Here is an 86,276-nt window from a genome sequence, read left to right as displayed (position 1 = left end):
GGACTTTCCTCGCATCTCATGCGAGGAAAGTCCCCTTCAGCACGCTTGGGGTCAGTCGCCAGGCAGGGCCTTGGCGGCCTTCTTGCGAAGCTTCTTCGCGCGCTTCTCGGCCTTCTTGCCGAGGTCTTCCGAAAAGTCGCCGGCCTTCTTCGCGGCGCGACGCGCACGCCAGCCCACCGACGGCTTACCCGCGGTGTCGCCGATCGCGAGCAGCAGCCCACCGGCCAGACTCGCGTTCTTGATGAACTGAATCTGTTGCTGCTGCTTCTCCGCCGGGTCCTTGCTCTCCCAGAACCGGTGCCCGGCCAGCGTCGTCGGCACGAGACTGCCGAGCAGGGCCAGCGACGCCAGGCGCGGCGCCTTGCCCGCGGCGAGCGCGAGCCCGGCGGTCACCTTCACCGCGGCGTCGATCCGGACGAGGGTCGCGGGATCACGCGGCACGGCGTCCGGGACGATGCCCTCGACCTTGTCGAACGTGTCGGTGAGGAACGGTTCGACGGCCTTCGCGTGCCCCTGGGCGTCCCTCAGCGCACCGATCCCGCCGAAGATGAAGATCGAGGCGAGCAGTGGTCTTGCCACACGGCGGAGTATCACGGTCCTTGCCTTCCTTGTTCCGAAGCCTGCAACGCGAACCTACGCCCTGAATGCCCCCACAGCCCGGCACCAAACCGGTACTAGCGGCCTATGTCCGAATATTGCTCCAGCCCTAGATAGCGGTAGACGGCGTTAGCGAGCGAGATAGAGCACTAGCGGCACGAGGGTTGACTTTGACGTTACGTCAACTTTTAACCTGGTTTCACCGACGAGATCAGGAGGGAGGCGGGCAGATGACGCGGTCGGAGTGGTCCATCCAGGACCTCGCCAAGTCCGCCGGGACGACGAGCCGGACGTTGCGCCACTACGGCGCGATCGGCCTGCTCGAGCCCAGCCGGATCGGCGGCAACGGCTACCGCTACTACGACGAGCACTCGCTCGTCCGGCTGCAGCGGATCCTGCTGTTGCGCGAACTCGGCCTCGGCCTGCCCGCGATCGCCGAGGTGCTCGACGGGCAACAGGACCGCGTCGCTGCCCTCGAAACGCATCTGGAGCTGCTGGAACAGGAACAGCAGCGGCTGGCGCGACAGATCGAGTCGGTCCGCACCACGGTGAAGAAACTGAAGGGAGGTGAACGACTCATGGCCAACGAAGTGTTCGAGGGATTCGACCACACGAAGTACGAGAAGGAGGTCACCGAGCGCTGGGGCGCCGACGCCTACCGCAAGAGTGCCGACTGGTGGCGCTCGCTGAGCGACGAGCAGAAGAAGGCGTTCCAGCAGGAGCAGCTCGACATCGCGGCAGCGTTCGGCGAGGCGCACTCGACCGGACTGCCGGTCGACGGCGCCGAGACACAGGCGATCACGCAGCGGCTGTACGAGTGGCTGCGGCCCGCGGCGTCCTCGGTGTCGAAGTGCTACTTCGCCGGTCTCGGCCAGCTGTACGTCGACGACCCGCGTTATGGCAAGTACGACGAGAAGTACGGCGCGGGCACGGCGGAGTACATCCGTGACGCGATGCGTGTCTACGCCGAGCGGAACCTGACCGACTAGACAGGTCAGGGGGCGGGGCTGCAGACCCGCCCGTCTCCCGCGAACGGCGGGTACTCGTCCATCCGGGCCAACCTGGCCAACACGCGCTAGGTCCGTATCCGCAAATATCGGGCTCACGCTAGATACCCCGATAACGTGGCAGAGTGGACCCGATCCGCAATCCCTTCGCCCCGGGCGCCGGTCAACGGCCGCCCGAGCTGGCAGGCCGCGAACGCGAGCTGAAAGCGTTCGAGGTGGTGCTGGAGCGGGTCGCGCGCGGACGCCCCGAACGCAGTCTGGTCCTGACCGGACTGCGCGGGGTCGGCAAAACGGTGCTGCTCGGCGAGCTGCGCTCGATGGCGATCAAGCACGGCTGGGGCGCGGGCAAGATCGAGGCACGACCGGACGCGGAGCTGCGGCGGCCGCTGTCGGCGGCACTGCACCGGGCGATCCGGGACCTCGCGGTACGGCACCGCGCGCCGGACCGCGTCGAAGATGTGCTCGCCGTGCTCAAGGCGTTCGCACTGCGCGCCAACAAGGCCGACGCGAAGCTCCGCGACCGCTGGCAGCCCGGCATCGACGTTCCGGCCGCGCAGGGCCGCGCCGACTCCGGCGACATCGAGATCGACCTGGTCGAGCTGTTCACCGACGTCGCCGAACTCGCCGCCGACGTCGGCACCGGCGTCACCCTGCTCATCGACGAGATGCAGGACCTCCAGCCGGACGACGTCTCGGCGCTGTGCGCGGCCTGTCATGAGCTGTCGCAGTCCGGGGCACCGCTGGTCGTGGTCGGGGCCGGGCTGCCCCACGTACCCGCGGTGCTCTCGGCGTCGAAGTCGTACTCCGAGCGGCTCTTCCGCTACGCGCGGATCGACCGGCTCGACCGCGAGTACGCCGACATCGCGGTGATGGCGCCGATCGAGCGCGAGGACGCCGGGATCGAGCCCGAGGCGCTGGACGCGTTGTTCGACGCCTCGGGCGGCTATCCGTACTTCATCCAGGCCTACGGCAAGGCGGCCTGGGACGCGGCCCCGGCCGATCCGATCACCGTCAAGGACGTCCAGGTCGCCGCCCCCGAGGCCGAAGCCGAGCTCGCCGTCGGGTTCTTCGGCTCGCGCTACGAACGCGCGACCCCGGCAGAGCGCGAGTACCTGCTCGCGATGGCCGAGCTGACCCAGGGCCGCGACGAGGCGGCAGGCACCGCCGATGTGGCCGTCTACCTGGGCCGTAAGCCTTCGTCGTTGTCACCGGCGCGGGACAGCCTGATGAAGAAGGGCCTGGTGTATTCGGCCGAGCGCGGGCAGATCGCGTTCACGGTGCCGCACTTCGGCCACTACCTGCTCGGCCGCGACTGAGCTTCCCGTACCTCTCTCACGGAGTATGCGCCTGCCTAAGGCTCTATAGCTTGAAAGCTAGAGATACTTAGACAGCTCTAGGCCGTTAGCGAAACGTGACCGGCGACACGAAGTCTCTCCGGCGATAAGCCAAGTTTGCCTACGATTCATCGGCAAGTGCGCCATGTCACCGTCGATTCGTTCGCTTCCTTGTGAAAAAAGGTGCATACTAGAGACACAGCAACCGAGACCCTCGAAGGGGATGCAGAAACCGATGAACAACATCGCCGCCAAGCTCCGTGCCCGCCGCGCCGAGGCTCGCACTCGCCGGGCGCTGAACCGGGCGATTGACACCGCGGCCACCGCGACCGTTCGTCAGGAACTGATCGCCATCGCTCAGGCGCGCCAGGGCTACATGCGCTGACGCGTCACCCACGTAGTCGTCGCCCATTCGAGTGACCTACACCACATAGTGCTCAGGGTGTAACGCCACAGAAAGTTGTGTCGATACCCCCTACGACCCCGTGATGCTGGCGGACCCCCGACCTGGCAGCATCACGGGGTTTCCATATGTCCGGCCACTGTGCAAGAGGCCAGCAAATGAGTTGCCCGCGGCCTCCTTTCGGAGTAATGGTTGACCGCGTCAACGAATTTGTTGAGGTGGTCAGTGAACGACACGCAGCTTGCCGACCGGGTCGCCACGGTCCGCGCCTTCAACCGCCTGTACACCGGGGTCATCGGCGTTCTCGACGAGGGACCAGCCGACGCCGAGTACTCGCTGAGCGAAGCGCGGGTGCTGTTCGAACTCGCCCAGCACGACCAGGTCTACGTCGCCGACCTGCGCAAAAAGCTCGATCTGGACGCCGGGTACGCGAGCAGGCTGCTCGCCAGGCTGGAGACCCGCGCGCTGGTCGTCCGGGAACGCTGCGACGAGGACGGCCGACGCCAGCTCGTCCGGCTGACCCCGGCGGGCACCGACGCGTTCGCGATGCTCAACGAGCGCAGCTCCCAGCGCATCGGCGGACTGCTCGAACAGTTCCCCGACGAGGACCAGCGACGGCTGCTCGGCGCGATGGACACGATCGCCGGAGTGGTGCGCGGGCGGCCCGCGGCGCCTTCGCTGGTTTTGCGGTCCCCACGCCCGGGTGACCTCGGATGGGTGGTGCATCGTCACGGAGCGTTGTATGCCCGGGAGTACGGATTCAACGACCGGTTCGAGGCACTGACCGCGCGGGTCGTCGCGGATTTCGCCGACCGCCGCGACGATCCCGGCCAGGCCGGATGGATCGCCGAGGTCGACGGCGAGCGTGTGGGCAGTGTCTTCTGCATGCGCGCCGAGGACCCGCAGGTCGCGAAGCTCCGGTTGCTGCTCGTGGAGCCGAGCGCGCGTGGCCTCGGCGCCGGCAAGCGGCTCGTCGGCGAATGTGTGGGCTTCGCACGGGCGACCGGATACGCGGCGATGGAGCTGTGGACCGTCTCGGTGCTCACGGCAGCCCGCGACATCTACCGCAAGAACGGCTTCCGGCTGGTCGGCGAGGAGCCGACCGAGAACTTCGGGCCGAAGCTGATCGGTGAGACCTGGCGGTTGGAGCTGTGAGATGTTCGTCGTCTACTGCGCCGAATGCGATCGCCGGACCCTGCTCGGCGTGGACGAGGTCGACTGGGTCGAGAACCTGACCCCCGGCATGATCTCGGTGTCCGGGCACTGCCCGCGCGGGCACGAGGTGGTCGTGCTGACCGGCGACGCCTTCACCCCGCACGAGGACCCGCGCTACTACGGCCCCGCACCACGGATCTGGACGAAACCGTTCAACCGCGTCCGCGCGCTCTTCGGCCTGCTCCTGGCCAGGTTCGAGGTCCGGCGCGATCTGCCGGGCCCGTTCTACCGGTACTGACCGGGCTCACGACTCGCGCGGCAGCCTGCCCAGCAGGTAGAACTCGGCGTTGGGCCGCAACGCCGTGAGGTGCGCGAGCCGGTTCGACATCGCGAAGAGCGCCGTGATCGCGCCGACGTCCCAAATCTCGTCGTCCGTCAGGCCCGCCTCGCGCGCGGCGTCGATGTCGGCCTCGCCGAAGAGCGCGGAATCCTGGGCCAGTGCGAGCGCGAGGTCCACGATCGCCCGGCCGCGTTCGTCGAGTTCGACCTGCCAGGGGTTGCTCGACACCCGGTCCGCGAGCTGCGGGTCCTTGGCGCGGACACGCAGGATCGCGCCGTGCGCGACGACGCAGTAGGTGCAGTGGTTGGCGCCCGAGGTGGCGACCACGACGAGTTCGCGTTCGGCCTTGCTCAGCCCGTCGGAGCGGTCCATGAGCGCGTCGTGATAATCGAGGAAGGCCCGCAGTTCGGCGGGCCGGTGCCCGAGGGCGCGGAAGATGTTGGGCACGAACCCGGACTTCCGCGCGATCTCGCCGACCCGCTCGCGTAGGTCCTCGGGCAGGTCTTCGAGGTCTACCACCGGAAACCGGCTCACCGACTCGCTCATGCCCGCCACGCTAGTCGCCCGGACGCCGTGAAGGCCTCTTTACCGGCACTGGTTGCCGGTAAAGAGGCCTTCACGGACTGTCCTCTGTGGACTAGTGGACGCCGATGGGGCGGAGGTCCTTGTCGTGCTCGTCGGCATGGTAGTCCTCCGGCTCGGTCTGGTCCGTGCCGTTGACGACCTTCAGCTGCCGCGCGATGACGGTGACGATCACGGCCACCACGATGTTCGCGATCAGCGCCACGAACCCGGGGTAGATCTGCACGGCCGAGCCCGCGAACGGGTGCCAGCCGAAGATCGACAGGTCGCCCAGCGGCAGCGCCGAACCGCCGAAGTGCTTCTTGCCGTTGGCCGGGTTCGGGATGCCGTAGAGCATGATCAGGCCCCAGCCCATGCCGACGACCCAGCCCGCGATCAGGCCCCACCGGTGGAACCACCGGGTGTACAGCGAGAGCGCCACCGCCGGCAGGGTCTGCAGGATCATCACCCCGCCCATGAGCTGCAGGTCGATGGAGAACTGCGGGTCGATGAACAGGATGAACGCGACCGCGCCGAACTTCACGATCAGCGAAGCGAGCTTCGCCTGCTTCGCCTCCTGGCCCGGCGTCGCGTTCTTCTTGATGTACTCCTTGTAGATGTTGCGCGTCCACAGGTTCGCCGCGGCGATCGACATGATCGCGGCGGGCACCAGCGCGCCGATCCCGATCGCGGCGAAAGCGATGCCCGCGAACCAGGACGGGAACTGGGTGTCGAACAGCACCGGCACGATGGTGTTGCTGTCCGGTTTGCCGGTCGCGTTGTTGTTGATCGGCTTCACACCGGCAGTGATCGCGACGTAGCCGAGCAGCGCCAGCAGGCCGAGCAGCAGCGAGTACGCCGGGAGCGCGACCATGTTCCGCTTGATCACGCTGCGCCCGCGCGAGGCGAGGACGCTGGTGAGCGAGTGCGGGTAGAGGAACAACGCCAGCGCCGAGCCGAGTGCGAGCGTCGCGTACTGGAGCTGGTTGTTCGAGGTCAGCAGGACCGACCCGGACGGCTTCCCGGTGGCCGGGTTCGGCTTGGCCAGCTTCGCCGCCGCGGAGTCGAAGATGTGCGACCAGCCGCCGAGCTTGATCGGCAGGTAGATGATCGCCACCAGGATCACGATGTAGATCAGGATGTCCTTGACGAACGCGATCAGCGCGGGCGCGCGCAGGCCCGACTGGTAGGTGTAGAGCGCCAGGATCACGAACGCGATCAGCAGCGGCAGGTGCCCGACGATGCCGGAACCGTTGAGGCCCATCGTGCGCAGCACCGACTCGAGGCCGACGAGCTGCAGCGCGATGTAGGGCATCGTCGCGACGATGCCGGTGATCGCGACGAGCAGCGCCAGCGTCGGCGAGCCGAACCGGCCGCGGACGAAGTCGGCGGGGGTGACGTACCCGCGCGACCGCGAGACCGACCACATGCGCAGCGCCGGGAGCAACACGATCGGGTAGACAATGATCGTGTAAGGCAGCGCGTACATGCCGAGCGCGCCGGCGCCGAACATCAGCGCGGGCACCGCGACGAAGGTGTAGGCCGTGTACAGGTCACCACCGAGCAGGAACCAGGTGATCCACGAGCCGAACTTGCGCCCGCCGAGACCCCATTCGTCGAGATGGTCGAGCGTGTTGCCCGCCTTCCACCGCGAAGCGACGAAGCCGAGCACCGTCACCAACAGAAAAAGAAGGGTGAAAATGACCAGCTCCGGCCATTGCAGGTTGCTCATTCGCCGCTCCCCGCGTCGAGGTCGTCCACACTCAGCCGATCCGGCTCGTCACTGACCGGTTTTCCTTTGGTGGCCCAGTAGACGATCGCGGTGCTGAGCACACCGACGAGCACCATCGCGAACTGGAACCAGTAGAAGAACGGCATCCCGAACAGCCGGGGTCCGTCCAGATTGAACAGTGGTGTGACCAGCACCAACAGCGGGACGATCAGGAGCAGGTTCCACGGGCTGAACTGGAACCCGCGCACCTTCCCGCCTTGTTTGGCAGACGACATCAGACCTCACCTAACACTCGCGCGACACCGCGTCCGCACGACACTAGAACCTGGGTACGACATCGTCACCCCAGTCCGGTATCGATTCGATCAGTGATGGTGACGATGCCGACGAAGGGCGGTTGCCGCCTCTGCCCCCGACGGATATCAATAGCCAGAGATTCCGACACAAAGGGGCATCCGGATGACGAAACTCCGCTATGCGGTGGTGATCCCGGCCGTGGCCGGCACCCTGCTGGCCGGGTTCACGCCTGCCTTCGCGGGCGAGGAGGCGAAGCAGCCTCTGAACTCCACGAACATTCCAGCGCAGTACGCGAACCAGAAGCTGGCCTGGCACAAGTGCACGTCGAGCGAGCTGCCGACACCGCCGCCGCCGGGCGCCGAGGACATCGAATGCGCGACCTACCAGACGCCGCGCAACTGGTACCGCGCCGACGACAAGATCGACCTGACCATCGCCGTCAGCCGCCTCAAGGCGACCAGCGGCAAGGCGACCGACAGCGTGGTCACCAACCCGGGCGGTCCCGGCGCACCCGGCCGCAACTTCCCCGCCCGGTTCCGTAACCAGGCCAAGCTGCGGGCCAACCAGGAAATCGTCGGGATGGACCCGCGGGGCACCGGCAAGAGCACGAACATCACCTGCGGTGGCGCCATCGGCACGGGCAGCGACCTCGACCCGCGGGACCGCCGCAAGGAGAACCTCAACCTGATCCTGGACGCCACGCGGTACGCGGCGCACTCGTGCCAGGTCAAGTCCGGTGAACTGGGCCCGCTCATCAACACCGACCAGACCGTGCGCGACATCGATCTGCTGCGCGTCCTGCTCGGCCGCGACAAGATCAACTGGGCCGGTTACTCGGCGGGTACCTGGCTGGGCGCGCACTACGCGCAGCAGTTCCCGACCCGCACCGGCCGCTTCCTGCTGGACTCCTCGACGGAGTTCACCACGACCTGGCAGAAGTCGTTCGACTGGCAGCCGCTCGGCTTCGAGCGCCGCTGGCGGCAGGACTTCCTCCCGTGGATCGCGAAGTACGACAAGCTCTACCACTTCGGCACCACCGGCGAGGAAGCTCGGCAGACCTACGAGCAGGTCCGCTACGCGCTGACGCAGCACCCGGTGACGGTGGACGGCACCACGGTCTCGGCCAACGCGCTCGACTCGTTCATCGCGAACCAGCTCTACAACAAGCGGAACTTCGTCCCGCTGGCCCAGTACCTGGTCAACGTCCGGACGCTGACCCAGGGCGGCGCCTCGCAGCAGCAGAAGGCCGAGGCCGCGAAGCAGGTCAAGGCCAAGGTCAACGACAAGGTGGTCGGCCCGCAGCCGCTGATGGTGCCGAGTGACGGCGACGCCTACGACGCGAGCTTCTGGACCATCCCGTGCAACGAGGGACCGTGGACCGGCAGCCCGAACAGCGCCATCCGGCAGTCGCAGAAGCTGATCGACCAGCAGAAGCCGCTGCTCGGCGCCGGCTGGTTCATCCAGCCGTGCCTGTTCTGGAACAACCCGCCGGCCCCGCTGCCGCCGATGACCGGCAAGGGCGTGCCGCCGGTACTGATCGTCGAGTCGGAGCACGACCCGGCGACGCCGATCGAGGGCGCGCAGCGAGCGCACAAGGCGTTCGAGAACTCGCGCATGATCACCGTGACCGGCGAGGGTGACCACGGCATCTACGCCGGCGGCAACGCGGGTGTGGACAAGGTGGTGGAGGACTACCTGGTGGACGGGAAGGTCCCGAACGACCAGAAACTGCCCGGTGTCCCACTTCCGGTGCCTGCCGGCGCCTGAACCCCCTAGGGATTGTGGCCCCGTCGAGCTTCGGCTCGGCGGGGTCTTTCCACATGGGCTTTTCACACCTGTGCACAGAGTTGTCCACAGGGGGTGGATAACTCTGGTGATCGTTGGGGTGGTAGCGGGGTGGTATTAGTATTGGCCCCATGGTGCGTGTACCGCTGACGGACGAAGAGCGCGAACGTGGCGAGCGGCTGGGGCTGGCCCTGCGCGCCGCGCGGGCAGGGCGCAGCATGGCCGACGTCGCGGCGGAGGCCGGGATCTCGGTCGAGACGCTGCGCAAGATCGAGACCGGGCGGATCCCCACACCGGCGTTCTTCACGGTCGCCGCGATCGCGGACGCCGTCGGCCTCTCGCTCGAAGAGCTGCGAGTGGCTACCGAGCCGCCGAGGCCGTCACTGTCCCAGGCGAGTTAGGCCGCAGCCGCTCCAGGATCTTGTTCCGGTCGTTCAGGAAGGCGAAGCCGGGCAGCGGGATCTCGTAGGAGTAGAGCAGCCGCTCGAGGTCGGCGAACTCGTCGGTGCTCAGGTTCAGGTCGACGCTGACGGCATGCGCGGCGAGGACATCGACGAGTTCCTCCCACTCGCCCGCCCACAGCAGCGCGCGGTAGTGCGTGAAGTCCGCCGCCGGGATCCGGTCGGCCAGCTGGTCGAGCACGCGGTCGGCGTAGTAGGTGATCCGGCTGTCGGTGAGGTCCTCCAGCGTCGGATTCGCCGGGTCCTTCGGGGTGTCCGGATTGCGCACGACGCCGGGGCCGCCGACCGGATAGGCGGTCCGCACCTGGCCGTCCTCGTCGGCCAGCACCACGACGTGGACGCCGTAACGTTCCCCGGCGCAGCGCCAGCGGCCGTTGTGCTGGCGGCGACGTGGCTCGCCGGGAAGGTTCGCGACGTCCTCGATCACCGCGATGATCTGCCGGTCGCTCCAGCCGTACGGGAACTCGCTGGTTCCCCGGCGTCCGACGCCCGGTGCGTGCCCGCCACCCACGCGCTACTCCTCTCGTCGCAGAGAGGGTAGCCCGCGAACGGCCGTGAAGAATGCCCCGAAAGCGGGAACGGGACGGGCCTAGCCCTTCACGGAGAGCACCAAAATGCCGATGACCAGCACATCGACGCCGCGGACGAACTGCCGCGCCATGCTGAAACCTCGGCCGTCCGTGTAGTCCATTTCCTTCCGGGTCACCGCGCGCAACACGGCCAGTACCGCCAGTGGCACCGCGAGCCAGACGATGACCGGGACTGTGGCGCCCACCAGCAGGGATACCGCCACGAGCAGTGCCGACCAGCCGAGCGCGAGGATCGCGAGCAGCAGGCCGTGTGTCACGCGCAGTTCCCAGTCGGACGTCGCGAGCCAGCGGCGGCGGCCGGGGTTGCGCCACAGCACCCCGAGCCCGCCGCCGAACGGCACCAGTGCGATGAACGCGCCGAGCCCGACCAGGATGGCCGCGGGCAGCGTGGGTACCGCGACCCTGGCGACGGCGACCCCGAGCGCGAGCAGGACCGCGGCGCCGAGATACCGCGTCCGGCCGGCGAAACCGGCCCACGCCAGGCGCAGCGCGGTCGGCCGGCGCAGCGACAGCCGTCCGACCGGGGCCGACTCGGGCAGGACGAGCATCGGGTCCATGAACGTCACCGCGACGGCACGCAGCACGCGGACGTTCCAGCCCTCGACCAGCGTCAGCCGTCCGGCTCCGGTGACCGGCTCGCCGCCCAGCGCGAGGCCGCACGCGACGATCAGGACACCACCCGCGACGTACTGCACGGTCAGCGGGCCGAGCGCGGCCGCGGCGATCACCAGCCCGGTCACCGCGAGCACGAGCGGGCCCGCGACGTCGGCACGGAGCGCGGTACGGCGCGCCGTCGCGAAGATGAGCACCGCGCATGCGGCCACCAGCGCGACACCGGCGGTCCACACGTCGCGGCCGCCGCCTCCCGCGGCGACGACCAGCGCGACGGCGTAGCCCGCGGCGAGCACGACCGCCGACCACACGACCAGGAGCCGGGCGCCGACCACCCGGCGCCGATCGGCGCGGGCGAAGTCCAGCCAGGTCAGTTCGGCCGGTTCGGCCCAGACGAACCCCCGCCGCAGCAGCACCCGCCAGGCGAAGGCCAGGCAGATCGCGAGCAGCCCCAGCACCGCCGGAAAGTCCGCTGTGGACTGTCCGAAGAGGATTCGATGCCATCGGTCGAGGTTGAAGAAAGCGGTGAAGAGGAAGCCGAAACCGAACAACGCGTAGAAGGTCCCGTAGTCCCCGCTGAAGATCCCGCCGAACCGCCGCCTTCCCGGCACACGCGTGCGGACGCCCACTGTTGCTAATCCGACTAAAAGTAGGCGGACCCCGGGCAATAGGTAACCGTTGCTACGCAAGCCGGATAGCCGTGACTGTAGTCGGATTAGCAATGAACGGCACAGCGTCACCATCAGAACAGCTCTAGGACGCTGTCCGCAGCTTCGAGCAGCGGCGGATGGTGGGTGGCCAGCACGACGGCCGCGCCCGCCGCGGTCGACCGGCCGATCAGCTCGACCAGCCACTCCTTGCCCGCGACGTCCAGCGCACGCTCGGGCTCGTCGAGGATGAGCACCTGATGCGGCCGCGCCGTCGCGCCGAGCAGCAGGAGACGGCGGCGCTGGCCCGCGGAGAAGCTCCCGGCGGTGACCTCCGCCCGCTCTTCGAGCCCAGCGTCGGCGATGAGCGCGCGGAAGTCGCCGAGGTCTGCGCCGAACGTCCCGGCAAGCAGCTCCAGGTGCTGCACCGGGGTCAGCTCCGCGAAGAAGTCCGAGTCGTCGAGCAGCACGGACACCTTGCGGCGGAAGGCGACCTTGCGCTCGTCCGGCGGAGCGCCGTCGACGAGCACCCGGCCGCGCTGGGGTTTCTGCATCCCGTACAGACAGCGCAGCAGTGTCGACTTCCCCGCCCCGTTCGGCCCGACGATCACCGCGCATTCGCCGGGGTCGACGGAGAAATCCAGCTCGTCGAACAGCCAGACGTCGCCGGCGCGGACGCCGATCGCCCTCGCGTCGATCATCGGCCGCGCACCAGTTCGAGCACCGGCGCCAGCCGTGCGGCATGACGTTCCAGCACGCTGACATAGCTGAATCCGAAGCGTGCGCGCATGGCGACGAGCTGCTCGGCGATCTGCTCCGGCGTGCCGACCAGCACGGTCGGCACGTCCGCCAGCTGTTCGATGGTCAGCTCTCCCTTGATCCGCTCGCGTACTTTTTCCAGCCCTGCCTGGCGATCGCCGGTCACGTCGACGTAGCGGGGAGGCAGGTTCAGCTCGACCTCGCGACCGCCGAGCTTGTCGCGGACGAACTCGACGCGCTCGCCGATCGTGGCCGAGTCGACCGGAATCAGGGTCCGGGTGTCGGTCCTTCGCGTGCCGGTGAAGCCGATGATGTCGGCGTGCTCGGCGGCGAGGGTGAGCACCCGGTCGCCGAGCCCGGCGATCAGCAGTGGCGGGCCGGCCGCTTGGACGGGCGCGGGTTCGTGCTCCGGGTCGGCGAAAAGCCGCTTGAGTTTCTTGATCGTGTGTCCGAGGGTGTCGACGCGGTCGCCCGCGGCGGTCCACGGAATCCCGGCGTCGTCGAATTCGGCCTTGACGTACCCCACGCCAAGGCCGAGTTCGAGGCGTCCCCCGGTGAACTGGTCGGTGCCCGCGGCATCCCGGGCGAGCAGGGCCGGGTTCCAGAAACCGGCGTTGAGCACGAACGTGGCCAGGCGCACCCGCTCGGTCACCTCGGCCGCGAGGACCAGCGCCGGAAAGGGCGGGGCCATGCCGAGGTGATCGGCCACGCCGATGACGTCGTAGCCGAGCTCTTCGGCCTTGCGGCACTTCTCGGCCCACGCGGTCCGCGACCCGGGCACGGTCATGGTCACGCCGAATCTGAACGGTCTCTCCCCGGCGTCGGACATGGTCCTCACGGTACTCACCCGAAAGCAGGCGATGTCTACGACGGTAAACACCGGCTCCGCGACTTCAACCGGTCGGCTACGCGCGTTACGACGTGCGGCGCAATAGCGTGGTCACATGGCCGAAAATCCTATCGAACGCGCCGAACGGCGGCGGCTCGAAGCCGCGCAGGCACTCGTCGACGCCTCGGCGGCGCGTGGCTTCCTGTTGCACAGCGAGGACGAGGTCTTCAGCTGGGGAATCGAATTCCGTGACCGGAAAGGAAAATCGCACGCACTGACCAGTTTCGCCGACAGCAGCGGTTACAGCCTGCACGATTCGGCACTCAGCGCGGTGGCGAGGGAGAACATGTTCAGGCCGCTGAACCTGACCTATCTCGACGAAATCCATCGCTGAACTTACCCATTAAAAGGACGAAGGGGACGTCCCCCGCGAAACGAGGCACGTCCCCTTCGAACAGAACCGGGTCAGCCGAGACGCTGGCGCAGGGCGTCGAGCTCGTCACGCAGCGAGCTGGGCACCTTGTCGCCGATCTTCTCGAACCACTCCTCGATCAGCGGCAGCTCCTGACGCCACTCCTCGGCGTGGACGTCGAGCGCGGCCTGGATGTCGGCGAGCGGCTCGGTCAGGCCCTCGGTGTCGAGATCCTCGGCCTTCGGCACGAAACCGACCGGGGTCTCGGTCGCGTTGCCCTTGCCCTCGACGCGCTCCAGAACCCACTTCAGCACGCGCGAGTTCTCGCCGAAGCCCGGCCACAGGAACCGGCCGTCGTCGCCGCGGCGGAACCAGTTGACGTAGAAGATCTTCGGCAGCTTGTTCGCGTCGGCGTTCTTGCCGAGGTCCAGCCAGTGCTTGAAGTAGTCACCGGCGTGGTAGCCGAGGAACGGCAGCATCGCCATCGGGTCGCGACGGACGTTACCGACCGCACCGGCCGCGGCGGCCGTGGTCTCCGACGACATGGTGGCGCCCATGAACACGCCGTGCTGCCAGTCGCGGGCCTCGTTCACCAGCGGCACCGTGGTCTTGCGGCGGCCACCGAACAGGATCGCCGAGATCGGCACGCCCTTCGGGTCGTCCCACTCCGGCGCCAGGATCGGGCACTGCGACATCGGCGTGCAGTAGCGCGAGTTCGGGTGCGCCGCCTTCTCCTCGGACTCCGGCGTCCAGTCCTGCTTCTTCCAGGACGTGGCGTGGGCGGGCTTGTTCTCCATGCCCTCCCACCAGATGTCGCCGTCGTCGGTGAGCGCGACGTTGGTGAAGACGGTGTTGCCCTTTTCGATGGTGCGCATCGCGTTCGGGTTGGTGTGCCAGTCGGTGCCGGGCGCGACGCCGAAGAAGCCGAACTCCGGGTTCACCGCGTACAGGCGGCCGTCCTCGCCGAAGCGCATCCACGCGATGTCGTCGCCGAGGGTCTCCGCGCGCCAGCCGGGAATGGTCGGCTGGAGCATCGCGAGGTTGGTCTTGCCGCAGGCGCTCGGGAAAGCGGCCGCGACGTAGTGGACCTTGTCCTCCGGCGAGATCAGCTTGAGGATCAGCATGTGCTCGGCCAGCCAGCCCTCGTCACGGGCGATGACCGAGCCGATGCGCAGCGAGTAGCACTTCTTGCCCAGCAAGGAGTTCCCGCCGTAGCCGGAACCGTAGCTCCAGATCAGCCGCTCCTCGGGGAAGTGCGAGATGTACTTGATCGGGTTGCACGGCCACGACACGTCCTTCTGGCCGGGCTCCAGCGGCGCGCCGACGGAGTGCAGCGCGGGGACGAACTCGCGCTCGGTGCCGTCGGGCGCGACGAACTTGTCCAGCGCGGCCTTGCCCGCGCGCGTCATCACGCGCATCGAGGCGACGACGTAGGCGAAGTCGGTGATTTCGATGCCCAGTTTGGGGTTTTCGTCGCCGAGCGGGCCCATGCAGAACGGGATGACGTACATCGTGCGTCCCCGCATCGAGCCGCGGAACAGCTCGGTCATGGTGGCCTTCATCTCGGCCGGGTCCATCCAGTTGTTGGTCGGCCCGGCGTCCTCCGCGCGCTCGGAACAGATGAACGTCCGTTCCTCGACACGGGCGACGTCATTCGGGTCGGACGCGGCCCAGTAGGAGTTCGGCTTCGCGTCCAGTTGCACGAAAGTGCCCGCTTCGACCAGTTCCGCGTTGATCCTGGCGGCTTCTTCGTCGGAACCGTCCACCCACACCACGCGGTCGGGGGTGGTCAGCTCGGCGACCTCCCTGACCCAGGACAGCACGCCACTGTGCGTCGTCGGCGCGTTGTCCAGTCCGGGGATGGCGACTGCGGTCATCTCTACTCCTGACTTCCGACGACAAAAGAGCCCACACCGGAACGACGCTGTTCAGGTGCGGGCCTCATTGCCGGCGACCGAATGGCTTCGCACACCGGCTGGGGACCGGTGTGCGGGTTTTGGGATTCCCCGAGAGTAGCCGGATGACCGGCAGGTAACCGAGAGCTGACCTGTCGGTTCTCTCACAAGAACGATAAGGGAATCGATTCAGTCGTCACCGGAACGGGCCATCCGCCGAAAATTCTTCGGTGAGCGGGGCCACATCACACGGGCCGGGTCACACATTCGATGCCGAATTGCACCCCGCCGGGTATGGCAAAGGCCCGGCACGCGTGCGTGCCAGGCCTCGAGTGAATCGCAGGAATGTGACCTGGATTACATTAGTTTGCCATTAGTTGGGGCTGATCCACTGCCCGGTACCGGAGTCGATCTTGGCCACGCCCTCCAGCGTTTCGGTGCCGGGGCGGCCCCACGCGGCGTCGCCCGCCGGATCGCCACCGGACATCGCCGCCGACGGCGCGGAGTCGGAATCCATGACACCGCTGCCGGTCTGCGTCCACTGGCCGTGCCCGGTGTGCTCGAACGTGGTGGTGTGCCCGCTCGCGTCGGTTTGCACCGCGATGTCGGCTTCGCCGTCGCCGTTCTTGTCGGTGAAGGCGATCGTGCCGCCGTCCTTCGTCTGCACCACCGCGGTGTCGTTGTGGCCGTCGTGGTCGGTGTCGATGGTGGCGACCCCGGCGTCGACCTCGCCGCTGGGCAGGTCCGCGTGGATGTGCCCGCCGGAACCCGAGTCCCGGCCGGAGTCGTCCCCGCCGGTGTGGTGCCCGCTCGAGTGGACCCACTGGCCGCTGCGCTCGTCGTACACAGCCTGGTCGACGGCGTGCCCGGTGGAGTCGATCACGACGTACTGGTCGGCGACGCCGTCGTGGTTCGTGTCGATGAAGGCCTGCGCGGTGCCGTCATCGTGCTGGACCAGCGCCGTGTCGTTGGTGCCGTCCTCGTTGGCGTCGTAGTTCACCTCGGCCTGGTAGTCCTGGCCGTCGACGTGGACGGTCATCGCGTTCGGGCCGCTGGCGTCCGCGTCGGTGCCACCGCTCTCGTCGACCCACATGGGTAATCCCCCTTACCGACCGGGTACTGCCGGATGTCGCTGACCTGTTTGTCGAGGATATGACTCACCGTATGCCGGTTCGGTTCCGGTCCACAACAGGTTGTCCACAGACCCACCCGTGTGGTCACGCTCCGGCGCCGCCAGGTGTCGGAACGCGTCTCAGCGGGTGACGGTTAGTGGTTGTCGCGCAGCGAGCGGATGTGGGCGAGCAGGGTTTCGGCGCGGTCGCGGCCTTCGCTGACGTCCTTGAGCCGCTTCGAGACGATGGCGATCTTCTTGGCCCGCTCCTGCGCGCCCATCTTGATCGTCTTGTCGACTTCCTTCAGTTCGGCCTCGATGGCGTCGATGCGGCGGCCGAGCGCGTCGTCGAGTGCCATCGACAGCTGCTGTTCTGCCTCGATGAGCTGCTCGGCGACCAGCTGGTCGAGCGTGGAGCGCGCGTCGGCGATGGCTTCGACGAGCCACTGCTTCATGTGCTGTTTGTCCGACGCGTGTTTGCGGGTGCGCGCCATCCACCAGCCGGCGCCGAGGCCGATGATGATCGTCGCGGGCAGCACCACCGGGTTGAGGATGGCGACCCCGGCCAGCGGCAGCGCGGCGATCTTGCCCGCCCCGACGCCGCCCGAGATGCCCATGAAGACGAGCAATTTGTCTTCGGCGGTCGGCGGTTTCTTGTCCGGCGGGCGCAGGACGACCGGCGGGCCGCCCGCTCGCAGGAACTGCGCGCGGATGACGTCGAGTTCCTCCGGCGAGAACAGCTCGGCCAGCGAGACGTTCGTGACCTGGTTCAGCCGCTGGGAAAGCTGCATCGAGATCCGCTGCGACGTCGTCTGCAGCGCGATGTCGACCTGCTGGGGGAGCGCGGCCAGGTCGTCGCGCTTGGCGGCGTCGATCACCTGGCGGAAGTGCGACTGCGCGTCGCGCATCTCGCGGCTGCTCTCGTGCCCGATCTCGACGCGGGTGCGCTGGACCTCGGCCCGCAGTTTCAGCTGCCAGCCCCGCGTCGACGTGCGGCGGTCGGCGGTCAGCTGATCCCGGCGTTCGCGCAGCTGTTCGGCTTCGGCCTCACCGGAGGACAACGCGCGGCTCTCGGCCTGCAGTTTCGCCTTCAGCTCGCCGAGCGCGCTGGACAACGCGCGCAGCGTGTTGGCCTCGCCGAGCATCGCGGAGCGGCCCACCAGGAGTTCCTGCAGCGCGACCTGCAGCGGCGCGATCCCGGACTTCTCCCGCAGCATCGCCGCCATCTGCTCGTTCGGCGCCTTCGCCGCGGTCTCGAACATCCTCGCCGAAACGGGGTGGAACACCGCGTCGGCGAAGCGGGGCGCGTGCTCGGCGAGCAGCTGACGGTCGGCCTCCATGACTTCACGCCAGCCACGGAAGGCGTCCACTTTGGACAGTGCGAACACGACCGTCTCGACCCGGTCGCCGACGTCGCGCAGGAACTGCAGCTCGGTCGAGGTGAACGGCGCCGAGGCGTCCACGACGAACAGCAGCGCCGTCGCGCCGGCGGCGGCTTCCTTGGCGAGTTCGCCGTGCATCGAGTCGAGCCCGCCGACGCCGGGGGTGTCGACGATGGTGATGCGCTCCAGCAACGGGACGGGCCCGCTCACCTCGACATACCGAGGCGGGATCTGTCCGGGCGGCAGCTCGTGCGCCGCGGAGACCCAGTTGATCAGCTGGCCGAGATCGATCGGCACCGGCGCGAGCTGGCCGGGGTAGCACGCCTGCGCACCCCACTGCTGCGCGTGTTCGAAGACCAGATACGTCGCGGTCGCGACATCGGCGTCCACAGGGGACAGTCCCGGCGCCGAGATCAGGGCGTTGACCAGGGAGCTCTTCCCGCGGTTGGTCTCCCCGACGACCACCACGGACGGCCGCCCCTGCCGCGCCTTGCGGATGTCCTCGACCCACTTCGCGGCCTGCGGATCGGCTTCGCGGACGACGCCGAGCAACTGCTCCTGCGCGGCTTTGACCTGCGCGGGAAGAGTCGGCGCACTGACGGGAGCGTTCACAGTGTCTTATCCGGCTTCTTCGCGTACACCGTGACGATGGGCGCGCGCAGCAGCTTGCCGTGATCGGCGAACCCGGCGATCTCGGTCTCGGCGACGACGCCGTCGAGCGCGGGATCCTCGGTCGCGACGGCACCGCCCGCCTCGTGCTGTGCCGGGTCGAACCGTTCGCCGTCCGGGCGCAGCGCCTGGACGCCGATGCCGGCGAGGCCGTGTTCGAGCCGCTCGACCACGCCGCCGCTGCGGGCGCGGTCCAGTGCGTAGAGGCAGAGCTGGATCAGCGTCTGGCGGTCGGCGAGTGCGCGCTCCAGGTCGGCGGAATCGACGTGCGCGGCTACGGATACGGCGTCCACATCGGGCTTCGACGCGTCGTCGGCGTCTTCGGTTCCCGCACGATCGGCTGCCTCGATCACAGCCGCGGCGATCTGCCCCGTCGGCTCGTCGGTGTCCTCACCGCCGCCCTTGCGAAACCACGCCATCGCGACCCCCGTCCGGAACCCCGTCACTCCGGGGAGATTCCACCAGTCTGGGGCATCTGTGCGCCACCGGGGGCCGAAACCGCGGAATCCGGGCGCAGGAACCGCGTCAAGATCACCTTGAGCATGGCCCGCTCGGCGGCGACGTCGAGTTCGGGATCCATGTTCGCCCGGCTGATCAGCGCGTCGATGAGCGCGGTGATCCAGTTCGCGGCGGACAGCGGCGGGATCGACGCGTCGATCAGCCCCGCGTCGGCGGCACGCTGGACGAGCACCTGGAGCCCGTCGCGCGTCGCGGCTTCGTTGCGCCGGATCAGCGCGGCGAACTCCTCGTCCCGCGCGGCCTGCGCGGCGACTTCGAGCACGAGCCGGACCAGGATCGGCTCGGCGACGTCGGCGGAGAGACGGTCGACGACGGCGAACAACGCCGCGAGCGGGTCCTGCGCCTTCGCGGCCTCGGCGAGGAATCCGGCGGTCCGCTCCCCGTCCTCGGCGAAGATCGCGACGAAGACCGCGCGTTTGGTGGGGAAGTAGTGGAAGAGGCTGCCCGAGGAGATCCCGGTGGCGCGGCAGATGTCCGCGGTCGTCGTCTTCTCGAAGCCCTTTTCGGCGAAGCACCCGACGGCCGCGTCGAGAATCGCCTGGCGCTTGGCCGCGTGTTTGGCCGGGTCGACCTTTCTCATCGCTCCGCCGGTGGCTCGTCCAGCCAGGGGAAACCCTGTCCGGTAAAGCCCTTCGCCAGGTCGGTTTCGGAGAGGTCGGTCTTCTCGCGCACCAGTTCCTTGCCTTCGACACCGAGCAGCACGAGTTCCTTGTCGTCCTTGAACACCGCGGTCACCTCGGCCTCGATGCGCCGCTTCTTCTTGCCCCGCTGGAGCCGGACGCTGCCCGGTGCGACGGTCACGATCAGCCGCTGGTCCGCCCAGACCGCGGCGAACAGCCAGCCCGCGACCAGGCCGAGGACGAGCAGGCCGACCAGCGCCCACGGTTTCGGGATCTGCGCGATCAGCTGGAACGGCTTCTGCCACGGGAACCAGGCGAGCGAAACCACCCAGCTCGCGATGGCGTAGAGCCCCGCCCCGATGGCAGCGCCTGCCAGCGGGCACGCGAACCACGAACCGCGCCGGACCCAGCCCGGCTCGTCGATGACCGTCTCCATACCGGACATTATTAGACCGGCTGCTCGGTTTATCAAACTCGGGGGTCAGACCAGCTCGTCGATCACCTCGCGCAGCGCGGCCTCCAGCCGCGGCCCGTCCTCGGCGAATCGCGACGACACCAGGACCTGGTCCTCGGCCGCCCGCAGCCACACCGGCCCGGCCACGGAGATCTCGATGACCGCGAGCCGGAACGGGTACGCGCGCCTGCCGAGGCGGACCTCGGCCTCCCGGACCAGCTGGCCGAGGCGTTCACCGGCGACGATCTGGCGGCGGTAGAACCCGGGTGCCCACGGGTCGCCCTGCCGCTCGCCGGCGCCGCGGAACGCCGGCCCGCGCGAGGAGGCGAAATGCCGCGACGCCGGCGCGGCGAAGTACTCCATCGCGTGCCGCATCGCCGCCCCTTCGCCCAGCCCGCCGCGCCGGTAGCGGCCGCGCGGGTTGCGGGGATCGGGATCGTCGCGGACGCGGAGGAACCCGAGCAGTTCGTTCCACCAACCGCACCAATCGCGCTGGATCGCGGCCCGGTCGAGCCCCGGTGGGATGTGCACCGGGACGTCCGGCTCGACCGGTGGCAGCACCGGCCCGTCTTCCACGGACAGCGCGAGGGCGTCACGCACGTATAGCGCGACGTCGACCTCGGATTCGCTGCCCCAGCCGACCCGCCAGGACGTCGTGTTTTCTAGGCGCACAGAATCCAATGTACGCCGGGAAACCACCGGTTCCGGCCGCGTTCGCGCTGGTACGCAACCAGGAATAACCCCTCAGCCCTGCGGTTCGCGAATCTGTTGCCAGATCAGGAAGTACGCCCGGTGCACGACGTGGGCGACGCGGCTTTGCGCCGGTGTCGCGCCGAAGGACGCGAACGAACGCCACCAGCCCGCGCGTTCAAGCGCGTGCGCGGTGAGTTCGGCGCGGCCCGCGCCCGGCATGCCGAGCTGCGCGCCGATGTCGGCGTTGCTGCCGACCCGCAGGACCTCCTCGGTCAGGTCCTCCGGCATGTCGACCGCGCCGGACGCGACCAGCGTCAACGCCTCCAGCAACCGCAGCTGGTGCGCCTCGGGCTTGGCGAGCAGGACCTCGATCGCGTCGTGGACGCGCTGGCGTTCCGCGGGATCGCCGGAAGCGTGCGCGAGCGCGGTGACCGAGGCGAGCGCGGCCGCCGCCTTGATCCCGTCGGCACGGGCGGCGAACACGATCGACAGCCGCTGCCGGACGGCTTCGAGCCCGGAGGCGTCGAGCAGCACGCGCCGCAGCGCGCCCGCGGTGATGCCCGGCTCCGCGCGGATCGCCTCGACCGCGCGCCGGACGCCGAACAGGTCGAGCTTTTCCAGCAACCGCAAGCGGGTCCCGGCCGGGACGTCGCATTCCCAGCTGGTGAAGATGTCCGCCGAGATCAGCATCGTCTCGAGGATGTCTTCGTCGAGTTCGGCGAGCTGCCGCAGCGCCTCGGCGTCGGCCGAGGTGAAACCGCCGGACTCGGCCGATTCCGCGATCAGGCCGATGACCGGGAGGACATCGGCGACGCGCGGTTTCAGCGTGCTCGCCTGCTTTTCGGCGAGCATCGTGGCGGCCTTCCACACGTCGCCGCCCGCGCCCTCGACCGACTCGGGCGCGATCGTGTCGGCCTTGTTGAGCACCGCGATCGCGTTCACCGGGCCCGCCTCGCGGCTCGCGGTGGCCGCGGTGAACGCGGCGAGGGCCTGCTGGTCGTCGGCACGGACGCCCTGGGTGACGACGTACAGCACCGCCTCGGCGCCCGCGACGGCGCTGCGCGAGGTGTCGTCGAGCTCGTTCGAGCCGTCTTCCGCTTCGTCGTCGTCCTTGCGGTGTTTGGCCGCGCCCAGCAGCTGTTCGGTGCGGGACACCGACGCGGCGTCGAGCGAACCGAGGCCGGGGGTGTCGATCACCGTCATGCCCTGCAGGACGGCGTTGGTCAGGTAGGCCTCGATGTGCGAGACCTGGTCGATGTCGACGCCGAGTTCGGCGGGGATCATGCCGTCCGCGGCGAAGGGCAGCACCTGCTTGCGGCCGTCGGTGAAGACGATCTCGACGCGGTCGACCGTGCCGTACTGGAACCGGGTCACCAGCCGGGTGCACTCGCCGATGTCCGTCGGTGCGACGCGGCGGCCGATCAGCGCGTTGACCAACGTCGACTTGCCGGACTTGATCCGGCCGGCGACCGCGACCTGCAACGGGCCGCCGAGCCTGCGCAGCACTTCGGCGAACCCGGCCGCGGTGCGTGGCGAGACCTGCGACTGGAGCCGGTGGCAGAGGTTCGCCACGGACATCGACAGCGGGCCCGCGAGACGCCCCTGCTCCGCCGCTGACGTCACGAAGTCCTCCCCTCCCGAAAAGTCGCGCGCACCGAATCGTGCCATGTCCGTCATCCTCGGGTCGCACCGAAGGTGCTACCGCCGACCGACGCGCCGGGACCCGGCGGGGACCTACTGTGTCCAGGTGCGACGGTTCAGCCTCTGGTTGCGTGCTCACCCCATGGTGGGCGATTCCGTGCTGGCCGGAATCGTCGGCTTCATCGACCTCCTGATCCTCGTGGTCGGCGAGCTCGACGGCGAGTCCCTCGGCATGCCGCCGTGGTACGTCGCGCTCCCGATCGACCTCGCGATCATCCTGGCGCTGGTCTACCGCCGGAAATCGCCGCTGTGGTCGGCGTACGTGCTGCTGGTGATGGGCACCATCCACAGCACACTGATGCTCGGGGTCTCCGGGGTGGCCGGGCTGGCGATCAGCATCTACTCGGTGGTCGTCTACGTCGGCCGCCGCCAGGGCCTGCTCTACGTCCTCGTCCTGACCGTGGCGAGCGCGATCCAGCTGGTGGCCGAACGGTCGCCGGATATGGTGGCCCAGGCCGTGATCGCCGTGTTCGGTGTCGCGCTGTGCTGGGTGCTCGGCGAGTTCGTCGGCGCCCGCCGCGCCTACGACGACGAGGTGCAGGCGCGCCTGCACCTGCTGGAGACCGAACGCGATCAGGCCACCCGGATCGCGGTCGCCGAGGAACGCGGCCGGATCGCCCGCGAACTGCACGACGTCGTCGCGCACGCGGTGAGCGTGATGGTGGTGCAGGCCGATGGGGCGTCGTACGCGCTGAAGTCGGATCCGGAGCTGGCGGAACGCGCGTTGCGGACGATCTCGGAGACCGGCCGGGGCGCGCTGGGCGAACTGCGGCGGCTGCTCGACGTGCTGCGCAACGACGAGGGTGACGGTGAGCCGCGGGTCCCGCAGCCGGACGCGCACGCGCTGGCCGACCTCGCCGAGCGGATGCGGGAGGCCGGGGTGGCGGTGACCCTCGACGTCGAAGAGGATCTGGGCGATCTGCCCGCCGGGGTGTCGCTCGGCGTGTACCGGATCGTGCAGGAGTCGCTGACCAACACGCTCAAGCACGCGGGTGCCGGGGCGAGCGCCGACGTGCGGGTGCACCGCGTCGGCGAGTCGGTCGAGGTGCTGGTCCGCGACGACGGCGCGGGACGAGCGGAAGAACTGGTCTCGGCGACGGCGGCGACCACGTCGTCACAGCGGACCGTGAAGGCCCCGATCCGGCTCAAGGTGCCGGGCGGGAACGGACTGATCGGGATGAGGGAGCGCACGAACGTGTACGGCGGAACGCTGGAGGTCGGCCCCGCCGACGGTGGCTGGCAGGTGCGGGCGGCGCTGCCGGTGAGGTTGACGTCGTGATCCGGGTGATGCTGGTCGACGACCAGGAGCTGATGCGTGTCGGCTTCCGGATGGTGCTGGGCGCGCAGGAGGACATCGACGTCGTCGGCGAGGCCGGGGACGGCGCGCAGGCCGTGCGGCTCGCCGAACAGCTGCGCCCGGACGTCGTGCTGATGGACGTGCGCATGCCGATTCTGGACGGCGTCGAGGCGACCAAGCGGATCGTCGCGGCCGGCACGGCGCGGGTCCTCGTGATGACGACGTTCGATCTGGACGAGTACGTCTACGCGGCGCTGCAGGGCGGGGCGAGCGGGTTCCTTCTCAAGGACACCCAGCCCGATCACCTGATCTCGGCACTGCGGTCGGTGGCGAGCGGCGACGCGGTGGTGTCCCCGTCGGTGACGCGGCGGCTGCTGGACCGGTTCGTCGGCGCGGGCGGGAGCCCGATGCGCGACGCGACCGAGCTGGATGTGCTGACCGAGCGGGAACGCGAGGTGCTCGTGCTGATCGCGAAGGGCATGTCGAACCTGGAGATCGCCGAGTCGCTGTTCCTGTCCGAGGCGACGGTGAAGACCCACGTGGGCCGGATCCTGGCGAAGCTGGAACTGCGAGACCGCGTACAGGCGGTGGTCCTGGCCTACGAGACAGGACTGGCGAGACCCGGCGTCAGCTGACCTGCCGGGGACGTGCCCCTTGGTCAGGCACGTACCCGGGTCCGGTCCGTGGGTCCCGAGAGAATCAGAGTCCCTCGGGGCCCACGGACTCTCAGCGTCTCAGCGGAACGCGGCCGGATCGGCCGTCGCGGGGTCGAGGCCCGCCTTGTGGACCTCGGTCATCCAGCGGCCGAAATCGGGCCGCGAGCCGTCGGCGTCGGTGATCCCGTACTCGTGCATCAGGGTCCACGAGGCCAGTGTCCGGCCGGCGAAGCGTGCGACGTCGGGATCGGTGGCCAGCGCCGCGACGCCCCGCGCCACGTAGGCCGGCGTCTCCGAGATCGCGAAGTCGACCGGCGCGGTCTTGCCCACCGCGTCCCGCCAAGTCTCCTCGCTGACGCCGAACAGGTCGAGCATCGCCTCCGAACGCAGAAAGCCGGGGCTGACCGCCAGCCCGGTGCAGCCGTGCTCGGCCAGCTCCGCGCCCAACGCACGGCCGAGCGCGCGGATACCGCATTTCGCGAGGTAGTACGGGATTCCGGCGCCGACGTAGTCGTCGTTGTCGCCGTCGGTGACCTCCAGGACGAGCCCACCGGGGCGCCGCACCACGAGCGGCAGCAGGCGATGCAGGGCGATGAGGTGGGTCTCGACCGCGTTGCGCACCAGCGTCAGCGCATCGTCCAAAGAGGACTCCCAGTACGGCGACTCGAAGTCCGCGAACGGGTCGCCGCCCCAGACGTCGTCGACCAGGATGTCGATCCCGTCCGTGATCCGCTCGCGCAGCGTGTCCACATCGGACACCGAAGTGAAGTCACAGCGCACCGCGACGCCCTTGCCACCCGCCGCGTCCACCAGCTCAGCGGTGTCCTCGATGGTTTCGGCGCGTTTCATCGGCGACGCCGTCGTCCGCGTCGTGCGTCCGGTGACGTACACCGTCGCGCCGAGGCGGCCCAGCTCCACCGCGATGGCCCGGCCGCAGCCGCGCGTCGCGCCCGTGACCACGGCGACCTTGCCCGCCAGTGTTTTCACTGCCCCTCCTTTCCCCGCCACGCGGACAGCACCGCGTCGACGTCTTCCTCCAGCCGCCGGGCGAGTTCGCCTTCCGGACGGATCGACCAGTCGAGAGCCGTCCCGTTGACCACCGCGAGCACCGTGCGGGCCGCGCGCCGCGACGCGGGCGCGTGCGGCAGGTGCGGGGCCGCGGCCTCAACCAAAAGGCGTAGTTCGTCCTCCACCGCGGCGTAGTGCTCGCCGAGCAACGCACGCAGCGCGGGATCGCCGATGTCGACGCCGAGCTGGCCGAGGTGGTTTGCCGCCGTCTCGGCGTCCCCGAGCCCTGCGTACGTCTGCACCAGCGCGGCACGCAATCCCGCGACGCCGCCGTCCGCCGCCTCGGCGTACTCGCGCATCCGGGTGACCGTCTCCCGGGTCGAATGTCGGCTCAACGCCTGCAAGAGGCCGGTTTTCGAGCCGTAACGCTGGCTGAAGATGCCGACCGCGACCCCGGCCTCGGCGGCCACCTGGGCGAGCGTGAAGCCGGGACCGACGCGTCCGATGACGGTCGCCGTCGCGGCCAGAAGCCGTTCGTCGGTGATGCTCCGCGGTCTCGCCATGCCATTATTGAATCACAGTTCATTAACCGGTGCGCAAGAACCCCGGGGATCGAGTTCAGGGTTGACTCAGGGTCATCACCGATCGCGCCAGTGCCCGAGAGCGAGCAAGGTACTACTCAGGTCGGGTGACAGGTTCGATCCTCAGGATGACGCGCCGAGAGCCCACGATCAGTCACGATGGGTCCCGTCAAACAGCTGAGGGTGAAGCGGCGAGACCTCGTCACGCTGCACCACGCACGTCACGACGCACCAGCCGCTTCAGAGGGAGCAGACATGATCGAGGCAACGAGCCTCACCAAACGCTACGGCGCAACGCTGGCGGTGAACAACCTTTCGTTCAGCGTGGCGGCGGGCAAGGTGACCGGGTTCCTCGGCCCGAACGGGGCGGGCAAGTCGACCACCATGCGGATGATCCTCGGCCTGGACAACCCGACCTCGGGCCAGGTCCTGATCGGCGGCAAGCGGTACCACGAGCTCAAGGAGCCGCTGCGCACCGTCGGCGCACTGCTCGACGCGAAGTGGGTGCACCCCAACCGGTCGGCGCGGGCGCACCTGAGCTGGATGGCGAAGTCGAACCGCATCCCGGCCTCGCGCGTGGACGAGGTACTCGACATCGTCGGGCTGACCAGCGTCGCGGGCAAGCGGGCAGGCGGGTTCTCGCTCGGCATGTCGCAGCGGCTGGGGATCGCCGCGGCACTGCTCGGCGACCCGGAGGTGCTGCTGTTCGACGAGCCGGTGAACGGCCTCGACCCCGAGGGCATCCTGTGGATCCGGCAGTTCATGCACCGGCTGGCCGACGAGGGCCGCACCGTGTTCGTGTCCTCGCACCTGCTGTCGGAGATGGCGCTGACCGCGAGCCAGCTGGTGGTGATCGGCAAGGGCCAGCTGATCTCCCAGTCGTCCACAGAGGACTTCGTGGCGCGGGCCGCGGAGAACACCGTCAAGGTCCGCTCGCCGCAGCTGGACCGCCTGCGTGACGTGCTGCTCAAGGCCAGCGCGCAGGTGACCGCCGAGAACGGCGCGATCCTGGTGTCCGGAATGGACAGTGACAAGATCGGCGAGATCGCCGCGGCCAACCAGCTCGTCCTGCACGAGCTGAGCCCGCAGACCGGCTCGCTGGAGCAGGCGTTCATGCAGATCACCGGCGACGCCGTGGAGTACCACACCGGTCTCGACGCCGAGGCACAGCACGTACTCGACCCGGCCGCCCACTGACTTTCCCGAGGAAACGAAGATCATGACTCTGCTCGCGGTAGAACGCATCAAGCTCTTCACCACTCGCTCGCCGTGGTGGTGCGCCCTCATCACGCTCGGACTCGTCGTCGGCCTCGCCGGGATGTTCGCCGCCGCGGCGCCCGACGGCATCTCGATGGACGTGCAGACCACCCAGATCGGCTACCAGTTCGGAGCCGCCGTGATCATGGTGCTCGCGGCGCTCTCGGTGACCACCGAGTACCGCTTCGGCACCATCCGGACGACCTTCCAGGCGGTGCCGCACCGCGGCTCGGCGCTGGTGGCCAAGACGGCCGTCGTCGCACTGCTCTCGCTCGTCATCGGCGAGATCGCCGGGTTCGGCGCCTGGGGAATCGCGAAGCTGATCCGCCCGCAGGACAACCTCGCGCTGAGCACCACCGCCGACTGGATCAACGTCGCGGGCGTCGGCGTGCTGTTCGCCTTCGCCTCGGTGATCGCGGTCGCGGTCGGCATCCTGATCCGGCACAGTGCCGGCGCCATCGCCCTGCTGCTGATCTACAGCCTGGCCGCGGAGAACCTGATCCAGCTCATCCCGAAGGCCGGACCGAAGATCCACCAGTGGATGCCGTTCAACGTCGCGGACAAGTTCCTCCGCGGCGGCGGGAACCTCGAACAGGGCAGGCCGCTTTCGGACGCCCCGCTGAGCCCGGGCTGGGCGCTGGCCTACTTCGCCGGATTCTCGATCGTGCTGCTGGCCATCGCGATCGGCGTCGCCAAGAAGCGCGACGCGTAACTAAAAGACCCACCACAGGGAAAGATCCGGACGGAATACGGCGGGGGCCGCACCGGCTGGACAAGGGGAAAATAGGGGAAGAGTAGATCCGGGTCACCAATCGGGGGGTGACCCGGATCTCTCCATTTCGGCGTAAAGTCACCTCCGTCCAAAACAGGAGGGGGGAGGGCTTCGGTGATCGAAGCGAGAGGGCTGACCAAGGCCTACGGCGCCACGGTGGCGGTGAACGAGCTGACGTTCACCGCGCGGGCGGGGCGCGTCACCGGCTTTCTCGGGCCGAACGGCGCCGGGAAGTCGACGACAATGCGGATGGTGCTCGGCCTCGACGCCCCGGACGCGGGGGACGTCCTCATCGACGGCGAGCCGTACCGACAGCTGAGCGATCCACTGAGGACGGTTGGCGCGATGCTGGACGCGACGTGGCGGCACCCCGGCCGCTCGGCGCGGGCGCACCTCCGCTGGCTCGCGGCGACGAACGGGATCCCGGACCGGCGGGTCGACGAGGTGCTCGCGCTGGTCGGGCTCGACAGCGTGGCGAAGAAGCGGGCCGGGCAGTTCTCCCTCGGCATGCTCCAGCGGCTCGGCATCGCCACGGCACTGCTCGGCGATCCCCGGGTGCTGCTCTTCGACGAGCCGGTGAACGGGCTGGACCCCGAAGGCATCGTCTGGATCCGCCAGTTGATGCACGCGCTGGCCGCCGAAGGGCGGACGGTGTTCGTCTCCAGTCATTTATTGCCGGAAATGGCGCAGACCGCGCAAGATCTTGTCGTGATCGGCCGGGGCAGGCTGATCTACCAGGGCACGATGGAGGACTTCGTCGCGCGCACGAGCGAGCACGGCGTCCGCGTCCGGACACCGCACGCCGAGGCCCTGCGCATCGCGCTGAGCGAACGCGGCACCGCGTTCACCGAGCACGACGGTGCGCTCGTGGTGTCCGGAATGGACAGTGACGCGCTCGGCGAGCTGGCGTTCACCGCTGGCGCGACGCTGCACGAGCTGAGCCCGATCACCGGCTCGCTCGAACGCGCGTACATGGAACTGACCCGGGAAGCGACCGAATTCACGATGCACGGGCAGGAGGCCGCGCGATGAACGTGTTGCGTGCCGAGCGGATCAAGCTCTTCAGCACTCGCGCGCCGTGGTGGTGCACCGCGCTCGCGATCGTCGCGCCCCTGGTGTTCACCGCGATCTTCATGGGACTCGCCGGGCCGGAGTTCCAGATCAACGTGGGCAACACGCAGGCCGCGTCGGCGCAGGGCCGGACGGTGGTGCTGGTGCTCGCGGTACTGGCGGCGACAACGGAGATCAACTGGGGCACGCTGCGGCTGACGTTCCAGGCGGTGCCCTCGCGCGTGCCCGCGCTCCTGGCGAAGGTGACCGTGGTCGGCGCGCTGTGCACGTGCATCGGCCTGGTCGTCGGCTTCGGCTCGTGGGCGATTTCCCTGGTGCTGCAACCGAGTGCGGATCTCGCGCTGCACACCGGCGCGGACTGGCGTTCGGTGCTCGGGCAGTGCGTGACCTTCCTGCTGACCGGAGTTCTCGGCGTCGGCGTCGGATTGTTGTTGCGCAGCACCGCTCTCGCGCTGACCTTGGTGCTCGTCTGGACGCAGGTGCTCGAGGGCCTGGTGATGCTGATTCCCCGGGTGGGCAAGGACATCTACCAGTGGATGCCGTTCTACGCGGCCGACCAGTTCGCCGGCGGAAACCTGCTGCGGACGACGTTGCGGCTCTCGCCACCGATGGGGCCGTGGGGATATCTGGGCTATTTCGCGGCGATCAGCGTCGTCGTGTTCGCCGCGGGTGTCGCGGTGACCCAGCGCCGGGACGCCTGAACCCGACCACCGGGAGTGACGGGCGATGGTATACCGCAGGCAAAGGAGTTAAGACCATATTAAGAGCCTGTGGCTTCCCTCACAGGAAGCGGACATAATGCCGTGACCAGGAAATATTCGTAGAGAACGAACCGGAACCCGTCTCAGCTCCCGTGGAGGTGATCCTTGGCGGTGGACACCGGTCAGGATGTAGGCAGCACGATTCCCCGCGCCCGCACGGAAATGGCGGCGCCACGGCTGGAACCGATGCTCGATCTCGAGTGGTCGCAAGCCATCGAGCTCCCGCGGACGGCGGCGTCCGCGACGGGCCCCGGTGAGCTTCGGCGCGCGTGGGTGCATCGTGCCCCCGAAGATCGAGTGGTGACGTTGTTCCGCAAGGCGGGTGGCATGCACGGCCCGGTGCCCGCGCCATGGTGGTTACGCGCGGTCGCGGACGGGAAACTGGAATCGCGGGAACTCGGTTTCCGCATCGAAGATCGAATAGCGCAGTTGCTCGGCAGGCGACCGGGCTGGGAATTCGTACCCTGGGCGGCCGACGGCGAATCCGGGTATTGGGAATTCATGCCGTCCGAGCGCGGCAAGTCCGGGCACGCCATACCCACCACGGTGCTCAACACCGATCGCCACCCCGGCTGGATCGACGTCCTGCCCGCACACAGCGGCACCACGCCCGAGCCCATCGCGGTCGCCGGGCTGGCCGGTCTGCGCGCCCGGCTCGGGGAGTTCGAAGCCGTCCGCTAGCGCGCCGTAGGGTTGGGCCCGTGGAGAGCGAGGACCAGCCACGACTGCGCAGCGTGGTCAGCTATGTCAAACGCGGCGGCCGGATGACCGTCGGCCAGCAACGAGCCTGGGAAGAACAGTGGCCGTCGCTCGGCCGCACGGTCACCGAGCTGCCGCCGGGGCCGGTCGACTTCGACGCCTGGTTCGGCCGCTCCGCTCCGGTGATGCTGGAGATCGGGTCCGGCATGGGCGAGACGACCTCGCAGCTGGCGGCTGCCGCGCCGGAGCTGAACTACGTCGCCGTCGAGGTGTACGACCCCGGCCTCGGGCAGCTGATGCTGCGTGCGGAGAAGCTCGGCGTGACGAACCTGCGGCTCATGCACGGCGACGCGGTGATCCTGCTGAAGGAGCACGTCGCGCCGGACTCGCTGGCCGGGGTGCGGCTGTTCTTCCCGGACCCGTGGCCGAAGAAGCGCCACCACAAGCGGCGGATCGTGCAGCCGGACTTCGTCGAGCTGGTGGCCTCGCGGCTCGCGCCAGGCGGCACCTTCCACCTGGCGACCGACTGGGAGCACTACGCCGAGCAGATGCTGGAGGTGTGCTCGGCCGCGCCCGCGCTGCGCAACCGCCACGCCGACGAGCCGGGTGGCTGGGCGCCGCGCCCGGACTGGCGCCCGGTGACCAAGTTCGAGCAACGGGCCGACGTCGAGGGCCGGATCTCCCACGACCTGATCTTCGAACGCCGCTGACACCGCCGCGACGGTGACACCGGATCGTGGTTTTCGAGGCGGAGTTGTCCACAACCGGCTGAACCCTGTGGACAACCCCGTCCTGACGTGCCGAGCACCTGGTCAGGATGTCCGTGAGTGCTTCATTGAGGTTTTCTCGGTAGGTGTGGGGCGCGGCTTTGTTGGTGGGCGCTTCCCCAGGGCCACTGCGGGCCCGCGATGTGTCGCGAACGCCCCGTTCGGGACGTTCATCGTCGGCAACGGAGCGTTCGCGACATCGGACGAACGGCGCCGACGAGCGTGGCAAGTCCGAGGGACGCCCTCGGCACACCCAGACCAGCGCACCGAAGACGCCCGGCAGCACCCAGGGGCCCAGAGCCCCTGGCGAGAAAACCCCGATGCGGCCTTCACCGACCAGTGGCGACACCCCGCAAACGCGCTGAAGGGGACCTTCCCCGCACCCCGAGCGAGGAAAGTCCCCTTGCAGCTACCCCCGTAACTCGCCCCTCCCCCGAATCGAGGGGCGAGCACGTATCTATTCGTCGGCCAGCGGCTCCGCCTGCACCCGTTTCAGCGCGGGCGTGCAGACCGACGCCCCGAGCAGCGCCACCAGCACCCCGAGTACCACCGGCGCCGCGATCCACGGGCTGAGCACTATCGAGCCCTTGTTGACCAGGCTGAACAACCCGATCCCGACCAGCGTCCCGACCGCTCCGGCACCGATCGTCGCCACCAGCGCGGGCAGCGCGGCCTCCATCCGCAGCGCCTTCGCCAGCACGCGCACCGGCGTCCCCGCCGCGATCAGCGCGCCGAAGGTGCGCCGCCGGTCCATCACCGAGCCCGCGGTCGCGACCGCGGCACTGCACCCGGCGAGGATCCCGGCGGCGAGCAGGCCGATGACGGTGACCCGGCGCAGGTCGCCGAGCTCGACCTCCTGACGGTGCAGCCGCTGCTCGCGGCTCCAGATCAGCTCGCCGCCCGCGGCACTGACGAGTGCGGTCCGCACGACCTCGCGGTTCGCGTCGGTGGTCGGCGCCACCACGCTGATGTATTTCGGCTTGACCTCGGCAGGCAGCACGGCCGGGTCGATGATGAACGAACCCGTGAGGTCCTTGTCCGCGTTGGTGATCTTGTGGACCGGCGTGTTCGGCGCGAACGCGGCGGCGGACAGCTTCTGTGCGCCGGGATCGCCGGTGACCTTCCACTGGGCGAGATCGACCGGCGCGTCGCCGTAGATACCCGGAGCACCCTGGCACGAGCCCGCGACGCCGAACCGAGTCAGCTTCGCGGCCTCCGCGCAGGGCATGACCAGCGCGGACCGGGCCTGCCTGCTGCGGCCTTCACCGGACACCAGTGACACGGTCGCCACCGGGAGCGCCCGAGCCGACTGGCCGTACTTCGCCAGCGCCGCGTTGGCCTGGTCGACCGCCTGTGCCGAGTGGGCGCTGTCGGTGTCGAAGTAGAGCACGGAGTCCTGGAACGACCGGCCGCCACCGGCCAGCGACTCGAACGTCGGCAGCAGCGTCAGCGCCATCGAACCGGCGAACACCGCCAGCACGATCCCGGCCGACGACCGATACGCGCCCTTCGGGTCCTCCCGCAGCCGCCGGCCCGCCAGCAGCGCCGCCGGGCGGCGCCAGATCCGCACGAACGTGCCGCCCACCGCGGACGTCACCCACGGCCCGACCACCATCGCGGACCCGACCAGCAGGAACAGCCCGCCCATCACCAGGGCCATGCCGTTGGAGTTCTCCTTCGACGTGGAAATCGCGTAGAGGAAGAACAATCCGGCCGCGGGCAGCGCCAGCAGGCGCCACCACTTCAGCGGCTTCGGCGTGTGGTTGCCCGCCGCGAACAACGGCGTCTTCAGCACCCGGCGCAGGCCGAGCACCCCTGCCAGCACCACCAGCACCGGCAGCGCGACGACCAGCGCGGCGGCCAGCCCGACCGGCAGTGCGAAGTCCGAGGTCTGCCAGGTGCCGCCGTCCCACGGCACAAAGGTCGCCAGCGCGGCCAGGCCCGGGCTGACGGCGAGCCCGGCCAGCGCGCCGATCGCGGCCGACAACGTGGTCTCGGCGGCGACCATGCCGGTCACCTGGCCGGGGGTGGCCCCCGCCAGCCGGATCGCGGCCAGCCGCCGTTCCCGCCGGGCCGCGGTGAGCCGGGCCGAGGACGCGACGAGCACCAGGCTCGGCACGAGCAGCACGATGATGCCGACCCAGGCCAGCAACGTGAGCATGCCGTCGACGCTTGCCTTGCCCTGCGGGAACGAGGTCACCGGACGGGCGCTCTCCGGTATGGAGTCCGGCGACTGGCCGGCGAACGCGACCAGCTGCTCCGGGTACTTCAGCGCCTCCGGCCCCAGCTCACCGACCACCTTGCCGTACCGGTCGGCGAGGTGGGCCGAGGTGTCGGACTGGATGAGCTTGGCGAGCGCGGGCGACACGTAGGCCTGACCCGGCCCGGGCAGCCCCGGCAGGCCGGGGGACGGCTTCAGCGCGGTGGCGTCGCCCTTCCCGGTCAGTGCGACGTCGACGCGGGCGATCTCCTGGCCGTGCGCGTAGTCCTTGGAGTCGAGCATGAGCATCGGCACCGAGTTGCGTGCCTGTGCAGCGGACGCGTCGTAGTCCTGGGATTCCTGCTGCGAGCTCGTGGTGTAGTGCCCGTAGTAGTAGCCCTCCTGCCAGATCGCGCGCTGGGCGCGAACCTGCGTGGCGAAGGGCAGCGCGGCGAGCAGGAGCACCAGCGAGGTCGCGACGGCGACACCGACCGCTGTGAGGATCGCCGAGGTGCGGGTGCGCCGGTCGATGCGCAGGACCCGCAGTGCGAGGCGGAGCGAGTTCATGCGATCGCCTCGCTCCGCGAGACAGTGTTGAATCCTTTTTGGCGCATGATATCCATGATTCGCTTGCAAGCGGCGCTCATGCCGCGACCTTCGAAGCGATCAAGCCGTCACGAATGGCGACAGTGGTAGGCAATGATTCGGCGAGGTCGCGGTCGTGGGTCACCACGATCACCGCGGCACCCGTTTCGCGGGCCGCGTCGAGCAGCGCGTCCATGGTCTCGCGGCCGGTGCGGGTGTCGAGCGCGCCAGTCGGTTCGTCGGCGAAGATCACCTTCGGCCGGTGGGTCAGCGCCCGCGCGATCGCGACACGCTGGGCCTGCCCGCCGGACATCTCGCCGGGACGCCGGTTCTCCATGCCCTTCAGCCCGAGGCGTTCGAGCCAGATCCGGCCCGCGTCGATGGCTTCCTTGCGGCCCTTCCCAGCCAGCAGCGACGGGAGCGCGACGTTCTCCTCCGCGCTCAGCTCGGAGACGAGCATGCCGGACTGGAAGACGAACCCGAATTCGGTGCGGCGCAGTTCGCTGCGCTTCTTCTCGCCGAGCTGGTCGACCCGTTGACCCGCCAGGTAGATCTCGCCCGAGTCGGCGCGGAGGATTCCGGCGAGCACGTGCAGCAGCGACGTCTTCCCGGAGCCCGACGGGCCGACGATCGCGACCGCGTCGCCCGCCCGGATGTCGATGTCGACCCCGGCCAGTGCGTACTGGGCGCCGTAGCGCTTCACCAGCCCACGGCCGGAAAGAACGGGAGCGCCGGTCCACTGTGGATTGTTCGGCTGTCGCGGGTGCACTGTGGTTCTCCTCGTCGTTCACCGTGTTTGACCAACGGCGACGAGCTTCGCCGAAACGGGAATGTGTCCACTTCGGGCAGACGGCCAGTGCTGCGCCGCCCGGCATCGGCCGATCGGCCGACCCGGTCCGGGCCACACGGCCAAGGTGCGGGGCGCGGGCGATCCTCTACCGTTTCGTTGTGGCCGCCGAAAACACCGAGACCTCGTTCTACGCACGCGCCAGAGAGTTCGCGCGGCGGCTCGGCGTGCCCGCGATCGTGTTGTTCGGCGCGCTGCTGTTCGACATCCTGTTCCTCGGCAGCGCCGCGATCGACGACGCCGGCCCCAAGTGGGTCGACCTGTGGCTGTTCCCCGGCATCTTCGCGATGGCGGGCTGTGTGTGGTGGTCGCGCTCCCGCGCCGCCGTCGCCGCTGCTGCCGGGGCAGGCGTGCTGGTCCTGTCCAGCGTGCTGATCCGGTACACGCACGCGCCGACGTACTCGAGCCTGCTGGCGAACCTTTCCATCACCGAGGTGGTGGCCGGGGTCGAGTTGGTCTACTTCGCGGCGCGAAAGACCCGTCTCGGTGTCGCGTTCGCGGTGATCGGCTCGCTCGTGGTCGGCGCGCTGTGTGCGGTCTTCGGCCGTGTCCACACCTACTACCTCAGCGGCAATCAGGTCGTGACCAGCATGTTCGTCGGCTTGGGCCTGCTGGCCGGCGCCACCGTGCTCGGCCTGATCGCCCGGCCGCGCAACCTGCCGAAGCCGAAGACACGCTGGCTGGCCGACCACCAGTCACCGACGGTCCGGCTGATCGCCGAGACCCTGCGCAACCAGTGGCCACTGGTGGGCATCCTCGCGCCGCTGTTGCTGATCGACTTCATCACCACCTACAACAACAACTTGCGCCCGCTGCCGATGCTGGTCTGCTCGATCGCCGCCGCGGGCATTGTCCTGATCGCCCCGCGTTTTCCGGGACCCGCCACGGTGGCGTTGGCGGCCGTGTTCTTCCTGACCACGCTCGTTTCGCCCTTCGCCGGGCGCGGCATCCTCTGGGGCGGTGGGTTGACGCTGCCCGAGGTGGCAGCCGGGATGGGCATGGTCGTGCACCTCATCCGTCTGGTCCCGGCGAAGCGCGCCTGGCCGAGAATCGGGTTGCTCGCCGTAACGGTCGCGATCAGCGCCACGTTCGGCGGCGACGCGAAGGGTGGCCGGGTCAGCTCGGAGCTGCTGGGCATGTTGTTCGTCGTCGCGGCGCTTCTGCTCGGGCTCGCGGTGGCCACCGGGCTGTTCCTGCGCTCGCGGGACCGCGAACGCAAGCAGGTCATCAAGTCCGCGGTCACCGACGCGCAGACGTCCGAGCGGATGGCGCTGGCCCGCGAGCTGCACGACGTCGTCGCGCACCACGTCACGGGGATCGTGGTGCAGGCGCAGGCGGCGAAGATGATGGCGGCGAAGGACCCGCAGATCGCGGTCGAGGCGATGGGCCGGATCGAGCACGCCGGGACCGAGGCACTCGTCGCGATGCGCCGGCTGGTGAGCAGCATGCGCGGGGACACGCCCACCGGGTCGAGCGAGTTCAGCGAGCAGGCGACCACCGATCTCGGGGCGGACCTGCGCAGGCTCGTCGAGGGCTCCCAGCACGGTGTCGAGACTTCGACCCACATCGACCTGCCACCGGATCTGCCGCACGAGGTCGGCCGGTCGGCGCTGCGGCTGGTCCAGGAGGCGCTGACGAACATCGGGAAGCACGCGTCGGGTGCGACGGAAGCCCTGGTCGTCGCCGAGGTCGCCGGGCAGGAACTGCACCTCCAGGTGACCGACAACGGCCGTGAGCCGGACCGCCGTCCGGCCGGGGGATCGGGAGGATACGGTCTGGTCGGTATGCGCGAACGGGTCGCGTTGCTGCACGGCAGGATCTCCGCGGGCCGGGCCCCGGACGGGGGCTGGCGGGTCGAGGCCTGGCTGCCGCTCGCGGAGCAGAGGAACGAGGACGAGTGATCCGGGTACTGATCGCCGACGACCAGGAAATGGTGCGGATGGGGTTCCGCATGATCCTGGACGCGCAGGACGACATCGAGGTGGTCGCCGACGTCGCGGACGGCGTCTCGGCGGTGGCGAAGGCTCGCGAACTGCGTCCCGACGTGTGCCTGCTCGACATCCGCATGCCCGGCCTCGACGGGCTCGAGGTCACCCGGCAGCTGGCAGGCCCGGACGTCACCGACCCGCTGAAGGTCGTCGTGGTCACCACGTTCGACCTCGACGAATACGTGCACACCGCGTTGCGCAACGGCGCCAGCGGCTTCCTGCTGAAGGACGCCGGGCCCGCGCTGCTGATCGAGGCGGTGCGCGCGGCGGATCGCGGCGACGCGCTGGTGTCGCCGCAGATCACCGTCCGGCTGCTGAAGCACTTCGACGGCAGCAACGGCAAGGCGAAGCGCAACGCCCCGCCGCCGTCCGAACCGCTGACCGCGCGCGAGATGGACGTCGTGAAGGCGGCGGCGCGCGGTTTGACGAACACCGAGATCGGCGCCGAGTTGTTCCTTTCGCTGTCCACGGTGAAGACGCATCTGGCCTCGGTGCAGAGCAAGGTCGGCGCGCGCAACCGCGTCGAGATCGCGGCGTGGGCCTGGCGGAGCGGTGTCGTCGACTGACAGGGTGAGCCCGTAAGATCTCGTCATGTCGCGCCGTTTTCACGCCCCCGTCGTCCTGCCCGCCGATCCCTCCTGTTCCCTGCTGCGTGACGCGGTCGTAGATGTCGGCGAAGACGGCCGCATCACCTTCTGCGGTCTTCGCGCCGAGGCACCGGAATGGTCCGGCGCGGTCACCGAGCTGACCGGGATCCTGCTGCCGGGCCTGGTCAACACGCACGCGCACAGCCCGATGACGCTGCTGCGCGGGATGGGCGGGGACCTGCCACTGCTGCGCTGGCTGCGCGAGATCATCTGGCCCGCCGAGGCGAAGCTGCGGCCGGAGGACATCCGGGCCGGGATGCTGCTCGGCTCGCTGGAAATGCTGCGGCACGGTGTGACGACGAGCGCCGAGATGTACTTCGAGGGCGAACAGCTCGCCGACGCCGTACTCACCACCGGTGGGCGCGTGCTCATCGCGCCGCCGGTGATGGACCTGCCGACGTTGGGACTGACCTGGCGTTCGACGCTCGGCGCGATCGACAAATGGATCGACACCGACGGGCTACGCTTCGGCGCCGGTGACCGGATCGAGCTGAGCTACGGACCGCATTCGGCGTACATGCTTTCCCCGGAAGGCCTCGCGGCGACGGCGGAATCGGCCGCGGCCCGCGGCGCGCTGGTGCACATCCACGTCGCCGAGGCGGCGCTGGAGGACACCGCGCAGCGCGAGGAGTTCGGCTCGGTGCCGAAGCTGCTGGAGCAGGTCGGCATGCTCCAGGGCCGGATGCTCGCGGCACACGCGATCCATCTGTCCGATGAGGACATCGAGTTGTTCGCCAAATACCGGGTCGGGGTGGGGCACTGCCCGGGTTCCAACGCGAAGCTCGCCTCCGGGATCGCGCGGATCGCGGAGCTGCGTGCCGCGGGCGTCGACGTCGGGATCGGCACCGACGGCCCGGCCAGCAACGACGACATCGACCTCTGGGAGGAAATCCGGCTGACCGCGATGTTCGCCCGGCTGGCGACCGGCGATTCGACCGTGCTCACCGCGGCCGACGTCTTCATGCTCGCCACCCGCGGCGGGGCCGCGGCGCTGAGCCGCCCGGACATCGGCGCGCTGGAGCCGGGCCGCTGGGCCGACATGGTGCACGTCGACGTCGACGGCCCGGCGTTCGCCGCCGGCCTCGACGTCCCGGACGAACATCTGCTGTCGAACCTGGTGTGGGCCGCGGGATCGCGGTATGTGCGGGACGTCTGGGTCGCGGGCGAGCAGGTCGTGGCGGACGGCGAATCGACGCGGGTGGAGCGGGCCAAGGTGCAGGCCGCGGCGGGCGAGGCCGCGGCCCGGCTGCGCTAGCGGTTCGTGCGGGGCCGGAGCACGACCTCGGTGAGGTGTGCCTCGGGGCTCGCGGTCACGGCCGTGCGGACGGCGGCGGCCACGGACTCGGGACGCAGGTAGCGGCCGGGGTCGTAGTCGTTGCCCTCGCTCGCGACGAGCGCCTGCTGCATCTCGGTGTCGGTACGCCCCGGGTACACGGACGTCACCCGCAGGGCCTGCTCCTCCTCGCGAAGCGAGTCGGCGAAGGCACGGACGGCGAACTTGCTGGCGGCATACGGCCCCCAGCCGGGCCGCGCGTTCTGCCCGGCACCGGAGTTGATCACCACGACGTGCCCCTTCGCCGCGCGGAGCGCGGGCAGCAGCCGCCGGGTGAGCTCGACGACCGCGAGGACGTTGACGTCGAAGTTGTCGCGCCAGTCCTGCGCGGTGGAGTCGGCGAGCGTGGCGACCTTCGCGACGCCGGCGGAGTGGACGAGGACGTCGAGTTTGCCGATCGCGGCGGCGGCCTTGTCCAGTGCTTCGGGATCGGTGAGGTCGACCGGCCATACGCTGCTGTTCGGGACCTCGGCGGCGATCTTGGCGAGCGCGTCGGCGTCACGGCCGCCGAGGAGGAGACGGTGGGTCGGGGCGAGTGCGCGGGCGATCGCCGCGCCGATGCCGCGGGAGGCACCGGTCACCAGGGCAAGGGGAAGCTCGGTCATGCTCCCCACGGTAAGGGCGGTGGTGGGTTGGGTCCGGGTGGGGTGCTGAAGGACCCCTTCGGTGCACTCAATGCACTGAACGCGTCCTTCAGCACGGCGAACGCACCGAAGGCGTCCTTCACGGACTGCCCGAGGCGTTGTCCACAGGTAGTCGGCCGTTGTGGACAACTCCGGCCTCAGCGGCTCGTTTTCGGGGTTTCGTCGTACCCCGGCGATAGAATGGTCTTGGGGTCGCCCCCCGGAGCGGGTGGGGGACACCCCCACGTAGCGAAGGAGTGGGTCAGGGGGTCGAGGCCAGGCGGATGCCGGGGATGAGGCCGAGGTCCAGAGCCAGGTTTTCGCGGTGCGCGGCGTCGATCGTGGTCGGCGGGGTGCAGCCGGTCACGGGGTCGGCGTCGGAGTCGCGGGCCGGGTCGCCGAGGTGCGGGCGGGTCGGCAGGTAGCCGGAGTGGGTGGGCGGCAGGGCCTTCACGTCGAAGCAGACCTGGTATACGCCCGGCTTCAGCTTGTCGAAGAGGTACTTTCCGTCGGCGCCGGTCGTGGTGGTGGCGACGGTGTCCCCGCCAGCGGATTTCAGCAGCACGCGCACGCCACGGATTCCCGTCTCACCACGGTCCTGCACACCGTTGCGGTTCCCGTCCGCCCAGACGTAGTCGCCGATCCGGCCGATCGCGGGCGGCGGAGTGACCACAATGGACGATGAGGCCGACTTCTCCGGCAGGGTGCCACCCGGGTAGGCCGCGGTCACCGTGGCGGTGCCGACGTGGCCGTTGTCCTGCTCGGTGACGTTCGCGTGCTCGCACAGGACGTCCCGGCTTTCCCCTGCCGCGAGCGGAAAACCGCTGTCGGGCAGTGCGCACCACGGATCCCGCACGGCGACGTTCTCCAGTGCCTGCGTGCCCTCGTTGGTGACCGTGACCTTGAACCGCGCGGTGCCGCCCGCGGGAATGGTCGCGATCGAGGCCCACTCACCCGTTGCCGGGTTCTGCACCTGCGACCGCACCGAGTACGCGGCCAGCTGCAGGTAGACGCAGTCCCACATCACCCACGTGTAGTTGGTGGCGGCGAAGAACTTCACCGACGTCGCGGAGTCCGGCGCCACCACCGGCGCGAAGTCCTGGCGTTCGAGCCCGCCCTGGTCGACGTCGCGGCCGACGTCGAGTTTGTGCTCGAGCACCTGCTTGCCGCCGCCGTCGTAGAACCGCAGACCGGTGGCCAGTGCCCGATCGGGATAGGAAAGATTCGCTTTCAGCGTCCCGGTCCAGGCGGTCAGCGTGTAGGCGCCGCCGGGGACGAACTTCTGGTCCTGTTCGGCGCTGCTGACCATGCGGTCCGGGGTCTGGACCAGCGCGTACTTCGCGCCATCGGCGGGATAGGTGCCGTCGGTGAACAGCCGTGGCGTCTTCACCCCGGGTGTCCGCGGCGGCACGGGCGCGGCCGGAGTGAAGAGGTAGCCCTCGGGGGCACCACGCTGAGTGACCTTTTCCACGCTCGGGTTCGCGGCGATCCCGCCGGTGCATCCCGGCGCGACCGGCCCCGGTTCGGTCACCCCCGAAGCGGTGGGGGTGACCGAACCGAGGACGAGGGACACGGCGGCGACCACCACAAAGCCCGCACGTGCCCTGTTCACCGGACGCTCCTGCCTGCCGACAGCTACCAACCGTGGAACACCACGAGCGAAGTTAGCTGCCGGAGCGCGGCCGCGGCATCGCTGAACAGGGTCGAATGCTCGCCACGCTCGGTTACCGGACGCCGATCTGGCCGACCAGCCCGAACCGGCCCTTCTTCCACACCGACACGATCGCGGGCCGCGGCTGCGCCGATCCGCCGTCCGGCCAGTGCGAGGTCGGGTTCGCCGAGCTCGCCGCGTTCTCGCCGGGGTGCTGCACCGCGACGAGCACCAGGTGGTCGGTCACCACCGGGCCGCAGGTCTCCGCGCCGACCGGCACCGAGAGGAACTGCTTGACGTGCCCGCGTTCCGGCCCGTCGACCGGGACCGAGAACAGGCCGTCGTTGGCGCCGAGCACGTTGCCGTCGGTGGCGATCCACAGGTTCCCGTGCCGGTCGAACGCGACGTTGTCCGGGCACGAGATCGGGCTGACCTGGTCCTTCGGGAACCCGCCGAAATAGGTGTCCGCGGTCGCCGGGTCACCGCAGACGAGCAGCAACCGCCAGGTGAACTTGGTCGACGCGGCGTCGCCGCGATCCTCCGCCCATTCGAGGATGTGGCCGTTCTTGTTGCCCTTGCGCGGATTCGCCTCGTCCGCAGCGGCTTTGCCCGCCGCGCCGCGGTCGCTGTTGTTGGTGAGCGCCGCGTAGATCCGGCCGTTGACCGGGTTCGGCTCGATGTCCTCCGGACGGTCCATTTTGGTCGCCCCGGCTTTGTCCGCGGCGAGCCGGGTGAAGACGTAGACCTCTTCCGCGGTCATACCGTCCACAAAGGACTTGTCGCCGCTGGCCAGCGGAATCCATTCGCCGACGCCGTCGAATTCGCCGTCCGAGGGGAGCTTGCCGGTGCCGTCGATCTCGCCTGCCGGGCTGTCGCCGGTGAACTTGCCGACGTAGAGCGTGCCTTCGTCGAGCAGCGCGGAATTGTGCCGCCGCGCGTGCGCGCTGTCGCCCTTCTTGTACTTGCCCTTCGAGACGTACTTGTAGATGTACTCGAAACGCTCGTCGTCACCGGAATACACCGCGACGCGGCCGTCCGCGGTGATCTTGACGTTCGCGGCCTCGTGCTTGAACCGGCCCAGCGCGGTGTGCTTGATCGGCGTCGAATTCGGGTCGTGCGGGTCGATTTCGACCACCCAGCCGAACCGGTTGGGTTCGTTGGGCTCCCGCGCGACATCCCAGCGCTTGTCGAACCGTTCCCATTTCCGGGTGCTCGCCCCGGTGCCGACCGCGTACCGCTTGAGCCGCGACGCGGTGGCGGGGTCGGCGACCTTGTCGGCGTTGGCGAAGTACTGGTGGAAGTTCTCCTCGCCGGAAAGCACCGTGCCCCAGGGCGTTACGCCGCCGGAGCAGTTGTTCTGCGTGCCGCGTACCTTGCGCCCGGTCGGATCCGCCGAGGTCTTCAGGAACTTCGACCCCGCGGCAGGGCCCCGCACCTCGAACTCGGTGTCGAGCGTGATCCGGCGGTTGTAGCGGCTCGGAACCGCCCGCAGGGCACCGAAAACCGGGTCACGGTAGGTCTGCACGACGGACAGGCCGTGGGCGGCCCAGGCGATCTTGACCTGTTCTTCGGTCGGGTTCGCCGGGTCGTACTGGTCGGCGGGGAACAGGTGCACCTCGGTGGTGTACTCGTGGTTGACCACCAGCAGATTGCGGACACCCAGCGGATCCTGCGGGATCAGCCCGACGAAGTCGTTGTTGTAGCCGAACTGCTTCGCCTGTGCCGCCGCGGTCTGGTTGCGGAAGTCGAACTTCGGCGCGCCGGGCACCACCGCGTCGCCCCACCTGATCACGACGCTCTGGTCATAGCCCTCGGGAATGCTGACCTGGTCGAGCTTGTTCGGCGGCACCGGGTCGAAGTCGGTCCCGGGCGCCGGGCGGTCCGGGTGCCCGGGCCTGCCCGCCGCGGCGGGGACGGCACCGGCGGCGGGGCTGGCGGCCGCCGCCGTGCCGGAGAGAGCGGCGAAGCCGCCCGCCGCCGCGGCGAGCACCGCGCCCGCCTTCAACGCTCCGCGCCGGGACACCACGTCCTTGACGACGTCACCGAAGTACTCGTTGCCGGACGGGTTCGGTGCCGGGTGCGCACAGGCGTTGCCACAGCGGTACTCGCAGGTGAGGGGAGAACGTCCGCCGGGGTGTACGGGGTACAACGGCAGCGGACGTCCACGCTCGAAGGACACGGGGCCTCCAGGGTCACTCAGTCGGGAACGAGCCGACCGTAAGTGCCCGAAGCCAGCCGATTCGGACAAACAGGTGAACAACGGGTGTATTCCGCCTGTGTGCCCGAATGGTTACGGCTGGTCAGAACTCTTCGTCGCCCACCAGCGCGGCTTCCTTGGGCACCGTGTGCGGGTCCGCCTGCCGCGTCCGGACCATGAGCAGCCCACCCGCGCCGACGCACAGCACCGCGGCGACCACGAACGGCGCGTGCGGCGAACCGAACCAGTCCGCGACGTGCCCGACCAGGGTTGCCGCGACGGCGCCGCCGAGCCAGCGGCAGAAGTTGTAGCCCGCGCTCGCGACCGGGCGCGGCGCGTCACTGATCGACATCGCGGTCCCGGTGAACAACGTGTTCAGCAGCCCGGAAACCAGGCCCGACAGGATGATCCCGACGACGATGACCGGCTTGCTCGGCACCGCGAGCACGACCATCAGCACCGCGTAACCGAAGACCGCGAGCGCCGCCGCGTGCCGCTCACCGAGCCGGGCCGCCAGCTTCGGCGCGAACGCGACACCCGCGACCGCGACGCAGACACCCCAGCCGCAGAAGATCAGGCCGACCGCGATGGCGCTCCAGCCGAGGACGAACGGCGACCAGGCCAGCACCGCGAAGAACGCCGCGGTGTAGAGCGCGGACGCGATGGAAGTCCGCAGCAGGCCGGGGTGTCGCAGGGCGCGGATCGGGTCGAGGAGCTTGATCGGATCCCGCTTCTCGTGCGCGTCGCTGCGCAGATAGACGGCGCACAGCACGAGTCCGCAGGCCATCAGGATCGCGGTGCCGACGAACGGGCCGCGCCACGAGATGCTGCCGAGCAGCGCGCCCAGCAGCGGGCCGACGGCGAGGCCGAGACCGAGCGCGGCCTCGTACAGCAGGATCGCGCCCGCCTGCCCGCCGGTCGCCGCGCCGACGATCACGGACAACGCGGTGGCGATGAAGAAGGCGTTGCCGAGACCCCACACCGCACGCAGTCCGACGAGCTGTTCGATCGAACCCGCCGCCGCACACAACGCCGTGGCCAGCACGATCAGCGTCAGCCCGACGAGCACCGTGCGCTTGGCGCCGAACCGCGCGCTCGCCGCGCCGGTCACCAGCATCGCGATGACCTGGACGCCGAGGTACGACGAGAACAGCAGCGTCACCTGCGACGGCGTGGCGTTCAGTCCTTTGGCGATGGACAGCAGGATCGGGTCGACGAGCCCGATCCCCATGAACGCGATGACCGCGGCACCCGCGGTGATCCATACCTGCTTGGGCTGTCCTTTGACGGCGTCCAGCAGGCTCGCGTGTCCTTCAGCGCTCATCGGGGATCAGTTCCTCCTTCTTGAATCCGATCGGCTTGGTTTCGACCAATTTGGTGAGGGCGGGCAGCGCGGCCTCGATGGCGGCGCGGTCGGCGTCGTCGAGTTCCATGAGCCGCTCGCGGAGGAATTCCTCCCTGGCGGCGGCCAGTTCGGCGTAGAAGCGGTTGCCCTCGTCGGTGACCTCGACGAGCACGGCCCTGCCATCGGCCGGGTCGGGTGTGCGGCTGACGATGCCCATCCGTTCGAGGCGGCGGACGACATCGGTCATCGACGGCATCCGGACGCCTTCCAACTCGGCCAGCGCGCTCATCCGGCGCGGCCCGCCCTCGATCAGCTCACGCATGACGGACCCCTGGGTCAGGGTGAGCGTGAGCTGCGGGGTCTGCCGGCGGATGACGTAGTACAGCCGGAAGAACAGGGGGCGGAGCTCATGCGCCAGGTCGGCCACTCGGGAAGTCACTTAGCTATGCTAACAAATTTAGTTAGGGTGTCGAAGTAATTCCACTCACAGCTACCCTGCGAGGTATGGACGCGGTGATCTTCGACCTCGACGGCGTACTGGTCGACTCCGAGCGGATCTGGGACGAGGTGCGGCGCGCGGTCGTCGCCGAACACGGCGGAACCTGGCGACCCGAGGCGACCAGGGCGTTGCAGGGGATGAGCACCCCGGAGTGGGCGCGCTACCTCGTGGAAGAACTGGGCACACAGCTCACGCCGGGCGAGGCGGCAACGCTGGTCGTCAAGCGGATGGCCACGCGCTACGCCGAGGACCCGCCGTTGATCGACGGCGGAGTGGACGTCGTGCGCGCTGTCGCGGACCGGTGGCCGGTGGCGATCGCCAGCTCGTCACCGCCGCTGCTCATCAAGGGCTACCTGGACGTCACCGGCCTGCCGGTGGCGGTCGCGGTGTCCTCGGAACAGGTCGGCGCCGGGAAGCCTGCCCCCGACGTCTACCTGCGGGCGGCCGAGCTGCTGGACGTCCCGGCGGCGGACTGCGCGGCGGTCGAGGACTCGACGAACGGGCTGAAGTCGGCGATGACCGCGGGGATGGCGGTGTACGCGGTCCCGAACCCGCACTTCCCGCCGGACCCCGAAGTGCTCAAGGAGGCCACCGCTGTGGTCGACGGCATCACCGCGCTCCCGGCCGCGCTGGGCGTGGGCTGAAGGGGACTTTCGTCTCGTAGGACGCGCTGAAGGGGACTTTCCTCGCATGCGATGCGAGGAAAGTCCCCTTCAGCTCACAGCGTCAGCGTTCGATGTCGCCGCGGATGAAGCGTTCGACGGCGTCGCGCGCGGTGGCGTCGTCGTACTGCTCGGGCGGCGACTTCATGAAGTACGACGACGCGGAGAGGATCGGGCCGCCGATGCCGCGGTCCAGCGCGATCTTCGCGGCGCGCACGGCGTCGATGATGATCCCGGCCGAGTTCGGCGAGTCCCACACCTCGAGCTTGTACTCCAGGTTCAGCGGCACGTCACCGAAGGCGCGGCCCTCCAGCCGGACGTAGGCCCACTTGCGGTCGTCGAGCCACTGCACGTAGTCCGACGGTCCGATGTGGACGTTGCCCTTGCCCAGCTCGCGGTCGACCTGCGAGGTGACCGACTGCGTCTTCGAGATCTTCTTCGACTCGAGACGCTCCAGCTCCTTCATGTTCAGGAAGTCCATGTTCCCGCCCACGTTGAGCTGCATCGTCCGGTCGAGCTGGACGCCGCGGTCCTCGAACAGCTTCGCCAGCACGCGGTGCGTGATGGTCGCACCCACCTGGGACTTGATGTCGTCACCGACGATCGGCACACCCGCCTCGGTGAACTTCGCGGCCCACTCCGGGTCGGACGCGATGAACACCGGCAACGCGTTCACGAACGCCACACCCGCGTCGATCGCGGCCTGCGCGTAGAACTTGTCGGCCTCCTCGGAGCCCACCGGCAGGTACGACACCAGCACGTCGGCACGCGCCTCGCGCAGCGCGGCGACGATGTCCACCGGCGCCTCGTCGGACTCCGCGATCGTCTCGCGGTAGAACCGGCCGAGCCCGTCGTAGGTGTGGCCCCGCTGCACGGTGACGCCGAGCGGCGGCACGTCGGCGATCTTGATCGTGTTGTTCTCGCTGGCGAAGATCGCCTCCGAGAGGTCACGGCTGACCTTCTTGGCGTCGACGTCGAACGCGGCGACGAACTCGATGTCACCGACGTGGTAACCGCCGAAGTCGACGTGCATCAGACCGGGGACGCGCGTGGCGGGATCCGCGTCACGGTAGTACTGGACGCCCTGGACCAGCGACGCCGCGCAGTTGCCGACGCCCACGATGGCCACCCGAACGCGGCGGTTCTCGCCCATGCCGGTTACTCCTTCATCCGTTTTCTTCTCGTGTGGAACTTCGGCCGCGACGCTGCGGCGCGCGAACGACTCAGGTCCCCTCCGGACCCCGCCGCTCAGCTTGTTCGTGCGCGATCAGCTCGTTGAGCCAGCGCACCTCCCGCTCGCTCGTCTCCAGCCCCAGCCGGTGCAGCTCGCGGGTGTAGCGATCGATCTTCTCCTCGGCCCTGGCCAACGCCGTCCGCAAACCCTCGCGACGCTCCTCGACGCGACGGCGACGGCCTTCCAGAATCCGCATCCTGACGTCGGCCGGTGTCCGCGAGAAGAACGCCAGGTGGACTCCGAAGCCCTCGTCGTCCCAAGTCTGCGGACCCGCGTCGCCGAGCAGCTCGGCGAACCGCTCCTTCCCCTCCGCGGTCAGCTTGTACACGCGCCTGCCGCGCCGGGACCACGCCCGTTCGTCCGCCGTGTCGAGCTCCTCGACCAGATATCCGGCCCTGAGCAGACGACGCAGCGTCGGGTACAGCGAGCCGTACGAGAACGTCCGGAACATCCCGAGCGTCTCGTGCAGGCGTTTGCGCAGCACGTACCCGTGCATGGGCGCCTCGTGCAGCAGCCCCAGGATCGCGAGCTCCAGCACACCGCACCCCCTTCCGGGAACAAACCACGGCCGGCGGCGTTGCTCCTGAGCGGGCCACCGGGCCGCGTCAACCTACCGGGCCACTATATCGCGCCGATACATCCGAGTGGCGTACCTAACCCAGCCCACCCTGGGGCGAACCCGGCGAAAGTCACCAGAGAGTTATGGAAGGTTCGGCGTGTCGGGGTAGCGCCGGGGCCCTGAAGTCGCATGGGCCGCCGGGCACACAGCAAGAACCCGTAGTCTGTGCTCGTGCGAAACCAGCGGCAGGTAGTGGACTACGCCTTGCAGCGCCGTGCGCTGCTGGCGGGTGTCCGCTCGGGACGCGTCGGTGACCTGGAGGTCTGCGACGCGAGTCCCTATCTGCTCCGTGCGGCCAAGTTCCACGGCAGGGCAGGCGATCAGCGCTGCCCGATGTGCCGCACGAAGGAGCCGCTGACCCTGGTGTCCTGGGTCTACGGCGACGAGTTGAAGCACGTCTCGGGGTCGGCGCGTACTCCCGACGAACTGGCCAGGATGGCCGGGGTGTTCGGCGAGTTCACCGTCTACGACGTGGAGGTGTGCCGGTCGTGCCATTGGAACCACCTGGTCCAGTCGTACGTCCTGGGCACGGGGGAACAGCCACGGACCCGCCCGCGGAGGACTGCGGGTCAGTGATCAGAACCACAACAGCCGCAGAGGACAGAACGGTGTTGCCCGAGACGCCGGTCTGGGAGGCCCCTTCGTGAACGACGACCGCAGCGCCTGGCCGAGCCAGGAGCCCGACGCACCTCGCCGTGCCGCTTGGCCGGGGGAAGAGCCGGGACCCGCGTGGCCCGGCGAGGAACCCCCGCGCCGTCCGCAGCGCCGGAACACCCCGCCGCGCGGGACGGCGCGGCCGAACGGTGCTCCCCAGAACGGTGGCCCCGCGTGGCCGACCGGCGACGAGCCGGGCGGCGCGGGACCGCAGTGGCCCGGCGACGAGCCGCCCGCGCGGCCGCAGCGGCCGCAACGTCCTCAGCAGGGCATGCCGCCACGACGGCAGGGTCCGCCGCCGGGTGGCCGCCCGCCCGGCCCGCCGCCGCAGAACGGCGGTTTCCGCCAGCCGCCGCCGGGTCGCCGTCCGGCACCGCCGCCCCCGCCCCAGGAGCGGGAACCCGACCTGATCACGCATCAGGTGCACAACGGCACCGACTTCGGCTACGACCCGTACGACGATCGCTACGACGACCGGTACGACGACCGCCGTCGTGACGACTACGACGACGAGGACGCGCGCTTCAACGAGTTCGCGGCCGGCGAAGACGAGGCCGAGCCCGGCGAAGACGGCAAGAAGCAGCTCACGCCGAAGCAGCGCAAGAAGCGCCGCTGGAAGATCATCCGGCGGTGCGCGTACGCGTTCGTCGGCATCTTCTTCGTGATCCCCGCGATCGCCTTCGTGATCACGTACTTCCTGGTCGACGTGCCGACGCCGGAGAGCATCGCGGCGCTGCAGAACCAGCCGGTGACGTACTACTACGCCAACGGCGAGGTACTGGGGAAGGACATCCCCGAGGGCGGCAACCGGGTGCTGCTGCAGCCCGGCCAGATCCCCGACGTGGTCAAGCACGCGGTGTACGCCGCCGAGGACGCGACCTTCGAGACCAACAGCGGCTTCGACATCCTGGGCATCCTGCGCGCGGCCGTCAACCAGGTCACCGGTGGCCAGGGCGGTGGCTCGACGATCTCCCAGCAGTACATCAAGAAGGCGACCGAGAACGAGGCGCCGACGCTCAGTCGCAAGTGGACGGAGCTGGCGAAGTCGTTCAAGATGAACAACCAGATGTCCAAAGAGCAGATCATCACCGCCTACCTGAACACGATCTTCTTCGGTCGCAGCTCGAACGGGATCCAGGCGGCGTCGAAGGCCTACTTCAACAAGGACGTCAAGGACCTCAACGCCTCCGAGGCCGCGCTGCTCGCGGGACTCATCCAGGGCCCGAGCAACTCGGGCAAGACCGAGTACGCCACCAAGCGATGGAACTACGTACTCGACATGATGGTGAAGTACAAGTGGCTCGACCAGGCCACGCGCGCGAGCTACCAGTTCCCGACGCCGATCCCGCTCAGCCAGGCCAAGAAGGAGGAGGGCGGCAGCGTCCCCTACTTCGTCAAGCTGCGGATGAAGGACGAGCTGGAGGCCAAGGGGTACGACGAGAAGAAGCTCTACTCCATCGGCGCGAAGGTCTACACCACCATCGATCCGGCCGCCCAGAAGGCCGCCGAACAGGCGGTCCAGGAAGGGATGAAGGGCCAGACCGACGAGAACCTCAAGAACGCGCTGGTCGCGGTCGATCCGAGATCCGGCGGTGTGCTCGCCTACTACGGCGGGCCCGAGGTCGTGAAGGACGAGAACGGCACGGACCAGCTCGGCCAGGACAGAGCCAACCAGGCCAGAAACCCTGGTTCGTCGATGAAGCCCTTCGACCTCACGGCGTTCCTCAAGATGGGCGGTGGCCTCGGCGACACCTTCGACGGGACCAACAACCGGAACCTCGGCGGCCGCGTCGTCCGCAACGCGGACCCGAGTTCCAGTTGCAGCACCCAGTGCACGGTCGCGGAGGCGATGGAAATCTCCGCCAACACCGTGTTCTTCGACATGGTGCTCAACAAGACCCATCCGGGGCCGGTGGCCGACGCGGCCAAGGAAGCCGGGATGAAGATGGCGCCCGACGGCCGGGCCAAGATGGGCGACGACGCCAACATCTCCCTCGGCGGTGGGTCCACCGTCGCCACCCCGGAGGACATGGCCGCGTCGTACGCGACCTTCGCCGCCGGTGGGTTGCGCCGGGACCAGCACTTCGTGGCGAAGATGCAGAACTCCGCCGGCGAGACGGAATTCGAGGTCAACGATCCCGGCAAGCCCGCGTTCGACCCCGACGCGGGAAGGAGCTCGCAGCTCGCCGGTACCGTGACCAAGTCGCTCGTGCCGGTCATCCAGCACTCGAAGCTGAAGTGCCCCACCGGTCACGAATGCGCGGGCAAGACGGGTACGCAACAGTACGACCCGCAGCCGAACGACCCGCCGTCCTACAACGACCGGAACGCGCAGACCTGGATGGTCGGCTACACGCCGTCGGTGTCGGCCGCGGTCTGGGTCGGCGGTGACGGCAACAAGCCACTGCACGACAAGAACGGCAAGCCGATCTTCGGGTCGACCATCGCCGGTCCGACGTGGGCGAACTTCATGCAGCTGTATCTGAAGGGCAAGCCCGCGGAGAAGTTCCCCCAGGTCAAGTTGGTCGGCAAGGACCCGACGACGGCGACGCCGACCCCGACGTACACGCCGACGAACACCCCGACCCCGACGAACACCCCGACTCCGACGACCACGCCGACCACGCCGTCGGAAACGGAGACCCCGACTTCGCGGAGCAGCAGGAGCAGCACGCCGCGCCCGGGGCCGACCAGCGGGATCTTCCCGCCCGTCGGTGACAACGGCACCGGAGGCGGTGGCTCCGGCGGGCACAACGGCGGCGGGCCGGCGCCGCCGAACTAGCCCGAACAGCCCAGTGAGGCGGGGCGTGCGCGACGCACGTCCCGCCTCATTTTTTGCCGTAGGCCAGTGAACCCGCTCCCTGCCTCATACGTCCTCCTTGACAAGGAGGGCTGCGCCCGCAGCCCGCCCGCGCCTCCGGAGGACCACACGTGAACGACGACCGCACCCACTCCTGGCCAGGTCAAGAGCCTGAACCATGGCGTCGTCCGAACCCTGGCCCCCCGCAGCCGGGCACTCCGCCGGGAGGAATGCCGCCCCGGCGGCCCGGACCACCGCCGCCCGGCTACCGGCCGCCCCAGCAGCAGCGCCCGCAGGGCCGTCCGATGAACGGACCGCCTGCCCGCGAGCCCGAGCTGATGACCCATCACGTCCACAACGGGACCGAACCGGGTGAGTTCGAACCGCGGCGGAGACGGATGGACGCGCCGCCACCGGAACTCGCTCGCGGTGATGGCGGGCAGGGCGGCGTGCTCACCCCCGCACAGCGCAAGAAACGCCGCTGGCGCCGGATCCGCCGCACGTCGTATGTCCTTTTAGGACTGTTCGTGGTGGTGCCCGCGATCGCGTTCGTGATCACGTACTTCGCCGTCGACGTCCCTTCGCCGACCGACGTGGCCCGCTCGCAGAGCCAGGCCGTCACCTTTCTCTACGCCGACGGCACCGAGATGGGCAAGGACAGCCCGTCCGGGGCGAACCGGCAGATCCTCTCCCCGCAACAGATCCCGGACGTGATGAAGCACGCCGCGATCGCCACCGAGGACTCGACGTTCGAGACCAACAGTGGCTTCGACGTCACCGGCATCTTCCGCGCGGTGTACAACCAGGTCACCGGCGGCGACGGCGGTGGCTCGACGATTTCCCAGCAGTACATCAAAAAGGCCACCGACAACGACGCGCCGACCCTGACGCGCAAGTGGACCGAGCTGGCCAAGTCCTTCAAGATGAACCAGACGTACGAGAAGAAGGACATCATCACCGCGTATCTGAACATCATCTACTTCGGGCGCGGGGCGTACGGCGTCGGCGCGGCATCGCAGGCCTTCTTCCACAAGGACGCCGCCCAGCTGAACTTCTCCGAGGCGGCGCTACTCGCCGGCCTCATCCAGCAGCCGGGCCGGTCGGAGAACGACAAGGTCGCGCGCGACCGGTGGACCACCGCGATGGACCGGATGCTGCAGAACCACTACATCACGCAGGCCGAACGTACGTCGGCGCAGTTCCCGACGCCGATCCCGCTCGCGCAGAGCAAGCAGCAGTCCGGTGCGCCGAACCGGTTCATCGCCCAGCAGGTCCGGGACGAACTGGCGGCACAGGGCATCACCGAGGACAAGTACTACTCGGGCGGCTACAAGGTCCAGACCACCATCGATCCCAAGGCGCAGCAGGCCGCGGAGCAGGCGGTCAAGGAAGGCATGCAGGGCCAGACCGACAACCGCCTGCTGAGCGCGCTCGTCGCCGTCGACCCCAAGACGGGCGGTGTGCTCGCCTACTACGGCGGCGCGGAAACCGTGAAGGGCCCGAACGGCGAGGAGCAGGCCGGACCCGACCGGGCGAACCAGGCCCGCAACCCCGGCTCGTCGATGAAGCCGTTCGACCTCGTCGCGTTCCTCAAGATGGGCAAGGGACTCAACGAAACCTTCGACGGTTCCAACAACCGGGTCTTCGACAACCGGACGATCCGCAACGCCGGGCCGGGTTCCACCTGCGGTCCACAATGTACGGTCGCGAAGGCCATGGAGATCTCGGCCAACACGGTGTTCTACGACATGGTCATGAACAAGACCCATCCGGGCCCGGTGGGGACCGCGGCGCAGGAAGCCGGGATCAAGACCAAGAACGAGGGCGGCCAGTCGACGATCTTCACCGGCGACAACAACATCGCGCTCGGCGGCGGCAAGACCGAGGTGTCGCCGGCGGACATGGCCTCTGCCTACGCGACGTTCGCGGCGGGCGGTATCCAGCGTGACCGCCACTTCGTCGTGAAGGTGGTCAACTCACAGAACGAAACCGCGTACGAAGCGAAGACCACGGGCAAGACCGCGTTCGCGAACGATTCCGACAAGTCCAAGCAGATCGCCGGGAACGTGACGACGTCACTGAAGCCGGTCATCTCGTTCTCGAAGCTGAACTGCCCGTCGGGGCATGAATGCGCGGGCAAGACCGGCACGCAGCAGTACGCGCCGCAGTCGGGCGACCCGGCGTCGGCGGCCGATTCCAACGCGCAGACCTGGATGGTCGGCTACACGCCGTCGGTCTCGGCCGCTGTCTGGGTCGGCGGTGACGGGAACATCGCGCTGCACGACAAGAAGAACCAGCCGATCTTCGGATCGACGATCGCCGCTCCGACGTGGGCGAAGTTCATGTCGCTGTACCTGAACGGCAAACCGGCGGAACGGTTCGACACGGTCAAGCCGATCGGCGACGCACCGAGCCAGTCACCTTCGCAGTCGCCGTCGCGGAACCCCGACGACGACAACGACACGACGCCGACCACCACGCCGACAAGGCCGTCCGAGGAGACGACCACGCCGACGAGGCCGACCAGGCCGAGCCACTCGAAGCCGCACAGGCCGTCGACGTCGACCATCGAGCTGCCGGGAGACGGCGACGACACCTGATCGACAACCACTGCTGAAGGGCGTTTCCGAGGACTCGGAAACGCCCTTCACTGTTTTGACCGATCGTGCTACCTTCTGGCCATGCGGTCAGATTCCAAGTCGAGCGGTCCAACTTTCACCGAGCTGGCCAGACGGCGTCAGTTCGTGGACTGCGCGATCGAGGTGATCGCCGAACAGGGGTTCGCCGCGGCGTCGCTGGCGAAGATCGCCGCACGCGCGGGGACGAGCAAGGGCGTCATCTCCTACCACTTCAGTGGCAAGGACGAGCTGCTGGAGCAGATCCTGCGCGACGTGATCACCGATGTCGCCGGGTTCGTCGGGGCCGCGATGGCGGCGGCCACCACGGCGACCGGGAAACTGACCGCGTACCTCGAGTCCGGCATCGAGTACATGCGGCTGCACCGCGCCCAGTTCCTCGCGCTGCGGCAGATCTTCCCGAACATGCGGGACACCGACGGCAACGAGCGCTTCGTCAACGCGCCCGGCGGAGCCCGGGACCGGTCGATCGAGGAGATGCTCATCGAGGGGCAGCGCACCGGGGAATTCCGGCGGTTCGATCCCACCGTCATGGCCGTGACCATCCGGTCCGCGGTCGACGGTGTCCTCGACCACTGGGCGATGGACCCCGATCTCGACCTGCCCGCCTACACCCGCGAACTCGTTTCGCTGTTCATCCACGCGACCAGGGGGAAAACATGAGTCATTTCGCATTCTGCGTGCCGACCGGTGCCGGACACGTCAATCCGACGCTCGCCGTCGCCTCGGAACTCGTCGCGCGCGGCCATCGCGTCACATATGCCGCACCGGCGTTCTTCGCCGACCGCATCGCCGAAACCGGCGCAGAGCTGATCGGCTACGAGTCGACGTTCGCGAAGATGTTCACCGAGCCGCCGAAGTTCGACCGCGGGGAACTGCCGAAGGTGATGGCGGGGAACCTGGAGGAGACACGGGCGGTGCTGGCACAGGTCGCCGAAGGGTTCGGCGACGTACGACCGGATCTCGTCGTGACCGACGCGCCGATCTCCTGGTGGGGACAGTTGCTCGCGGCGCGATGGGGTGTGCCGCGGGTGCTGAGCTGGCCGCACCTGGTGAGCAACGAGCACTGGTCGATGTCGAACTACTTCGAGGTCGACCTGCTCGACCCGCTGATCCTGCGCACGATCGAGCAGGCGGGACGCCTCGCCGCCCGCGACGGTCTCGACGGCGCGGACATGATCAACGGGACCGGCGCCGCCGCGGACCTGGTGTTCCTGCCGCGGGCGTTCCAGTTCGCCGGGGACACGTTCGCCGGCCACCATTTCGTCGGCCCGGCGCTGGGTGAGCGCGCGTTCCAGGGCAGCTGGGAGCCGCCCGCGTCCGGTCGCGACGTGCTGCTCGTGTCGTTCGGCACCGCGTACAACAACGAGCCCGAGTTCTACCGGACCTGTCTGAAGGCGTTCACGGATACCGACTTGCACGTGGTGCTCGTGACCGGCGAGCAGGTCGACCACGCGGCGCTCGGCGAGGTGCCCGAGCACGTCGAACTGCACAAATCCGTGCCACAGCTGAGCGTGCTGCGGCACGCGAAGGCGTTCGTCACGCACGCCGGAATGGGTTCGACCATGGAGGCGCTGAGTTTCGGTGTGCCGATGGTGGCGGTGCCTCAGGTCGGCGAGCAGCGCGCGAACGCCGACAGGGTCGCGGAACTCGGCCTCGGCAAACACCTTCCGCCCGCCGAGGTGACGGCGTCGAGCCTTCGCGATGCCGTGTTGTCCATTGTGGACAACACCGAGATCGCCGCGAACCTGAAGACCATGCAAGGAGAAATCGCCGCCGCCGGAGGCGCCCCGGCCGCGGCCGACGTCCTCGAAGGGCTGTGCTGAAGGGGACGTTCCTCGCATCGCATGGGCTGAAAGTCCCCTTCAGCTCATGTCATGAGACGAAAGTCCCCTTCAGCCGCACGACCTTGCGTTCCTTGCCCGCCAGGTGCGCGGCTTCGATGACGCGCAACGCTTCGACGGCCTCGGCCGCGTCGACCGGGTACGGGGCGCCGTCACGGACGGCGTCTCGTACCTGCGCGTAGAAATCCTCGTAGCGGCCCACCTCGGTGGGCACGATCTCGACGTCGTCGTTCACGCCGAGGGTGCCCGCGTCGCCTTCGGGCTCGACGCCCCAGCCGTCGCCACCCGGGCGAAGACCCGCCTTGATCTGCGGCTCTTGGACGTCGAGGCCGTATTTGGTGAACGTCGCCTTGTCGCCGAGTACCCGGAACCGCGGGTTTCGGGTGCCGGCCAGCGCCGAGGACCACAGGTGCGAGCGGACGCCGTTGACGTGGTGCAGCGCGACGAAGACGTCGTCGTCGACCTGGACCCCGGCGCGGCGGCGGTCGACCTCCGCGTACACCTCGGCGACCGGGCCGAACAGTTGCAGCGCCTGGTCGACGATGTGCGCACCGAGGTCGTAGAGCAGCCCGCCCGCCTCGGCCGGATCGCCGAACTCGCGCCAGTTGTCCTTGGGCTTCGGCACCCACCGGTCGTAGCGGGACTCGAAGCGGAAGACGTCGCCGAGCCGCCCGGAGCCGAGCACCTTGCGGACGGTCAGGAAGTCGGAGTCGAAGCGACGGTTCTGGAACACGGTGAGCCCGACGCCCGCCGCCTTCGCCGCAGCGACGACCCGCTCGGCCTCGGCCGCTGTGGGCGCGAACGGCTTGTCCACCACCACCGGCTTCCCGGCCTCGATCGCCCGCAGCGCGAGCGGGACGTGGGTGCGGTTCGGCGTGCTGACCACGAGCAGGTCCAGTTCGTCGACGCGCGAGAACAACGCGTCCGCGTCCGGGACGACGTCGGCTCCGGCGTAGTCGGCCCGCGCCTGCGCGGCGCGTTCCGGATTTCCGGTGACGATCAGCGCTGGCGTCAGCCCCGGCGTCGCCGCGACGAGCGGAGCGTGGAAGACGCGACCACCGATGCCATAGCCGAGGATCCCGACGCGCAAATCAGCCATGCGCTAATTAAACAACAGTGTTGCTAAATTGGCCAGCCATGCCAGGATCGGGGCATGCCGGAGACCGGGGTCAACCTGCGCGGGCTGCGCCAGCACAACCGCGCCCTGCTGCTCACGCACATCCTGCGTGCGGGCGGGCTGAGCCGCGTCGAGCTCGCCGAGCGCACCGGGCTGACCCAGCAGGCGGTGTCGAAGATCGTCCCCGAGCTGGTCGGTGGCGGCCTGCTCGACGAGGAACGCCAGCCCGCGAACGGGGTCGGCAAACCCCGCACGCTCCTGCGGATCCGTGCGCACGCCCGGCACGCGATCGGCGCCCGGCTCGACCGCGACGAGTTCCACGTCCTGCGCGCGGATCTGACCGGCGCCGTCGAAGCGTCGATCGGCGGGCCCCTGCCGCGGGGCTTCACCCCCGACCAGGCCGTCACCGCGATCGCCGACGCGACCCGGGAACTCACCGCGGGGGTCGACGGCGTACTCGGCCTGGGTGTCGGCGCCGTCGGCCCACTCGACCACGACGCCGGAATCGTGCGCGACGCGACCAACATGCCCGGCTGGCACGACATCCCGCTGCGCGATCTCCTCGCCGAGCGGACCGGGTTGCCGGTGACGCTGGACAAGAACACCAACACCGCCGCCTTCGCGCGGAACTGGCCGAACGGGGACAACACCGCGACGGCGGTAGTGCTGGTGGGCACCGGCATCGGCGTCGGACTGCTCGTCGACGGCAGGCTCTATCGCGGGCCACGCACGAACGCGGGCGAGTTCGGGCACACCACGCTGGCCTTCGACGGGCCCCGGTGCGGCTGCGGACGCCGTGGCTGCGTCGAAGTCCTCCACAACGCCGCGCCGGACACCGAGACCGCCGCGAGCCTGCTCGGGATCGGGCTCGCCGATCTGGTGCAGGTGCTCGACCTCGAACGGATCGTGCTGGCGGGCCGCGCGGTGCGGGCCGCGCCGGAGGTCTACCGCGACGCCGTTCTCGCCCGGCTGGGGGAGTTGCTGCCGCTGCCGCGATGGCAGCGCATCGAGGTCGAAGTGGACGGCCTCGGCGAGGAAATCGTGTCACTCGGCGCCGCCGCGGAAGTGCTGTCGAAGTTCTTCGTGGACCCAAGATGACATGGCTGTGACTTACCGACCGGTACCATCCGCGACGTGTCCGAGCAGACCACCGCCCCAGAGCCCGAAGCGGCTCCGGCCACGCTTTCCTTCCGGGATCGGGTGATCCCGAGCCGGACCGACCCGATGGTCGCGGCGGTGACGAGACCGCTGGGCGGACCGCTCGGGGAGCACGCGGCCGTCGGCAGGCACTGGTTCTGGTCGCCGCAGCGGGTCGGGCTGCTGCTGGCCGTGCTCGCGCTGGTGCTGTGCTGGTTCGGCAAGGCGTCGTGCATCCAGCAGTACACCGACGGCGCGGGGACCACCCAGCTCGACTGGCGTTCGGGCCGCCCGTTCGTCGCGATGTGCTACTCCGACGTCGTCCCGCTCTACTCGTCCGAGCACCTCAACGATCCGAACGTGTTCCCCTACACGTCGTCGTGGTCGGAAAACACCCAGACCGCGGAGAACGGCACGCGGTACATGGAGTACCCGGTGGTCACCGGGCTGTTCCAATGGGCCAACGCGCGGCTGGCCGACGGCTGGCTCTCGCTGGCGAACGCGGGCTGGCTCCCCGGCGCGCTGCCGGTGGCGGTGTACTTCAACCTCGTCGCGTTCTGGCTCGCGCTCGCCTGGCTGGTGACGGTGTGGGCGACCGGGCGCGTCGCGAAACGACGGCCGTGGGACGCCGCGCTGGTGGCGATCTCGCCGCTCGTGCTGGTGCACGCGTTCACCAACTTCGACGCCATCGCGACCGCGTTCACCGCGGCGGGCCTGCTCGCCTGGTCCCGCAAACGGCCGTGGCTGACCGGGCTGCTGCTCGGCATCGGCGCGGCCGCGAAGCTGTATCCGTTGTTCCTGCTCGGTGTGCTGTTCGTGCTGTGCCTGCGTGCGGGCAGACTCCGCGAATGGGGCCGCACAGCCGGGGTCACGGTCGCGACCTGGCTGGTCGTCAACGTGCCGTTCCTGCTGTTCGCGACCCGCGGCTGGGAGGAGTTCTTCCGGCTCAACACCCTGCGGCCGATGGACCCGGACTCGATCTACAACGTCATCGGGTACTTCACGGGCTGGACCGGGTTCGACGGGATACTCCAAAAAGGACAGAACCCGGTCTGGCTCAACGCCGTCGTCGCGGTCCTGTTCCTCGCCTGTTGTGCCGGGCTCGCCTACGTGGCGCTCACCGCGCCCCGGCGCCCGCGCGTCGGCCAGCTCGCGTTCCTCGTGGTGGCGGCGTTCCTGCTGACGAACAAGGTGTGGAGCCCGCAGTATTCACTGTGGCTCGTGCCGCTGGCCGTGCTGGCGATCCCGCGCTGGCGGCTGCTGCTCGGCTGGATGGTGCTCGACGCGCTGGTGTGGGCGCCGCGGATGTTCTACTACCTCGGCGTCGACCACAAGGGCCTGCCCGAAAGCTGGTTCCTCGGCACGGTGATCGTGCGGGACCTCGCCGTCGCCGGGCTGTGCGTGCTGGTGCTGCGGGAGATCTACCGGCCTTCGCGGGATCTGGTGCGGTTGGCCGGCGACGACGACCCAGCCGGTGGCGTGCTCGACGGCGCCCGCGACCGGTTCAGGACCGGCGGCGCCCACCGGGCCGAGGCCGTCCCCGCCGGCTGAGCCGCACCGAGGGACGCCCTGGGTGCGTTCGATGCGACGAGGGCGTCCCTCGGTGCAGCCAACGCACTGAAGGCGTCCCTCGGTGTGGCTCCGTGCTCGGATTCGCTCAGGCGGTGAGGGCCTTGCGCAGGTAGGCGATGTCGGCGGCCTGGCCGTCGCCCGGGGTCTCGACCACCACCGGCGCGCCCGCGTCCCTGGCCACGGCGACCAGCACGTCCGGGTCGATCGTGCCGTCGCCGCCGACGACGTTGGCGTGCCGGTCGCGGGTGGAGCCGAACTCGTCGCGGGAGTTGTTGAGGTGCACCAGGTCGATCCGGCCGGTGATGGCCTTGATCTTCTCGACGGCGTCGGCCAGGTCCCAGCCCGCGGCGAACGCGTGGCAGGTGTCGAAGCAGAACCCGGCACCGAACTCGCCGACCTTGTCCCACAGCCGCGCGATCGTGTCGAGGTCGCGGGTCATCGCGTTGTCGCCGCCCGCGGTGTTCTCGATCAGGATCGGCACCGCGAAACCGCCCTTTTCGGCCTCGCGCTCGAACAGCTTGCGCCAGTTCACCAGGCCCTCTTCGGCGTCCTCGCCGTCACGGACGTGCCCGCCGTGCACGATCAGCCCCTTCGCGCCGATCGCGGCCGCGCCGTTCGCGTGCTGCGTGACGTTCTTGCGCGAGGGGATGCGGATCTTGTTGTTCAGCGAGGCGACGTTGATGAGGTACGGCGCGTGGATGAACACCTCGACCGGGTGAGCCTTGATCTCCTCGCCGAGCGGATGCGGCTTCGGGGCCTTCCAGCCCTGCGGGTCGGAGAGGAAGAACTGGACGACGTCGGCTTCGCGTTCGGCGACCGCGGCCAGCGGATCGTCGTCACGGACATGGGCGCCAATCTGCATGCGCAGCACGCTACTCCGGCTGAACCTTGCCCCTTCAGCCCCAGTTGGTGACGCTCGTGGAGTACCGTGAGCGCGTTCCGTGATCCACGTTGGCTGAAGGGCCGGAGGCGACTCTATGGGGAAGAACGCGCGCCGGATCACCGTCCTGGGATTCGTCACGGCCATGGCGGGCGCGCTCGCCTTCCCACCTCAGGCGTCCGCGGCGGACAAACCGGATCCGACGCTCGGCGGCGACTGCGCGTCCACCCTGCAGAACGGCAGGCAGGGATCGGGGCTCACGCTGGACGCCGGGGCGCCGCTCGCCGCACCGGGTGCGCTCACCGTGGGGCTGGACTCGACGTCGAAGGCCAAGGACGGCAAGAACCCCTTGCTGACGCTCCCGGTCGGCGACACCGTCAGGGCGTTGCGCGTCGGCGAGGTCCCGGCCGTCGGCGACCTGGCCGCCAAGGGCGTGTGCCCGGCGGCACAGGGAACCGTGAACGCCGTCGGGGACACGACACAGGGCCTCCTGCGCGGAGTGACCCAGCCACCAGGTCCCGGCCCGACGCCCCCTGGGCCGGGACCGCAGCCGCCTGGTCCTGGCCCGGGACCGAACCCGCCGCCCGGCCCGGGTGATCCGGGGTCGAACCCCGGCAACCACCTCGACCCGGTCGTGGTCGGTCCCGGTGGTCCCGGCGCCATCGGCGACTCGATCGCCGGCCTCGGCGCCGGGCTCGTGCTGCCCGCGAACTTCAGCCAGGCACCGGTGATCACCCAGGTCGTCCCGGGACAGGTCCCGGACGCCCACGTGCCGACCGTCGACCAGAAACCGGGCACCGCGCAGGCGCTGCCGACCGCGATGCCCCCGGCGAAGCTGCCGATGCTGCTCGCCGTGCTCGCCCTGGCCGTCGTCGCGGCCGCGCTGGTCCGAGCGTGGATCCGCCGTAAACCCGCGTAGTCCCTTTCGATCACCGCCTGTGACGCCCGTTTCCACTCGAATGCGCGAAAGCTTCGGGGGAGCGGGCGTCACTCGTCTTCGTTACCGTCGTTGTCCTGGGTGAGAACCGACGGCGGGGAAAGGGACCGGCCATGCAGAGTCGTGTACGGAGGGCAACCGCGGTAGGCGCGTCCGCCTTCGTTCTCGCTGGTTCCGCCGCGCTGGCGATGCCCGGCACCGCGGCCGCCGAAACCCAGACCGTCCCGTGTGGCAGCTCGGTCACCGCGAAGCCGGGCGACACGATCTTCGGCACCACTCCGTTGCTCGGCATCCCGCTCAACCTGGGCGTCGTCGGCCAGGTCTCCGGCGTGCTGACCGGGACGATCAACGCGTTGCTCGGCACCGTGTGCCGGGTGAGCGTGACCGTGGTGAACACCGTCGTCGCGCCGGTCCCGGTGGTCGGCGCGCCCGCGGCGAGCGCGATCAACCAGGGCGTTTCCGGGGTCACGAACGGTGCGAGCCAGGCACTCACCGGCGGCGGCAAGCCCGCGCCCGAGAAGCCAGGGCCCGGCTCACCGCCGCCGCAGCAGGGTGGCCCCGGCAGCCCTGGCGCTCCCGCGCAGGGTGGGCCGCAGCAAGGGGCGATGCCCATCCCGGACGCGAACAGCCCCGTCCTGTCCGGCGCGTACTCGCCGAGTTTCGGCGGGCTGCCGTTCGCGCTTTCCACCGGTTACGCGCCGATGCGGGACTACAGTGACATCCCGGCCGCGATGGCCGGGCTGTTCGCCCCGGCCCCCGGCCTGCGCTACGGCAGCCAGATCCCCGGCTACGCCCCGCAGTACGGCCTGCCGGAGCAACAGCAGAACGGCGGCTCGGCCGAGGTCCAGAATGCGGGACAGGCCGTGGCGCTCCCGAACTCCGGCGGCGGCTTCACGAATGGCGCAGGATTACCCGTGCTCATCGCGGTTCTGGCACTCTCCGGAGTCAGCGCGGGCCTGGTGCGCACCTGGGTGCTCCGCCGAATGGTCGCTACTCATTAGCCCGACCGCCGAGTATCTTTCCAGGGAATCACTCGTTGACCCTGTTGCCATCAACGACGCCCACGGACCCCGGAGGACAGCGCTCGTGCGGAAACTCCCCACCTGGCAGACGACCCGCAAAGCACTGACCGCCACCGCACTCGCCGCGTTCGTGACCGGCGGCGTGTTCCTCTCCTCGGGCACCGCGTCCGCGGCGACCACGCTCGCGGATTCCTGCGCCGGTTCGGTCAACGGCGGCATGGGCGACTCGGTCGCGGTGAAGGGCTCCGGTTTCGCCGACGTCGTGCGGACGGCGGCGAAGCGCAACGAGATCTTCCTGCACCTCAACGGTGTCGACCCGGACGGACTGGCCAGGGCGATCAGCGGCAAGGTGCTGACCGTCGGCTCGGTCCCGCAGTCCGCGGGCGGCTCGATCGCCGGTAGCGACATGGCCGGGCCCGTCCTCGACGCGCTGCAGAACGAGTGGGGCCTGGGCGAGAGCGCGCTCGGCACCAAGGCGAAGACGCTGCAGTACATCAGGGAAGGCGTCTCCAACAGCTGCAAGCTGACGACGCTGGCCACGAACTACGTGGCGCCGAGCACGCCACGGTCCGACCCCGCGCAGGGGTCGCAGCCCGGCAGGGGCACCAGCACCGCGCCGAACGGCGGCTCGAACCTGTCGAACCTGCTCCCCGGCGGCCAGACCGGCACCGCACCGCAGCGCGACTACAGCGGTATCCCCACCGCGACGCCGGGTGTCGCGGTCGCGCCGGGCGTGCGCTACCCGTCGAACGGGACGCTGCCGGGCGACGGCTCGGCACCGCAGTTCGGCCAGGGCCAGGACGGCAGCAGCGGCCAGGGCGCCGACATCCGCAACGCGGGCAACGCCGAATCGCTCGCTTCGTCGAACACGGCGAACAACGTCCAGCTGCCGATGCTGCTCGCGGTGATCGTGCTGGCCGGCGTCACCGCCGGGCTGGTCCGGACCTGGGTGCTGCGCCGCACGAGCTGACCCCGCGCACCCTGCGCGCGGAACTGTCGGTGCCCGTAGGTACGCTTTACCCCGACATACCCTCCTGCCATGGAACGTCCATGGCCGCGAGCCCATAGGAGGTGAGTGGTTGTGTCACGCCATTACGAGGTAATGGTCATCCTGGACCCCACGCTCGACGAGCGTACGGTGGCTCCCACCCTGGACAACTTCCTCAACGTGATCCGCACTTCGGGCGGCAGCGTGGAGAAGGTCGACGTCTGGGGCCGCCGTCGCCTCTCGTACGAGATCAAGAAGCACGCCGAGGGCATCTACGCCCTGCTGGACCTGAACTCCTCGGCCGACGCCGTCAAGGAGCTCGACCGCCAGCTCTCGCTGCAGGAAACCGTCCTGCGCACCAAGGTCATGCGCCGCGAGGTCAAGCGCGCCGCGGCCAAGCCCGCCGCCGCCGCCAAGGCCTGAGCCGAAGGGAACAACGCCCGATGGCTGGAGACACCGTCATCACGGTGATCGGCAACCTCACGTCCGACCCGGAACTCCGCTTCACCCCGTCCGGCGCGGCGGTCGCGAACTTCACGGTCGCGTCCACGCCCCGCACGCTCGACCGGCAGACCGGCGAGTGGAAGGACGGCGAGGCGCTGTTCCTGCGCTGCAACATCTGGCGCCAGGCGGCGGAGAACGTCGCCGAGTCGCTGACCCGCGGCGCGCGGGTGGTCGTGCAGGGCCGGCTCAAGCAGCGGTCCTTCGAGACCAAGGAAGGCGAGAAGCGCACCGTCGTGGAGCTCGAGGTCGACGAGATCGGCCCGTCCCTGCGGTACGCCACGGCCAAGGTGAACAAGGTCAGCCGCGGCAGCGGTGGTGGCGGCGGCTTCGGCGGCGCCCCCTCCGGTGGCGGTGGCGGCGGCGCGCCCGCCGACGACCCGTGGGGCTCGGCCCCACCCGCCAGCAGCGGTGGTGGCGGCGGCTTCTCCGACGAGCCGCCCTTCTGATCGGTGCCGCACCGCGGGCCGGACGGCCCCGGCGAGCGCCTGAAGCGAGATACGCAACCAAACGTGAAATTTCCAGGAGTACACAGTGGCCAAGCCACCCATTCGTAAGCCCAAGAAGAAGGTCTGCGTGTTCTGCAAGGCCGAGAAGAAGGGCCGTCCGGAACTGATCGACTACAAGGACACGAACCTGCTGCGGAAGTACATCTCCGACCGCGGCAAGATCCGTGCCCGCCGGGTCACCGGCAACTGCAGCCAGCACCAGCGGGACATCGCCATCGCGGTGAAGAACTCGCGCGAGATGGCGCTGCTGCCCTACACGTCGACCGCGCGCTGAGGGAGCTGAGTCATGGCGAAGATCATTCTCACCACCGACGTGGCGAACCTCGGCGGCCCCGGCGACATCGTCGAGGTCAAGGACGGGTACGCCCGTAACTACCTGCTCCCGCGTGGCTACGCGATCGTGGCCACCAAGGGTGCCGAGAAGAACGTGCGGACCATCAAGCGGGCGCAGGAGAGCCGTCGCATCCGCGACCTCGACCACGCCAAGGAGATCAAGGCGACGCTGGAGGGCCTCGGCGCCATCCAGCTGTCCGCCAAGGCGGCCGAGGGCTCCAAGAAGCTCTTCGGCTCGGTCACCACGACCGACATCATCGACGCGATCAAGGCCGCCGGCGGTCCGCTGCTGGACAAGCGCGTCATCGAACTGCGTGAGCACATCAAGACCGTGGGCAAGCACTCCGCCACGGCCCGGCTGCACCCGCAGGTGAAGGTCGACGTGCGGCTCGAGGTCAAGGCCGCCAAGTAAGGCCGGAACCCGCACCTTGTCGTGAAGGCGGGGCGCTTCCCCCAGCGGGAGCGTCCCGCCTTCACGTATTTCGGGAACCCGGCGCCGTACGGACACGTCCGAGTGAGGACAGCTCGGCTTGACTGCGGTTTACTGCACTGATCAGACTCGATATTGCGCATGGGGACGCAAAGGGGATGTAGCGAACGATGCCTGACGGGTACGACAGCAACGCCGAGCAGCGGCGCCAGGAAAAGGTCAGCATGGACGCGCCGAAGACCTCGGCGACCCCGGCCACCGGGGGCGGGGGCGGCGGGTTCTCCTTCGACAAGGACAAGATCGACGGCGTCATCAAGAAGTGGGAGGACCTGCGGACCCAGCTCAAGAACGACGCCACCGACGCGAACCTGATGGCGAACGTCAAGGCGCCGGGCAAGGAGTTCGCGAGCGGCGACTGGGAGAAGCTGGCGAACCCGTCCGGCAAGGCGTTCCTCGAGCAGAACGAGAAGATGCAGGAATACGTCAAGAACTACATCGACGCGCTGCTCGACGCGAAGAAGAAGATCACCACCAAGGAAGCCGACACCCAGGCGGACATCTCGAAGGCAGGGAAGCAATGAACGCGCGTCGTCCCTTGCTGCTCGCCGCCGTCGCCGCGGCCGCGCTCACCGTCGCGGGCTGTTCGGGTACCACCGGCGGCACCGCTTCGCCCGCTCCCGCGTCGGCGACGGATTCCAACACCGGCGGATCCGGTGGCGGTTCCGCGCCGAAGGTCCCGGCTCCGCTGAACGTGTCGTCGATCCAGAGCAACGCCTGCGCCACCCTGTCCTCGGCGAAGGTGAGCCAGCTGAAGCTGTCCCCGGGGACGCCGCGCACCGGCTCCGCCGGACCGTCCTGCACCTTCACCTACGCCGACGACCGCGGCAACCAGATCGACGTGTCGACCGTGACGGCCAACAAGAACGGGCTGAGCGACGTCTACGACACGAAGGGGAACGACGAGTACTTCGAGCCGACGCAGATCGCCGGCTACCCGGCGGTCTACGCGGCGGCGCTGGACCACCGCAGCAAGGGCAAGTGCGGGCTGTTCGTCGGGGTCACCGACCAGCTGTCGGTGAACATCCTCGCCCAGCTCGACAACGGCGCGGACGCGAAGACGCCTTGCCCGGTGGTGGCGAAGGTCGGCGAAGCGATGATCCAGACGTTGAAAGAGGGCTGAGCCATGGTGTTGTTCCTGATCCCGATCGTCGCCGGGTTCTCGGCGTACAACATGGCGACCACGCACTCGAACAACTACGAGTCGGCGCAGGGTGACCGCAAGATCAACTGCTACGACATCTGGGAGAAGATCTACACCGGCCCAGGCCCGAAGTCGATCGAGGACGGCCAGGGCGCGGCCAACCGGCTCAAGGGGACCTACCAGGACCGGCTGACCACGATCGACCAGCTGGCCAAGGAGATGGACGCCGCCTGGACGGGCCAGGGTTCCGAGGCCGCCCAGCAGGCGGGCGCGCATCCGCTGCGTACGTGGATGGACGACTCCGGCAAGAAGCTGACCGACAGCGACAAGTACCTCGGCGAGCAGCACACGGCGTTCACCACGGTGAAGGCCAAGGTGGTCCAGGTGCCGAAGGACCCGCCGAAGAACAACCTGCTGAACTCGATCACGCCGTGGACCACCGACACCGACCGGGCCATCCGCGACTACAACCGCAACGGCCAGGCGAACGTCGACGCGTTCAACGAGTACTTCAAGGCGAGCAACACCAACGGCCAGAAGATGCCGACGTACAGCGCGCTGGAGGGCCAGCAGCGCAACGTCAAGGTCGATCCCGGCAAGGACGACGGCAAGAAGAAGCCGGGCGACGACGGCAAGAACCCGCCCGGCGGCGTCAACGTGCCTCCTGGCGGCAGCGTGCCACCCGGCGGAATGCCCCCTGGCGGCATCGGGATTCCGCCCGGCGGTACGCCGAACATCCCCGGCGGCGGCTTCAAGCCGGGTGACATGCCGAAGATCCCGGGCAGCGACTACCAGCGACCGGACATCCCCGGCTACAAGCCGAACATTCCCGGCGGCGACTACCAGCCGCCGAAGGTGCCGAGCTGGGACGACCACACCGGCGCGTCCGGCTTCACCCCGCCCAAGATCCCCGGGTCCAGCTTCGGTGGAGGCGGCGGGTTCGGCCCCGGTGGCACCGGCGGGGTCGACATCCCCGGCGGTGGCTTCGGCCCCGGCGGGTCGGATTCCGGCTTCGGGCCGGGCGGCGTTGGCTTCGGTCCCGGCGGTAGCGCGAGCGGGGCCGCGATTCCCGGCAGCGGCGCGGCGGGCGCCGGGGCCGGTGGTGGCGCGGCCGGAGCGGGTGCCGCGGGCGCGGCAGGCGCGGGCCGGGGTGCCACCGGAATGGGGGGCATGGGCGGTATGGGCCACGGCGCGAAGGGCAAGGGCGGCGAGGACGAGGAGCGCAGCTCGAAGTTCCTGCTCGGGGACGACCCCAACGAGATCTTCGGTACCGACGAGCTGACCGCGCCACCCGTCATCGGCGAGTGAGACACCCGGCTTGCCGGGCGCGTGCCAAGATGAGCGCGCCCGGCAAGCCGGGTGCCGCAGACACGTACTAGGGGGAACCACCGGTGCTGGACAAGCAGGTCACGATCACGACCGGCACCCTGATCAACCTGATCCGCCGCCGCGGTGGCGAGCCGCATCTGATCCTCGCCGAGGTACCGACCTGGTACAGCGACGAAGCCCAGCGCGGCGAGGACGAGCGCACCAACGCCGAACTCGCCGAACAGGGCCTCTTCGGGCCGCGCGGGATGCATCCCGGGTTCGTCGCGACACTGGAGGCGGTGGCGCGGCCGCAGCTGGAGTACTACGGCTGGGTCGACGGCGGCTACGACGGTAAGGCGCTGAGCTACTCGCTGCTCGCGGGCAGCGCCGGTGGCGAAGGCTTCGTGCTGGCCAAGCACGACGAGTACGACCAGGTCGTGCTCGCCTCGCTGCACCCCGGCGAGGCACTGGAAGGCTTCCTCGGGCAGATCCCCAAGCTCGCCCCCGGCCGGGGCCGCGCGATGGCGGTGCCGAAGAGCGAACTGGACTCTTCGGGCGGATCCATGAGCGCCCAGGACGACGGGTACGCGGTGCTGCGCAGCGACCGGCCGAGCGCGGCCGGGCAGGAGGCCGAGGAGCTTCGCCGCATTCTCGCGTTACGCCGAATGGGGAGTGGAAGCCTGTACGTCGCGGTGCGGAACCGCAGCGGGAGCAGGCAGCGGATCGAACGCCCGGTGAACTACATCGATACCTCCGAAGGCCGCTGGCTGACCGAAGAGGTACCGGGGCGTGGCGAGCCTCGGATCGCCTTCACCCCGGCCGACCAGCAGGTTCTCGGCGAGCGGTTACGCAGCGCACAGAGCAGGCTCGGCGCGGGCTGAGTACCACCTCCATTCAGCCCACCGGGTCATCGCTCTACGCTCAGTAATATTCATCCACAGGTGACGGTATCCACAGGGCCTCCCACACCCCCGCGACACGCCGATCAACGGACTTTTCGCGACACGCCGTACGAGTTTTCGCGAAGTTCTCCACAGCTTTCCCACAGGGTTTGACCTGCGCTTTTGCCAACTTGCCCCAACTTTGTCCCCAGGTTGCCCACAGGCTCACGGGCACCTGTGACTGATTGCCCCCATCCATCCCCAAGTTGTCCACAAGGTGGTCCCCAACCGGAATTGCGTTGCTCCTTCCGGGGGTTCTACGGTTGCCCGCCGGCCCGGTACTCAGGGTGGTCCCCGGCGGTGTTCGCGGCGTTTCTGCGCTGCGGGACCCCGGCTTGGGGACATGATCTGCACAGGCACCGTGGCCGGCTGGGAAAGCAGGGGAAGATCCGGCATAATCGAACTGATGTTCGGGTGACGAGGAGGTGTCCGCAGCGGTGGCGCTGACCGACGACCGCGGTCCGATGTACGCGGATTCGGACCCGGGGCCGGCCGATCCCGGCCCCCGGCCTGGCGAGTTCGACCGCCAGCCGCCGCAGGACATCGCGGCCGAACAGTCCGTGCTCGGCGGCATGCTGCTGTCGAAGGACGCGGTCGCGGACGTCATCGAGGCGCTCGGCCCCGACGACTTCTACCGGCCCGCGCACCAGGCGATCTACGACTGCATCCTCGATCTCTACGGCCGAGGCGAGCCCGCCGACCCGATCACCATCTCGGCCGAGCTGGAGCGCCGCGGCGAACTGGGCAGGGTCGGCGGGGCACCGTACCTGCACACGCTGATCGCGATGGTGCCGACGGCGGCGAACGCCGGGTACTACGCCGAGATCGTCGCGGAGAAGGCGGTGCTGCGCCGCCTGGTCGAGGCGGGCACCCGGATCGTGCAGTACGGCTACGGCGCCGCGGCCGCGGACGGGGCGAACATCGACGAGGTCGTCGACCGCGCGCAGGCCGCGATCTACGACGTCACCGAGCGGCGCACCAGCGAGGACTACGTCGCGCTGGAAGACCTGCTCCAGCCGACCATGGACGAGATCGACGCGATCGCGTCGCGCGGCGGGCAGGCGCAGGGCATCCCGACCGGCTTCGCCGACTTCGACGAGCTGACCAACGGCCTGCACCCCGGTCAGATGATCATCGTCGCGGCCCGCCCCGGTGTCGGTAAGTCGACACTCGGCCTGGACTTCGCGCGCTCGGCGTCGATCAAGCACGGCATGACCAGCGTCATCTTCTCGCTGGAAATGAGCCGCACCGAGATCGTCATGCGCATGCTCTCGGCGGAGGCGCGGATCCGCCTCGCCGACATGCGCGGTGGCAAGATGTCCGACGACGACTGGACGCGGCTGGCCCGGCGGATGAGCGAGGTCTCCGAGGCGCCGCTGTTCGTCGATGATTCGCCGAACATGACGATGATGGAGATCCGCGCGAAGGCCCGGCGGCTGAAGCAGCGGCACGACCTGAAGCTCGTTGTCCTCGACTACCTGCAGCTGATGACGTCCGGCAAGCGCGTCGAGTCGCGGCAGCAGGAGGTCTCGGAGTTCTCGCGGCAGATGAAGCTGCTGGCCAAGGAGATCGAGGTCCCGGTGATCGCGATCAGCCAGCTGAACCGTGGTCCGGAACAACGGACGGACAAGCGCCCGATGCTGTCCGACCTGCGTGAGTCCGGCTCCCTGGAGCAGGACGCCGACCTCGTCATCCTGGTCAACCGCCCCGACGCCTGGGAGCGGGACGACCCGCGCGCGGGCGAGGCCGACCTGATCATCGCGAAGCACCGTGCGGGTCCGACGGCGACGATCACCGTTGCGCACCAGCTGCACTACAGCCGTTTCGCCGACCTAGCCCACGACTGAGCCCGGCTGACTTCAGCGCATCGAAGCCCGGTTTCTCGCCGGGGATTGCTACGGCTTGTAGCGCATGCCTTCTACTGCTCGTCTTCGGCTCGCCGGCGTCGGTATTCCGCCGCCCTGGTCAGGTAGTTCTGGTGTTCCCGCGCGTGGTCCGGGGGAAGGTGCGGCGCGTCCGGTGACGTCGTGGCGAAGAACCGCGTGAGCGCGGCGTTCGAGCTCACGGCGAGTTCCCCGGAGCGCGGGAACATCGCTGCCTCGTAGCGTGCGACCGCGTCGCCGAGGCTGCTCTCCTTCTTGATGGCGTGCGCGAGTTCCGCGCCATCGAGCAACGCGAGATTCGTACCGTGGCCGCCGAAGGGCGCCATCAGGTGGGCGGCGTCGCCGATCAGGGTGACACCGGGGACGTGGTCCCAGGTCAGCGGAGCGGGCAGAGCCCAGAAGCTGCGCTGCACGTAGTCGCCGTCGTTGCCGGTGATCAGCGGGCGCATGACCGCGGACCATTCGCAGAACTCCCGCACCAGGTAGGACCGGACGGCCTCGCGGTCGGTGATGTCCACGCCGGCCGCGACATGCCAGTCGAGTTCGGCGCGGAAGGCTATGTAGCCGCGGACCACTCCGTTGCTGTTGCGCTGGACGATCACCGCGCGGCCGTCGCCGTCGGTGGAGAACATGTGGCCGTCCCCCACGATCGCGGCGACCTCGGGGTGCCGGGTGTCCACGTCGTCGAATCGGGCGTCGAGAAAGTGGACACCGAGGTACTGCGGCACCGCGTCGGTGAGCAGACGGCGAACCGGCGACCATGCGCCATCGGCGCCGATGACGAGGTCGGCTTCCGCGCTGGCGCCGTTGGCGAACTCCAGTCGGTGCACCCCGCCTCCGAGCGGGGTCACGCGCACCAGTTTGTGTCCCCAGTGGACAGTGCCGGGCTTCAGGTGCTGGTCGAGCATGATTCGCAACTGGCCGCGGTCGATCTCGGGAGCAGCCTCGTCGCCCTCTGCGGGAGTGAACTCGGCCAGGACGGTGCCGTGGTGGTCCCGGCGGCTCTTGGCCTGGCCCTCTACCCGGGCCAACGCCAGGAAGGCGTCCATCAGCCCGGCGTCCTCCAACGCGATCTGGCCGGCGTCGGCGTGCAAATCGAGCGTTCCTCCCGGGTCTCGGGAGTCCACGGCGGTGTCCGCGTCGTACACCGCCGGTTGAAAGCCGTGTCCCTGCAGGACGCGGGCGCACATCAAGCCGGCGGGGCCGCCGCCGACGATGGCGATGCGAGGTGGGGTCGTCATGAGGTGAGTCCTTTCCACGGGTGCTGCGGCGGCGTGTTCGTCGCCGACGGGTGCGGACCAGGCGGGCCGACTACTCACACCATACGTAGAACTGTTCAAAAAGTCTAACGATTCTATTTTTCAAGCCGTTCAACACAGCGGCTAGGATGGAGCCATGCCCGAGACAGGACGCCGCGAGCGCAAGAAGGCCGCCACCCGTCAGGCCCTGGCCGACGCCGCGCTGGAACTGTTTCTGGAGCGGGGCTACGACGCGGTCGGCGTACGGGAGATCGCCGACACCGCCGACGTCTCGGTGGCCACCCTGTTCAAACACTTCCCCGACGGGAAGGAGGCACTGGTCTTCGACCAGGACGCCGGCCACGAGGCCGCGCTCGTCGCCGCTGTCCGCGACCGCCCCAGCGGACAATCCATCCCTCAGGCGCTGCGCCAACTGCTTCGCGACGAGCGCTCCCGGCAGGTCCGCACCGACCCGCGCCTCGCCGACTTCCTCCGCCTGATCGACACCACTCCCGCACTGCGTGAGTACTTTCGCCGCATGTGGCTGCGCCACGAGAACGCCCTGGCCGCGGCGATCGCCGCCGACGCCGGACTACCCGAAGGCGACCCCGGCTGCCAGGCACTGGCCCATTTCGCCCTCGAAGCCGTCGCCCTCGTCCGCGGACGAGACGACGCCGAGTCCGCACTCGACCAGATCTTCACCCTCCTCGACACCGGCTGGACCGGCACGACGAAGGAATCCACGAGGCGCGGCGACACCTGACCACTCGTCAGGCGCGCCCGCCTGGCCTCTCGGTCAGTGCGGCGGCTGCCGTGTCGAGGATCCTGCCGAAGACACGGGACACCACGGGCCTGGCGATCCCGCGGACGAGCGCGTCGCCGAACGGGACGGGAAGTCCGACGCGGGTCGTCCACACGACCTGGGTACCGCCCGGCACCTCGGTGAAGGTCATCCGGCCGAGTTCGTGGCGGCTCGGGGGAAAGCTGCGTTCGACGACATACGTGAACTCGCGCGGCGGCTGGTAGTCGGCGATGCGCTCCCGGAACCAGCCGATGAGCCAGGTGTGCAGGCGGATGGCGCCGACACCGTAGGGCGCGCCCTGGCCGTGGCGGGCCAGACGGGCGCGCACCACGAGCGGGCTGCGGGTGTAGTTGGTCGTGGTGGCGCACCACTCGAAGACCTCGTCGATCGGCGCTGCGATCACTCGCCGGGCAGTCACGGTTTCCATGTCTCGGCTCCCTTCTGCCGTGGCCGATCTCCCGGCCGCGTTACAGCAAGGACACCCGGCGGACGTCGGATGTGACAGCGATGGCGGTGCTGCCGGTCACAGCACCGCCATCGCCGAGCGCCAAGGCTGGTCAGCTTCGCGCCGCGGTGGCCGCCAAGGTGGCGTACTGCATCGTGAAACCGCCCCCGAGCGCGTCGATGGCGGCGCCGACTTCAGCGAGCACCTCCGCCTGTTTCTCCGGCTCGAGCCGGGTGAGGCCGCCGGTGGTGGGCAACAGGTCCAGCCACTCGGCGCGGGTGTACGGCCGTTCCCAGTCGAACCGCCACTGCTCGGGTTCGCCGAACCCGCCCGCTCGCCGGAATCCGTCCGCGGCACTGGCGAACATCGCCTGGTAGACCTCCAGGCCGGTCCGGGGAGACTGGTCGCTGCCCGAGGGTGGGGGAGCCATCACCGACTCGGGCGCCACGCGACGGCAGGCTTCGTTGTAGGCCGCCAGGATCTCGGGCGGCGGGTCGTACACATGGCCGAACACCGCCAGCCTGCCGCCCGGGCGGAGCACCCGCGCCGCCTTGGCCGCGCCCGCGACCGGGTCCACCCAGTGCCACGCCTGACCGGCGACGACGGCGTCGAACGTCCGGCCCGCCGGTTCCCAGTCCTCGAACTTCGCCACCTCGACCTCGATCCCGCCGCGGCGCGCGAACTCGGCCATCCTGGCGTCAGGGTCGACGCCGAGCACCGTGCAGCCCGCCGCGGTGAACTGCCGCGCTTCGATGCCGGTGCCGCAGCCGACATCGAGGACGGCGCGGCCGGGACTCGCGGCGATGATGCGCGCCACCAGTGCGCCGGGATAAGGGGGACGGGCCCGGTCGTAACGTTCGGCGTCCACGCCGAACGACTCCGCGATCCGCCGGGCCCGATGCGGCTCGTTCCCGGCGGGGCCAGTTTGTTCCTGCGGTAGTGTGGGCATGCGCCCACTCTAGTGGGCACTTGCCCACTAGCAACGACGGTTCGCCGTCAGCGTAAGGAGAGAACCACCGGTGCCGACCGGGATCCACATCCGCGACGCGCGCAAGCAGCTGTTCGACGCCGCCGAACGCATCCTGGTCCGGGACGGGCCGAACGCGCTGACCAGCCGCGCGGTCACCACCGAGGCGGGGTGCGCCAAGGGTGTCCTGCACCGGCATTTCGCCGACTTCGACGACTTCCTCGCCGAGCTCGTCCTCGACCGCATCGCCCGGCTCGAAACCCAGGCCGGCGACCTGCTCGCGGCCGCCGGGACCCGTACCGTCGCCGACAATCTCACCGACGCGCTGACGTCCCTGTTCTCCTCGGTCGCCGTGGCGATCATCAGCCTCATCACCTTCCGGGACGAGCTGCGTGCCCGGCTGCGCCGGGACAAGCCGGCCGGGATCCCGCTCCTGACCGAGGCCGCGGCCATGCTCGTCGCCTACCTCACCGCGGAGCGCGAACTCGGCCGCATCGCGGCGGACGCCGACGTCGACACGCTCGCGCCGATGCTGCTCGGGTCCGGCCATCTGCTGTTCGCCGACCGGACCGGCGTTCCACCGGAAGCCGAAGCCGTCCACAAGGTGGTGGCGTCGGCTATCGCCGGCGTCGTATGAGCGCCAGCCCGTCCGCGCGGGTCTGGAGATAGCGCTGCTCGGGGAGACTGGTGGTCAGCCGCGCCGCCCTCCGATACCCCGCTTCGGCGGCCTCGCGATCGCCCGCCTGTTCCAGCAGGTGGGCCCGGACGGCGTACAGCCGGTGATGCCGCGACATCCGGTCGTCGGCGTCGAGGGGTTCGAGGAGCGCGAGTCCGGCTCGCGGGCCACGCACCATGGCGACGGCGACGGCGTGGTTCAGCGTGACCATCGGATTGGGATCGAGCCGTTCGAGCAGCTGGTAGAGACCGACGATCTGCGTCCAGTCGGTGTCCTCGGCACGCGCGGCCTCCGCGTGCACGGCGGCGATGGCCGCCTGGAGCTGATACGGGCCGATCCTGGCGTTGGCCAGCGTCCGGGTGATCAGCGTGATGCCCTCGCCGAGGCACTCCCGGTCCCACTTTTCGCGGTCCTGGTCGGCGAGCGGGACGAGACTGCCGTCCGGCCCGGTGCGTGCCGGGCGGCGCGCGTCGGTGAGGAGCAGGAGCGCGAGCAACCCGGCGACTTCGCCGTCCTCGGGCAGCAACGCGTGCACGATGCGGGTGAGCCGAATCGCCTCCCTGGTCAGCTCGGTGCGTTGCAGGTCAGGACCGGAAGACGCGGTGTAGCCCTCGTTGAAAATCAGGTAGAGAACGTGCAGAACGCTGAGCAGCCGATCGGCGCGCTCGGCCTCGGGCGGCGGGTCGAACCGGGCACCGGCAGCCTTGATGCGCTGCTTGGCGCGCGTGATGCGCTGGGCCATGGTCGCTTCGGGAACCAGGAAGGCGTGGGCGATCTCCGCCGTGGTCAGGCCGCCGACCGCGCGCAGGGTGAGCGCGATCTGCGACGGCGGGGTCAGGCTGGGATGGCAGCACAGCAGGAGCAACGTCAGCGTGTCGTCCTTTTTGGACTCCACGGCGTCGGCGGGAGGGGCGACGAACGCGTCCGCCGGGACCCGCGTGGCGAGCCGATCCTCGCGCTGTCTGCTCGCGAACTCGCTTCGCAGCAGGTCCGTCATCCGACGCGAGGCGACGGTGATCAGCCAGTTCAACGGGCTGTCGGGGACGCCTTCGGCCGGCCACTGCGTCGCGGCGGCGAGCAGGGCTTCCTGGACCGCGTCCTCGGCGGTCTCGAAGTTCCGGTACCGCCGCAGGAGCGCGGCGAGGACCCGCGGCGCCGAGCGGCGCAGCAGGTCCTCGACCTCGGCGTCCGTCACATCTCCTGGCCGGAGGAGGCCATGATCGGGCGGACCTCCACGGCGGCGAACCGCGCGTCCGGGAAGCGCGACGCGATCTCGGCGGCACGTTCCGGGCTCTCACAGTCCACGACGAAGTACCCCGCGAGGTGTTCCTTGGCCTCGAGATACGGCCCGTCCGTGGTCGCCGGGGCACCCTCTCGCACCCGGACCGTCTTGACCTGCGACGGATCGGCCAGCGCCTCCCCGCCGACGAGCTCTCCCGACTCGACGATCTCCCGCAGCAGCTCCTCGAACTGACCGCTCATCGCGTCCCGCTCCTCGCCGGACATCGCCAGCGCCTCCGGAACCCGCAGGAAAATGGGATGTCCCCAGCTCTTCGGGTTGCTGTAGATCATGATCAGGTACTTCACCGTGCTTCCTCCCGGTAGCGCACGCCGTCGAGCATCGCCGCGAGTGACTTCGCGATGTTCCGTTTCAGGTCCACGAGCCGCCGGTCCACCACGGCGGGGTCTTGCTCAGCCATCACCCTGATCATCGTCTCGCCGGGCCCGTGCTCGAAACTGTGCCGGAGCCGCGTCCGCTCCGCATCGATGGCGGCGAGTTCGTACCGCCAGATCGACGCGGACTTCAGCGCTTCGTCCAGCACCACCCAGGCAAAGGTCTCGGCGGGCGTCGACTCGGTGACCTCACAGATCACCGAAGCCACGAAGCCACCCCCGAACCGGTTGCGGCCGACGAAGCGATTGCCCACCCGAGGCGGCTTTCCCGCTCCGTACAGCCACTCGGTGTGTTCACACTCGGGGCTCCACTCGCCGTACCTCGGCACGTCGGTGACCAGCTCCCAGAGCCGTTCCACCGGCAGGTCCACCACCAGGGAGACGTCGGTACGCGCCCCCGTCACGACGTCCACTGACTGTCCCATCGCCGACCTCCTCGACGCGCCCACGGTGGGCGCTTCGCAGCGGAGGTCGGAGCGGGCCCCGGCGGCTCTACATCCTTCGGTGAGAAATTTCCGGCGGATTATCCGGCGCCCCGCGCGGCCACCCAGACGGCGATCTGCGCGCGGTTGGCCAGGCCGAGTTTGGTCAGGATGTGGTCGATGTGGGCGTCCGCCGTCCGCTTCGCGATCGTGAGGGCGCTGGCGATCTGCTGGTTGGTGTGTCCTCGCGCGACGAGTTCCGCGACCTCGTACTCGCGCGGGGTGAGCCCGCCCCGATCGGCGACAGGAGCGGGCGGGGACTCGTCCAGCGCGTACCGGACGACCTCGTCGAGGAGCATCGTGCGGCCGCGGGCGTAGTTCCGTTCGAAAGCGGCGTCGCCGAGCGCCTGTTTGGTGAGCGACTCGTGCCGGTCGAGCCGGGCGGCCCAGATCGGGAATGAGCGAGCCTGGAGGTCGATGGACGCCCAGATCACGTCGGCCGCGCCGAACAACGTGCCCGCACGGTCGAACCGTTCCTCGCGAGCGGCGGTCCACGCCAGCAGATGGGTGTTCGCCGCGGCGATGAACCATGCCCCGGTCGACGCGCTGAACCGCAGCGCGAGCTTGCCGAAGCGCTCCGTCTCGGCGAGATCGTCCACTTCGAGGTGGATGTAGCCGAGCGCGCACATCGCCCAGCCCCGGAAGTAGATCTCCCCGGCGTTCTCACTACGTTCGACGCATTCGCCGAGCAGCTCCATGGCGGTCTCGACGTCACCACCGAAGCCGCGGGCGAAGCCACCGAAGCACAGTGCGTTCAGCTCGCCCTCGAAGAACCCTAGTGCGCGGTACGCGGTCAGCGCGTTGTCCAGCAGGGGAATGGCGGGCGTGCAGTAGTCGGCGAGGAAGAGTCCGACCCCGCCGCTGAACGCCACCTCGGCGGCCAGCGCGTCGTCCCCGGCTTGCGTGGCCATTTCGTTCGCCGCGGTGAGCTGCCGGGTCGCGGGCTCCGCCTCACCACGGACCGCGGCGAGGAATCCGTCGATCCACACGCCGACGCGGTATTCGCGTTCGTCAGGCGAAAGGACTTCGAGCGCCCGCTCGACGAACCGGCGCGTCTCGTTCATGTACCCGAACACCGTCCAATATGGACGGATGTGGTCGAGCATGCGGACCGCGACCGCGGCTTCGCCGGGGGTGTCGACGCAGAACCCGAGTGCGACCCAGATGTTGGCGAGTTCCCTCGGCAGCCGTTCCAGCCAGGCGAGCTGCCCCGTGCCGAGCCATTCCGCGCCGAACCGCTCGGTCACCCCGCGATACCAGTCGCGATGCCGGCGAGCCACCGGCTCCACGTCCTCGCCCAGCCGCTCGTGCCCGTACTCGCGCAGCGTCTCCAGCATCCGGTACCGCACTCCGCTGCCGTGGTCCTCGCGGATCAGCACCGATTTGTCCAGCAGCCCATCGATCAGGTCCAGGACCTCGGCCTCCTCGACGCCGTCCCCGGCGCACACGTACTCGGCCGCGTCGAGTTCGAACGAGCCGGAGAACACCGAGCTGCGGGCCCACACCAGACGTTCGGCCGCGGTGCACAGGTCGTGACTCCAGTCGATGGTCGCCCGCAGTGTCTGCTGCCGACGCGGCGCGTCCTGGGCGCCGGTGGTCAGCAACGACAGCCGCCGGTCCAGCCGTTCGACGATCTGCGCCGGGGTCAGCGAGCGCAGCCGGGCGGCGGCGAGTTCGATCGCCAGTGGGAGGCCGTCCAGTCGCCGGGTCAACGCCACGACGTCGGCGCGGTTCTCCTCGGTCACCTCGAACGACGGCGACACCGTCCGCGCGCGATCCGCCAGCAGCCGGACCGATTCGCACGCCGTCAGCTCCGCCAGCGACGCGGTGTCCTCTGCTTCGGGCAGCATCAGCGGCGGGACCGGGAGGATCCGTTCGCCCTCGACGCCGAGCGACTGCCTGCTGGTGGTCAGGATCGCGACCCCGGGACACGCGGCCAGCACCGCGGACACGAGGTCGGCACAGGCGTCCAGCAGGTGTTCACAGTTGTCCAGCACCAGCAACAGCACGCGCCGCCGGAGGTGATCGACGACCAGGTCCGGCGCCGGGCGCCCGGACAGCGCCCGCAGCCCCAGCGCGTCGGCCACCGCTGTCGGCACCAGGGCCGGATCGCGCAGCCGGGCCAGTTCCACCAGTACAGCGCCGTCGGCGAACCGGGTCCGCGCCTCGCTCAGGACACGCATCGCGAGCCGGGTCTTCCCGACGCCGCCCGAGCCGGTCAACGTCACCAGCCGGTGCCGTTCGAGCAGCCGCCGTGTCTCGGCCAGCTCGATGACCCGGCCGACGTAACTCGTCGGCTCGGCGGCGTGGGCGCTCATCGGCTGAGGCTGATCTTTCCGGCGTTCATCGCGGTCATGCTAATGCGAACCGGCACGTTTCTTCCGGATTCTTTTCGAAGAATTCAACCAGGAAAAACGCGAATCGAATTCACGGCAGAGAAGAGTGCTCGAATCACTCAGCCGAGTTCGCCGAAACGCCGCACGAACGCCGTGAGCAGACGGCCGAAAGCGATCCGGTCCTCCTCGGACCACTCGGCCATCACCTCGGCGAACACCCCGCGCCGGAACTCGTGCAGCTCATCGAGTTCGGCGCGACCGGCGTCGGTGAGGACGAGCACCGTGCGACGCCCGTCCCGTTGGTCGGCTTCCCGCCGCAGCAGCCCGCGTTCGACCGCGCGGGCCACCAGCCTGCTCGCGCGCGGCTGGTCGACGCCGAGCGCGGCACCCAGTGCGGTCACCGTGCCGGACTCGCCGCGTTCGGAGAACTCTTCGACGACGTCGAGGAGTTCGATCACCGGATCATGCGCACCGCGGCCACGCGTGCGGGCGATCCCGCTCAGCGAACGCCGCTGCTGACTCCGCCGGATCGCGATCATCGCACGCTCGACCTCGGCCACCGCGTCCGTCATCCTCGCGCCCTCTTCCACCGCTCCATCTTCTCCAAAGCGTGCCCTCAGGGAATATCGCCATCCACCACGACGTCGAGTATCCTAGTAGTTGAACTTTCAAATACTGGAGGTCGTGATGACCACACCGGTGCTGTACCTGAGCCACGGCGCCCCGCCGCTCGCGGACGACGCCACCTGGACCCGCCAGCTCGCGAACTGGTCGGCCGAGCTGACCCGGCCTCGCGCGGTCCTGGTCGTGTCCGCGCACTGGGAGGAGGCCCCGCTGACCATCGGCGCCACCACCACGGTGCCGCTCGTCTACGACTTCTGGGGCTTCCCCGACCGCTACTACCAGGTGAAATACGCGTCGCCGGGCGCCCCAGAACTCGCCGCGAAGGTGCGCAAGCTGCTGCACTCGGCCCAGACGCCGGTGCACGAGGCGCCGGATCGCGGGCTCGACCACGGCGCGTATGTCCCGCTGGTGGAGATGTACCCGGACGCGGACATCCCGGTCCTGCAGATCTCGATGCCGTCGCTGGACCCGCGGGAGCTGTTCGACCTCGGCCGCAAGCTCGCGCCGCTGCGCGACGAGGGCGTGCTGATCATCGGCAGCGGATTCTTCACCCACAACCTGAGCGCGATGAGCCGGACCGCGGGCGTCGACGGCACCCCGCCCGCGTGGTCGAGCGACTTCGACCAGTGGGGCGCGGAAGTCCTGCGGGCGGGCGACATCGACGCGCTGCTGGACTTCCAGCACAAGGCCCCTGCCGCCGAGATCGCGCACCCGAAGATCGAGCACTTCGCCCCGCTGTTCGTCACCCTCGGCGCGAGCAGCGACGAGGGCAAGGGCCGGACCGTCATCGACGGCTTCTGGCACGGCCTGGCGAAGCGTTCACTGCAGTTCGCCTGACACGACGAAAGCGGGCCCAGGAGCTGGATGCTCCTGGGCCCGCCCATTCAGGGAGTCAGCCGGTGGCTAACTCACTTGCCCATCGTGTGGAACTTGCCGGTCAGCTTCGCGAGCAGGTCGCGGAACATCGACAGCGGCGAGGAGTCGGCCGTGGCCAGCGCCGGGGTCTCCGTCTTCGGGGTGAACTGCGCGTTCGCCAGGCTGGGCAGCTTGGCGGTGTGCAGCTCGGGCGCGCCCGGCAGGGCCGGGGTCGCGGGCAGAGCCGGGGCCGCCGGAACGGCCGGGGCCGAGGGCAGGCCCGGGGCCTCGTCGGCACGCTGCGCCGGGGTCGGCAGCTTCGGCGTGACGCCGCCGCCGAGGTGACCCAGGTTGCCCAGCTTGCTGCCCACGTTGCCCAGGCCCGTCAGCTGGTTCTGGATCGACTCCAGACCGGCCAGCTGCACCGGCGTGGTCTTCACCGGCGAGTCCGCACGCTCCGCGGCGGGCATCGTCTTCGCCCCCGGGGTCGGCAGTCCCGGCACCCCGCTGGCGGGCAGCGCGGGCAGGTCCGTGGCACCCAGCTCGGAACCGTTCGGCAGGTCGAGCGGCAGGCTCTCGTTCTGGCCGTTGATCGACGTCACGTCGGTGGTGTGCGACGTGGCGTTCGCCAGGACCGGGACGCGCTTGTCGTCGGCCGGGACGATGAGGACCAGCGGGTGGTGCAGGTTGACACCGGACAGGCTGCCCGAGTCACCGTCGGTGACGGCGTCGCCGCCGACCTGGCCGATGGTCTGGTTGTCGGCCTGGGACTTCGACACCGAGCCGACCGCGGCCACGGAGTCGCCGAAGGCCTTCGGGTCCGCGGCGGCCGGGATGTCCAGGATGTCGCCGGACAGCGAGCCCTCGACGCCCGAGGTGGACAGGTTCCCACCGGAGGTGCTGTTGGTGGTGTCGGTGCCGGTGCCGTGGGCGATGCCACCGGCGCCGGAGACCGCGTCGTTGGCGGCCGGGACGACCGGCAGCGCCTCGGCGCCGACGATGTCCCCGGCGATCGCGCCACCGTCACCGTTGGTCGACGAGTCGCCACCGGCGATCGAGTTGACGTCGTTCGTGCTGACGCCACGGCCGATGCCCGCGGCGCCGACGCCGTGACCAGCCACCGGCACGGACCCACCGATGGGGCCCTGCACGATGTTGCCGGCGAGCGCGCCGTCCTTGCCGTCCGCGGTGGCCTTGCCGCCGGCCTTGGAGTCGGTCAGGTTGTCGCTGGCGCCGGTGCCGATGCCCGCGAGAGCACCGCCGATGCCGTGCACCTGCGTGGGCTCCGAGACCGGCACGTGGACCAGGTTGCCCGCGCCGGCACCCTTGTCACCGGTCGCGTGGACGTCGCCGCCCGCGTTCGAGGTGGTGTCGCCGCTGGCCTTGCCGTGGCCCTGGCCGATGAAGGTGCCGCCGACGCCGAACGCCTGGACCGGCAGGGAAACCGGCGTGGTGGCGAGGTTCGAGCTGAGGAAGCCGTTGTCGTCGTTGGTGTTCCCACCGCCGCCGCCGGAAACGGTCTTGGTCTCCTGCGCGGTGCCGGAGCCCTGGCCGATGAACGAGCCGCCGGTGCCGAGCACCTCGGTCGGAACCGCCGTCGGCACCTGGACGATGTTGCCCGACCCGGAGGAGTCGTTGCCGGTGGTGCCGTCGTACGCGCCCGCCGTGACGTTCTTCGTCTCGGTGGCCGAAGCGGTGCCCTGCCCGATGAACGAGCCGCCGACGCCGTAGACCTCGGGGGCCAGCGCGTCCTGCGTGTTGACCACGTTGCCGGTCAGCGTCGAGTTGTCACCGGTGGTGTGGCTGCCGTTGCCGGCGTTCGCGGTGACGTCGTTGACGCACCCGGCGGCGTTGGCGTTACCGATGTGCGAGCCACCGATGCAGGTGACCTCGACCGGCGCCGCCAGCGCCGGGTCGACGACGTTCGCCGAACCCGCGGCGCCGTCGCCGGTGCTCTGCACGAAGCCGCCGGCGTCGACGTTGCTGCCGGTGGTGTTGCCGCTGGCCTGGCGCTCCATGGCCCCCGGCTTGCCGGTGGCCGCGTTGCCGATCCAGGTCGCCGCCACCTGGCTGACGTTCGCGATGTCCGCGGTCTGCGGAACGACGGCGTTGCCGTCCGCGAAGGAGTTCTGCCCAGTCGTCTGGACGTAGGCCGGGGTGTCCTTGAAGCCGGGGGTCTTGTCCCCGGCCTTGGCGTCCGCGGTGGAGTTCGAGTTCGCGTGGGCGTTGGAGCCCCACGCGCTCGCCGCGTTGTCGTTGAACTTCACCGGCAGCGCGACCGGCACGGCGCCGACGTTGCCGCTGGCCGCGCCTTCGTCGCCCGCAGTCTTGATCCAGCCACCGGAGGTGGCGGAGGTGTCGGCGTTGTAGCCCTCGCTGTGCGCGTTGCCGAGGATCCAGGACGCGGCGTTGCCGGTCACCTGGACCGGAGTCGCCAGCTGCCCGCCGACCACGTTGCCCGACGCGCTGGCGTCGTTGCCGTTGGTGGTGGTGTTGCCGGTCTCGGTCGCGCTCTGGCTGGCCGAGCCACCGTTGACGCGGCCACTGCCGCCGGCGAGCCCGACGCCGTTGCCCGCGAGCTGGACGGGGGCCGCCCAGTCGAGGTTGACGACGTTCCCGGCGAGACCGGAGCCCTCACCGGTGGTGTCGACGTCCTGGTTGTGGGTCCAGGTCTGCTGGTGGTTGCCACCCTCGACCTTCGCGTCACCGAGGACGGCGACCGCGTTGTCCACGATCTGGATCGGGACGACGACGTCGCCGACGACCTTGTTGTGCTTGAGGGTGCTGTCGGTCGGGGTGAAGGCACCCGCGCCGTCCGCCTTCGTCGCACCGCCGAGAGTGCTCTGGCTGACCGGGCTGCTGCCCTTGTCGAGCATCTGTGCGCCGCCCTTGAGCGGCTCGGTGACCGGCTTGGTGCTCAGCTCGGTGTTCATCGCCGGAACGTCGGCCTGCCCGAAGGGCGTGCCGATCGCGTTGTTGGCGGTCTGGACCGGAACGGTGACGTTCAGGTCGAGCGGCGAGGCAGGGGTGTCGGGGCTGACAGGGTTCTCGTCAGCCGAGGCGATGCCGGTGCCCAGCATCAACAACCCACCCGTGACCAACGCGGTCTGGAGTCCGCGCTTTGCCCAGGTCTGCATGGGGTTTTTCTCCTTATATTTCGGGTTCCCTTGCGGGCTTGTGGGGTGCGGCTCATCGCGAGAAGAAGACGCACCGATAGGGGAAAGAAGGTGCGAGCGCGCATCAGCGGCCGCGGCGTATGCGGGACTGAAGGAGCGGACGCGTCACCGGCACATCAGAAGGTGGCGGCGAAGGGCGCGTCGGCTGCCCCGCGGTGAAGGTGAATCAGTCGGGAGTGACGCCGGGCTGGTGGCCCGGGGAGAGCGGCGTGTGCCGCAGGCCGGAGCGGGTGGCACCCGCGACGGCGTTGTCGACGGCGGCGGCGACCCAGGAGGGAACGCCGAAGGTCATACCGTCGAGGTGACCACCGGGGGCGGAACCGCCACCGGGGGCTGTGGGGATGGACGGCGGCGCGAGCGGAAGCTGCACCGGCGACAACGGAGCCGACGGCAGATCGCGGTGCCCGTTACGGGAGGACCGCTCGGTGCCGGAGCCGTCGAGATCGGAAACGTTCTGCGCGGCGCCCGGCATCGCGTTGGCGGCCTGGAGCGCGGCGGGAAGCTGGACAGTGGCGGGCTCGACCGGACCGGAAACCTGGCCGGGAGCGCCGCCGGTGGCAGCAGTGGCGGGGGTGACCGGCTCGACCGGGGAAACCGGGAGCCCGGGCAGCGTGGGCACGAAGTCGTGGTGGGCGTTCGGGTCGAGCAGCTGCCAGACCTTGCGGCCGAAGTCGTCCGCGCCGGGCGCGGGGGTGAAGGTGTCGCCGAGGACCTGGCGGGTGTCCTCCGGCTTGCGGGCGATGTGCTCGAACGCGCCGAGCGTGCGCTCCGCCGGGGCCACGACCGCGTCGCTCGCGAGGCCGGACACGGCGCCGGTGACGCGGTCGGAGGTCTTCTGCTCGATCGAACGGTGCGTGCCGTGCTGCCGCAGCGAGCCGGTGGCCGTGTCCACCGCGCAGGCGGTGTGCGAGCCGCCGGGCTCGCCCGCGGTCTGCGGCATGGACCAGGTGGTGGCGTCCTGCTGGCAGGAGAGGTCGGCGACGGCGCCGGTCGCGGCACCCGCGACCTGACCGGCGAAGCGGGACGCGCCGCCGGTCGCGTCGTTGAGACCGGCGGTGGTGGCGTCGGTGACCGGGGTGACGCTGGCGGTGCCCGTCTGCACGGCGTCGGCTGTGGAAGAGGCGGAAGCGGCGGCACCAGAGACGAGCCACGCGGCGGCGGTGCCCGCCACGGCGCCACCCACGACGAACAGCGCACGCGACGCGAGACGGCCGAAGCGCTTCGCGCCCCGCCCCTCGTTCGCCGCTGCGTTCGCCACGCGTGCTTCTCCTCGTCCGCCTTGCCGAATTTCGGATCTGAATGAGTGCTTCGGGGCGGAATTCGAAGTTCCACTCGCCGTTGCGGGACCGAGACAATCAGGCCGCAAGGTCGATTCGCATCCTCGACACGACTTGATGCCACCATCGTGTGATGAACACAGCGTGCTTCCGAATGTGACTTTCCGTCATCAATCCAGGCGAAACCCAGTTACTCCACGGTCGGGTGACGCCTTCGGCGACACCGCGCTGTAGGCCGCGTCACACCGGGCAAATCGGACGACGGCACGCTTCCGCGCCGGGCCCAAATCAGCCGGGAAGATCCGGGTGCCCGATACGGTGGGCCGGTGAGCCAGCCTCAGCGCGCGCGACGCGAAGAACCGTTCCTGCCGGAGCCGGAGGACATCACCGGGCTCATTCCCCGTGGCCTGCGGGTGAGCGCCGCATTGGCGTGGCGGTTCATCGTGGTGGCCGCCGCGCTCTACGCCGTCGTCTGGCTGATCGGCTACCTCGGCGTGGTGGTCGTCCCGCTGTCGATCGCGCTGCTGCTCGCGGCGTTGCTCGGCCCGGCGGTCTCGCGGCTGGTCAAATGGCGCGTCCCGCGGGGTCTGGCCACCGGGATCATGATCATCGCCGCGCTCGCGGTACTGGGCGGTCTGCTGACGTTCGTCATCACGCAGATCTCCGACGGCATGCCGCAGCTGCAGAAACAGCTCACCGAAAGCCTGAACCAGATCAAGAACTGGCTCATCAACGGGCCGCCGCATCTGAAGCAGGAACAGATCCAGGACTTCATCAACCAGGCCATCGACCTGTTGCAGAAGAATCAGCTGTCGATCACCACCACGGCGCTGACCACGGCGGGCACGGTCGGCGAGATCCTCACCGGTTTCGTGCTGACGCTGTTCATCCTGATCTTCTTCCTCACCGGCGGTGAGGGGATCTGGACGTTCCTGACCCGCGGCATCCCCCGGCAGGTGCGCCGCCGGTTCGACGTCGCCGGGCGCCGGGGATTCGCCTCGCTCGTCAGCTACGTCCGCGCCACCGCGGCGGTCGCGGTCGTGGACGCGGTGGGCATCGGCATCGGGCTGGCGATCGTGGGGGTCCCGCTCGTCGTCCCGCTGGCGACGCTGGTCTTCCTCGGCGCGTTCATCCCGATCATCGGCGCCGTCATCACGGGCGGGGTCG

The 86,276-nt window shown here is 69.4% G+C and carries 82 protein-coding genes (1 of these 82 only partly in view); 43 read left to right on the top strand and 39 right to left on the bottom strand.

The window, feature by feature from the left end; genetic code table 11:
• Positions 1 to 51 precede the first annotated feature (51 nt).
• Entirely contained in the window at positions 52 to 594 is a 543-nt protein-coding gene (locus ACFW0G_RS19050; protein WP_378326636.1) for a DoxX family membrane protein, read from the bottom strand.
• Between the two features lie 233 nt (positions 595 to 827).
• Here ACFW0G_RS19050 and ACFW0G_RS19045 point away from each other — a divergent pair, with 233 nt between their 5' ends.
• From ACFW0G_RS19045 to ACFW0G_RS19025, 5 genes are all read left to right on the top strand, one after another.
• Positions 828 to 1,586, top strand: coding sequence for a MerR family transcriptional regulator (locus ACFW0G_RS19045; protein ID WP_378326635.1), 759 nt, complete (start codon positions 828 to 830; stop codon positions 1,584 to 1,586).
• 143 nt (positions 1,587 to 1,729) lie between these two features.
• A complete protein-coding gene (locus ACFW0G_RS19040; RefSeq protein WP_378326634.1) occupies positions 1,730 to 2,920 on the top strand; it encodes an AAA family ATPase in 1,191 nt (396 codons plus the stop codon).
• A gap of 241 nt (positions 2,921 to 3,161) precedes the next feature.
• The gene (locus tag ACFW0G_RS19035) at positions 3,162 to 3,323 is read left to right on the top strand and encodes a hypothetical protein (RefSeq protein WP_345396244.1); all 162 of its coding nucleotides are present in this window, start codon (positions 3,162 to 3,164) and stop codon (positions 3,321 to 3,323) included.
• A 243-nt stretch (positions 3,324 to 3,566) separates the two neighbouring features.
• Positions 3,567 to 4,496: a GNAT family N-acetyltransferase gene (locus tag ACFW0G_RS19030; RefSeq protein WP_378326633.1), complete on the top strand. Its 930-nt coding sequence runs from the start codon at positions 3,567 to 3,569 to the stop codon at positions 4,494 to 4,496.
• A gap of 1 nt (position 4,497) precedes the next feature.
• Entirely contained in the window at positions 4,498 to 4,794 is a 297-nt protein-coding gene (locus tag ACFW0G_RS19025; protein WP_378326632.1) for a hypothetical protein, read from the top strand.
• Positions 4,795 to 4,800: 6 nt separating this feature from the next.
• Here the strand turns inward: ACFW0G_RS19025 and ACFW0G_RS19020 are convergent, their stop codons facing one another.
• The 3 genes from ACFW0G_RS19020 to ACFW0G_RS19010 form a co-directional block, all read right to left on the bottom strand.
• Positions 4,801 to 5,382, bottom strand: a complete 582-nt coding sequence (locus ACFW0G_RS19020) for a peroxidase-related enzyme (protein WP_378326631.1) — start codon at positions 5,380 to 5,382, stop codon at positions 4,801 to 4,803.
• A 91-nt stretch (positions 5,383 to 5,473) separates the two neighbouring features.
• The gene (gene mctP, locus ACFW0G_RS19015) at positions 5,474 to 7,129 is read right to left on the bottom strand and encodes a monocarboxylate uptake permease MctP (protein ID WP_378326630.1); all 1,656 of its coding nucleotides are present in this window, start codon (positions 7,127 to 7,129) and stop codon (positions 5,474 to 5,476) included.
• Positions 7,126 to 7,404 (bottom strand): DUF3311 domain-containing protein, encoded by a 279-nt coding sequence (locus ACFW0G_RS19010; RefSeq protein WP_378326629.1) that lies wholly within the window; start codon positions 7,402 to 7,404, stop codon positions 7,126 to 7,128. Before ACFW0G_RS19010 ends, mctP begins: the two co-directional genes overlap by 4 nt.
• A gap of 184 nt (positions 7,405 to 7,588) precedes the next feature.
• On the opposite strand from ACFW0G_RS19010, the gene ACFW0G_RS19005 reads away from it, so the two are divergent.
• Together ACFW0G_RS19005 and ACFW0G_RS19000 are read left to right on the top strand one after the other, a co-directional pair.
• Complete coding sequence (locus ACFW0G_RS19005; protein WP_378326628.1) at positions 7,589 to 9,193, top strand: alpha/beta hydrolase; 1,605 nt, start codon at positions 7,589 to 7,591, stop codon at positions 9,191 to 9,193.
• Positions 9,194 to 9,342: 149 nt separating this feature from the next.
• Positions 9,343 to 9,612 (top strand): helix-turn-helix domain-containing protein, encoded by a 270-nt coding sequence (locus ACFW0G_RS19000; protein ID WP_378326627.1) that lies wholly within the window; start codon positions 9,343 to 9,345, stop codon positions 9,610 to 9,612.
• Here the strand turns inward: ACFW0G_RS19000 and ACFW0G_RS18995 are convergent.
• The 4 genes from ACFW0G_RS18995 to ACFW0G_RS18980 form a co-directional block, all read right to left on the bottom strand.
• Positions 9,572 to 10,183 (bottom strand): EndoU domain-containing protein, encoded by a 612-nt coding sequence (locus ACFW0G_RS18995; RefSeq protein ID WP_378326626.1) that lies wholly within the window; start codon positions 10,181 to 10,183, stop codon positions 9,572 to 9,574. The genes ACFW0G_RS19000 and ACFW0G_RS18995 overlap by 41 nt on opposite strands.
• A gap of 78 nt (positions 10,184 to 10,261) precedes the next feature.
• Positions 10,262 to 11,503, bottom strand: coding sequence for a hypothetical protein (locus ACFW0G_RS18990; RefSeq protein ID WP_378326625.1), 1,242 nt, complete (start codon positions 11,501 to 11,503; stop codon positions 10,262 to 10,264).
• Positions 11,504 to 11,616: 113 nt separating this feature from the next.
• Entirely contained in the window at positions 11,617 to 12,222 is a 606-nt protein-coding gene (locus ACFW0G_RS18985) for an ATP-binding cassette domain-containing protein (RefSeq protein WP_378326624.1), read from the bottom strand.
• The gene (locus ACFW0G_RS18980; protein WP_378326623.1) at positions 12,219 to 13,109 is read right to left on the bottom strand and encodes a TIGR03621 family F420-dependent LLM class oxidoreductase; all 891 of its coding nucleotides are present in this window, start codon (positions 13,107 to 13,109) and stop codon (positions 12,219 to 12,221) included. The genes ACFW0G_RS18985 and ACFW0G_RS18980 overlap by 4 nt, the downstream gene beginning before the upstream one ends.
• Positions 13,110 to 13,224: 115 nt before the next feature.
• On the opposite strand from ACFW0G_RS18980, the gene ACFW0G_RS18975 reads away from it, so the two are divergent.
• Positions 13,225 to 13,503 carry a hypothetical protein gene (locus ACFW0G_RS18975; RefSeq protein WP_378326622.1) on the top strand — a complete coding sequence of 93 codons (279 nt, stop codon included), beginning with the start codon at positions 13,225 to 13,227 and terminating at the stop codon, positions 13,501 to 13,503.
• Positions 13,504 to 13,574: 71 nt separating this feature from the next.
• Here ACFW0G_RS18975 and ACFW0G_RS18970 read toward each other — a convergent pair whose 3' ends face one another.
• The 8 genes from ACFW0G_RS18970 to ACFW0G_RS18935 all read right to left on the bottom strand — a co-directional run bounded on the left by ACFW0G_RS18970 (position 13,575) and on the right by ACFW0G_RS18935 (position 22,532).
• Positions 13,575 to 15,398, bottom strand: coding sequence for a phosphoenolpyruvate carboxykinase (GTP) (locus tag ACFW0G_RS18970; RefSeq protein WP_378326621.1), 1,824 nt, complete (start codon positions 15,396 to 15,398; stop codon positions 13,575 to 13,577).
• 391 nt (positions 15,399 to 15,789) lie between these two features.
• The gene (locus tag ACFW0G_RS18965; RefSeq protein ID WP_378326620.1) at positions 15,790 to 16,509 is read right to left on the bottom strand and encodes a hypothetical protein; all 720 of its coding nucleotides are present in this window, start codon (positions 16,507 to 16,509) and stop codon (positions 15,790 to 15,792) included.
• A gap of 173 nt (positions 16,510 to 16,682) precedes the next feature.
• Positions 16,683 to 18,521, bottom strand: coding sequence for a dynamin family protein (locus tag ACFW0G_RS18960; RefSeq protein WP_378326619.1), 1,839 nt, complete (start codon positions 18,519 to 18,521; stop codon positions 16,683 to 16,685).
• On the bottom strand, positions 18,518 to 18,997 hold the full coding sequence (gene grpE / locus ACFW0G_RS18955; protein WP_378326618.1) for a nucleotide exchange factor GrpE: 480 nt from the start codon (positions 18,995 to 18,997) through the stop codon (positions 18,518 to 18,520). The genes ACFW0G_RS18960 and grpE overlap by 4 nt, the downstream gene beginning before the upstream one ends.
• 23 nt (positions 18,998 to 19,020) lie before the next feature.
• On the bottom strand, positions 19,021 to 19,677 hold the full coding sequence (locus tag ACFW0G_RS18950; RefSeq protein WP_378326617.1) for a TetR/AcrR family transcriptional regulator: 657 nt from the start codon (positions 19,675 to 19,677) through the stop codon (positions 19,021 to 19,023).
• A complete protein-coding gene (locus tag ACFW0G_RS18945) occupies positions 19,674 to 20,153 on the bottom strand; it encodes a hypothetical protein (protein WP_378326616.1) in 480 nt (159 codons plus the stop codon). Before ACFW0G_RS18945 ends, ACFW0G_RS18950 begins: the two co-directional genes overlap by 4 nt.
• A 45-nt stretch (positions 20,154 to 20,198) precedes the next feature.
• A complete protein-coding gene (locus ACFW0G_RS18940) occupies positions 20,199 to 20,843 on the bottom strand; it encodes a hypothetical protein (RefSeq protein WP_378326615.1) in 645 nt (214 codons plus the stop codon).
• A 72-nt stretch (positions 20,844 to 20,915) separates the two neighbouring features.
• Complete coding sequence (locus ACFW0G_RS18935) at positions 20,916 to 22,532, bottom strand: dynamin family protein (protein WP_378326614.1); 1,617 nt, start codon at positions 22,530 to 22,532, stop codon at positions 20,916 to 20,918.
• 115 nt (positions 22,533 to 22,647) lie between these two features.
• Between ACFW0G_RS18935 and ACFW0G_RS18930 the strand changes: the two genes are divergently transcribed.
• Positions 22,648 to 23,844, top strand: a complete 1,197-nt coding sequence (locus tag ACFW0G_RS18930; protein WP_378326644.1) for a sensor histidine kinase — start codon at positions 22,648 to 22,650, stop codon at positions 23,842 to 23,844.
• Complete coding sequence (locus ACFW0G_RS18925) at positions 23,841 to 24,497, top strand: response regulator (RefSeq protein ID WP_378326613.1); 657 nt, start codon at positions 23,841 to 23,843, stop codon at positions 24,495 to 24,497. The genes ACFW0G_RS18930 and ACFW0G_RS18925 overlap by 4 nt, the downstream gene beginning before the upstream one ends.
• 99 nt (positions 24,498 to 24,596) lie before the next feature.
• Here the strand turns inward: ACFW0G_RS18925 and ACFW0G_RS18920 are convergent, their stop codons facing one another.
• On the bottom strand, positions 24,597 to 25,496 hold the full coding sequence (locus tag ACFW0G_RS18920) for an SDR family oxidoreductase (RefSeq protein ID WP_378326643.1): 900 nt from the start codon (positions 25,494 to 25,496) through the stop codon (positions 24,597 to 24,599).
• Between the two features lie 5 nt (positions 25,497 to 25,501).
• Positions 25,502 to 26,089, bottom strand: a complete 588-nt coding sequence (locus tag ACFW0G_RS18915; protein WP_378326612.1) for a TetR/AcrR family transcriptional regulator — start codon at positions 26,087 to 26,089, stop codon at positions 25,502 to 25,504.
• Between the two features lie 273 nt (positions 26,090 to 26,362).
• Between ACFW0G_RS18915 and ACFW0G_RS18910 the strand changes: the two genes are divergently transcribed.
• The 6 genes from ACFW0G_RS18910 to trmB all read left to right on the top strand — a co-directional run bounded on the left by ACFW0G_RS18910 (position 26,363) and on the right by trmB (position 31,377).
• A complete protein-coding gene (locus tag ACFW0G_RS18910; protein ID WP_378326611.1) occupies positions 26,363 to 27,304 on the top strand; it encodes an ABC transporter ATP-binding protein in 942 nt (313 codons plus the stop codon).
• A 22-nt stretch (positions 27,305 to 27,326) separates the two neighbouring features.
• Positions 27,327 to 28,076: an ABC transporter permease gene (locus ACFW0G_RS18905; RefSeq protein ID WP_378326610.1), complete on the top strand. Its 750-nt coding sequence runs from the start codon at positions 27,327 to 27,329 to the stop codon at positions 28,074 to 28,076.
• A 174-nt stretch (positions 28,077 to 28,250) separates the two neighbouring features.
• Entirely contained in the window at positions 28,251 to 29,168 is a 918-nt protein-coding gene (locus tag ACFW0G_RS18900) for an ABC transporter ATP-binding protein (protein ID WP_378326609.1), read from the top strand.
• The gene (locus ACFW0G_RS18895; RefSeq protein ID WP_378326608.1) at positions 29,165 to 29,908 is read left to right on the top strand and encodes a hypothetical protein; all 744 of its coding nucleotides are present in this window, start codon (positions 29,165 to 29,167) and stop codon (positions 29,906 to 29,908) included. The genes ACFW0G_RS18900 and ACFW0G_RS18895 overlap by 4 nt, the downstream gene beginning before the upstream one ends.
• A 222-nt stretch (positions 29,909 to 30,130) precedes the next feature.
• Positions 30,131 to 30,649, top strand: coding sequence for a hypothetical protein (locus tag ACFW0G_RS18890; RefSeq protein WP_378326642.1), 519 nt, complete (start codon positions 30,131 to 30,133; stop codon positions 30,647 to 30,649).
• 20 nt (positions 30,650 to 30,669) lie between these two features.
• A complete protein-coding gene (gene trmB / locus ACFW0G_RS18885) occupies positions 30,670 to 31,377 on the top strand; it encodes a tRNA (guanosine(46)-N7)-methyltransferase TrmB (RefSeq protein WP_378326607.1) in 708 nt (235 codons plus the stop codon).
• 514 nt (positions 31,378 to 31,891) lie between these two features.
• Here trmB and ACFW0G_RS18880 read toward each other — a convergent pair.
• Both ACFW0G_RS18880 and ACFW0G_RS18875 read right to left on the bottom strand, forming a co-directional pair.
• Complete coding sequence (locus ACFW0G_RS18880; protein WP_378326606.1) at positions 31,892 to 34,201, bottom strand: FtsX-like permease family protein; 2,310 nt, start codon at positions 34,199 to 34,201, stop codon at positions 31,892 to 31,894.
• Between the two features lie 76 nt (positions 34,202 to 34,277).
• Complete coding sequence (locus tag ACFW0G_RS18875; protein WP_378326605.1) at positions 34,278 to 34,988, bottom strand: ABC transporter ATP-binding protein; 711 nt, start codon at positions 34,986 to 34,988, stop codon at positions 34,278 to 34,280.
• A 179-nt stretch (positions 34,989 to 35,167) separates the two neighbouring features.
• On the opposite strand from ACFW0G_RS18875, the gene ACFW0G_RS18870 reads away from it, so the two are divergent.
• Genes ACFW0G_RS18870 through ACFW0G_RS18860 form a run of 3 tightly spaced genes read left to right on the top strand, consistent with a single transcriptional unit; the run spans position 35,168 to position 38,956 of the window.
• A complete protein-coding gene (locus ACFW0G_RS18870; protein WP_378326604.1) occupies positions 35,168 to 36,967 on the top strand; it encodes a sensor histidine kinase in 1,800 nt (599 codons plus the stop codon).
• Positions 36,964 to 37,620 (top strand): response regulator, encoded by a 657-nt coding sequence (locus ACFW0G_RS18865; RefSeq protein WP_378326603.1) that lies wholly within the window; start codon positions 36,964 to 36,966, stop codon positions 37,618 to 37,620. The genes ACFW0G_RS18870 and ACFW0G_RS18865 overlap by 4 nt, the downstream gene beginning before the upstream one ends.
• Before the next feature lie 25 nt (positions 37,621 to 37,645).
• Positions 37,646 to 38,956 (top strand): amidohydrolase family protein, encoded by a 1,311-nt coding sequence (locus ACFW0G_RS18860; RefSeq protein WP_378326602.1) that lies wholly within the window; start codon positions 37,646 to 37,648, stop codon positions 38,954 to 38,956.
• Here ACFW0G_RS18860 and ACFW0G_RS18855 read toward each other — a convergent pair.
• The 5 genes from ACFW0G_RS18855 to ACFW0G_RS18835 all read right to left on the bottom strand — a co-directional run bounded on the left by ACFW0G_RS18855 (position 38,953) and on the right by ACFW0G_RS18835 (position 45,289).
• The gene (locus tag ACFW0G_RS18855; protein WP_378326601.1) at positions 38,953 to 39,639 is read right to left on the bottom strand and encodes an SDR family oxidoreductase; all 687 of its coding nucleotides are present in this window, start codon (positions 39,637 to 39,639) and stop codon (positions 38,953 to 38,955) included. The two genes, ACFW0G_RS18860 and ACFW0G_RS18855, sit on opposite strands and share 4 nt — an antisense overlap.
• 280 nt (positions 39,640 to 39,919) lie before the next feature.
• Entirely contained in the window at positions 39,920 to 41,269 is a 1,350-nt protein-coding gene (locus ACFW0G_RS18850; protein ID WP_378326600.1) for an SdrD B-like domain-containing protein, read from the bottom strand.
• A gap of 112 nt (positions 41,270 to 41,381) precedes the next feature.
• A complete protein-coding gene (locus ACFW0G_RS18845; RefSeq protein WP_378326599.1) occupies positions 41,382 to 43,487 on the bottom strand; it encodes a PhoX family protein in 2,106 nt (701 codons plus the stop codon).
• A gap of 121 nt (positions 43,488 to 43,608) precedes the next feature.
• Entirely contained in the window at positions 43,609 to 44,829 is a 1,221-nt protein-coding gene (locus ACFW0G_RS18840; protein ID WP_378326598.1) for an MFS transporter, read from the bottom strand.
• On the bottom strand, positions 44,819 to 45,289 hold the full coding sequence (locus ACFW0G_RS18835; protein WP_378326597.1) for a MarR family winged helix-turn-helix transcriptional regulator: 471 nt from the start codon (positions 45,287 to 45,289) through the stop codon (positions 44,819 to 44,821). The genes ACFW0G_RS18840 and ACFW0G_RS18835 overlap by 11 nt, the downstream gene beginning before the upstream one ends.
• Before the next feature lie 65 nt (positions 45,290 to 45,354).
• Between ACFW0G_RS18835 and ACFW0G_RS18830 the strand changes: the two genes are divergently transcribed.
• A complete protein-coding gene (locus ACFW0G_RS18830) occupies positions 45,355 to 45,993 on the top strand; it encodes an HAD family hydrolase (protein WP_378326596.1) in 639 nt (212 codons plus the stop codon).
• A gap of 82 nt (positions 45,994 to 46,075) precedes the next feature.
• Here ACFW0G_RS18830 and ACFW0G_RS18825 read toward each other — a convergent pair whose 3' ends face one another.
• Positions 46,076 to 47,164, bottom strand: coding sequence for an inositol-3-phosphate synthase (locus ACFW0G_RS18825; protein WP_378326595.1), 1,089 nt, complete (start codon positions 47,162 to 47,164; stop codon positions 46,076 to 46,078).
• 70 nt (positions 47,165 to 47,234) lie between these two features.
• Positions 47,235 to 47,783, bottom strand: a complete 549-nt coding sequence (locus ACFW0G_RS18820; protein WP_378326594.1) for a PadR family transcriptional regulator — start codon at positions 47,781 to 47,783, stop codon at positions 47,235 to 47,237.
• 252 nt (positions 47,784 to 48,035) lie between these two features.
• Between ACFW0G_RS18820 and ACFW0G_RS18815 the strand changes: the two genes are divergently transcribed.
• The 5 genes from ACFW0G_RS18815 (at position 48,036) to ACFW0G_RS18795 (ending at position 55,780) form a co-directional block, all read left to right on the top strand.
• On the top strand, positions 48,036 to 48,440 hold the full coding sequence (locus ACFW0G_RS18815; protein WP_378326593.1) for a DUF5318 domain-containing protein: 405 nt from the start codon (positions 48,036 to 48,038) through the stop codon (positions 48,438 to 48,440).
• A gap of 67 nt (positions 48,441 to 48,507) precedes the next feature.
• Positions 48,508 to 51,300 carry a transglycosylase domain-containing protein gene (locus ACFW0G_RS18810; protein ID WP_378326592.1) on the top strand — a complete coding sequence of 931 codons (2,793 nt, stop codon included), beginning with the start codon at positions 48,508 to 48,510 and terminating at the stop codon, positions 51,298 to 51,300.
• A gap of 149 nt (positions 51,301 to 51,449) precedes the next feature.
• Positions 51,450 to 53,918, top strand: a complete 2,469-nt coding sequence (locus tag ACFW0G_RS18805) for a transglycosylase domain-containing protein (RefSeq protein ID WP_378326591.1) — start codon at positions 51,450 to 51,452, stop codon at positions 53,916 to 53,918.
• Positions 53,919 to 53,999: 81 nt separating this feature from the next.
• Entirely contained in the window at positions 54,000 to 54,617 is a 618-nt protein-coding gene (locus tag ACFW0G_RS18800; protein ID WP_378326590.1) for a TetR family transcriptional regulator, read from the top strand.
• Positions 54,614 to 55,780: a macrolide family glycosyltransferase gene (locus ACFW0G_RS18795; protein ID WP_378326589.1), complete on the top strand. Its 1,167-nt coding sequence runs from the start codon at positions 54,614 to 54,616 to the stop codon at positions 55,778 to 55,780. Before ACFW0G_RS18800 ends, ACFW0G_RS18795 begins: the two co-directional genes overlap by 4 nt.
• Positions 55,781 to 55,829: 49 nt before the next feature.
• Here ACFW0G_RS18795 and ACFW0G_RS18790 read toward each other — a convergent pair whose 3' ends face one another.
• Entirely contained in the window at positions 55,830 to 56,897 is a 1,068-nt protein-coding gene (locus tag ACFW0G_RS18790) for a Gfo/Idh/MocA family oxidoreductase (RefSeq protein WP_378326588.1), read from the bottom strand.
• A gap of 54 nt (positions 56,898 to 56,951) precedes the next feature.
• Between ACFW0G_RS18790 and ACFW0G_RS18785 the strand changes: the two genes are divergently transcribed.
• Positions 56,952 to 58,013 carry an ROK family transcriptional regulator gene (locus ACFW0G_RS18785; protein ID WP_378326587.1) on the top strand — a complete coding sequence of 354 codons (1,062 nt, stop codon included), beginning with the start codon at positions 56,952 to 56,954 and terminating at the stop codon, positions 58,011 to 58,013.
• Between the two features lie 36 nt (positions 58,014 to 58,049).
• Positions 58,050 to 59,603: a glycosyltransferase family 87 protein gene (locus tag ACFW0G_RS18780; RefSeq protein WP_378326586.1), complete on the top strand. Its 1,554-nt coding sequence runs from the start codon at positions 58,050 to 58,052 to the stop codon at positions 59,601 to 59,603.
• Positions 59,604 to 59,709: 106 nt separating this feature from the next.
• Here ACFW0G_RS18780 and ACFW0G_RS18775 read toward each other — a convergent pair whose 3' ends face one another.
• The gene (locus ACFW0G_RS18775) at positions 59,710 to 60,486 is read right to left on the bottom strand and encodes a deoxyribonuclease IV (protein WP_378326585.1); all 777 of its coding nucleotides are present in this window, start codon (positions 60,484 to 60,486) and stop codon (positions 59,710 to 59,712) included.
• 115 nt (positions 60,487 to 60,601) lie between these two features.
• Here ACFW0G_RS18775 and ACFW0G_RS18770 point away from each other — a divergent pair, with 115 nt between their 5' ends.
• The 12 genes from ACFW0G_RS18770 (at position 60,602) to dnaB (ending at position 70,521) form a co-directional block, all read left to right on the top strand.
• Complete coding sequence (locus ACFW0G_RS18770; RefSeq protein WP_378326584.1) at positions 60,602 to 61,423, top strand: hypothetical protein; 822 nt, start codon at positions 60,602 to 60,604, stop codon at positions 61,421 to 61,423.
• A gap of 131 nt (positions 61,424 to 61,554) precedes the next feature.
• Positions 61,555 to 62,442, top strand: a complete 888-nt coding sequence (locus ACFW0G_RS18765) for a hypothetical protein (protein WP_378326583.1) — start codon at positions 61,555 to 61,557, stop codon at positions 62,440 to 62,442.
• A gap of 85 nt (positions 62,443 to 62,527) precedes the next feature.
• Positions 62,528 to 63,433, top strand: a complete 906-nt coding sequence (locus tag ACFW0G_RS18760; protein WP_378326582.1) for a hypothetical protein — start codon at positions 62,528 to 62,530, stop codon at positions 63,431 to 63,433.
• A gap of 111 nt (positions 63,434 to 63,544) precedes the next feature.
• Positions 63,545 to 63,874 carry a 30S ribosomal protein S6 gene (gene rpsF / locus ACFW0G_RS18755; protein WP_378326581.1) on the top strand — a complete coding sequence of 110 codons (330 nt, stop codon included), beginning with the start codon at positions 63,545 to 63,547 and terminating at the stop codon, positions 63,872 to 63,874.
• Positions 63,875 to 63,894: 20 nt separating this feature from the next.
• Positions 63,895 to 64,401, top strand: a complete 507-nt coding sequence (locus tag ACFW0G_RS18750; RefSeq protein ID WP_378326580.1) for a single-stranded DNA-binding protein — start codon at positions 63,895 to 63,897, stop codon at positions 64,399 to 64,401.
• Positions 64,402 to 64,486: 85 nt separating this feature from the next.
• A complete protein-coding gene (gene rpsR / locus ACFW0G_RS18745; protein ID WP_003098744.1) occupies positions 64,487 to 64,735 on the top strand; it encodes a 30S ribosomal protein S18 in 249 nt (82 codons plus the stop codon).
• 12 nt (positions 64,736 to 64,747) lie between these two features.
• Entirely contained in the window at positions 64,748 to 65,206 is a 459-nt protein-coding gene (gene rplI / locus ACFW0G_RS18740) for a 50S ribosomal protein L9 (protein WP_378326579.1), read from the top strand.
• A 242-nt stretch (positions 65,207 to 65,448) separates the two neighbouring features.
• Entirely contained in the window at positions 65,449 to 65,805 is a 357-nt protein-coding gene (locus tag ACFW0G_RS18735) for a hypothetical protein (protein ID WP_378326641.1), read from the top strand.
• Positions 65,802 to 66,404, top strand: coding sequence for a DUF3558 domain-containing protein (locus tag ACFW0G_RS18730; protein ID WP_378326578.1), 603 nt, complete (start codon positions 65,802 to 65,804; stop codon positions 66,402 to 66,404). The genes ACFW0G_RS18735 and ACFW0G_RS18730 overlap by 4 nt, the downstream gene beginning before the upstream one ends.
• 3 nt (positions 66,405 to 66,407) lie before the next feature.
• Positions 66,408 to 67,733, top strand: a complete 1,326-nt coding sequence (locus ACFW0G_RS18725; protein WP_378326577.1) for a PPE domain-containing protein — start codon at positions 66,408 to 66,410, stop codon at positions 67,731 to 67,733.
• Positions 67,734 to 67,816: 83 nt separating this feature from the next.
• On the top strand, positions 67,817 to 68,614 hold the full coding sequence (locus ACFW0G_RS18720; RefSeq protein ID WP_378326576.1) for an ESX secretion-associated protein EspG: 798 nt from the start codon (positions 67,817 to 67,819) through the stop codon (positions 68,612 to 68,614).
• A 497-nt stretch (positions 68,615 to 69,111) separates the two neighbouring features.
• Complete coding sequence (gene dnaB, locus ACFW0G_RS18715; protein WP_378326640.1) at positions 69,112 to 70,521, top strand: replicative DNA helicase; 1,410 nt, start codon at positions 69,112 to 69,114, stop codon at positions 70,519 to 70,521.
• A 71-nt stretch (positions 70,522 to 70,592) separates the two neighbouring features.
• On the opposite strand, the gene ACFW0G_RS18710 is transcribed toward dnaB, so the two are convergent.
• Positions 70,593 to 71,798 (bottom strand): FAD-dependent oxidoreductase, encoded by a 1,206-nt coding sequence (locus tag ACFW0G_RS18710; RefSeq protein WP_378326575.1) that lies wholly within the window; start codon positions 71,796 to 71,798, stop codon positions 70,593 to 70,595.
• A gap of 154 nt (positions 71,799 to 71,952) precedes the next feature.
• On the opposite strand from ACFW0G_RS18710, the gene ACFW0G_RS18705 reads away from it, so the two are divergent.
• Positions 71,953 to 72,558, top strand: a complete 606-nt coding sequence (locus ACFW0G_RS18705) for a TetR/AcrR family transcriptional regulator (RefSeq protein WP_378326574.1) — start codon at positions 71,953 to 71,955, stop codon at positions 72,556 to 72,558.
• A 7-nt stretch (positions 72,559 to 72,565) separates the two neighbouring features.
• Here the strand turns inward: ACFW0G_RS18705 and ACFW0G_RS18700 are convergent, their stop codons facing one another.
• On the bottom strand, positions 72,566 to 73,024 hold the full coding sequence (locus tag ACFW0G_RS18700; RefSeq protein ID WP_378326573.1) for an SRPBCC family protein: 459 nt from the start codon (positions 73,022 to 73,024) through the stop codon (positions 72,566 to 72,568).
• A gap of 130 nt (positions 73,025 to 73,154) precedes the next feature.
• Entirely contained in the window at positions 73,155 to 73,928 is a 774-nt protein-coding gene (locus ACFW0G_RS18695) for a class I SAM-dependent methyltransferase (RefSeq protein ID WP_378326639.1), read from the bottom strand.
• Between the two features lie 133 nt (positions 73,929 to 74,061).
• Between ACFW0G_RS18695 and ACFW0G_RS18690 the strand changes: the two genes are divergently transcribed.
• Positions 74,062 to 74,646 (top strand): TetR/AcrR family transcriptional regulator, encoded by a 585-nt coding sequence (locus ACFW0G_RS18690; protein WP_378326572.1) that lies wholly within the window; start codon positions 74,062 to 74,064, stop codon positions 74,644 to 74,646.
• Here the strand turns inward: ACFW0G_RS18690 and ACFW0G_RS18685 are convergent.
• The 5 genes from ACFW0G_RS18685 to ACFW0G_RS18665 all read right to left on the bottom strand — a co-directional run bounded on the left by ACFW0G_RS18685 (position 74,627) and on the right by ACFW0G_RS18665 (position 79,749).
• Positions 74,627 to 75,880 carry an RNA polymerase sigma factor gene (locus ACFW0G_RS18685; protein WP_378326571.1) on the bottom strand — a complete coding sequence of 418 codons (1,254 nt, stop codon included), beginning with the start codon at positions 75,878 to 75,880 and terminating at the stop codon, positions 74,627 to 74,629. The two genes, ACFW0G_RS18690 and ACFW0G_RS18685, sit on opposite strands and share 20 nt — an antisense overlap.
• The gene (locus ACFW0G_RS18680; RefSeq protein ID WP_378326570.1) at positions 75,877 to 76,272 is read right to left on the bottom strand and encodes a YciI family protein; all 396 of its coding nucleotides are present in this window, start codon (positions 76,270 to 76,272) and stop codon (positions 75,877 to 75,879) included. The genes ACFW0G_RS18685 and ACFW0G_RS18680 overlap by 4 nt, the downstream gene beginning before the upstream one ends.
• Positions 76,269 to 76,784, bottom strand: coding sequence for an SRPBCC family protein (locus ACFW0G_RS18675; protein ID WP_378326569.1), 516 nt, complete (start codon positions 76,782 to 76,784; stop codon positions 76,269 to 76,271). Before ACFW0G_RS18675 ends, ACFW0G_RS18680 begins: the two co-directional genes overlap by 4 nt.
• A 98-nt stretch (positions 76,785 to 76,882) precedes the next feature.
• On the bottom strand, positions 76,883 to 79,159 hold the full coding sequence (locus ACFW0G_RS18670; RefSeq protein ID WP_378326568.1) for an ATP-binding protein: 2,277 nt from the start codon (positions 79,157 to 79,159) through the stop codon (positions 76,883 to 76,885).
• Positions 79,160 to 79,296: 137 nt separating this feature from the next.
• The gene (locus ACFW0G_RS18665; protein ID WP_378326567.1) at positions 79,297 to 79,749 is read right to left on the bottom strand and encodes a MarR family winged helix-turn-helix transcriptional regulator; all 453 of its coding nucleotides are present in this window, start codon (positions 79,747 to 79,749) and stop codon (positions 79,297 to 79,299) included.
• Positions 79,750 to 79,864: 115 nt separating this feature from the next.
• Here ACFW0G_RS18665 and ACFW0G_RS18660 point away from each other — a divergent pair, with 115 nt between their 5' ends.
• Positions 79,865 to 80,638, top strand: a complete 774-nt coding sequence (locus ACFW0G_RS18660; RefSeq protein ID WP_378326566.1) for a dioxygenase — start codon at positions 79,865 to 79,867, stop codon at positions 80,636 to 80,638.
• A gap of 71 nt (positions 80,639 to 80,709) precedes the next feature.
• On the opposite strand, the gene ACFW0G_RS18655 is transcribed toward ACFW0G_RS18660, so the two are convergent.
• Both ACFW0G_RS18655 and ACFW0G_RS18650 read right to left on the bottom strand, forming a co-directional pair.
• Positions 80,710 to 83,793, bottom strand: a complete 3,084-nt coding sequence (locus ACFW0G_RS18655) for a beta strand repeat-containing protein (protein ID WP_378326565.1) — start codon at positions 83,791 to 83,793, stop codon at positions 80,710 to 80,712.
• A gap of 205 nt (positions 83,794 to 83,998) precedes the next feature.
• On the bottom strand, positions 83,999 to 85,090 hold the full coding sequence (locus ACFW0G_RS18650) for a hypothetical protein (protein ID WP_378326564.1): 1,092 nt from the start codon (positions 85,088 to 85,090) through the stop codon (positions 83,999 to 84,001).
• A 345-nt stretch (positions 85,091 to 85,435) separates the two neighbouring features.
• Between ACFW0G_RS18650 and ACFW0G_RS18645 the strand changes: the two genes are divergently transcribed.
• Positions 85,436 to 86,276 carry the 5' portion of an AI-2E family transporter gene (locus ACFW0G_RS18645; RefSeq protein WP_378326563.1) on the top strand. 374 nt of this gene lie beyond the right edge of the window, so 841 of the gene's 1,215 nt are visible here — the first part of the coding sequence; it begins with the start codon at positions 85,436 to 85,438; its stop codon lies off the right edge, out of view.

Origin of the sequence: Amycolatopsis sp. NPDC058986, assembly GCF_042741125.1 — a bacterium.
Classification (GTDB): domain Bacteria; phylum Actinomycetota; class Actinomycetes; order Mycobacteriales; family Pseudonocardiaceae; genus Amycolatopsis.
Note: the sequence above shows the minus strand (reverse complement) of the source record. Positions and strands in the feature narration are given on the sequence as shown.

Bases quoted from the DNA above. Each gene is read 5' to 3' on its own strand.
- ACFW0G_RS18855 (WP_378326601.1), bottom strand. From the start codon at position 39,639: ATGACCGAGCTTCCCCTTGCCCTGGTGACCGGTGCCTCCCGCGGCATC.
- ACFW0G_RS19035 (WP_345396244.1), top strand. From the start codon at position 3,162: ATGCAGAAACCGATGAACAACATCGCCGCCAAGCTCCGTGCCCGCCGC.
- ACFW0G_RS18880 (WP_378326606.1), bottom strand. From the start codon at position 34,201: ATGAACTCGCTCCGCCTCGCACTGCGGGTCCTGCGCATCGACCGGCGC.
- ACFW0G_RS18705 (WP_378326574.1), top strand. From the start codon at position 71,953: ATGCCCGAGACAGGACGCCGCGAGCGCAAGAAGGCCGCCACCCGTCAG.
- ACFW0G_RS19025 (WP_378326632.1), top strand. From the start codon at position 4,498: ATGTTCGTCGTCTACTGCGCCGAATGCGATCGCCGGACCCTGCTCGGC.
- ACFW0G_RS19010 (WP_378326629.1), bottom strand. From the start codon at position 7,404: ATGTCGTCTGCCAAACAAGGCGGGAAGGTGCGCGGGTTCCAGTTCAGC.
- ACFW0G_RS19005 (WP_378326628.1), top strand. From the start codon at position 7,589: ATGACGAAACTCCGCTATGCGGTGGTGATCCCGGCCGTGGCCGGCACC.
- rplI (WP_378326579.1), top strand. From the start codon at position 64,748: ATGGCGAAGATCATTCTCACCACCGACGTGGCGAACCTCGGCGGCCCC.
- ACFW0G_RS19045 (WP_378326635.1), top strand. From the start codon at position 828: ATGACGCGGTCGGAGTGGTCCATCCAGGACCTCGCCAAGTCCGCCGGG.
- ACFW0G_RS18700 (WP_378326573.1), bottom strand. From the start codon at position 73,024: ATGGAAACCGTGACTGCCCGGCGAGTGATCGCAGCGCCGATCGACGAG.
- ACFW0G_RS18970 (WP_378326621.1), bottom strand. From the start codon at position 15,398: ATGACCGCAGTCGCCATCCCCGGACTGGACAACGCGCCGACGACGCAC.
- grpE (WP_378326618.1), bottom strand. From the start codon at position 18,997: ATGGCGTGGTTTCGCAAGGGCGGCGGTGAGGACACCGACGAGCCGACG.
- ACFW0G_RS18945 (WP_378326616.1), bottom strand. From the start codon at position 20,153: ATGGAGACGGTCATCGACGAGCCGGGCTGGGTCCGGCGCGGTTCGTGG.
- ACFW0G_RS18985 (WP_378326624.1), bottom strand. From the start codon at position 12,222: ATGATCGACGCGAGGGCGATCGGCGTCCGCGCCGGCGACGTCTGGCTG.
- ACFW0G_RS18825 (WP_378326595.1), bottom strand. From the start codon at position 47,164: ATGGGCGAGAACCGCCGCGTTCGGGTGGCCATCGTGGGCGTCGGCAAC.
- ACFW0G_RS18675 (WP_378326569.1), bottom strand. From the start codon at position 76,784: ATGGGACAGTCAGTGGACGTCGTGACGGGGGCGCGTACCGACGTCTCC.
- ACFW0G_RS18905 (WP_378326610.1), top strand. From the start codon at position 27,327: ATGACTCTGCTCGCGGTAGAACGCATCAAGCTCTTCACCACTCGCTCG.
- ACFW0G_RS18750 (WP_378326580.1), top strand. From the start codon at position 63,895: ATGGCTGGAGACACCGTCATCACGGTGATCGGCAACCTCACGTCCGAC.
- ACFW0G_RS18980 (WP_378326623.1), bottom strand. From the start codon at position 13,109: ATGTCCGACGCCGGGGAGAGACCGTTCAGATTCGGCGTGACCATGACC.
- ACFW0G_RS18950 (WP_378326617.1), bottom strand. From the start codon at position 19,677: ATGAGAAAGGTCGACCCGGCCAAACACGCGGCCAAGCGCCAGGCGATT.
- ACFW0G_RS18910 (WP_378326611.1), top strand. From the start codon at position 26,363: ATGATCGAGGCAACGAGCCTCACCAAACGCTACGGCGCAACGCTGGCG.
- ACFW0G_RS18800 (WP_378326590.1), top strand. From the start codon at position 54,000: ATGCGGTCAGATTCCAAGTCGAGCGGTCCAACTTTCACCGAGCTGGCC.
- ACFW0G_RS18725 (WP_378326577.1), top strand. From the start codon at position 66,408: ATGGTGTTGTTCCTGATCCCGATCGTCGCCGGGTTCTCGGCGTACAAC.
- ACFW0G_RS18790 (WP_378326588.1), bottom strand. From the start codon at position 56,897: ATGGCTGATTTGCGCGTCGGGATCCTCGGCTATGGCATCGGTGGTCGC.
- ACFW0G_RS18935 (WP_378326614.1), bottom strand. From the start codon at position 22,532: ATGGCACGATTCGGTGCGCGCGACTTTTCGGGAGGGGAGGACTTCGTG.
- ACFW0G_RS18660 (WP_378326566.1), top strand. From the start codon at position 79,865: ATGACCACACCGGTGCTGTACCTGAGCCACGGCGCCCCGCCGCTCGCG.
- ACFW0G_RS18915 (WP_378326612.1), bottom strand. From the start codon at position 26,089: ATGGCGAGACCGCGGAGCATCACCGACGAACGGCTTCTGGCCGCGACG.
- ACFW0G_RS18830 (WP_378326596.1), top strand. From the start codon at position 45,355: ATGGACGCGGTGATCTTCGACCTCGACGGCGTACTGGTCGACTCCGAG.
- ACFW0G_RS19000 (WP_378326627.1), top strand. From the start codon at position 9,343: ATGGTGCGTGTACCGCTGACGGACGAAGAGCGCGAACGTGGCGAGCGG.
- ACFW0G_RS18765 (WP_378326583.1), top strand. From the start codon at position 61,555: ATGCAGAGTCGTGTACGGAGGGCAACCGCGGTAGGCGCGTCCGCCTTC.
- ACFW0G_RS18730 (WP_378326578.1), top strand. From the start codon at position 65,802: ATGAACGCGCGTCGTCCCTTGCTGCTCGCCGCCGTCGCCGCGGCCGCG.
- mctP (WP_378326630.1), bottom strand. From the start codon at position 7,129: ATGAGCAACCTGCAATGGCCGGAGCTGGTCATTTTCACCCTTCTTTTT.
- ACFW0G_RS18975 (WP_378326622.1), top strand. From the start codon at position 13,225: ATGGCCGAAAATCCTATCGAACGCGCCGAACGGCGGCGGCTCGAAGCC.
- ACFW0G_RS19020 (WP_378326631.1), bottom strand. From the start codon at position 5,382: ATGAGCGAGTCGGTGAGCCGGTTTCCGGTGGTAGACCTCGAAGACCTG.
- ACFW0G_RS18670 (WP_378326568.1), bottom strand. From the start codon at position 79,159: ATGAGCGCCCACGCCGCCGAGCCGACGAGTTACGTCGGCCGGGTCATC.
- ACFW0G_RS18665 (WP_378326567.1), bottom strand. From the start codon at position 79,749: ATGACGGACGCGGTGGCCGAGGTCGAGCGTGCGATGATCGCGATCCGG.
- ACFW0G_RS18655 (WP_378326565.1), bottom strand. From the start codon at position 83,793: ATGCAGACCTGGGCAAAGCGCGGACTCCAGACCGCGTTGGTCACGGGT.
- ACFW0G_RS18860 (WP_378326602.1), top strand. From the start codon at position 37,646: ATGTCGCGCCGTTTTCACGCCCCCGTCGTCCTGCCCGCCGATCCCTCC.
- ACFW0G_RS18895 (WP_378326608.1), top strand. From the start codon at position 29,165: ATGAACGTGTTGCGTGCCGAGCGGATCAAGCTCTTCAGCACTCGCGCG.
- ACFW0G_RS18795 (WP_378326589.1), top strand. From the start codon at position 54,614: ATGAGTCATTTCGCATTCTGCGTGCCGACCGGTGCCGGACACGTCAAT.
- ACFW0G_RS18930 (WP_378326644.1), top strand. From the start codon at position 22,648: ATGGTGGGCGATTCCGTGCTGGCCGGAATCGTCGGCTTCATCGACCTC.
- ACFW0G_RS18775 (WP_378326585.1), bottom strand. From the start codon at position 60,486: ATGCAGATTGGCGCCCATGTCCGTGACGACGATCCGCTGGCCGCGGTC.
- ACFW0G_RS18965 (WP_378326620.1), bottom strand. From the start codon at position 16,509: ATGTGGGTCGACGAGAGCGGTGGCACCGACGCGGACGCCAGCGGCCCG.
- ACFW0G_RS18770 (WP_378326584.1), top strand. From the start codon at position 60,602: ATGGGGAAGAACGCGCGCCGGATCACCGTCCTGGGATTCGTCACGGCC.
- ACFW0G_RS18890 (WP_378326642.1), top strand. From the start codon at position 30,131: ATGGCGGCGCCACGGCTGGAACCGATGCTCGATCTCGAGTGGTCGCAA.
- ACFW0G_RS18710 (WP_378326575.1), bottom strand. From the start codon at position 71,798: ATGACGACCCCACCTCGCATCGCCATCGTCGGCGGCGGCCCCGCCGGC.
- ACFW0G_RS18735 (WP_378326641.1), top strand. From the start codon at position 65,449: ATGGACGCGCCGAAGACCTCGGCGACCCCGGCCACCGGGGGCGGGGGC.
- ACFW0G_RS18785 (WP_378326587.1), top strand. From the start codon at position 56,952: ATGCCGGAGACCGGGGTCAACCTGCGCGGGCTGCGCCAGCACAACCGC.
- ACFW0G_RS18840 (WP_378326598.1), bottom strand. From the start codon at position 44,829: ATGAGCGCTGAAGGACACGCGAGCCTGCTGGACGCCGTCAAAGGACAG.